Source organism: Roseibium sp. RP-7, from assembly GCF_053005225.1.
Map to the genome: position 1 here is coordinate 171853 of NZ_JBRKQA010000001.1, position 115343 is coordinate 287195.

Genomic DNA, 115343 nt, shown 5'->3' on the forward strand with positions numbered 1-115343 from the left:
CCGACGGCGACCCGCAGGATTTCGCAGACGTCATCGCCTCGTGGAAAAATCTCTTTGCCGGCAAAATGGCGCAGGAACGCGGCGACAGCCCCGAGTTCATCGAACGCTTCGCCAAGGGTTTTGATGATCATATTTTCGCAGCGCTCCACCCCAAAGGGTATGCGGGCTGGCCGATCTGGGTTGCCTCGGGGCGTAAGCCGCTATGAATGCACCGGTAAAGAGCCCTCAGAGTGAAAAGTCGATAGGTCGCTTTTCCCTGCGAAGCTTTCGCGCCAAGTTCATTCTTGTCGTGGGCGTGGCGGTGCTGTTCGATCTGGCGCTTGCCGGTGGCATCGGCATCTGGAACGTGCAGAAACTGTCCAGGGATGCAACGGAGCAGGTCGGTGAAGGCCTGACCACCGCGACCGAAGACTATCTGGAAACCTACATCGATACGACTGCGTTCCGCGCCGACCTTCTGATCGAGCGTGTTCATTCGGAACTTGCGACGCTTGCCTCGTCGATGCAGACACTGATCGACCACCCGGATATCCAGGAAGCGGTCGGCAACACGATTGAAGGCAGTTCGGAGTTTTCCTCCGGACTTGTCTACGACGAAAAAGGCGGCTGGTCGCAGAACACCGAGGGTGTTCCTTCCGCAGTCAGCGTCTGGGGTTACTTGCTCGATGAAGACAAGAACCCGCTTCCCAAGGCCGCAGATGAGCTGAAGAACAGCTCCTTCCTCAGCCTTGTCGGGCCTTCGATGATGTCGACAGGCGCTCCCAAGCTGCAGATCTATTATGTCGGCCCCAAGGACGCGTCGATCATGCGCGCGACCCCTTATTCGGAACAGGCGCAGACATTCGACCTGCTTTACCCCGGCCATAACGAAGGCGCGAACTTCTGGGATTTCTTCTTTCCCGGGGTCTACGAAGGTTGGCAAGGCTGGATCAAGGATCCGTCTTCCAAGCCGGTTGAATCCAACATCGTCACCACTGCTCCCTACATCGACGCGATCACGGGCAAGCTGATTGTCAGCTTCTTCCATCCCCTGTGGACGCAGGATCGCAAGGATGTTGCGGGCATGGTCGCGGTCGACATCACGCTCGAACAGCTGACTTCGCTAGTCGAAAGCCTTGAGATTTCGGAAAGCGGCTTCGGCTTCCTGACGATGTCCGACGGCAACGTGGTGGCAACGCCGAAAGCCGGAGAGGCCACACTGGGTCTGGTTTCGAGCGACGTCAGCGGCCAGGGTGTTACCGGCGTGAACCGGAACCTCAAGGAAAGCAGCCAGCCCGCCATCTCTTCCCTTGAACTCAGTGCCAAGGACGAGACCGTCATCAAGCACATCTTCCTTGAAAATGACGGTGAAGAGGTCCCCTATCTTCTGGTCCTCAAGCAGCTCAACCCGACCAACCTGTGGGACGGAACCGGCATCACCTCGGAAACGATGACGCTGGGCTTTGTCGTTTCCGAACGCGAGATCTACCAGTCGCTGATCGATGCCACCAACAACATCTCCGAGGCGACGGCCCGCATCCTGAACTACCAGCTGATTGCCTTCTGCGTCAGTATCTTCGTGGTGTTCGTTGCGGTCTATGCCATTTCCGGCCGTATCACCAAGGGCTTGTCGCAATTGGCCGCCGCGGCGCGCGCGCTGCAGAACAAGGATTATTCGGTTCGCGTTGCTATTCCGACCCGCGACGAGGTTGCGGCCGTGGGGCTTGCGTTTAACCGGATGGCGGAAGAGATCAGCTATCACACGGAGAACCTTGAAAATCTCGTCGAGGAGCGGACCAGGAAGCTGGAAACCGCGAACCATGAGATCGGCGAGCTCAACAAGCGGCTGAAATCGGAAAACCTGCGCCTCGGGGCCGAGCTGGATGTCGCCAAGCGCATTCAGGAAATGGTTCTGCCACGGTTGAGCGAACTGGAAGTCATCCCGCAGATCGAGATTGCCGCCTTCATGGAACCGGCAGACGAAGTCGGCGGCGATTACTACGACGTCCTGTTCGACGGCAGCCGCATCAAGGTCGGTATCGGCGACGTGACCGGCCACGGCCTTGAAAGCGGCGTGTTGATGCTCATGGTGCAGTCGGTTGCCCGTGCGCTTCAGGAGAAGGGGGACAAGGATCCGATTGCCTTCCTGGATGTGCTCAACCGCGCTGTCTACAAGAACATCACCCGTACCAATTCCGACAAGCACCTGACCCTTGCCTTCGTTGACTACGAGGACGGACAGGTCACCTTGTCTGGCCAGCACGAGGAAGTGCTGATCATTCGTGCCAATGGCGAAACCGAGCGGATCGACACGATGGATCTCGGTTTCCCGGTCGGGCTCGAGGCCGATATTTCACCCTTTGTGGCCACACTGGATCTTGCGTTCGGACCCGACGACATCCTGATCCTGCATACGGACGGGATCACGGAAGCGGAAAATGCGAAGGGCGAGATGTATGGCCTCGACCGGCTTGCCCAGAGCGCCCATGAAAATCGCGAAAAATCCGCTAAAGGTATTGCCGCGGCGGTCATTAATGATGTGAAGTCGCATATCGGCGACTACAAGGTATTTGATGACATCACTCTTGTTGTCTTGAAGCATAGGTAAGGCATGGTCGAGGATTTTGGAGAGACGGCTGCTTTGAACGGCGGAGACGCGAGACAATTTTGTCTCACGCTGATGGCAGAGCCGCTGGAGCTGAGCTGGCATCATTGCGGCCTGACATCGGATTTTATCGGGGAATATTTCAGCAGGGCTTGCGGCAAAGGCATCGATCCTGTCGATGCCCGCCACAGCATCAGTTACATGATCAACGAGATTCTGGAAAATGCGATCAAGTTCCGTCACGGCGGCGACATCGCGATTCACAGCTCGCTGGAAGAACAGACGTTTGAAATCCGGATCGTGAACCGGATCGACCAGGAAACGGCCGTCAAGTTTCAGGGTCACCTGAAAGCCCTGCTCGACCGCGAACCGGGAGAGCTGCTCCTGGAACGCATCGAGGAGAACGCCCTCAACCCGGACTCCTCCGGCTCAGGCCTGGGTTTGCTCACACTTATGAGCGACTACGAGGCCAAATTGGGCTGGTCTTTCGCGTCTGAGCGTGTAAGTGAAGGCGTTGAGTTGACGACATATGCTTCTTTGCGACTTTCCTGATCGCTGACATATTCCAAAGGAAGAAATCACAATGGAAATCAGCACGAACGATTACCGCGTTTGGACTGAAGGCTCCGCCATCCACTACGAAGGAACGATGCGGCTTTCAGGAACAGATGCCTACGCACCTATTCTGGACATCATGAATTCCGTTCTGGCGGCCAAGCCGGAACTCATCACCATGGACCTGACAAGCCTGGAATTCCTGAACAGCTCCGGCATCAACCTGCTCGCAAAGTTCACGATCGAAATCAGAAAGCAGCCGGAAGTCGGCGTTCGGGTTCTGGGCTCCAAGTCCATTCCCTGGCAGTCGAAATCACTCCGCAACCTGCAGCGTCTGCACCCGGCGCTTGAACTGACGATTTCCTGATCCCGCACACAGGCGCGTGAGGACGTGCTGATGCAAGCGCAACGGAAATGCCCGCAGACTTCCGGCCTCGGTTTCAAGAAGGCCGGATGAATTGCGCATGTCGCAGACCTAATATCCGTTCTCGTTGCAACAGGCTTTCAGTCGTCCCGCCAGTCTCCCGGACTTGATAGAGAAAATTTCGGCAAGGCTATCCTGATCACGGCGCAGGCCGCAGCTGGCGCTGTCAGCGCCGTGAAGGTTGCCTGTAAAGCGCCAGTCAAGTGATCGGGCAGGGTTTGCAATCCTGCTCAGAGACTCAGGCCATGAAGTTCCTGTCGCGGCGGTGCAGGGCTTTCCACCGCTCGTAATCCGCCAGGCCTGTTCCTGACTTTCCCGTTTCAAAAATCCCTTGGCCGGCAATGCGATCCGGCGGAATATGCCGGTTGATCCGCCGGCTCCCGTGCCGCGGGCAGCCCACTCCTGGCAGGACTGGCGGCATCGCTTTTTGGGGTGCCGTTTCTGTCCTGCTGCTTCTTGTCAGCGCCATCTTCCGGAGGCCTTAATGACCCTGTCCGCTGAAGCCGTCGAAATCCTGAAATCCGTCAGCACGGCGACACTCACCACGATCCTTCTGAAAAAGGGACTGCGCAACGTCTGGATCCGCGGGGCAATGCCGCTCGATCGCTCCAGACCTCGGATCGTCGGGCCGGCATTTACCCTTCGTTTCGTGCCTGCGCGTGAGGACCTGGCAACGCCCGCTTCCTGGGGCTCTCCCATTTCAACACGTGCGGCTATCGAGGAGATGCCGGAAGGATGCGTCGCGGTCATCGATGCGATGGGCATCCGCGACGCCGGTGTCTTCGGCGATATCCTGTGTGCCCGTATGCGCAAACGCAATGTCGCTGGCATGGTCACAGACGGCACAGTGCGCGATCTGGCCGGTGTGCTGGCGTCGGATCTGCCGGTCTGGTGCAGCGGTGTCTCGGCCCCGCCTTCGGTAGCCGGTCTAACCTTTGTCGGCTGGCAGGAAACCATCGGCTGCGGCGGTGTTGCGATCATTCCGGGCGATATCATTGTGGCAGACGGCGATGGTGCGGTTGTGATCCCAGCAGCCACGCTTGATGACGTGCTGAAAGAAGCCCCCGAACAGGAACGCATGGAGGCCTGGATCGTCGAGCAGGTCGACGCAGGTGCGAAGCTGCCGGGCCTTTACCCGATGAACGAGGAAACCAAAGCGCGCTACGAAGCCGAACGCTGAGGGGCGTCGGTTGCCGGAATCTGCATTCGATAAGGGAATCTGACGACGATGCAGCCCGGCTGCCATGCCTCTTCCGGCCAGACTGCTCTGATAACGGGTGCTCGCGCGCCTGTTGCCCTGCATCACGCCCGGCTGTTTCATGCCGCTGGTTGGCGTGTTGTTCTGGCCGATATGCCCGCACGCCCAGTCTCCCGGGCAAGTCGTGCCTGCGCACTCTATCAGCGTCTGCCATCGCCAAGGTTTCATCCGGAAGATTTCACTGATGCGCTCGAGGCGCTGATCGAACGCGAAAAGCCGTCCCTGATTGTCCCGACCTGCGAGGAGGTCTTCTACCTGGCGGCAATCCGGGAGAGGCGTGGCCTTGGGGCAGAGCTGTTCGCGCCAGGTCTCGACCTGCTTCAGACGTCCCACAACAAGCATGACTTCATCAAGCTGTGTGAAAGGCTCGGGATCGCCGTGCCCGAAACACGGCTGCTGACGTCTCGGGAAAATGTCACCGACCTTGTCAGGCAAGCCGAAAGCCTTGTGTTCAAGCCCGTCTGGTCGCGCTTCGCCGGTCAGGTCCTTGTTTCGCCAGCGTCCCGCAAGTTGACGCAAGTGGTGCCGAGCGCTGCAATGCCCTGGGTCGCCCAGAAACGGTTGGAAGGAGACGAGATCAGCGCCTACGTTCTGGCGCGCGACGGCAAGGTGCTGGCAGTGTCGATATACCGTTCGCTATACCGGGCCGGTGCTGGCGCGGGGATCTGTTTTGAACCGGTAACGGACCCGGCAACACGGGCTTTTATAGAAACATTCGTCGGGAACACCGGTTGGACCGGGCAGGTTTCGTTTGACCTGATGCGCCTTGAAGACGGCTCTGTGCGCCCGCTGGAATGCAATCCGCGCGCGACCAGCGGCCTGCATTTTTTCAAGGACGCGGCCCAGTTTGTCCGCACGCTTTTGCAAGGTGGTGACGAAATCTTGCCGGACGTAGCGGGCATTCAGGCCGTGCGGCTGGCCATGTGGGTCTACGGTCTGCCTTCAGCGCTCCGCTCACGAGGTTTTGCCCGTTTCCGGGAGGTTCTCGGTGCGGCCGGGGAGATCCTCGGAACCGCGGACGATCCGTCGCCGGGGCGTGCGCAAATACCCGCCTTGCTGGAAATCGCGACCATAGCCATGCGCAACCGGATTAGTCTTCAAAGCGCCACCACGAGGGACATCGAGTGGAACGGGCCGGATCAAAGTTCGATGTAGGCACTTCTGGGGGACGCTGCCGCACCTGGCAGCTCGCCCTCTTCAATTGCCTCGATATCCCTTCGTAAATAGTCGAGCGGTCCGATCAGAGGCCTTGCGTCCGGAAAGCGCGCCGCGTTTTCAAGCGAGGATTTCAATACGCGGCGGTCTTGTTCCAGAGCGATGCGGAACATCGGCTGGAACATCCAGGACTTGACCCGGTCGAGCAGTCCCTCATTCGGTCCGATCAGGCAACCGATACCTTCAACAAGTCCGTCGGCGGCCTGCCGCAAATGAAAGGTGGTTGCCAGTGCAAGGCCGTTTTCGCCCCAATATTCCAGCTCGGCGATACCGGGAAAGCGATACCGCCCGACAGTCCGCACCCGCCCGGCTTCCAGCAGCCTGCTGATCAGGCCGTGCTGCCGGTCCTCCCCGGTATAGACGGCCTCGACCCAGCCAGGCCCACCGGTGATATCGACCCGAACCCGATGCCGCTTGCTGCTGAGGCCGCGCAGCAGGCCCTTGTGGGTGAAGTGGGTATGGGTCGCATCGAGGATGTTTTCGGCAGCATCGATCAATGTCGAGTTGGTGCTGCTGCGCACGAGGCGCACCACTGTCTTTCTGCCTTCCATCGGGTGCAGGTAGGGTTCACCTGCGGGGTCTCCTTTGGAAAGAAAGACCACGCCGTCCTTCACGAAGGTCTTGAGGCCGGGAATCCGGTACCCCGGCACGTCGCCCATGTGTCCCGGAATGGCGGTGCAGCGTCCGCCGCCGTCAAAACGCCAGCCGTGATAGGGGCATTCGATCTCGCCTCCGACGACCTTTCCTTTCGACAGTTCCATCAGCCGGTGCGGACAACGGTCGGCCAGAGCCGAAATGCCGGATGCACTCTTGAACAACACCACAGGTTCGCCGCCGAATTCGACACGGGCCGGTCGGCGCTTCAAATCCTTCACGAGCGCCGCGGCCTGCCAGAAATCCTTTGATGAAGTCATAGGTCGAAGGCCTCCAGAAGGGGAATGCCGATGCGCGACAGAAGTTTTTCGAGGCTTCGCACTGCCAGTTGCCTGCGCCGGGACAGATGGCCCGCATAGACGGCGTTGAACTCGATTTCCGGTTCTGCCCCGCGCAGCCGTTTGAAGTGGCCGGCGCCCGCGCTCATGTTGAAAAAGAGAGTGTGCCGGTCTGCAATGTCCTGGCCTGCCGCCATGACCAGCCGGTAGAGACCGTCCTTCAGCGGCAGGCGGGTGTCGTACCCAACCAGCGGCTGCGTCAATGTGCGGCCGTTGGCAAAGAAACCGGCTACCGCCACCAACTGGCCGCTGTCATCGCGATAACCAAGCAGTTGGAACAGGCCTCTGCGGTGGCATTCCCGGATGTAGGTTGCGGTGTACTGCGGATTGAGCGGTGTGTACTTGTCGAGATAGAGCATCTTGTAGAGCTCCGCGGCACGGTCAAAATCCGAGCCCTCGAAGCTGTCGTTTTCCGCGAGCCGATAGGGCGTCTGTTGCATCAGCCTTGTGTCGTAGTGGCGGTTTTGCGTCGGCCGTCCTGGTGTTTGGTCACCGGAGTAGAGATAGATCCGTCGTGCCGCCAGAAGCCTGAACCCAGCTTGCCTGAGGGCGTTCATCGATGACAGATCCGCCCGGCCATTGAGCGAGCGGATGACAATGGCATGCTCCGGATGGCGCTGAGACAGGGTTCTGGCGATCTCGCGGGCTGCGGCTGCATCGATTTCCGGAACTGGATTGGTCGACAGCAGCCAGTTGTTCACCTGCACCTGTCGATCAAGCCCGCTGGCCGCGATCAGCGGCGCACAGGCCCGGATCAGCGGTCGCACCAGATGGTAGGTCAGTGGCGACTTCAGGAAATTGCGCGTTTCCTCGACTGCATAGTCGATATAGGCAGCGCTGGGTGAACAGATGTAGCACGTCGGCGGACGGCTCGGTTCGTTGATCGTCACCGGAAAACACCGCCCAGCAATCTCCAGCGAGCTGACACGCGTCGTGAGGTTGGCAACAAGATCAGGCATGGCAAAGTCGTTGCACAAACGCACGAAGGCATGAACAGTCTCGGGGGCGTTGCTCACACCTCCATTGGCCGACGTGTCCCGCATGACCGGATCCCGCGCTGTGGTCATGATTGAGCCTGCCGCCTAAACCGGCTTTCCACCCGCCGCAGCTTGCGGGTGCTTTCCAGGGGCAGCCTTTCCCGGCGGAGCGAAATTGCAGGTACGAGGCCCAGTGCGCTCAGGGTATTGCCAAGTGCCGCCAGGGCCGCTTCAGCGCTCGTCTCCACCACCTCCGGTGGCAGTAGCAGGGTCACCGATCCATCTGCTTCCTGCACAAGGCGAAAATCGGATATCTCGCGCGAGGCATCCAGAACCGAATTGCGCAGGATGTCGGGCGTAACCGGCACGTCCGTTCCCGCGTCACTGGTGAAGAGAAAGATATCGTCCATCCGTCCGATCACTTCATCAACCGTCTGAAGCGGTGAGCCACAGGAGCATGGTGTCGACGCCAAGCGCAGGAGATCGTTCATCCGGTATCGCGCCATGATCTGGAAATCGCGGCGAAAGCCTGTCACCAACGGAGTGACGAGATCGTTTGCGACCGGCTCGAACTCGAAAAAATTGGCATCCTCGGCAAGATGCAGGCGGCCATGGGCACATGTCACGGCGAAAAGGCCTTCGGTTGCCATGTAGATCTGCCCGAGGGGAATGCCGAACCTCTTTTCGACAACGACCCGGTCGATCGGGTCGAGCGTTTCCGCACCTGCATAAAGCTTGTGAGGGGCTAGACGGCCCGACGTTTCCGCCAGGTGCCGCAACACCCTCGGCGGCGCGACGATGGTCGTCGGATTGAAGGTTTCCAGTTCGTCCAGCCAGGAAGCGATGCCATGGCGCAGATCGAAGAACCGCAATTGCAGTTGCCGCAGTCTGGCCGGGCTTTCGTAAAGCGAGGAGGACTGCGGCAGGATGATCGCAACCCGTTCCGGATGCCAGAGAAAGCGGGGTAAGGTCTTGGCCAGAATAGTGCCGAGCCAACGGAACCGCTCTGGTGCGGTAATGGCATAGAGGCCGCGGTTGCCACTGGTGCCCGTACTGGCTCCGATGTTGATCCCGTCGATCTCGCCGCCCGCCTCCAAGGCCCGCCATCCGGCCTCGGCGGTGATCCGGGCCCTGTTGAAGGCCTCGAACCGGCTCATCACGATGGCTTTGTCGATCACCGGCAGTTGGTCGAGGCGTGGCGGCGCGTCGCGGTAGAAATCGACCTTGGGAAGCGACTGGCGCAGCCAGGCATCCAGCCGTCGTTTCTGCCAGTCTTCGAAAGCCTTTCGAGATCGGCCACTGCGGCCGGTCCAGAGCGTTTCGGCAAAGGCAATGCCAGATTGAAAACGCCCGTTCATTGCGGGACCTCCGGCAAATCGTATGGACTGTCGGACGGATCGTGGCACAGCAGAACGTCGCCGCCTTGCTCCCGGAAGGCGGCAACCCGGCGGCTGCTTGCGGCAAGTGCCCGGCGCTCCGAAGCGACAAGAGCCGCGGGCAGTCCGGGGGCCTTGCCGGGATCAAGCGCTGCCGCACACCACTGGGTATCGACCGCATAAAGCAATGGCACCGGCTGTGCGGCAAAGCAGATGCCGAAATGGCCTTCCGCATGACCGGGCAGATTGACGGCCAGCGTCTCACCATCACCAAAGAGATCAGCTCCTTCGCCAAGTCCATTGGGAGCGGGCTTGACCGAGAGTTGGTCGATATCGACGATCCGGCTGGAGAGATCCTGCGGCAGCAACTCGTCAAAGACGCCGTGGCGCAGATTGGAAAACCTTGAGCGCGCCTCGACACGAGCGTGCACTGCTGCCTTCGCATAGATCCTCGCCTTCGGGAATAGGTGAAGCGCGGCAACATGATCGGCGTGAAAATGGGTCAGCACGATGGCTGCAACATCTGCTGTGCTTGCGCCAAGGCGATCAAGCACGCGGGTGGGCTGGTGCTCTTCGATCAGCCTCGGCCGGAGCAGACTGGCATAGATCCGAAGCGGCAGACTGCGCCCAGAACCTTCCGTGACCCGGGGGCCGTAACCTGTATCGATCAGCACCAGTCCGGCGGTCGGGTGCTGGTGAACCCCATAGCGTACCTTGAAGCGAAGCGGGTGACGCCCACCACTACGGACCACCAACCGCTCAGGCGCGGAAACAAAAGCGCTGTTTGCAAACACCGGGGTCAACGGGCGTTCCCTTCGACAAGTGTTTTTGCAAGACCGCTTTCGAAGTCGATCTGCGGTCGCCAGCCCAGTAACCGCTCCGCCTTGGAAATGTCGAGGCTCTGCCGGAAGGCGAAGAGGCCGAGCGTATAGGGTGTCGCCAGAGGTTCGCCGGCGCCAGGCACAATCAGACTTGCCGTCTCCAGAAGCCTGGCCACCAGGACAGCCGGGGCCAGGGAGCGGTTCTGCCAGCGAACCGGAATGCCCTTGGCGGCACAGACACGCTCGACAATGAAACGTACCGGCAAAGGTTCGCCTCCGGAAATGTTGAACGTCTCGCCTTCGCATTCCGGAGAGGCTTCAAGGGCCGTCTCGACGGCTGAGAGCAGATCATCGACATGCGTCATGTCGATGGAGGCAGCTCCATTCCGGAAAACCGGCAAGGGCCGCTTCTGGGCTGCGGCGAGCAAACGCGGCAGGAGTGTCGTGTCCCCCGCACCATAAAGGCCGCGTGGACGCAGGTTGATCGGGCCAAGGTCGGCGCGGGTCAGCACCAGCCGTTCGGCCTCGGCCTTTGTCGCCGCATAAGCGTTGATGGGCGGCGGCAACAGCGCATCTTCCCGGACGTTCTCCTTGTCCTTCATCTCGAAATAGACGGTGGGCGAGGAAATGTTGACGAACCGCCGCACGCCAAGCTTTTCCGCAAGATCAAGCAGGTGGTTTGTCCCGGTGACATTCGCCGCCACGAAGGCGCTTCGTGGTCCCCAGGGCGCGGAGAGCGCCGCGCAATGCACTATGGCGTTGACCGGACCAAGAGGCGCGATCTGATCCTTGTCGCAGGGGTTGGAAAGATCCATGCGAACGACGTCGAAGCCCTCGGCCTCAAGGTGCTGACACTGCAACTCGCTGCGGCCGAGAGCGATCGGGTTGGAGCCTTTGGCGCGCAAATGACGGATCAGGGCTCCGCCCAGAAATCCCGTTGCTCCAGTGATCAGCAAGCGCCCCATGGTCAAACCTCAAGGGCCATGCCGCCGAAGGTCACACCGGCCGATGTCCCGAGCAACAGCACGCGCATGCCGGGCTCGATCCGGCCCTGGCGCCAGGCAATGTCGAGCGCGGTTGGCAGCGATGCTGCAATCTGGTTGCCGTGGGTGCAGCCGATGTCGACCACCCGGCTGCGCTCCATGCCGGTTTCCCGGATCATGTGCTCCAGCGCGAGCGGGCTTGCCTGGTGGGGTACGACGAGGTCGATATCCTGCCGGGCCCATCCGGCTTTCGACAGCAACTGGTCGACGAACTGCGGAAAGTGCTTGTGCGTGACACGGAAGAGGTCCTTGCCGTCCATGTGAAACACGGCACGCCGGGCGAAGGTCTCGCGATCCTTGTGAAAATCGAACCGAGTGCCTCCGGCCCCGATCTCGCATGCTGCATAGGCGGAAGGGTAGGTTCGCAGCAGCGCGGCTGCAATGCCCGGGCCATTATCGCCTCCTGTCGTCAGGACTGCTGCAGCCGCTCCGTCGCCGAACAGGGCGGCAACATCGGGCTGGTCTTCCCAGGGCAGTGCGCGCGAGGCGATGTCCGCGGCAAACACCAGCACCGACGTTGCTTGCCCCAGCGCAAGTTTGTTGGCGGCAAGCTCGAAAGCGGTCAGGAAGGAAAGACAAGTCGCATTGACGTCGTAGGCCGCCGCCGTGCCATCGGCAAAACCCAGTCTCTGCATCACCAGTGGCGCGGTTGCCGGCAGGGTCTGGTAGGGAATACCGCACGCACCGAGGATGAGATCGACGTCCCGAGGCGTTCGGCCTGCCTTTTCAAGCGCGGCTTGGCAAGCCGCAACCGCCAGATCTATCTGGCTTTCCTCTGCTGCGACAAACCGGCTTGAAACGCCGGACAGTTTTTGAAGATGTCCGGCAGGAAAGCCCAGCTGAAGATCGAGGGTTTCCGAGGTGACGGACTTTGCAGGCAAGGCATGTCCAGTGCCTGCAATTCTGACGGGAAGAATGGATGCGGCCTCCGTTTGCGTTCCGGTCCGGACCGGTTTCAGACAAGGATCTAAGTCACGGGCCGAAGACACGCAAGGAGGATGGGGCATTGGACCAGGCGGAGAAGCCGGAACCGGCTTGCCAGGAATTGGGGCAGCATTTCAAAACGCGGGCAGATCGCAGCCCCAGGAACCGGTCATGCCCTTTGAAACGCAGCCTGTGTTCCCGCGGAGCAAAGACGTTGATTATGCGGTGTCACGCCGAACCTGTTTTGATAGGTGCGGATGAAATGCGAAGCGGATTCGTAGCCGCAGGCCAGGGCGATCTCAGACACGGACCGTTCGGTCTGCAGCAGAAGATTGCGGGCACGCGTGAGCTTCTGGTCTATGGCAAATCGTTTCGGCGACACCTTCAGGTGTTTCTGGAACAACCGCTCGAGCTGCCGGGTGGAAATGCCGATCTTGCGGGCGATCTCGGATGTCGGCAGGTAATAGGGCGCGCTTTCGTTAAGCAGACGAATTGCCTCGGCAATATGCGGATTCCGGATCCCGTGCCGCGCCTGTAGAGAAATCTGCTGGGCCGCGTTGGCAGGCCGAACACCGGAATAGACCATCATGTCCGCAATCGCGACCGCCAGGTCCGTACCGTGGGCTTCGCCGATCAGGTGAAGCATCATGTCGGTCGCCGCGGTGCCGCCGGATGCGGTGACGAAGGCCTCGTCCGTGACGAAGACATTCTTGCACAACTGTACGTCTGGAAAGGTTTCCTCGAAACTGTCGTGGAACGACCAGTGAATGGCTGCACGGCGGTCGTTCAACAGGCCAGCCTTGGCAAGAATATAGGCGCCCGAACAGATAGCGCCGATCTGGGTGCCCCGGGCACGCTCGCGCCGCAGGAAGCTCAGCACCTCCGGCGCCGCCCGGTCGCCGACATTCTGACCGGAGATCAGGAACAGGCTGGAGCGCGCGGGCAACGGACCGAGGCCCTGATCCACGAGCGTCACGGTTCCGTTGGAGCAGACCGCCCTTTGACCATCGGGTGAGGCCAGTCGCCACCGGTAGATTTCCTCTCCCTGAAGCAGGTTGGCGATACGCAGCGGCTCCACCGCGCAGGCGAAGGCGATATGCGAAAAATCTTCAAGCAACAGGAAGGTGACGTCAGTGGTTCGGGACATGTCGCTTTTCTCCGGCCTCTGTCGCCTCTGGCCGATCAGGGCCTTTCGGGCGCATGTATTATTATTGTGTTGATATTGTACACATCATGTATACAAACGAGTCAACTGAATTCGGAATGGAGCGTCACATGCCCCCTGTACGCGGCACGGCAAAGTCGAATGCCTATGAGGATCTGAAACGCGCGATCCTGACGTTGGAGCGCAAGCCCGGCAGCCCGCTGGAAGAAACCGATCTGTGTGATCTCTACGGCCTCTCCCGGACCCCTTTGCGCGAGGTGCTGCAGCAGCTGGCCGGTGAAGGCTATGTCACGCTGCAGCTCAATCGGGGTGCGCGCGTTTCCGACATGACCCACTACACGCTGCGGGACTTCTTCCTTGCCGCACCGCTGATCTACAGTGCCGTGCTTCGGCTCGCCGCGCAGAACGCGACGCCGGTACAGATCGAGGAACTGCGTCAGGCGCAGAAAGAGTTCCGGGCCGCCATGGCAAGTGGCGACGTGATCGAACGGGCACTTACAAACGACCGTTTCCACCGCATCACCGGCCACATGGCGGGCAACAGCTACCTGCTGGCGAGCCTTGACCGGTTGCTGATCGACCATACCCGGATCGGCATGACCTTCTTCCGCCCCAAGTCCGGTGCGAAGGAAGATCGCCTCGAGCTGGCCGGCCGCCAGCATGACGAGATGATCGAGGCGATCGAGCAGGGCGACGACAACCGCGCCGCGGAACTGGCGCTGGAGCACTGGGCTCTCTCGCGTGACCAGATCGAACTGTTTGTCATGCCTGAAGGCCTGGAAGCTCCGCTCGGCATCCCACCCAAACTCAAATCCGCATGAGGCAGACACCGCGATGACCCCAATCATGAAGTTCGAAGGCATCTACACGCCCGTGGTCACGCCCTATGACGGCGAAGGCAACGTGGTCTGGGATGCTCTGGCCGCTGTTGTCGACCATCTTGTCGACAGTGGCGTGCACGGCCTGATTTCCGGTGGATCAACGGGCGAAAACTATGCCCAGACCGTTGAGGAACGTCTCGAACTGGCGCGCTTTACCGCGCAAAGGCTTGCAGGCCGCCTGCCTCTGATCGTGGGAACGGGAACCATGAGGACACCGGATTCCATCGCGCTGGCGGAAGGTGCCGCGGAGATCGGGGCCGATGCCATTCTGGTGGCAACACCGCCCTATTCGGTGCCGACGGAGCGGGAAAACGCGCTCAATGTCCTGACCATCGACCGGGCCGCCGATCTTCCGATCATGCTCTATAACTATCCGGGACGGATGGGGGTGAACATGGGCGAGGAATTCCTCGACCGGGTTGGCCGTTCGCGCAATGTCTGCGCCATCAAGGAAAGCTCTGGCGACATCAACCGCGTCCACCTTTTGGCACGCGACTACCCGCACATCCAGATGTCCTGTGGCATGGACGATCAGGCGCTGGAATTCTTCGCCTGGGGGGCACGCAGCTGGGTATGCGCCGGCTCGAATTTCCTGCCCGAAGAACATGTTGCCCTTTACCGGGCCTGCGCCGTTGAAGGGGATTTCAGCAAGGGGCGGCGGATCATGTCGGCAATGATGCCGCTGATGCGCGTGCTGGAACAGGGCGGCAAGTTCATTCAATGCGTCAAGCACGGGGTGGAAATGAGCGGGCTCTATGCCGGTCCGCCGCGCCCGCCGTTGAAGGCACTCAACAAGGACGACAAGCGCCAGCTCGATCAGGTCGTCCGGGTTCTGAAATCCACCATTCAAGACATCACGGCGGGAGAATGATCATGACCGACCTTCTGACGCGCGAGGAATACAAGGCGCTCGCTGCCGGCCTGACCTTGCCGACAAATGCTTTCATCGACGGATCTTACCGCCCGGCGGCATCGGGCAAGACCTTCGAGACGGTCAATCCCGCCACCGGCGAGACACTTGCCTCCGTGGCAGCCTGTGGTGCAGAGGATGTCGATTTCGCCGTGCTGAAGGCCCGGGAGGCCTTTGAGGACGGCCGGTGGTCGAAGCTGCATCCGTCGGACCGCAAGGACACGCTGATCCGCTTTGCCAAGCTCATCACCCGCCACCGGCGGGAGCTGGCCGTGATGGAGAGCCTCGACAGCGGCAAGACGATCTACGATTGCGAAACCGTGGATGTGCCCGAGACGATCCATTGCCTGAAATGGCACGCAGAGGCGATCGACAAGATCTACGACCAGGTCTCGCCCGCCTCCGATGATCACATCGCCATGATCGTGCGCGAACCGGTTGGCGTCGTCGGCCTGGTTCTGCCCTGGAACTTTCCGCTGCTGATGCTCGCGTGGAAAATCGGTCCGGCGCTGGCGGCAGGATGTTCGGTCATCGTCAAGCCGGCCGAAGAAACATCGCTCACCGCCCTGCGCATCGCGGAACTTGCCATGGAAGCCGGCATTCCGCGGGGTGTCCTCAATGTCGTTCCCGGCTCCGGTCCGGACGTCGGCGAACCGCTTGGCCGGCACATGGATGTCGACATGATCTCCTTCACCGGTTCGACGGAAACCGGCCGCCGGTTCCTGCGCTATGCCGCCGACAGCAACCTGAAGGAGGTCGTTCTGGAAATGGGCGGCAAGAACCCGAGCGTTGTCCTGAAGGACGCGGAAAATCTCGACCGGGTGGCTGCTCACGTCGTCAATGGCGCGTTCTGGAACATGGGCGAGAACTGTTCGGCAAGTTCCCGCCTGATCGTGGAAGAAGACATCAAGGAAGCTCTGCTGGAGCGCATTCTGGCCCATGCGCGGGAATGGACGATGGGAGATCCCCTTGATCCGGAGCATCGTGTCGGTGCGCTCGTCTCCAGCGATCATTTCGCCAAGGTCAGTTCCTATCTGGACAAGGGCGCAAAGGTGTTGATGGGCGGCGACAGCCGCGATGGCGCTTTCGTCGAACCGACCGTTCTGGAAACCGATCCGGGGTCCACCATTGCGCGGGAGGAGATTTTCGGTCCGGTCTTGAGCGTTCTGGCCGTAGGAAGCTTCGATGAGGCTATCGCGCTGGCCAATGATACACAGTACGGCCTTGCCGCCTCGATCTTCACCGGCAACGCCAGAAAGGCGCTGCGTGGTGCCCGGGCGATCCGGGCCGGCACCGTGACCGTCAATTGCTTTGGCGAAGGCGACATCACCACGCCGTTCGGAGGGTTCAAGCAGTCCGGTTTCGGCGGGCGGGACAACAGTTTGGCGGCACACGACCAGTACACCCAGCTGAAGACCATCTGGCTGGATCTGTCCGACGACGAGGACGAGGCCGTCGGATGACGAAACGGGCCGCCGACACTCTGCCGAACCTGCAAGGCCCGGCGGCCTGGAACACCATCCTGCCGAGACAACAGCCTGTGCAGCTGCTGAGCGAACAGATCAGCGCGGATGTCACGATCATCGGTGCCGGATTTGCCGGTCTGTCGGCGGCGCGGCGCCTGCTCCAGTCAGACCGAAATCTCAAGGTTGTCGTGCTCGACGCTTGCCGGGTTGCGGAAGGATCGGCCGGACGCAATTCCGGATTCATGATCGACCTGCCGCATGAGCTGACATCGGAGGATTATGCCGGTAACGGTGACGACAAGTCTCTGATCACCCTCAATCGAGAGGCAATCGGCTTTGCGCGTGGCGCGGTCGAGGACTACGGGATCGACAGGAACTATTTTGATCCGGCAGGCAAGATCAACGGTGCGGCTAGCATCAAGGCCGATCATCATAACCGCAGTTATGCCGACCATCTGACGAGCCTCGGTGAAAAATATGAGCTGCTCGACCGCCAACAGATGGCGGACCTGACCGGAAGCAGACACTACGTTGGCGGACTTTATACCCCCGGTACGGTCATGCTGCAGCCTGCCGGATATATCCGCGGACTTGCCGCCGGACTTCGGCGGGAAGGCGTGCAGGTTTTCGAGCAAAGCCCGGCCCTGTCTTTCGCCAGGGAAGGCGAAAGCTGGAAGGTGGAAACGCGATCCGGATCCGTTTCAACGGCAAAAGTCATCCTCACGGTCAATGGTCATCTGGAGAGTTTCGGTTTCGAACGAGACCGGCTGATGCAGCTGTTCCTGTTTGCCGTCATGACGCCCGAGCTGGACAGTGCGGCGTTGAAGAAACTTGGCGGCCAAAGCCGATGGGGCATCACGCCATCTGATCCGATGGGGACGACCTTGCGCCGGATCGACGCCGGGCAGGGTGGAAACAGGATCGTTACGAGAACCTGCGCTGTGTTGAAACCCGACATGCGGCTGACACCGGCAAGCGTGGAACGTGCGGCCCGTGTCATGCAACGCAAGTTCGACCGGCGGTTTCCGCAGTTGGCAGGGTTGAAGATGGAATACAAGTGGGCAGGACACCTTTGCCTGTCGCTGAATGGTGTCGCGGTCATGCGAGAGCTGGAGCAGGACGTGTTTTCCGGTTGCGTGCAAAATGGTCTCGGCACCGCACGCGGAACCCTGACCGGAATGGGCGCTGCTGATCTCGCGCTGGGACAGACCAGCAGCATCACCCGTCATTTCGGTGCTGAAGCTCGGCCGAAAAAACTGCCGCCACAGCCATTCCGGGAAATCGGTGCCAATGCCGTGCTGCGCTGGAAGGAATGGCGCGCGGCCGAGGAATGATCCCGGCCAGAGTCCGACCGGGCGTCAGTAGACCCATTCGAACACATAGCCCGAGATCAGTGACCCGGTAACGGCAAGCGCCAGGTAAAGCAGAAACGGTCGCAGTTTCAGCACGGGAAATATCGCAAGCGCTCCCCAGATGCTGACAACACCTCCGGAGACCAGAAACGCCATCGCCGCGCCGGGCGACATGCCGTTGTCGATGAGACCGCGGGTCAGCGGCAAGGCCGCATAACCGTCGATATAGGCCGGTGCGCCGACGAAGACGGCGGCGGGTATGACCCACCAGGTGTTCGAGCCAAGATAGGCTGCCAGCGATCCCGGGGTCAGAGCTGCATTCAGCGCATATTCGGCGAAGAAGGCGGGGATCAGGCAGATCAGGATCAGCCGTGTGGTTGCTGCTGCCTGCCGCGCGAAGGCTCTGCGCCGGCTGCTGTTGCGCCAGACACGCGGTTCAAACGATGTCGCGCCGTCACAGCACCGCGCCGTCAATTTCGCGGCGAGCCCATCAGACCGCAGCGCCGCTTCACCGCTTCGCTCACGCGTGAGCGCTGCTGTGACGGATCCGCCAAATACACCCAGACTGAAGGCCGCCACGGTCTTGCCGACTGCAAAGGTAATGCCGAGGGTCGCCGCCGTAGTCGCCAGCATAGCCGGATCGGTAATCGGCGAGGACAGCCAGAACGCCATGACCGGGGCAAGGGGAACCCCGGCTGCCAGCAACCCGGCCATCAGAGGCAGGATCGTCACCCCGCAGACCGGCGTAATCGCCCCCATGGCAGACGCCACGAGGACCGCGCGCATGAGCCGTCCTTCAAACGCGCGGCCGATGATCCTGTCGGCACCGCTGGCCATGATCCAGGCCGTGAGGGCTATGCCCGGCACGACGAGCGGAGCAACCTGAAGGAGACCCAGTCCGGTGAACAGGATCCCCTGTTTGAAAAACTGCGACCACAGCCAGACAAGCCCGGCGAGAAGGCCAGCTCCAACTCCGGCGGCAATTCTTCGGGATCCAGAAAACGTGGCTGTTGCCGTCTGTCCTTCCATGAAGGCCTCCAGTGATTGACGGCTTCAGACTAGGCGTGATCTAAGTATTGGTGAAACGAATATCTTAAATGTCAGATATTGAAAAATTGGATGAATAATCTCGACAGTGAACTCCTCCGAACTTTTCTGGCGGTCGCCGGGACGGGCAGCGTCACTGAAGGTGCCCGCCTGATCGGCCGATCACAATCGGCAACCAGTCTTCAGATCATGCGCCTTGAAGAGGTGATCGGGCGGGATCTGTTCGAGCGGACCGGCCGAGGCGTGACGCTGACGGAGACCGGGCAGCGCCTGATGCCGGTCGCAAGGGATGTGAAAGAACGGCTGGATGCTGTCCTGAGGGAAATCACCGCCGACGGTTTGCGCGGAAAGCTTCGCCTCGGCATTCCCGACGACCATGGCCAGGCAAAGCTTGCGAAGATCCTGTCTGCCTTCGCACAATCGCACCCGCAGGTGGAGCTTGAGGTAACCTGTACGATCAGCACCGATTTCCCGGAGCTGCTGTCCAGGGGAAAGATGGATCTTGCCGTCTACGAGGTTGAAACGATCGGCAGGAACGAAGAGGTGGTTTTCGAGGACCCGACCTGCTGGGTAATGTCGCGTTACCGGGATCTTCTGGCCGAAGAGCCGGTTCCGGTCGCCCTTTTCGACCGCGCCTGCTGGTGGCGTGAGGCGGCCCTCAAGTCGCTTGAGGCAAGAGGGAGGCCTTACCGGATTGCCTTTTCAAGCCAGAGCGTGGCGGGCGTAACGGCTGCCGTGGAAGCGGGTATTGCGATTGGGCTTCTGGGTCGGTCTACTCTCGCGGGCCACCTCAAGGTGCTTGGCAACGAGCATGGGTTTGCCTCGACACCCATGTCGAAACTTGTCATCGGCGTTGCAGCCAGCGCCAATCAGGATCTCGTCAGGACAATGAAGTCCGCTATTCGGCAGGCATTTTGAACCGCTCCAAGCCCTTCAGGGCAAGCTCAACCTGGTCATTCTGCCACCGTCGACCGTGTAGACCTGACCGGTGACAAAACCGCTTTCCTCCGCTGCCAGGAAAGCGACCAAGGCGGCAACTTCCTCCGGCTTGCCCGTCCGGCCAGCCGGGTGGATCTTGCCAATATCGCGCCGGAAGGCATCTGGATCCGGGGTCGCCTTGATGAATTCGAGATTGAGTTCCGTATCGATCCAGCCTGGTGCAACCGCGTTGCAGCGGACGCCGTCCTTGCCGTGATCGACCGCAACGGCGCGCGTCAGGCCGTGAAGCCCGGCCTTGGAGGCGGAATAGGCAGCGTGTAGCGGATTGCAGCCGATGCCTTCGATGGAGCCGACATTGACGATGCTTCCGCGTGTCTGGCGCAAATGCGGCAAGGCATGTTTGATCATCAGGAAAGGCGCGGTCAGATTGACCGCCAACAAGTGCTGCCAGTCGGCGAGCGACATGTCTTCGATCGCCGCTTCCTGCATCAGGCCGGCATTGTTGACGAGCACATCCAGCCTGCCGCCTTTCGTTACCACGTCTTCGATAATGCGGGCAGGGGCTTCCATGTCGGCAAAATCCGCCTGGACATGCTCAAACTCAGGATCCTCGCCGCGCTGGGCCGTGAAGACCCTGGCACCTTCATTTTGCAAGCGCCGGGCAATCGCACGACCAATGCCGCTTCGCCCGCCCGTGACGAGGGCAATCTTCCCTTCGAACCGCATCATGACACCGGTTTCCCGCCGTTGACCTCAACCAGCGAACCGCACATGTAGCGCGCAGCATCGGAGGCAAGAAACAGAACGACGTCCGCGATATCATCCGGCCGCGCCACCCGGCCAAGCGGAACGGTCCTGCCCAGTTCGGCAATCGCCGTTGCGGGGTCAAAGCCGCGCTTTTCGAACCCGGTCCGCAGCATCGGTGTGTCGACCTCATTCGGGCAGACAGCATTGATGTGGATGCCCTGGTGGGCATGGTCCCGGCCCATGCACTGGGTCAGCGAAGCGATCGCCGCCTTGGTCATGCAATAGACAGCGTGGTTCGGGCCCGGGTGAACACCCCAGCAAGAGGCGATGTTGACGATGGCCCCACCTCCGGCCTCCGCCAGCAACGGGATACCCGCCCGGCAGATGCGGAAAGGAGCTTCGACATTGACCCCGATCGACAGCGCCCAGTCCTGATCGGTGGTCTCGGTCACGGGACCACGGGTAATGACGCCGGCGTTGTTGATGATGATGTCGAGGCCGCCAAGTGCCTTGGCCGCGGTGCGGGGCAGTGCGTCTGCATAAACCGGGTCCAGCAGGTTTCCCGAAATCCGGACTTCCGCATCAACGGCATCGCAATTCCGGTCGGCTGCGGCCAGGCGTGCCCCTTCTGCCCGCAGCATGTCGGAAATGACTTTGCCGATCCCACCGGCGGCGCCCGTCACGAGGGCGCGTTTGCCTTTAAAGCGCATATCGGCCTCCAGTTCAGAAAGTAGCTATCGCCGTGCCGAACAGGGTCTCATCCGGTTCGACACCAAGGCCCGGGCCTTGTGGCAGGACAATGTGACCGTCCCGGATGCGCACGCCTTCGCCGATGGAATAACTGCCCTCGATCATGGGCTCCGCAAGCCAGACCCCTTCCAGCAGAGACGGCTTCACCGTGGCAGCTAAATGGGTGCAGGCGGCGGCGATGATGTCGCCGCCCCAGGCGTCGTCGCAGGTATGTGGCAGCGAGACGGCTTCGCAGATATCCCGGAACGCAGCCATCTGTTGCAGTCCGCCGATCCGGGTCACTTTCATGCCGAATCCATCGACCAGTCCGCGCCCGGCGGAACGGATGACCGTTGCCAGGTCGACACCGTTCTCGTCCATGTAAAGTCCATGGTGGATCTGCGGCCTGATCTTCTCCAGGTCCTCGATCCGGTTGCAGGGCTGTTCCAGAATGAACGGAATATCCGGGCATTCGCGACTGACGCGCAGCGCGTCTCGTGTGGTCCAGCCTCGGTTGCCGTCGACCGCAAGACGCATGCCGGATCCGGCGATCTTGTCCCAGACCCTGCGGATCGTCTCGATATCGCGCTCGACGTCCTTCCCGCTCATCTTGATCTGCAGGCGCGGGTAGCCTTCGTCCCGTTTCTCCGCGGCAATGCTGGCGATCTCTTCGGGAGCACCGACACCGGTTGCGTAATAAGAAGGAACACGTTCCGCAGCGACACCCCCGAGAAGGTCGGCAACCCTAAGGCCCAGATGTTTGCCGAGCAGGTCATGAACGGCAATGTCGATTGCCGCCTTTGCGTAGTTGTGCCCGTTGAGCTGGCCGTTCATGAGACGACCGATCGTCAGGGGCCGAACGTCCTGGCCAATCAGCGCAGGGGCAATCTGCTGCAGCGCCGCCTGCGCTCCACCGGAGTGCGCTTCGGCGTAAGTTGGGCCGACAGGGCAGGTTTCCCCCCAGCCGGTAAGCCCGTTGTCCGCGGTCAGCTTGACCAGGGTGGTCTGGAGAGACCAGACCTCGGCGTTTGCCATCTTGTAGGGGCCGCCCTTGACCGGCAGGTCATGGCGGAAGATCTCGACAGACTTGATTTTCATGAACCGCCTCGCAGGGCAGAAGAGAAAGCACGGGCAGCCCGGTTTTTGGCCGGTACTGCGGTTCAATAGTCCTGGTTCAGCGCATCTGCCGCCGGGATTTCACGCTCGCGCCGCGCGATGTAGTCGAGAAGGGCCTCGTTTTTGGCGGTCTCGAGAGCAGGCTCCTGATATTCGGACAGAAGCTTGCGGGCGATGCCAAGCGCCCGTTCGGTGATCTCCACTTCACCCTCGGCCTTCCATTGCTCGATGGAATTGTTGTCGAAGGTCTCCGGCATGAAGAACGCCCGCTGGAAATTCTCCTGGGTGTGCGGGTGCCCCAAGTAGTGGCCTCCGGGGCCGACGTCGCGAATGGCGGCAAGGCCTTCGTCGAAATCATCCCAGCGCGGGCCCTCCGCCATGCGGTAGGCCATTGCGCATTGCTCGGCGTCGACAATGAACTTGGCAACCGAGCAATGCATCCCGGCCTCGTTCCAGCCGGCCGCGTGCCAGATGTAGTTGGCACCCGAATGGATAACGGCGCTCAGCGTTGCTGCACTCTCATACCCGGCTTGCGCGTCAAAGGTCTTGGCACCGCCGAGCGATCCGGAGGTCCGCCAGGGCACATCGTAGAACCGCGCCATCTGCCCGATCATGAAGTTCATCAGGCTGATCTCGGGGGTGCCGGCCATCGGCGCACCGGATTTCATCGAGACCGTCGACAGATAATGCCCGTAAATCGCAGGTGCGCCCTTCCGGATCACCTGCGTGTAGGCGAGCGCGCTCAGGGCTTCCGCGTTGAGCTGGGCAACGGCGGGGACGACGCTTGCCGGGGTATTGGCACCGCCAAGCACGAAGGGGGAGCAGAGCACGGGCTGGTTCCGTTTCGAAAAGGCCCGCATTGCGCCCAGCATGGTCTCGTCCCAGACCAGCGGAGAATTGCCGTTGCAGTTTCCTGTCGTGACCGGATGGGTCTCCAGATAGTCCTCACCGAACAGGATCGCGCACATTTCCATGACATCTTCGGCGTTCTTCGGACTTGTCGTCATGCCCATGAAGGTCTTGTCCGAATGCTTGATCGAAGAGTAGGTGATGCGCAGGTGCCGGTGGCTGATGGGGTGGTCGTAGGGCTCCACGATGTGGTGGGCGCTGGAATGCAGGGCCGGCAGCATGTGGCTGAGCTTGTGGAACATGGCCAGGTCCGCAAGCGTTGGATTGCGCCGCTCATTATCGAGATCACGCAGAAATGGTGCCCCGGTCATCGGCACGAAGATCGAACGATCTCCTCCAAGCGGGACATTCTTTGCCGGATTGCGGGCATGATAGGTGAAGCTGGATGGGATCGAACTGATGAGCTCACGCACCAGCCCCCGGTCCAGGTAGACCCTCTCACCCTCGACCTTGGCGCCGGCCCGCTTCCAGTCTGCAAGGGCAATCGGATCGCGAAAGACGATTCCAACCTCTTCCAGGATTGCCATGGAGGCATCGTCCAGCTTTCGGATCTGCTCTTCGTCCATGGGTTCGCACAGGGGAAGGGTGCGCCGCAGACCGGGCAGCATGGTATGGTCGGGAGCGGTGCGAATAGCCCGGCGGCCGGCACGGCCGCCGCTGCGGCTGCGTTGGGCAACACTCATCTTGTTCTCCGGTAATCGGTTATTTTGACAAGAAGAATGCGCCTGATTTACCGCCCGACAGTGCCGAAATACGAACTGGCACTGCATTTTCCGACATTGTTGGAGAATAATCGTTTTTCATCTAAAAGAATTATCTGAGATCTGCATCAGTAGACCAGAATATACGCGCGTAGCATTTTCCGTGCCTGTCTGAAAATCAAAAATCATTCATAATAATGTTGCTGTGCACAATATCTGGGCAACCAGTCAACATTAAACATTTTAAATGAGGAATTTACCCATGGGGGTGGCCGAGCAGGGGCAGTTCGTGTTTTGCTATGTAAATGTCGCAAATGAGCATCATGGTTACAAAAAAACAACGGATGCTACGTTTGGGAAATTGGCAAGTGACTGTTTAAGAAGAACCGGAAGGGGAGACAGATGACGAAGTCCAAAGATGCCGAGATGCTCGAAAGGCTTGAAGCAGCGGCCCGCACGGGAGGGATCAGTAAACGTGATTTCCTTCGCTACTCTGTGCTGGCCGGACTGACAGCAAGCACCGCAACAGGCCTGTGGTCGACCGAGGCGAAAGCCCAGCCCAAGCAGGGTGGGACGTTCCGCTGGGGGATCCACGACGGCAACACCTCAGATTCTCACGATCCGGGCACCTATCTGACCCGCGTGATGATTTTCCTCGCCCACACGCACCGCAGCTACCTGACGATGATCATGGGCGACGGGTCGCTTGGGCCGGATCTGGCCGACAGCTGGGAAGCCAGCGAGGATGCGTCCGAATGGACCTTCAAGATCACTGAAAACGCCGAGTTCCACAGCGGCAGGAAACTGACGGCTGACGATGTCATCGCATCGCTGAACCACCACCGCGGCGACAAGACAACCTCCGCAGCCAAGGCGCTGCTGACGGATGTCACCGACATCACCAAGGATGGCGACTACACCGTTGTCGTGAAGCTGTCCGGCGGCAACGCCGACTTCCCATGGCTGATGACCGACTATCACATGGCGATCTGCCCGGCCAACGACGACGGCACGATCGACTGGCAGTCCGGTGACGGCACCGGTCCCTACAAGATCGACAACGGCGAGTTCGGCGTCCAGTTCAGCCTCAGCCGGCATGACGGCTGGCACCGTGAAGGCGCCTATTTCGACAAGGTCGAGCTGATCACCCTGAACGATCCGAACGCTCGTCAGACGGCACTTGTGACCGGCGATGTGGATGCGGTCTCGCTGATCGAGCTGAAGACCATGGGTCTGCTGCAGCGCAATCCGAACATCAAGATCCACAACATCCCGTCCGCGGGCGCGATCACGCTGCCGATGTTCTGTGACACGGCACCGTTCGACAATCCGGACGTGCGCAACGCGCTTAAGCTGGCCATGAACCGGGATGACATCATCGAGAAGATCACCTTCGGTGCAGCCACCAAGGGCAATGACTTTCACCATTCGCCAGCCCAGCCTTACTGGCCGGACGACATCCCGCAGCGTGATTACGATCCGGACCAGGCCAAGTCCCTGCTCAAGAAAGCGGGCGCGGAAGGTCTCACGGTCAGCCTCAGCACCGCGGACAGCGTCTATGCGGGTGCAGTCGACATGGCGGTGCTTTATGCCGAACACGCCAAGGCGGCGGGTATCAACATCAATGTCGTGCGTGAACCGAACGACGGTTACTATTCCGACGTCTGGCTGAAGAAGCCGTTCTGTCTCGTGTCCTGGGGCGCGCGTCCGACACCTGATGTCATGTACACGCTGGCCTACAAGAACGACGCGGCCTGGAACGAGTCTCACTGGAAAAACCCGCGCTTCAACGAGCTTCTGCTTCAGGCCAAGGCCGAGTTGGACGACACCCGGCGCGCGGAAATGTACCGCGAGATGGCGATGCTGGCTCGGGACGATGGCGGCACCATCATCCCGTTCTTCAACAACTTCGTTTACGCCAACAGCGCGAAGGTAGGCACGCCCGAGAAACTGGCTGCCAGCTGGGAAAATGACGGCGCGCGCGCCGCCAGCCGCTGGTGGTTCGAGTCCTGATTGAGGGGTTAGGCGGCGGCTAAGGCCGCCGCCTGCAATTTGGCCCTGCCCCGGACGCGGGACGGGCCGACCTGGACGGACAGGGCTCCTGCCAACGCAAAGCAAAAAGAGCTGACAGGAACCTGCCCGATATGTGTCCGGCGGCGCTATGTGCCGTGCCGGGCTTTCCTATTCTGGAGGGACAAATGGGGGACATCCTACAGCTGGTCCTTAAGAGACTTGGCTTAGGTGCGATCACGCTACTAGTGGTCTCTATCCTGATCTTTTTTGCAGTTGAACTGCTGCCCGGCGACATTGCCCAGGCCGTTCTTGGACAGGGAGCAACGCCTGAAACCGTCGCCGCCCTGCGAGAGAAGCTCGGCCTCGACCAGCCCGCGATCCTGCGATATTTCCAATGGCTCGGCGGTGCGCTCACCGGTGACTTCGGCGTCTCGCTCGTCTCTGGCGAGCGGGTCAGTGCCGCCATCAGCGACCGGTTCGTCAACACGCTTTTCCTGGCGACCTATGCGGCTGTCATCGCGGTGCCGGTTTCCATCGTTCTCGGCGTGATTGTCGCTCTCCTGCGCAATACCCTGTTCGACAGGGTCGCCAACGTGGTCACGCTGACATCGATTTCCTCTCCGGAGTTCTTTCTCGGCTACATCCTCATTCTCTACCTGGCGGTCAAGACCAACTACTTCCCCGCCATTGCCAGCCTCAGCGCGGACATGAGCTTCGGGGATCTGTTGCATCGAACCTTCCTGCCGGCGCTGACCCTGGTGCTGGTGGTGACGGCGCACATGATGCGCATGACACGCGCGGCGATCATCAACCTACTGGCCTCGCCCTACATCGAGATGGCGCGGCTGAAAGGCGTTCCGCCCTGGAAGGTGATCGTCAAACACGCTCTGCCCAACGCCTGGGCGCCGATCATCAACGTCGTCGCACTCAATCTCGCCTACCTCATTACCGGCGTGGTTCTGGTGGAAGTTGTCTTCGTCTATCCGGGCGTGGGCCAGCTTCTGGTGGACGCGGTTGCCAAACGCGATTTCCCGATCGTGCAGGCCTGCTGTCTGATCTTCGCGGCAACCTTCATCCTGCTGAACCTGGCAGCCGATGTGGGCGCGATCCTGACCAATCCGCGTTTGCGGCATCCGAAGTAAGGGCAGCGACATGAGCACATTCGTTATTGGCTACTATGCGCTGCTGATCGGGGCTTCCTGCCTGGCGGCCTATTTCAACAAGCGCAAGATCTTCATTCTTGTCTTTTCCCTGACGATGATCTCGTTCATCGCGGGGATCATCGGCGGCGCTCCGGCGCTCCGGTTCATCACTACGGCTGCCGGTCTTCTGGCACTGGCCGCCGGGACATCCTTCGCGTTCCGGGAATTCCTGATCATCATCACGCCCGCCGGTGTTTCCAAGGAGTTGCGGACCGCACCTCTCACGGCCGCCTTCGGCATGTTCGTGATCTTCACCTACGCCATCGCCGGGGTCTTTGCCCCCGTGATTGCACCTTTCGGTGAAGCGCAGGTCATTTCGTCGGCCTTTGCACCGCCGGATGAAACCATGCTTCTGGGGGCAGACCAGCTCGGCCGCGACATGTTCAGCCGCATCATCTACGGCGCGCGCAACTCTGTCGGCCTCGCGCTGCTGGCAACCATGCTGGCCTTCTTCATGGGAGCATTTGCAGGCCTGCTTGCCGCCACCAAGGGCGGTTGGTTCGATCAGCTCATCGGCCGTGTCGCAGACGTCATCATGTCGGTACCGTCACTGATCTTCGCCCTGCTGATGCTCAGTATCTTCGGCACCAACCTTGTGGTGATCGTGATCGTCGTTGCCGTCATCTATTCGCCACGCGTCTTCCGCCTTACCCGGGCGGTTGCCGGCAACGTGGTGGTGATGGACTACATCGAAGCGGCAAAGCTGCGCGGCGAGGGCACCTGGTACCTGATCCGCCGGGAAATCCTGCCAAACTCGACAGCACCACTGATCGCCGAATTCGGTCTCGAGTTCTGCTTCGTGTTCCTGCTCATCGCAGGCCTGTCGTTCCTTGGCCTCGGCATTCAGCCGCCGACCGCCGACTGGGGCTCCATGGTGCGTGAGAACGCGACACTGATTTCCTTTGGCGAAATGACGCCGCTGATCCCGGCGGCCGCCATTGCGCTTCTGACTGTCGCGGTGAATTTCGTCGTCGACTGGATGCTGTTCCGGTCTTCCGGCCTGAAGGAGGTTTGAGAATGGTGCCGAAAAAAGACGTACTGCTTCGGGTCACCGATCTCCGGATCGAGGGGTACTCGGACGAAAAATGGGTCGAGATCGTTCATGGCGTCAATCTTACCCTGCACAAGGGGGAAGTGTTGGGGCTGATCGGAGAATCGGGTGCCGGCAAATCGACCATCGGCCTCGCCTCCATGGGCTTTGCCCGCGACGGCTGCCGGATTTCCGGCGGTTCCATCGAGTTCGACGGCATGGAACTGACGACGACGCCGGAGAGCGATCTCCGGGCGTTGCGCGGATCGCGCATCGCCTATGTCGCCCAGTCGGCTGCTGCCTCGTTCAATCCGGCACACCGGATTATCGACCAGCACACGGAAGCGCCGATCCAGTACCGCATTCAAAAGCGGGTCGAGGCGCAGGAAGACGCCATGGAGCTTTACGAGCGGCTGCGCCTTCCCAACCCGAACGAAATCGGCTTCCGCTATCCCCACCAGGTCTCTGGCGGCCAGTTGCAGCGTGCGATGACCGCCATGGCCATGGCGTGCCGGCCGGATCTCATCATCTTCGATGAGCCGACCACCGCGCTGGACGTGACCACGCAGATCGAGGTTCTGGCGGCGATCCGGGACATTGTCGACCAGTTCAACACCGCGGCGATCTACATCACGCACGATCTGGCGGTGGTGGCGCAGATGGCCGACACCATCAAGGTGCTGCTCAAGGGCGAGGAAGTCGAAGAGGCGCCGACCGAGCAGATGCTCGGGTCTCCCAAGGAGGACTACACCAAGAGCCTTTGGGCCGTCCGCAGCTTCCAGCGGCCGCAGAAGCAGCGGCCGACCGAGGCGGGTGCCATTCCGATCGTTTCCGTGCAGGGAATTGATGCGGCCTACGGCAAGACCAAGGTGCTGGACGATGTCTCCTTCGACATCTATCCGGGCATGACGGTTGCGGTTGTCGGCGAATCCGGTTCCGGCAAGTCGACGACGGCACGCTGTATCACCGGTCTTTTGCCGCCCACCAAGGGGCAGATCCTGTTCAAGGGTGAGCCGTTGCCGCCGCGCTATCAGGACCGCAGCAAGGATCAGCTTCGCCAGGCGCAGATGATCTACCAGATGGCCGATACCGCACTGAATCCGAAGATCAGGATCAGCGAGATCATCGGCCGGCCTGCCCAGTTCTATGGCGGGCTGCACGGTGCGAAACTGAAAAACCGCGTCGACGAGCTTTTGGACCTGATCGAGCTGGACCCGTCAAAATTCTACAATCGTTATCCGCCGGAACTTTCCGGCGGCCAGAAACAGCGTGTGGGCATTGCCAGGGCCCTGGCGGCCGATCCGGCCTTCATCATCTGTGACGAGGTGACGAGCGCGCTCGACCAGCTCGTGGCGGAAGGTATCCTGAAGCTGCTCGATCGGCTGCAGCAGGAGTTCAACCTGGCCTACATGTTCATTACCCATGACCTGGCGACGGTGCGCTCCATCGCGGACGAGGTTGTGGTGATGCAACGCGGCAAGGTGGTGGAGCAGGGGCCGAAGGACGAGATGTTCACGCCGCCGCATCATCCCTACACGGATCTGCTGCTGTCTTCGGTTCCCGAAATGGATCCGAACTGGCTGACGACGCTTCTGGAAGAGCGCGGCACCGATGCCATTGGCGAAGCCGCCGACGTCTGATCGCAGGCGGTTTGCCTGCCTTGAAATGCAATCACCCCCGGAGGTCGCTCCGGGGGTGATTGAAACTCTGCCGACTTTTCGACAGGCGTGCGGGATCAGCCGACCATCAGGTAGCCGGAAAGAGCCATCGCACCCACGATAACGGCGTAAACGCCGACAAGCGCCGGCCAGGAGCCGCTCTGTGCCTTGTATTCGCGAATGAGATCGTCCCGGGTCATGCCGACCTCCAGAATTTGCCCAACTCTTGAGCGGGCTGGTGAATATTTGATCTGCCGGACAAATACGGGAGGAAAGTTAAGATTTCAATGAGTGAAAGCACGAATCTCCCTCCTATTTTTGCATAACTGTTCTGCGTTCCATTCACGTAAAGCATAGCAACTCGGTGAAACCGGGAGATTGCGGCCCAACCGGCTGACCGGCTGTAGCAAGAAAGACGCCTCGGGCCCTTGCAAGGTCCTGCATGGAGACGGTATCCGTCACGCCGACAGCGAAGCTGGAACGCCTTGTGGCGAACCGGCCGGTCCGGACAACCGGGCAACCGGAAATCGCTCCCAATCACCTGTCCGCGCGGCCCGAACCGGTCGCAGGCAACGATGGCGACGGAACCAGATGATCGAGACACCCTACTATCTGATCGACAAGGCGAAGCTGCTCCGCAACATGGAGAAGATCGCCTACGTTCGAGAGCGGTCTGGCGCAAAGGCCCTGCTGGCGCTCAAGTGCTTTGCGACCTGGTGTGTTTTCGACTTCATGCGCGAGTATATGGACGGCACCACTTCGTCGTCGCTGAACGAAGTCCGGCTGGGGCATGAGCGCTTCGGCAAGGAAACCCACGCCTATTCCGTGGCCTATGCCGACTACGAGATCGATGAAGTGATCTCCCATGCCGACAAGATCATCTTCAATTCCATCAGTCAGCTGGAACGGTTCGCGGACAAATCCGCAGGCATCGTGCGCGGGCTGCGCCTCAACCCGATGGTCAGCTCCTCCAGTTTCGACCTTGCCGACCCGGCCCGGCCTTTCTCCCGCCTAGGAGAATGGGACGTCGCCAAGATTGAAAAGGTCATGGACCGGATCAGCGGTTTCATGATCCATAACAACTGCGAAAATGCCGATTTCGCGCTGTTCGACCGCATGCTTGGCGATATCGAGGAAAAGTTCGGCGGGCTTTTGAGCCGGGCGCAATGGGTGAGCCTTGGGGGCGGTATCCATTTCACGGGGGACGACTACCCACTCGACCTCTTCGCCGACCGCCTCAAGGCCTTCGCCGAAAAATACGGCGTTCAGGTCTACCTGGAACCGGGCGAAGCCTCGATCACCCGGTCGACCACACTGGAGACGACGGTGCTGGACACGCTCTTCAACGGCAAGAACCTGGCCATTGTCGATGCGTCCATCGAAGCTCATATGCTCGATCTGTTGATTTACCGCGAGACCGCGAAGGTGACCCCCAACGAAGGGCCGCACAGCTACATGATCTGTGGCAAGTCCTGCCTTGCCGGCGACATATTCGGCGAGTTCAACTTCCCTGCCGAACTCAAGACCGGTGACCGGGTTTCCATTCAGGATGCGGCGGGTTACACGATGGTCAAGAAAAACTGGTTTAATGGCGTGAAAATGCCCGCGATTGCGGTCAAGGAAGTGGACGGAACAGTCCACGTTGCTCGTGAGTTTTCATACCAGGACTACGAGCAAAGTCTGTCTTGAGACTTGAACCCCGAACACCCCCAAGGTCCAAGGAAGGTATCTTTATCAAATGAAAAAGACTGTTCTCATCATCGGCGCCGGAGGTGTCGCTCAGGTGGTGGCGCATAAGTGCGCTCAGAACAATGATGTTCTCGGCGATATACATATCGCCTCGCGCACCAAATCCAAATGCGACGACATCATCGCAACCGTGCATGCCAAGAAGGCGCTGAAGCAGCCGGGTGTTCTGAAAGGACACGAACTCAATGCTCTGGACATTGCCGCCACCAGCGCGCTGATCCGCAAAACCGGTGCGCAGATCGTCATCAATGTCGGTACCGCCTTCCTGAACATGTCCGTCCTCAGCGCCTGTCTGGAGACGGGAGCGGCCTATATCGACACGGCCATTCACGAAGAGCCGGGCAAGATCTGCGAGACCCCGCCCTGGTATGGCAACTACGAATGGAAACGGGCCGAGGAATGCGCCGCCAAGGGCGTCACCGCCATTCTGGGCGCCGGTTTCGACCCGGGCGTCGTCAACGCCTATGCCCGCCTTGCCAAGGACGACTATCTCGACAAGGTGACCGAGGTCGATATCGTCGACATCAACGCCGGCAGCCACCAGCGCTATTTCGCCACAAACTTTGATCCGGAGATCAACTTCCGGGAGTTCACCGGCACGGTCTACTCCTGGCAGCAGGGCAAGTGGCAGGAAAACAAGATGTTCGAGATCGGCAAGGAATATGACCTGCCGGTGGTCGGCAAGCGCATGGCCTATCTGTGCGGCCACGACGAAGTGCATTCCCTGGCAAAGAACATGGACGGTGCGGACGTCCGGTTCTGGATGGGCTTCGGCGAGCACTACATCAACGTCTTCACTGTTCTGAAGAACATCGGCCTCCTGTCCGAGCAACCGGTCAAGACGGCGGAAGGTCTGGAAGTCGTACCGCTGAAGGTGGTCAAGGCGTGCCTGCCGGATCCGTCTTCGCTGGCACCTGAATACACCGGCAAGACCTGCATCGGTGATTTCGTGAAGGGCACCAAGGACGGCAAGGAGCACGAGGTGTTCATCTACAATGTTGCCGACCACAAGGAAGCCTATGAGGAAGTCGGCAGTCAGGGCATTTCCTACACCGCCGGCGTTCCGCCGGTCGCGGCCGCCATGCTGATCGCCACCGGGGAATGGGACGTGAAGAAGATGGCCAACGTGGAAGAACTGCCTCCGCATCCCTTCCTCGGCATCCTCAACCGCATCGGCCTGCCGACCCGCATCAAGGACGCCAACGGCGACCGCGCCCTGGAGTTCTAGGTCCAGGCCTTTTCCAGCCGGTCAACCTGCGCAGCCCCGGTTACCACCGGGGCTGTTTGCGTTACGGTCAACCGCAAACGGGCTGCATAGTGCCCTCAAGCCTCACCCACGAACAGAAAGCCCTCTTTCGCAAAAATATCCCGCAGCCTGCCTGCCCAGGCCGGTCTTCTGAGCGCCGCAATGACAGATTGCGATACTGAAAGTCAGGAGAATTGGCGCACCCGACAAATGGTGGCTCCCGTCACAGGCGTCATCTGAAACATGATATCTAACGATTCCAATCACTTAACATGGGCCGGGTTCGATACCAAGAGGCGATTTTGGTCTACCCCTTAAACGGCCTGTAGTTCCCCCACGATCCCTTTAGTGCACTTATGGTACCGCGTGCTTCGCCCCCTGAAGAGTGCGAGCAAAGGTTTTCGCCGAAACGTGCGAGTTCATGGGTCCTCCTTATTCGTTCAATAGGGACAGTGTTTGGGGAAGAGCCGAATGGATCTCTTCGATAGGCACGGTCATAAGGACGGAGAGGGGTAGTCGGACTGAAAACGTTATTGATTAGAATGAGTTGTCAGTCTGATGATTGCCCTTTCAGCGAAGGCTTAGAGAATGAGATTTTGCGGCTATGATTGAAAGCCGGGCGGTAATGGAAGCCGGTGTATCGCGTGCCAGCAGTTGAAGTGTCGGTTGACATCACCTTTGCCGAGTGCTGAAGATAAGCCATTGCTTTCAAATGGTTCTCACCCATGTCGTCGACGAATTTCGATCACCTGAAGCCTTTGAGCCCGGAGCTTCACAGACTGGGTGCGCTCGCAGAGCAATTCTTCTCCCAGGACGCAAACACTTCGCTGATCAAGAGCCGCCAGTTTGCCGAACTCATGGTGAAGGAAGTCGCAGCTATCACGGGACGCTACGACCCGGCGCTTGGTGAGACCACAAACGACCTTCTTCGTCGATTGACCTCGCAGCAGGTACTTCCAAGAGAAGTGTCTGACGTTTTTCACGCTGTCCGCAAACAGGGCAATCAGGCCACCCATGAGTTCACGGGCACTCCTGGCGAGGCCTTGTCGGCGCTGAAGTTCTGTAGATCGCTCGGTGTCTGGTACCGGCGTACCTATGGCCGGGATCCGAACTTCAAGCCGGGTCCGTTTGTGCCACCGAAAAGTTCGTCAGACATCGACGACGAGACCAAGGCGAAGATTACCGAATACCAGCAGAGGGTCGTCGCCGCTGAGGCGTCTCTGGAAAAGGCCAAAGCGTCTGCGGAAGACCTTGCCAAAGCGAAGGCTGCAGCTGAAGAACTCGCCAGACAGGCCCTGCAGGACAGCGAGGAGTGGGCGAAGACCGCGCTGGAACAGGAAGCGACGGCTGCTGAACTTGCCGAAAAGCTGGCCGAACTCCAGAAGAAGGCCGAAGCAGAACCTGAACAGCTCCAGATGGAGTTCAAACAGGCGGCCTGGCAAGCAGCGAGCAAGCTGGAGCTGGACGAGGACGACACGCGTCTCCTGATTGACGTTCAGCTGATCGATATGGGCTGGGAAGCCGACAGCAAGCAATTGCACTACGCCAAGGGCACCCGACCGGAAAAGGGTCGCAACCTTGCGATTGCCGAATGGCCCGCTGAAGGTGGCCGGGCAGACTACGCGCTATTTGTTGGCGAAACCTGTGTCGGCGTCATTGAGGCGAAACGGGAGGCAGCAGATGTTCCCGGCGTTCTGGCCCAGGCACAGCGCTATGCTACCAACTTGCGGCTGCAGCCGGAGAATATCGCCGAGGGCGGCCCCTGGCAGCACGGGCTTAATGCTCCCTATCGGGTACCGTTCATTTTCGCGACCAATGGCCGACCATTCATCCAGCAATGGAAAACCAAATCGGGCATCTGGCATTGTGACCTACGCCACGCCAACAATCACCCGTCCGCTATGCGTCAGTGGTTCACGCCACAAGACTTGCTGGCCAAGCTGGAGATTGACCTGGAAGCAGCCGTCGAAGGCATGGCAGAGAAGACCTTCGGCAAGGGAGCGCTTCGGCCCTACCAGGAAGACGCTATCGACGCTATCGAGAACGCCATCGGCGAAGGGCAGCGGGAAATCCTGATTTCCATGGCCACCGGTACGGGCAAGACACGTACCAGCATCGCGCTTATGTATCGGCTTTTGAAGCACAAGCGTTTCAATCGGATCCTCTTCCTGGTGGACCGCAAGGCGCTGGGCAAGCAGACGGAAGACGCGCTGCAGACGACAAGCCTGGAAGGGATGCTGAACTTCGCGCAGGTCTACGGTGTTGCCGGTCTGGATGACAAGTTACCGGAAAAGGACACCAGGGTTCACGTGGCGACCGTGCAGTCGCTGATTGCCCGGATCGAAAGCGGCGATGATGTCAGCAAACGTCCGACACCAGGCAGCTATGATTGTGTCATCGTCGATGAGGCCCACCGGGGCTACACGCTAGATGCAGAACTGAGCGAAAGCGACATCGTCTTCCGGTCTCTTGAGGACTACCAATCCGCCTATCGTCAGGTCCTTGATTATTTCGACGCGGTGAAGATTGCCCTGACGGCGACACCAGCGCTCCATACCCGCCAGATCTTCGGACACCCGGTCTACCATTACGGCTACCGCCAGGCGGTGATCGAGGGGTATCTGATCGACCATCTGCCACCAAGACGCATCACAACGGCGCTCGCCGAAGCGGGTATCCATTTCGAAGGCGGTGAGGAGGTCGAGATTATCGATCGCAAGACCGGTGAAATCGATCTCTTCGAATTGCCAGATGATGTCGAGCTTGATTATGACCTCGCCACCTTCAACAAGCGGGTCTATTCGGAAAACTTCAATCGGACCGTCTGCCAAGCCCTGGTGACGGAGATCCCTCCCGATAGCCCGGGCAAGACGTTGATCTTTGCCGCCCGGGACGAACATGCCGACGATGTCGTCAGGATCCTTACCGAAGAACTGATCGAGGAGTATGGCGAGAGCGCTGTGCCTAACGGCATGGTGAAGAAGATCACCGGCAAGACCGACCATACCCAGGACTGGATTCTGAAATTCAAGAACGATCCCTTGCCGAAATACGTTGTGACAGTCGACTTGCTCTCCACCGGTATCGACGTTCCGACAATCTGCAATCTGGTTTTCCTGCGCAGGATCAAAAGCCGCATTCTCTATGACCAGATGATTGGCCGGGCAACACGCCTCTGCCCGGAGATCGGCAAGCAGAATTTCCGGATCTTTGACGCGGTCGATCTCTATGCCGAGCTGCAGGAAATGTCCGACATGCGTCCTGTGGTCGTGAAGCCGGATGTGCCGCTGAAACAGCTGGTGTCCGATTTCTTCAACGCGCCAGACGATGACGACAAGACCCGAGTAGCCGGTCAGGTGATTGTCAAGATGCGCGGGCTCGCTGGCAGGATCGATGAGGAAACGCGCGAGAGCTTTCTTCACCACACCGGCCAGACGCCTGAAGCCGCCCTGGAAAACCTCTCCACCCGTCCGTCTGCCGAGCTCGCCACATGGCTCAAGGAATACCCCCGCGCTGTCGAAATTCTTGAGCGTAGGCCGGTACGGCAGGACAGGTCGAATGATGGTGTCGTCATCTCTAAGCACGAGGACGAGCTGCTGCGGATCGAGGAAATCTTCGGCAGGAACACCACGCCGGAGGATTACATTGAAGGCTTTGAACGCTACGTGCGGGAGAACATGAACAAGATCCCGGCTCTTATTGCCGTTACCCAGAAACCACGGGAATTGACCCGCAAGGAACTGTCCGAGTTGGCAGCCCTTCTGGATGATGAAAACTACTCTGAATCCATGCTCCGTGCCGCCTACGGCAAGGCGCGTAATGCGGACATTGCTGCCCACATTATCGGCTTTGTCCGCCAGGCAGCGCTGGGCGATCCGCTGGTTCCTTACGCGGACAGGGTGGATGCAGCAATCGAACGGATCGAGAAATCGCGCGAATGGAGCAAGCACCAGAAGAACTGGTTGCGCCGTATCGGACGGGCCCTGAAGGACAAACCGGTGGCGGACCCGACCCTGCTTGACCAGGGCGTTTTTGCCGACAAGGGCGGTTACACGCGCATCTCAAGGGAATTTGGTGAGGATGACCTCAGCGACGTCCTGCAGCAATTCAACGAGGCCATCTGGGGTAACTCCGCCGCTTGACCTCGCCAAATTTGTCCAACCCCGCTAAGGCTTGCAAGAACAACAACTGAATCCGTTTGGAACCCGTATGAACGCCAATGCCATCGTCCAGAAACTCTGGCGCCTCTGCACAGTCCTTCGCAAGGACGGGATCACCTATCAGCAGTATGTGACTGAACTGACCTATCTGCTGTTTTTGAAGATGATGGCTGAGCGTGGGCGCGAAGCGGGGGCAATCCCCCTGAGCTGCCGCTGGGGTGAATTGGCGAAGCTCAACGGTCTAGAGCAGCTGGACCTGTATCGGTCCTCGTTGGTGGCGCTGGGCAGCACAAGCTCCCGCATCGGGCAAAATGATAGACTGATCCTCAAGCCAACAGAGACGGCCGGGCGAGAAGACCTCGAACTCTACAGGGACGCGAGGCCGATCCCTGAAATGGTCCGGGCAATCTTCGACAATGCTTCTACTTTCATCCGGGAACCGAAAAACCTGACAACCCTGGTTACTGAGATCGATGGTCTTGATTGGTTCTCCGAGGAACGTGACCAATTCGGCGATCTCTACGAAGGCTTGCTGCAGAAGAACGCAGAAGAAACCAAGCGTGGCGCCGGGCAGTATTTCACTCCCCGTGTCCTGATCGAACTGTTGGTCCGGTTGATGCAGCCCCAACCCGGCGAAGTCATTCAGGACCCGGCTTCAGGAACAGGTGGGTTTCTTATTGCGGCAGACCGCTACATGAAAGCCAGAACGGACGGCTACTTCGATTTACCCGACAGTGGCGCCTGGCAAAAAGCTAACGCGTTTCACGGAATGGAGAATGTCGCCGGAACCTATCGCCTTCTGCTCATGAACCTTTATCTCCACGATCTGGCGCCAGAGCACGTTGCAATGGGCGATACCCTATCGGAAAAGGGCAAGAGCCTTGGCAAGGCCGACCTGATCCTGACCAATCCGCCCTTCGGTCCGGCTGGCGGGGCTCCGACCCGTGATGACCTGACGGTCACAGCCGCCGTCTCCTCCTATCAGCTGCCCTTTGTCGAGCACTGCATTCGCTCGCTCAGGCCCGGCGGCCGGGCGGCAATCGTCGTGCCGGACAACGTGCTCTTCGAGGACGGACGCGGCAAGGCATTGCGCCAGATGATGATGGACTGGTGCGACCTGCACACCATCCTGCGTCTGCCCACCGGCATCTTCTATGCCCAGGGGGTGAAGACCAACGTCATCTTCCTGACCCGTGGCACGACCGAGACCGGCAATACGGACGAAGTCTGGGTCTATGACCTCCGCGCCCAGATGCCGAAGTTCGGCAAGACCAACCAGCTGACCGACGACCACTTCAAGGACTTCGAGGAAGTCTTTGGCACGGACCCGAACGGCAGGGAGCGCGGAGACGATCAGGGCGAAGACGGCCGCTGGCGCTGCTTCACCCGCGAGGAAATCGCAGCCCGAGGCGACAATCTGGACATCGCCTGGCTGCGCGAGGCGGAGGAGGAGGCGGAAGAAGGTCTCACCGAGCCGGAAGACATCGCAGCTGCCATTCTAGGACATCTTCAGGCGGCTATGGTGGAGATCGAGGCGCTAAGCGCGGAGCTCGAAGAGGGTTCTGCGGAGGCGGCAGAATGAGCGAGCTGCCGAAGGGGTGGGTCGAGGCTGAAGTTGGCAGCCTTTGCGATCTCATCAATGGGAAAGCATTCAAGCCAACCGACTGGTCTCCAGATGGACTCCCCATCGTGCGCATCCAAAACCTCAACAAGCCAGATGCACCGTACAATTGCTTTTCCGGGGACGTCGACCCAAAGTTTATGATCGAGGACGGCCAGCTTTTGTTCGCATGGTCGGGGACGCCGGGAACCTCATTTGGTGCCCATGTTTGGCATGGTGGGATTGCTGTTCTCAACCAGCACATCTTCAAAGTGAATTTCGATGATGCGCATCTCCATCGACATTTTTTCAAGACCGCGATCAACTTCAAGCTTGAGGAACTTATTGGTAAAGCGCACGGAGGAGTTGGATTACGCCATGTGACCAAGGGCAAGTTTGAAGAAACAAAACTTCCCCTCCCTCCCCTGGCCGAGCAGAAGCGCATTGTCGCCAAGCTTGACGCCTTGAGCGTCTGCTCCTCCCGTGCCCGCAAGGACCTCGCCCGCATAGACACCCTCGTCAAACGCTACAAGCAAGCCGTGCTCTCCAAGGCCTTCTCGGGGGAGCTGACGAAGGATTGGCGTGACCAGAATACTGGTGCAAGCATTGAGCCGACCCTGTCTGCTGTACGGCAAGTTCGTTCAAAATCGAAAAAGCTAGCGCGGCGCAAACGTTCTATACAGACCCCTGATCTTCCTCTGCCAGCCGGGTGGTCCTGGATTTCACCAGACGAGGTGGCATCTAACGAGCCATACTCTATTGGAATTGGTCCATTTGGCAGCAATCTGGTGAAGGCTGACTATCAAGAAAGAGGTGTGCGCCTCATCTTTGTTCGCGACATTCGCGCTGAAAAATTTGACCTCGAGAATGCGGTGTTCGTAAGCTCAGAAAAGGCCGACGAGCTTCACCAGCATCAGGTATCCGGAAACGAACTGCTGATCACGAAAATGGGCGATCCGCCCGGCGACACGGCCATTTATCCTGAAGGTCAAGGCGTCGCGATCATTACAGCTGATTGTATCAAACTGAAGGCCCACCCACTATTGTCTTCAAGCGGGTACTTGGGATTGGCCATACGCACGACTTGGCTTCAAGAGCAGATAGCCTCGATAACGAAAGGTGTCGCGCATCAGAAGGTTAGCCTAGATCGCTTTCGCCAGTTAGCTCTACCCATTGCTCCTTTGGACGAACAAAAAGAAATCGTCCGCCGCATCGAAAGTGCCTTCCTGAAAATCGACAAGCTGGCGGCGGAGGCGAAGCGGGCGCTGGAGCTGACGGACAAGTTGGACGAGGCCATCCTCGCCAAGGCCTTCCGCGGAGACCTCGTGCCCCAGGACCCCACCGACGAACCCGCAAGCGTCCTCCTGGACCGCATCAAGGCCGAACGGGCAGTGGCGCCGAAGCCGAAACGGGGCCGGAGGAAGAAGAACTGATGGCTGCTATAAACCGAGAAATCTACAAGCGCTGGGTCGTGGAAATGTTGACGGCTCTAGGAACGGTCACACCGAAAGAGGCCTATGCGTGGATCAAGACCAATTGCCCGGTTCCTGCGGATCACCTGACAACGTTGGTAGCTAAAGGCGAGATCCGTTTTGAAAAAGAAATCCGTTATGCCCGATGGGATCTCCATCGTGAAGGCATCGTGGATGGATCGACTTACGGCATTTGGAAATTGAGCGGGCATCTATGTTAGCAAACATGTGATGGCTGGGAGGAAGGCACAGTGAGAAAACCGGGGTCCATGAGTGCGCTGGAAGAGTTGGGACGAGTGCGACTGTCCGAGAACTTCTACATGCGGGACTTTCTCTATTCCGAGATCTCGAACTTCTATGGCATTCCCAACATACCGCATCATCCGGATGTGGCAATCGAGGCGGGCACGAAGCTCTGCCGAGAGCTTTTGGAACCACTCCGCTCAGCCTTCGGCCATGTCACAATCCGCTCTGCCTATCGCGCTCCAGAGGTAAATGCGTTCGGCAATGAAAAGGGCCTGAACTGCGGCAGCAACGAACACAATCATGCCCATCACATCTGGGATTACCGCGATGCGAATGGGCGGCTGGGCGCGACCGCCTGTGTTGTGGTTCCCTGGGTCTGGGATCGGCACCAGAATGAAGGCGACTGGCGCAAGCTTGCTTGGTGGATCCATGATCATCTGCCTTACAACTCGCTCTATTTCTTTCCCAAGCTTTGGGCGGTGAACCTGAACTGGCGCCAACAGCCCGAACAGCGTATCGACAGTTATGCCGAGCCGAAGGGAACCCTCACCAAACCTGGAATGGCTAACCATTCCGGTGATCATGGGGAGAGTTACGAAGGATTTCCATTATTTCGTGATAGATAGTTGAGAACAATCGATGAAGCCTCCTGCTGACTATTCTTCAGAGGAACTGAACAACCTTATTTACAATTACCGGCGCCTGAAGAAAACCGACGATCCGTATTATGCTGAACTTCTCGACGAGAGCGGACGACGTACGGGCAAGGGACTGGATTTCAACACCACGATGCGTGCTGTCCTGAAGGCCGCAAGGGACGGAAGGTTCATCTCCTACGGCGAGCTGTCTGAAGCAAGTGGTGTCGATTGGTCGACAGTGCGCTACGCCATGAATCGACATCTCCAGGAGCTCATCGAGTACTGTCACCACCAGGATTGGCCGCTGCTCAGTTCTATCGTTGTGACCAAGGACAACCTGCAGACAGGTGCGATGGACGAAGGAACACTCAATGGCTTCGTAGCCGGATGCAAAACGGTAGGCTACGTTATCGCGGATCCCGAAGCGTTTCTCCGTGAACAACAGAATAAAGTGTTTAAGTGGGCGGCAGAATTCGAACAATTTGAAGAGCTTACAGAAGAGCCCCAGCAAGAAAAGAAAATGCATTCAAAAGCTGACGTATCCGAGGAGGCCGATAGTTCTGTAGCCGTCGAGAAAGGCGCGGAAGTGCCGAAAAAGGCGAAGATCTCGAATCCTATTGAAGAAGGCAATCGTGATCAGAAGGAAAACTTTGGCAAAGTCTTTTTCACCTACGTCTGGGGCGCTCCTGGAAATCCGGCGTGGCCATTGACCTTCGCCACCAAGGCAGCGCGAAGTCATGCCAGGGCGGTTTTGCAAGAAGGAGACATCGTGTTCACCGTAGGCACGCGCACTGACCCGACTGCCCCAGAACACAAGGGACGTGTCGTTGGAGCCTATCGTGTCTCGGACATGGAAGTGAATACGCGCGACTATGTCGACTTGTTGGATGAGGAGCGCAGAAGCGAAGATGCAATCGATAGATTCCCTTATGCGCTTCACCCACTGGAAGTTTGGGAAATCGCCGGTCAGGAAAACATGTTTTCAGAACTAGTCGGCCCATTGACCGGAAGACATCATCTTCAGGCCCGCGACAAGGTGATCGAGCTTGATGCATTGACCGCGGAACCGTTGCTGGCTCTTGAGCGGACCCCCGTGATGGTCGTTGAGCCGAAAACGATCCTTGGCCGCGGAAGAGTAGCGCTCAAAAACAGCAAGCTTGCTCCGAAACACGAAGGCGACTTTCAGGGCTCCTTCGGCCATCATGAAATCTGGTATGTCTATGTTCTCGCGTTGCGTGACCAACGCGGCAAGGATCTGGCTTTCAAGATTGGCTACGCTCACGATCCAAAGAAGCGTAGGGATGAACACAATCGGCCTTTGGCAACTGAAGTCACCGGATTGGAGTGGCACGTCGCTCTGAAGCAAGAAACATCAAGCGAAGATGATGCGCGTACCGTCGAACAGGCGCTTCTGAACAAATACCGGGAGCGCTGTCTACGGAGTAACGGTGAAATTGTCTCCGGTGTGACTGTGACGGACATCTCGCTTTCGCTCGCGTCCGTGTTGCGAGAGACCTGAAATCACACGCTGTCTACCGTGCAAAAGTCCAGTTGGTCGAGCGTTTTCGCCGCAGCCTTGGCTGCACTCTGTGGCAACAGCCGGGCATACTTCTGCGTTGTCATCACATTGGTATGCCCGAGCAAATCACGGATTTCGTGGAGCGTGTGCCGTCCGGACTGGGCAAGGAGAGAGGCATAGGTGTCGCGTAGTGTGTAGGTGGTCGCCTCGCCACCATAACGCTCGACTTTCCACGGCTCGTTGAGACCGGCCTTGTCCATTGCCCGTTTGATGGCCCTGCATTGTCTTCTGGGGCCGCCATTTATCCTGTCTGGAAAAACGTATTGATCACGTGCCTCAGCATAACGGCGAGACAGTATCTCATGAAGCACGTCGCTCATCACAAGGCCGGTCCAGAGTGGCGTGAGTGATTTGAGGCGCCTGACTTCGATGGTTCGTGTTTCCAAATCAATGTCGTCCCACGGCATCTGCAGCGCTTCACTGGGGCGGCAGCCGGTATGCAACAGGAAAACCGCAAGATCGAATGCGTCCTGAAGGTCCTGCCTGAGCGCTCCAGTGCGGTATTCAGCATCCGGCCAACGGCAAACTTGCCGGTTTGGGTCCAGCTGCTCGAAGAGGGCGATTATCTCTTCCTGTCTGAGGAAACGGGACTTCTTGTTCGGAATGAGCCGCTTGTCGGTCCTGGAGGTTGGCCAGTTCAGGTGTCCGGGTGTTGCGTACGCGCCTCTATGGAACCTTTCGGTCCTTCGTAGGATGCTGAGTTCGGCAATAATCGTCGCGGCGGCAATTCCCTCTGAAAGCCGCGCATTGACACAAGCCTTGAGATGACGATCGCTAAGATCGTGCAGCAACAGTTTTCCATCCCATTGCCACTGACGGCGTCGGTGGTAAGTCCGGTCTTTTCGGCTGACTTTTAGCTGCTCTCCAAACATGACACGGATGTTGCCCTCGATCCGGGAAGAATCCCGAAGCTTGGATCCGTAGTGCAGCCACCATTCCTGCACCGCCTTGCGCAACGTGATCGACTTCAGTTTTCCCATCTGGATTGAGTCAAGCTCACGACTCTTGGTGGCGACCTCGACCAGCAACGCTTCTTTCCGGTTGGTCCTCTTTGTCGAGCGCTTGATCCGCCTTCCATCGACGACGAAATCCATAACGTAGTATCTGCGCCCAGCAGGTCTGTAGACCGTCATCGTGCCTCTCCCGACTGTGACTGTCAGCAGCAGTTTTGCATCTCAAGTGACAGGTGTAAACGGGAAAAAATTAATGATTACAGTAGTTTAGTGTCGGGAAAGTGCTGAACTTGCCGCGACTTTCCGTTCTGAAAACAACTGCTGCCACTTGATTTTCATTGCGTCCAGGTTTGCGGGTCCTGAATTGAACCTGATGGCACGGATAGAAACCTGCACACATCCGGACTTCTTCGAAATTGCTGCATCCGATCAGCAGCAGCAGCGTTGCGCGTCATAATTGCACTTTCGCGCATTGTGACGGCTATGAACTTGTGGCTATAAATAATCTAATGAATTCAGGGGTCTTTGGGGGAGCTCGATTTCATCAACACCCTTTAAAGTCGAAATTCAGCTTTTTGCTGAGCGAAACACATTCGAATTTGGCGTTTACCTGCGATGACGATCCACGACACAGCATCAACCCAATCTTCAAAAAGCCTCTCGGATTACCTTGCCGATGCCCGCCGAAGGCTCGTCGAAACGGGCACCCGTAATCGTCTTGTTCACGTCAACCGGTCGGCAAAGAGGGCGAACGCTCTCAACATCATCAATGAGCGGTCAGACGACATCCACGAGCTTCTGCGCATCAAGGGTCGCAAGATGAAGTTCCTGGCCACCGGCAGTGACGATGCGGAGGCCGATGAGGGGCCGGATCTGTCTGTGGAAGGTGAGGCAGCGTTTGATGAAGGGCGATACCAGGATGCTTTTCTGGAGACATCGCTCGGGTCTGATGCCTTGCAGAAGAGGCTCCTGCGGCTTTTTGCTGACGCGAAGACTGCCGAGGAAGAGCAGGGCATCAACATTCTGTATCTGGCAATGGGTTTCTTGAAATGGTTCGAAGACAAGAGCTCGGCGGTTCCGCGTGAAGCCCCGCTCATTCTAATTCCTGTTGAATTGAAGCGAAACGAACGCGGCTCGTCATTCGACATCTGCGTCCGCGACGACGACATCGTCACGAACCTGCCACTGCAAGAACGTCTACAAAGCGATTTCGGGATTACGCTTCCAGAAATTGACGACAGCACAGAATGGGCTCCCGGCGCGTATTTCGACCGAGTTGAAGACGCTATAGAAGGCCGCGAAGGTTGGGGAATTGATCGCGACGGCATGCAGGTCGGGTTCTTTTCCTTTGCCAAACTTCTGATGCTCCGGGATCTGGACCCGGAGAATTGGCCTGAAGCGGCTTTGTTGGAGAGCACACTGCTTCGCGGGGTACTCAAAGAAGGCTTCGAAACCGAAGCTCCGCTTTTTCCCGATGGCGAGTCCCTTGATAGCCGTCTGAAACCTTCAGACATAATTCAGGTCGTGGACGCGGACGCCTCTCAAACGAAGGTCATTGAGGAGGTACGTGCGGGGCGTAACCTCGTGGTTCAAGGGCCTCCGGGAACGGGCAAATCCCAGACCATCACCAACATCATCGCATCGGCGATACATGACGGCAAAAGTGTTCTCTTCGTTGCGGAAAAGATGGCTGCCTTGGATGTGGTGCATAGCCGTCTCGTCAAGACCAATCTTTCAGATGCTTGTCTTGAACTGCATTCTAGATTTGCGAACAAGAAGGCTTTCCTCCATGAACTGGGGCGAACGCTGAATGCTGGTCTGGGTTCGTTTCCTTCGAGCGCTGATACCTCCAGTCTGGAAGAGATCCGCAATCGCCTCAATAGGATTGCTTCCACCCTTCATGACCGTGTCCCGGGACGCAGCTATACGCCGATCTCGGCTATGGCCCAGATTTCGCGCCTATTCGGAAAGAAGGTCCCTGCCCCTTCAATTGCGGTCGAAAACGCGGATACTCTGGATGACGATGCGGTCAATGAACTCGCTGAATTGATTTCCGCTTATGCAGCGGCGCTTGAGAAAATCGGTTCACCTGCTGAACACCCGTTCTACAGTGTTGAAAATCTGAACTTGCAGCCGACAGACCAGCAGCGTCTGGAAGTGAAAATTCGAGCCGCACACGACGGGCTGCAACGGCTGCAAGACACGGCTAACAATCTCTCGGAGGCGCTTTCGGTTTCAGCTCCGCAAACGCTGAAAGAGGCAAGAAATCTGGGGCAATTGCTTGGTTCGGCAGAGAACGCCCCAGTAGGTCACGACGATCTTGTCACCGCTGTTTTGCCACATGCGGATGACACGCGGCTGACTGAGGCCCTGGTCGCCGGGGCTGATTGGAAGAACGCGCAAGAGGCTCTTTCCCAAACCTTCTCCGAAGCCGCTTTCGCGGCTCCGGTCGAACACATGCGACATGGTTTAGCTGCAGGGCTGGGGTCATTTTTCTCACGCCTTTTTGGCCCCTATCGCAGGACATCCAATGAGTTCGCGACTCTGTTGAAAGGTCCTCTGCCCAAGACTGCGAGGGAGCGTGTTGCTCTCCTCGATAGTTTGGTCGCCGTCCAGAAGAAAAGAAAGGTCCTTGCGGAAGACGAGGGGTATCTGCAGGAAAAGCTTGGTGGGCTCTTTAGAGGCGAACGCACACGGTTTGCGGAACTGGTCGCCGTGGCCGCCTGGCTAAAAGCCCTAAAAAGTCTTGATGGTGAGATCCAGCTTGAAACCTGTCGAAAGCTTATGGACATGCGCGAAGACGCAGCCAAAGCCAAGATCAAACTTGAAGATGAAATTCGAGAAGTTGAAAGCAAACTCACTGAAATCATCAAGGAACTGCAGTGGCAGCGCTTTTTAACAATTGCTTTTGATGATGTCCGTTTCGAAGATTTCTCAGCATCGTTGAGCAAAGTTGCTCAGTCCATGCCGCTTTATTCTCAATGGGTGGATACTGCCCATAAAGTGGCGCGGTTAAATGAAAACGGAATGAGCGCCTTTGTGTCAGCTTTGGATGAGGGCAAGCTCTCTGCAGCAAGTGCTGTCGATGAGTTTCGATACGGCATCGCTGAAGCCCGATGGAACAATGCGCTCAAGACAGTTTCAGACTTGTCTGAACTCGCACGATTAAACCGCCATCAGCTTGTTGATGTTTTTCAGACGCTTGAAAAACGCCGATTTGTTGAGACTGCCGATCAGATCAAGTCGAAGCACTTGTCACAAATGCCCAAAGGGGCTGCTGGTCCTATGGGGTTCTTGCGAGCAGAAATCGCCAAGAAGACCAGACATCGGTCTATCCGCAAGATCATGGAAGCCGCTGGCGACATGGTACAGCGCATCAAACCTGTCTTTTTGATGAGCCCGATCTCCGTCGCCCAGTACTTGAAACCAGGCACGTTGAACTTTGATCTTCTGGTAATTGATGAGGCCAGCCAGGTGCGTCCGGAAGACGCGCTGGGAGCAATCGCACGATGCGGTCAAATCGTGGTCGTGGGAGACCGCAAGCAGCTTCCCCCCACCAGCTTCTTCGACAAACTGGCTGGCAATGCTCCAGAAGAAGAAGATGAAGACGCAATTCCGGAAACATCCGGTGCCGTCGAACTGGAGAGTATTCTGACCGCTTGTGAGGCGCGTGGTCTTCGGTCCGCAATGCTGGAGTGGCACTACCGCTCAAGAGACCCGTCACTCATTCAGGTTTCAAATGCCGAGTTCTATGAAAGCCGACTGGTGTTGCCGCCGTCTCCGGTGGAATTGGACGAAAATTTTGGACTGCGTTTCAATCGTGTTGAAGGCGTCTATTCAAGTAAGAGCAAAGGGAACGGACGAGCTGGTACAAACATCATAGAGGCGGAAAGGATTGCGGAAGCCATTACTAGGCACGCACAGCAGACGCCCAATCTGTCGCTTGGCGTCGTCGCTTTTTCAAAAAGCCAAGCGGACATGATCACGGAGGTTCTGGAGGTCCAGCGGCGAACGAACTCGACCCTCGATGATTTCTTGCGGGAAGGGCGTGCCGAGGACGTTTTTGTAAAGAACATTGAAAACGTGCAGGGAGACGAACGGGACGTAATCCTGATCAGTGTCGGCTATGGCCCGCACGAACCAAATGGCCGTCTGGCATCAATGAATTTCGGTCCGGTGAACGGAGAGGGTGGGGAGCGTCGGCTAAACGTGCTTTTCAGTCGTGCAAGGGTGCTCTGCGATGTGTTCTGCTCGTTCGACCCCGGCGACATTGATCCGCGCAAGGCAACTCGCGATGGTCCAAGAATTCTGAAAAGGTTCCTGGAGTTCGCTAAGTCTGGACAGATCGAAGAAGCCAGCAGCACGGGGTTCGGCCCAGACAGTCCGTTCGAAGAGGATGTTGCTGAAGTTATCCGGGGACTTGGCTATCCAGTTGACTACCAGGTCGGTAGCTCAGGCTTCCGGATTGACCTCGGTGTAAGGCACCCAGACAAACCTGGCCAATACATCCTCGCGGTAGAGTGCGATGGAGCGACTTACCATGGAGCCCTGTGGGCACGTGAACGCGATCGTTTGCGTCAGGCCGTTCTCGAAGGCCTCGGCTGGAAGTTTCATCGTATTTGGAGCACCGATTGGTTTCATCGGCGAACGGATGAGATTCAGCGTCTTCAAGAAATGTTGGCAAAAGCGATCGAGGCATCCGATGCAGTGCTGAAGATCGCTGGCGCGAATGAAGGCGGAATGCAGAAGGCAGAAGAGCCGGAACAACTTGTTTCTGATTTCACCGGTCTCGATGAGACTGAACTAACGGCTGCGAAGTACCGAAGAGCAAAAATCATCGTCGTTGATGCGGAGCCTCATTTAGTTCAGCCCTGGCGCATGGCTGGATACGTAACGTCCATTGTCGAACAAGAAGGCCCGATTCACTCAGATGAAGTAGCTCGACGAATTGCCTACGCTTTCGGAAAAAATCGTGCCGGTGGCCGAATTCACGATGCGGTGGTGTCAGCGTTGAAAATTGCGGCGAACAAAAAAAGCATCTGTCATGAGTCGTCATTCTGGTTCACTGAAAGTCAACGAGACGAACCGCCGATCCGGAGCCGCTCAGAAGAAAGTTCCCCCACGACCAAGGCTGAGTATCTCTCACATTTGGAGATCGAAGCAGCCGCGAAACTCATTCGAACGGAATGCGGAGAACTTGAGGAAGACGAGATGGTCAGAGCGGTTTGTCGGCTGCTGGGGTATTTGCGAGCAGGTCCTGATCTGCAATCGCGTATCCGGACGGTGCTATTTTGAAAATTACATCACTCGGATGGAGGCTTCTCTAGGCGAATTTCGCTCAATCCCCGGCGTTCAACACGTGCCAGTGACGTAGGATAAAATGACGATACCCGACTATCAGGATCTGATGCTTCCTGTTCTTCGTTACGCTGCAATGGGCGAGCAACGCGTTCCGCATGTGTCGGAAATGATTGCGGACGACCTGGGGCTGTCTGAAAACGAGCGAGAGGAACTTCTGCCAAGCGGTCGCCAGAGAATTCTGCACAATCGCGTTCATTGGGCAAAGTTTTACATGAGCAAAGCAGGGCTGATCGACAGTCCTGCGCGTGGAAGGTTTGTCGCTTCGGAAGCTGGCAAGCGATTGCTCGAAACCAATCCGGAAAAACTCAACACACAGGTATTGCTGCAGATCCCTGAGTTTGCCGAATTCTACCGCTCCAGCAATAAGCAAAACACGGGAAGTACAAGCGCCGGAACTACGCAAGACGAACCCGTGAGCTCCGAAACGGCAACGCCAGAGGAACAAATTGAGTCCGCCTATCGTTCGCTAAACGCGGCTTTGCGGGCCGATCTCCTTGACAGAATACGGGAGAATTCTCCTGCATTCTTCGAGAAGCTGATCGTCGATCTTCTCGTGGCGATGGGTTACGGCGGTTCGCACAAGAACGCTGCCGAACAACTCGGTCGAACCGGTGACGGTGGGATAGATGGTGTCATCAATGAAGATCGTCTCGGTCTCGATAGAATATACGTTCAAGCGAAACGCTACGCCGAGGAAAACACTATTGGACGTCCTGCGGTGCAAGGCTTTGTAGGATCTCTTGTGGGGTTCGGGGCCACGAAAGGTGTCTTCGTAACAGCTTCGAGCTTCTCCAGCGGTGCAATCAACTATGTGAAGAACTTGCCGCAGCGAGTGATCCTGATTGATGGGACGCGGCTCGCCGATCTAATGATCGAGCACGGAGTCGGGACAAGAGCCCATAGAACAATCCAAATTCAGCGCCTGGATGAAGACTTCTTTTCTGAGGATGGATAGGTGGGCTGCTGAGCCCAAGTGTTCCCTGTCGGGTATGCCAGCAGCCCGAGGGTGTGCGTTATAAAGACAGTTTCCGCGCAACGTCGGTTGCCTTGGGGTGTGTATAGCGGAACAGCATCCGGGGATCCTTGTGCCCGCTGATCATGGCGACTTCCGGAACGTTGAGACCCATTTCGAAGAACCGGCTGACCGCCTCATGTCTGAGATCATGAAATCTCAGGTCATCGAGTTCGGCTCGCGCTTTTGTCCGCTCCTAGGCCAGACGCAAGGCGTTGGCGGAGATCGGGAACACAAGACCGGTTGAAGTCGCACAATCCTCAAGCACCGCTAAGGCTGACTTGGAGAGCGGTATCGTTCTGGGATCTCCATTCTTTGTTTCCCGGATCTTTGCGGTCCGACTGTCCTTGTCTATGTCCGCCCATGTCAGCTTGAGGATTTCTCCTCGGCGCATTCCTGTCGCCAGGGCAAACTGAATGACTGGTTTGACAAACTTGTTGCGGCACTTGTCAGCGGCAGTCAGAAGAGCCTGGAGTTCCTTGGGAGAGAGCCTCCGCTCACGTGCCTTGCCGTCAGAGGGAACCTGGATGTTATGAACCGGGTTTTCCTTGAGAGGTGCGTCCCATTCCTTGCGGGCGACCTCCAGACAGTGGCGCAGGATAACGAGCTCCCGCCTGACGCTTGAAGGGCTCACAACGCGAAGCCGTTCGTCGCGGTAACGCGCAATGGCGGAAGAGGTGAGTTTGCTGATCGGAATCCGCGCAATGTCATGCTGCAGCAGTGTCTTGAGCCTGTACCTTTCGGCGACCTCGCCGCGCTTCCTGGGGGTGATTTCCTTCCGATAGCGAAAAAGCAGGTCGGACAGGGGTGGGGATTTTTGTGCACGTGGCATTATCCCGAAGTCTTCCCGGTCCAGGGCAACTTCTGTCTGTTTTGCCCAGAGCTCTGCGTCGGCTCTCTTGAGGAATGATTTTGTAATGGGCGCGTGGCCCTGACGGCGGACCTGGGCTTGCCAGCTCTGTCCGCGTTTTCGAATGGTAGCCATTCTCGTCTCCGTCACTGTGACACCAGTGTGACAGACCGATCTGAGTTGGCTTTCGAGGGTATCGAGTGATCTTCCAAGTAGTTGAAATTACTTGTCAAATCATGGCGCACCCGACAGGATTCGAACCTGTGACCTCTGCCTTCGGAGGGCAGCGCTCTATCCAGCTGAGCTACGGGTGCTCTTCGCGCGCGCAATGGCTGCACGGCGGATAGAGGGGTCTGATACAAGATCCGGCGATCCGGGGCAATCGCTTTCTGAAATTTTGGACAAGATATCGGCGGGGTTATCGGGGCTGGATGAACGCCGGGTTATCTGCGCAGCTGCCGGTGGTTTTTGGGTGCTCGAGCCTGGCTGGTTAGGGAGAAACTGGCCGGACAGAGTAGGGCGGGTCGCGTTTGACGCGGGAGCGCGAGGAAAAAATGGCCGCAGAGGTGATAGGGCGGCGGGGTTTGTGCGTAGGAAGGCCAGGACCGGAAAAAACAGAGCCCCATGACCGAGACCAACCACTGCCGTTCGCTTGTACTTGTGCTGGGAGACCAGCTGAGCCTTGACATGTCCAGCCTGAAGCGGGCCGATCCGGCCCACGACAGGGTGCTGATGGTCGAGGTGATGGCGGAGGCCACCTATGTGCGCCATCACAAGAAGAAGATTGCCTTCCTGTTTTCCGCCATGCGCCACTTCGCTGAAGAGTTGAAGGAAGCCGGCTGGACGGTGGATTACGTCAAGCTGGATGACCCTGCCAACAGCGGCAGCTTCAAGGGCGAGGTGAAGCGGGCCTGCGAACGCCTGCGGCCACAGCGGCTGGTGGTTACCGAACCCGGCGAGTGGCGGGTCTTGGAGGACACGCGCTCCTGGTCCGACGCTTTCTGCCTTCCGGTGGAGATCCTGACCGACACGCGGTTCTTCTCAACGGTGGCGGATTTTCGGGCGTGGGCGGACGGACGCAAGCAATTGCGCATGGAGTATTTCTACCGCGAGATGCGCCGTTCCACCGGCCTGCTGATGGACGGTGACAAGCCTGCGGGGGGCAAATGGAACTATGATGCGGACAATCGCAAGCCTGCGCAGCCGGACCTGTTCATGCCAGAGCCGAAACGCTTTAAGCCGGACGCTATCACGCAAGAGGTGCTGGACCTGGTCGCCAGTCGATTTTCCGGGCACATAGGCGACCTTGAACCATTCTGGTTCGCGGTGACCCGCAAGGACGCGGAAGAGGCCTGTGAGCACTTCCTGGCCGACATGCTGGCCGATTTCGGAACCTATCAGGATGCCATGCTGAGCGGCCGGAAGTTTCTGTTCCACTCGGTACTGTCGGCCTATCTGAATGCCGGCCTGCTGGATGCCAAGGTGTTGTGCCGGAAGGTGGAAGAGGCATGGAAAGCGGACAAGGTTCCGCTCAATGCCGCCGAAGGGTTCATCCGGCAGATCCTTGGCTGGCGGGAATATGTGCGCGGCATCTACTGGCTGAAGATGCCGGACTATGTCGACAGCAACGCACTTGGTGCCGACCGTCCGTTGCCCGATTTCTACTGGACCGGACAGACACGCATGCGCTGCCTGTCGGAAGCGATCGGCCAGACCTTGGAAGAAGCCTATGCCCACCACATTCAAAGACTGATGGTGACAGGCAATTTCGCCCTGCTGGCGGGCGTCAGGCCGAAGGAAGTGCATGAATGGTATCTGATGGTCTACGCCGACGCCTATGAATGGGTGGAAGCGCCCAACACCATTGGCATGAGCCAGTTCGCCGACGGCGGGCTTCTCGGCTCCAAACCCTATGTATCGAGCGGCAACTATATCGACCGGATGTCGGACTATTGCGGCGTATGCTCTTATGACGTGAAGCAGAAGACGGGGCCGAAGGCCTGTCCGTTCAATGCGCTTTACTGGGACTTTCTGGACCGCAACAAGGAGGTGCTCAAGGGCAATCCGCGGCTCGGTCAGCCTTACGCGTCCTGGCACAGGATGGGGCCGGAAAAACAGCAGTTACTCAAGGAAAGTGCTGCGGACTTCCTGAAACGTCTGTTTGAGGGGGAGGAGGTCTGAAACTGGCGCGTCCGCGTAAGCAAAAAACAGAGGCTATCAAGGGCTGTTTCGAGCCGGTTACGGCGGGATGAGGAATGTTACAAAAAAAACGCGCAGCCGTTAGACTGCGCGAATAAAGTTACTGTGCACGTGGCCCCATCGACCACGGCGGCAACTCTAGCGGCATCTTTCTCGATTGTCATTACCGTAAAATATTTTATTTTTTGATTCACTGTAATGCGACTGATCGTTATTCATACTGAGTCATATATGAAATAATGTGTCGTACAAATTAATTCATTAAATTCAGCGCTTTAAATTTGTCATACAATTTGGAAGCGCCGTTGCGGCAAGGAAATGTTGTCTTTCCTGCCGCAAATTTATTGGCAAATTTGCTTATATTCGGAAGAAATTTTCCCGGCTTTGCTGGAAAGTTTAACGCGCGTGATGCCTCTGCGGACAAAACCGAGCTCTTTTGCTGCCGCCCAGGTCACATCTATAACACGGCCCTTGGCAAAGGGGCCCCGGTCGTTGATACGGACCGTGACAGTCTTTCCGTTGGCAAGATTGGTCACATCCACCAGCGTACCGAAGGGGAGGCTCCTGTGGGCTGCGGTCAGTTGGTTGGGGTTTGCGCGTTCACCACTGGCGGTGGTGCCGCCGAGCTTGTACCAGGACGCTTTCCCGCATTGTTGATAGACGCCCGCCTGAGCACCGCTGACGACACCTGCTGCTGCAAGCAAGGCACCCGCCAAGGCAACGCGCGATAAGTGCCGCGCGAGAACAATTCTCTTCATGATAGTCCCCCTGGGGCAAGTGAGCCCGCCCCGATCGATCTTGAACACAGTTTCGTGACGACGCTGGTAACATTCCGTAGCGGCGCCTTTGCGTCGTCAGGGTGATCAAAATGTGGCAGTTTTCGGGGCAAATGAGGCGTTAGTATAAAATAAACATAAAATTTTAAATACATTTGCAATAGTCGCATTAATTTTTGATTTACTATAAAAATTCTAAGAGTTGTGGGTAGTTTTTCTGTTTCGGTTTTGCCAACTGAACTGTGTTAGTAATTTTTACATAGGAGCGGCGCATGTGTGTATTGATTAGCGCCATTTTAACGGCAATTTGAAAGGGCGGTCTGGTGCAAGTCAGCCATCGGTTCTTAAGCGACCGGCTGGAACAATCCGGTCGTGCGGAAAATAATACTCTTACAGGCTTCCACACGTCCCTGCTGGAGGTTCTTCCTCATGCTGCGGCCTATGTCGCGCAGGATGGCAGCGTCCTTGTCCACAACAAGCAGATGAAGGCGCTTTGCGCCGCAAAAGGTGTCTTTCCGGTGCCGGTCAGCCTGCCGTCGCTTTTGTCGGAAACCAGTTGGCGGCGGTGCGAGGCGGTTCTGTCGGCGGCTTTCAGCGGTGTTCCGGCGCAGGCGAGCGGGGCCATCCTGCTGCAGTCAGGCGAAACCTTCTGCCACCACATGATTTGCACATCCTTCGTCTCCCTCTCGGGCGAGCGCCAGGCCGTCCTGGTCCAGTTCGATCTGGAAGAACACGGCCAGGACGAGATCGCTACCCTGTCAGAGCCGGCGCGAAATGAAATCCGCTCCGCAAAGTCCGCAAGGGATCTCGATCTTCTGGAGCATTTTCCGGACGACGTTCTTGTGTTCGACGGTTCCGAAAGCCTCGATGAAATGGCGGGAAAGCTGCTGAAGCTGATCAACAGCGACTATGAAATGGACCTCTTGGCCGAAGCCCTGGAAAATCTGGAAGGCGAACTGCCGCAGACCCTTTATATTCCGGAAAATCGAAGCTTCCAGGCAGCAGGGTACGTGGCCGATCGCCAGATGTGCGAAGTGCGGCTCGTTCCCATTCCCGGTTCGGTGAAGAGTAAGCCGGGCATGGGTGCCTCAATGGCGGTTATCCGGCGCAATGTCGACTGCCCTCAGGAAACCGCCGAAAACAGGCGCCTGGCGTATCTCGACCCACTGACGGGCCTGGAGAACCGCCGTGCCTTTACCAAGGCCTTGAAACGTGAGCTGACCCGGCTTGCCGCAGAAGATGAAATCGGCCTCGCCGTTCTTTATATCGATCTCGACGAGTTCAAGAAGGTCAATGATCTTGGTGGCCACGACGCGGGTGACGACATGCTCCAGCGTGTCGCGGCTTGCCTGCGCCTGACCTTGGGTGAATTCGGTACAGCCGCCAGGATCGGCGGTGATGAATTTGCCGGCATGGTGCCGGTGGTCAACGAGGAAGCCGCTCTCGATATCGCCGAGGAAATTCTGGCCGGTTTTGACCGTATCCGCCTGGAGGTGGGAGACCGGGTGTTCACCATTGGCGGGTCCATCGGTGTGGCGTTCCTCGACAGCAATGTGAAGCTGCGTGAAGGTGATGCGGCAGCTCTTCTGGGGCTGGCCGACCGGGCATGTTTGCGCGGCAAGCGATTTGGCGGCCGTTCCGTGCAGGTTCATTCTGTGCAGCCGCAGGATTGCGAAGGGGCGGGTGGTGAGCTGGCGGACCTACCGGAGCCGGGAAGTTTCCGCGGCAACGAGCTGACGCTCTATGCGATGCCCATCGTCTGCCTGAAACGGAACAGGGCCTGCGGTTCTGAAATCCTTCTGCGCCTGCAGGGAGATCGTGCCCGGGGCCTCTCTTCACGTGCCTGGATCTCGGCTGCCGAACGCTCCGGTTTCATTGCACAGGTGGATGCCTGGACGCTGGACAAGGTGCTGGACGCGGCAGAACGCAATCCCGACCGTACCATCCTGACGATGAACGTCTCGGCTGAATCCGCCCGCGATCCGATCTTCCGTGACGGGCTCTATCATCGTTTGTCGGTCAATCCGCTGCTGGCATCCAAGCTGTGCCTTGAAATCGCGGAAAAGGATTTTCTGCGGGAGCCGGCGAGCGTTCAGGCGTTTTTCAAGTTCGTGAACGAACTGGGGTGCCAGACCGCCATTGACGATTTTGCCGGACACTGGCCGGTCCTGTCGCGGTTGACCAACCTGCGTGTCGAATGGCTGAAGCTTGAATCGAGCCTCACTCAGCAGGTGGTGGAAGAGCCCGCCAAGGCGGCCATCCTGAACGGGCTGGTACGCGCCGCCCACGAGCTCGGCATCAAGGTGATCGCCAAACATGTGGAAACGGCGGAAGAGGCCAGTCTGCTGAGGGAGCTCGATATCGAGGCGGCACAGGGCTTCTTTTTCGGTCGGCCAGAACCCTGGCCCGGCGGTTGAACGAAACCTGAAATCGTAAAAAAAAGCGGCGCAAAGCGCCGCTTTTTTGTTTGTTTGCCAGGGCCTTAGATGTCGAGGTTGGCCACGGCCAGGGCGTTTTCCTGGATGAATTCGCGCCGCGGATCGACCTCGTCTCCCATCAGTTTGGTGAAGATGTCGTCGGCGTCGTCCGCCTCGCGCACCTTCACCTGCAGCAGGGAGCGGACATTCGGGTCAAGCGTCGTTTCCCAGAGCTGTTCCGGGTTCATCTCGCCGAGACCCTTGTAGCGCTGCAGCGAGATGCCCTTCTGGCCGGCGGCGTAGATCTGGTTCAGCAAGGCGCGAGGCCCACGAATTTCCGTCGAGATATCCTTGCGCCGCAAGACGGCGGCCTTGCCGTAGATCTCGTTCAGATGGCCTGCGTGTGCTGCAAGGCGGCGTGCGTCCGTGGAGCCAAGCAGGGCAGCGTCAATCGTGGCGGCTTCCTGCACGCCGCGAACCATCCGTTTGAACACAAGGCTGCCGTCGTCCCGCGCTTCGCCGGTCCAGCCCCGTTCGAATTCGTCGGCCAGGATGTCCATCCGGCGGGCGATATAGGTGGCAGCTTCCTCAGCCTTGCCCTGATCGTCCAGGATTTCCGGTGTCAGCGCACCCGCAATCGCAGCCTGTTCGACAACATCGCGGTTGTAGCGTGAATGCAACCCGTCGAAGATGTCGGAAATGATCCGTGCGGTTTCGGCGACGGTACGAAGGTCCTGGCCGGTGCGAACCTCGCCGTTGGCAAGCGTCAGCGAAGCTTCGTCCAGACCCTGTCCGATCAGATAGTCTTCCAGCGCCTTCTGGTCTTTCAGGTACTGTTCGGACTGGCCGCGCTTGACCTTGTAGAGCGGAGGCTGCGCAATATAGATGTAGCCGTTTTCGATCAGCTCCGGCATCTGGCGGAAGAAGAACGTCAGCAGCAGGGTGCGAATGTGCGCGCCGTCCACGTCAGCATCGGTCATGATTATGATCTTGTGATAGCGCAGCTTCTCGACGTTGAATTCTTCCTTGCCGATCCCGGTTCCAAGCGCCGTGATCAGCGTGCCGATTTCGTTCGAGGACAGCATCTTGTCAAAGCGTGCCCGTTCCACGTTGAGGATCTTGCCGCGTAGAGGCAGCACGGCCTGGTTTTCGCGGTGACGGCCCTGTTTGGCCGAGCCGCCTGCGGAATCACCCTCCACCAGGAAGAGTTCGGCCTTGGAGGCGTCGCGCTCCTGGCAATCGGCAAGCTTGCCGGGCAGGGAGGCGATGTCGAGGGCGCCCTTGCGGCGCGTCAGCTCGCGTGCCTTGCGGGCGGCTTCACGTGCCGAGGCCGCTTCCACCACCTTGGAGACGATTGTCTTGGCCGGCGCGGGGTTTTCCTCGAGCCATTCGCTCAGGATCTGCGAGATCAGGTTTTCGACCACCGGACGCACTTCGGAGGAAACCAGCTTGTCCTTGGTCTGGGACGAGAATTTCGGATCCGGCACCTTGACGGAAAGAACGCAGGTCAGGCCTTCACGGCAGTCATCGCCGGAAAGGTTCACCTTTTCCTTCTTCATCAGGCCGGTTGCTTCCGCATAGCCGGTAACCTGCCTGGTCAGCGCAGCCCGGAAACCGGCAAGGTGAGTACCGCCATCGCGCTGCGGAATGTTGTTGGTGAAGCACAGCACATGTTCATGATAGCTGTCGTTCCACCACATGGCGGCTTCGACCGTGATGCCGTCACGCTCGGCCCGCATGTTGATCGGCTCCTCGATCAACGGATGTTTGGCACGGTCCAGATAGCGCACGAACGCTTCCAGGCCGCCTTCGTAGAACAGCTCCTCGACCTTGTCCTCAACGCCGCGCTTGTCCGTCAGGATGATGCGGACGCCGGAGTTCAGGAAGGCCAGCTCGCGCAGCCGGTGTTCAAGGGTGCTGAAATCGAACTCGGTCTTGGTGAAGGTTTCCGGTGACGGCAGGAAGGTCACCTCGGTTCCTTTTCTGCCGTTGGCCGGCCCAACCACCTTGAGCGGTGCCTGGGCATCGCCATGGGCGAAGGTCATGGAGTGTTCTTCGCCGTTGCGCCAGATGCGCAGTTCCAGCTTTGTCGACAGCGCATTGACCACGGAAACGCCCACGCCGTGCAAGCCGCCGGAGACCTTGTAGGAGTTCTGGTCGAACTTACCGCCCGCGTGCAACTGGGTCATGATGACCTCGGCAGCCGACACGCCTTCCTCCGGGTGCAGATCCGTCGGAATTCCGCGGCCATTGTCGGATACTGTAACCGATCCGTCCGGGTTGAGCGTCACGGTCACATGGTCGGCGTGGCCGGCCAGCGCTTCGTCGATGGCGTTGTCGACCACCTCGTAGACCATGTGGTGCAGACCGGAGCCGTCATCGGTGTCGCCGATATACATGCCGGGCCGCTTGCGCACGGCATCGAGGCCCTTGAGGACCTTGATGCTGTCGGCACCATATTCGGCACCGCCATTGGTTTCGGGGGTCGGGCTGCTCTCAGGCGTGGACGTGTCGCTCATGCGAATCAATCACCAATCGATTTATCTTTTCCACCCCCGTTATACGGGGTTCCGGCGGGGGTTCAACCACGTGCCGGCCATAGCCAAGCCAGCGAAGGGATTCTGGTGGAAAACCATAAGATTCCGGCGGATTTAAGGGGCCTCGCCTCGCTTCAGCAGGCGGCCCTGCTGCTCCCGGATCTCAAACACTTCGGCATCCGCCGGCAAAGCCTCGAAAAGGGCCTCGTCCGTACCGGTCATGAAGACCTGTCCGCCAAGGGAATCCAGCTTCGAAAACAGGGCCGAACGACGGTCAGGATCGAGATGCGCGGCGACTTCATCAAGCAGCAGGACAGGCGTCATTCCCGACACCTTTGCCGTCAGTTCGGCATGCGCAAGGATAAGGCCTATCAGCAGCGCTTTCTGTTCCCCGGTCGAGGATTGCGAAGCCGGCATCGCCTTGGCCGCGTGATGAACGGTGAGATCGCTCAGATGCGGTCCGTTGAGCGTGCGCCCGGCGGCCCGGTCGCGGTGTCGGCCGTCCTGCAGCATCTGGCGGTAGCGATCCTCCCGGTCGGAGGCACTCAAACCGGCGGTTTCCGCCTCGAAGGCACCGTCAAGGGAAACCGAAGCATGGGGAAACGGCAGGTCCTGGGCTGCCTGGCCGGCAATCATGCGGCTGAGCAGGTCGACGGTCTCTGCCCTGGCGATGGAGACGGCGGTGCCGAGCTCGGCGACCTGCTGTTCCAGCGCGCTGAGAAATGCATCGGAGCCGCCCTGATCGAGAAGGCGGTTGCGTTGACGAAGGGCGTTTTCGAAGTCGCTGACCCGGCGGCCGTGGGTCGGGTCGATCGCCAGCGTCAGCCGGTCAAGAAAACGGCGACGGTCGGAGCCGGGGCCGGTGAACAGCCCGTCCATCGACGGCACGAGCCAGAGCACTCGCATGTAGTCCAGAAGACTTTCCGAGCCGCGAACTTCCTCGCCGTCGATACGCACCTTGCGCCCGGAGGTGCCGGCCACCAAACCTGTGCCGATTTTGGTTTCGAACCCATCCAAGAGAACTGTTGCGGCAACACTCCAGCTGCCATCGCCGTCCTTGCGCGCAATGTCGGCAAGGGCCGCCCGGCGCAGGCCGCGGCCGGCAGTCAGAAAGGATATGGCTTCCAGAATGTTGGTCTTGCCGGCGCCATTGGGGCCGACAAAGGCGACCATCCTGGCCGCCATCGGCAGTGTCAGCGTGCTGTAGTTGCGGAAGCCGGTCAGCGACAGACGGGTCAGCCGCGCCGTCCGGTAATCTGTCATGACCCCACTTCCGCTACTGTTTGGGCGTGCCGGCTAGATCAGACCCGCATCGGCATGAGAACGAACAGGCAGTCGTCGACCGTGTTGTCCTGAATGAGGGTCGGCGAGCCGCTGTCCGCCAGACGGAACAGGGCCGTATCGCTCGAAAGCTGGTTGGCAATGTCGAGCAGGTAGCGGGAGTTGAAGCCGATTTCCAACGGATCGGCATCATATTCGACGGCAAGTTCTTCCGTCGCGCTGCCCGAATCCGGGTTGTTCACGGTCAGCACCAGGCGACCTTCGGTCAGTGACAGCTTGACGGCGCGGCCGCGTTCGGAGGAGATCGTCGACACGCGGTCGACGGCTTCCTTGAACTCGTCCCGGTCGACGCGCATTTCCTTGTCGTTGTTCTGCGGGATCACCCGGCCGTAGTCCGGGAAGGTGCCGTCAATCAGCTTGGACGTCAGGATGACGGAGCCGGTCGTGAGGCGGATCTTGGTATCGGAAAGCTCGACCTGGACATTGGCTTCCGGGTTCTCGAGCAGTTTCTGGATCTCGCCAACGGTCTTGCGCGGCACGATGATGCCAGGCATGCCGGCCGAACCGGAAGGCGCCGGCACTTCTGCCTGGGCCAGACGGTGGCCATCTGTTGCAACAGCGCGGAACTGGAGACCGGAGCCCGCGTCTACCGTGTGCAGGTAGATACCGTTCAGATAGTAACGGGTCTCTTCGGTCGAAATCGCGAACTGGGTCGCGTCGATCAGCTTGCGGATATCGGCGCCTGTTAGTGCGAAACCGTGGCTGAAGTCGCCCGCGGTCAGGTCTGGGAAGTCGGTTTCCGGCAGCATCTGCAGGGTGAACTTCGAGCGGCCGGCGCGGATTTCCAGCGTGGCGTTGTCGCTGGTGGTTTCCAGAACCACTTGCGAGCCTTCCGGCAGCTTGCGAACGATGTCGTAGAACATGTGTGCCGGAACGGTGGTCGCGCCCGGCAATTCAATCATGGCCGGAACGCTTTCAACGATTTCCAGATCAAGGTCCGTTGCCTTCAGGTTGATCGCGCCGCCATCGGCGCGCAGAAGAACGTTCGACAGGATCGGAATGGTATTCCGGCGTTCGACCACGCGGTGAACATGGGTCAAGGACTTGAGGAGGTCGGTCCGCTCGAGGGTCGCTTTCATACTCTCGTTCCGTACTCATGAAGCGCCTGGCTGAACTGCCGGGCTGATTGAATATTCTTGGCTCCGGTGTGGAGCGGGGTGGACGACACTGCCCTTAACCGGCTCCAAAAGCAAGGGGGCGTTCTGCCCGAACGCCCCCAATTTTGGTAGAATATCGTGTATTTTAACCTTGGTTTAGCGCGATCCGGGATCAGGCTGGCGGATGCCCGTTTGAATTCCGGCAGGCATCCGCAAAAGGCCCGTTTCCGAAGCTTGCCGCCTCAGGCGTCAAGCATGCGCTTGAGCAGTTCCAGCTCCTGCGCCAGGGCATAGTCGGCACGCGCCATTTCCTCGATCTTGCGGACAGCGTGCAGAACCGTTGTGTGGTCCCGGTTGCCGAACCGGCGACCGATTTCCGGCAGCGAGCGCGGGGTCATCACCTTGGCAAGATACATGGCGATCTGGCGCGGGCGAACGATGGTCCGGGTACGCCGGGCCGACAGCAGATCCGCCTTGGTGACATTGTAGTGTTTGGAAACCACCCGCTGGATGTCCTCGATCTTCACCCGGCGCGGCTCGCTGGAGCGAACCAGGTCGCGCAGGGTCATCTCGGCCATTTCCTGCGTGATCGGCTGGTTGGTCAGCTGGTTGTGCGCGATCAGCCGGTTGAGCGCGCCTTCAAGGTCGCGGCCGGAGGAGGCAACATGACGCGCGACATAATCCAGCACACCTTCCGGAACGTCGAATTGCGGGTAGGTCTTGCGGGCTGTATCGACGCGCGTGGCCAGGATGTTCCGGCGCAATGCGAAATCCGGTTCCTGAATACCGACCACCAGACCGCCGGACAGGCGTGAGCGGACACGGTCGTCGAGAGTATCAAGTTCGGACGGCGCGCGGTCTGCGGCCACGATCACCTGGCGAGCCCCGTCGATGAGGGCGTTGAGGGTGTGGCAGAACTCCTGCTGCACCTGTTTGCCGTGCAGGAACTGCATGTCGTCGATCAGCAGAAGATCGATCGTGCGCAGGTTCTCCTTGAAGGCCAGTGCGGACTGGGACTTCAGGGCGGCAACGAATTTGTACATGAAGTGCTCGGCCGTCAGGTAGAGCACCTTGCGACCGGACGCCCGTGCCTTTGCGGCCACGGCTTGCATCAGGTGGGTCTTGCCCAGACCGACGGAGGCATGCAGGTAAAGCGGATTGAATGTGACCGCGCCGCCGGCAGCAACCTGCCGGGCCGCAGCCAGGGCCAGATTGTTGGACTCGCCTTCGACAAAGGTCTCGAATGTGTATTTCGGATCGAGCGCCGCACCTTGCAGGACGTCACGAGCGTTGTCCGAGCTGGTCTCACCTCGGCCGAGAGCCGCGGTTGCCGCCTGGGCCCGGGTTACCTGTGCCGCGTCGGAAAGTGCGTCGGAACGGGTTTCTGCAGTCGCCGGCTTGCTGCCCTGGGGTGCTGCGAGGCTCGGCTTGGCAATCGGGGTCTGACGTGGGCGGATTGCGCCGCGTACTGTCAGTTCGATGCGGTGAACGTTGTCACATTCACGCTGCCAGAGACCCATCAGCTGATCGTTGTAGTTGTTCTGAATCCACTGCTTCAAAAACCGGGTCGGAACAGACAGACGAACGGTGCCGTCCTGATGTTCCTCGAGGTCTACACGTGCAAACCAGCTGGTAAAAACATCATCGCCCAATTCTGCGCGAAGCTGTTTCTTCACCCGTTTCCACTGTTCGGAGCCGCCTGCCTCCTGAACCTGCATGTTATCTGCCTCCTGTAAATGTGAAGAACAGTCCGCCACAGCCGTTCTTCGACGCCTTGCTGCTTTTGCAGCATTATAATGTCCCTTTTGGGACGGTTATTTATATGGCGAAGGAAAATCTCCCTTCACCTGACCCTGTCGATGGGCAGGGTAACTAACTTTGAATCCAGGGCAATCCGGCGGCCTTCCAGCCGGACTGGGTCCCACGGTGGCCATCCGGGCCGAGTGGGCCCTCGAAACCATCGGAGATATTGAAGCACTGCGTAAAGCCGGCCTGCGTCAGGGCGATCGCAGCTGCTTGGCTCCGTGCTCCGGAGCGGCACAAGAAATAGATTGGCGCGTTCCGGTCAAGTCCTTTTTTGACCAGAACATCAGAAACCGATTCCGCGAATGCCGGATTGGGTCCGGTCGACGGAAAGCTCTGCCATTCGGCCAGGATCGGCTCCTTGCCGAGCGGACGAAGGTCCGGCACCCCGACAAAGGACCATTCGGCCTGTGTGCGCACGTCGATAAGAGTTGCTTCCTGCTGCCCGGCAAGGCCGTCAAAGGCCTCCTGCGCAGTCACGTTTCCTGCATATCCACCCTGAAATTGCAAAGCCGCCCCCTTCAATAGCGTGACGCTATTGATCAAAAGTATTCTTCAAGATTTTCTTGAGAAAGAAGTAGGTTACTTCAGGCTAAATGCCTGAGTGTTCGAATACGCTAACGTATTCATTCCGTGAACTGGATTTGATGTGCTCAGCGATGGTCCGGTTTAACTTTTTCATTGTTTTCCAAGCACCGTTTTTAAGTTGGTCGCTGGTCTTACCCGCCAGCCGTATTGTTAATATACAGACCGCGACCGAAGGGGCAACAGCGGGTTTTTGCGAATGGCGGAAAGTGCCGGTTTCTCCCCCCGCGTCACTGTGTTTTTGGCCCCTGCTGGCGAGCGAGCAAATGTGTTTTACCGCAATGACTTTTCGCTCTGAAGCGCCCTGTCACATTTCAAAAACAACAATTTCAAAAAAAATTTCGGAACTGATAGCTTGACTCGTATCGAATCCGGATTGATCGCCTTCTCTCAATGGTACATGTGCGTAAATATCTGAAAAATAAACGTTTTTCCTGACACTATTATACTCGGTAGAAATTGCAATATTGCGCGTATGAGTTGTCAAATTTCGTCATCCACAAAATTGCGTGGCTAAAAAAAACCCGGCACTGTGGCCGGGTCTTTTTAACGGTCGTATGACGGGTCGGTTACGCGCTGAGTGCCTTGATACGGGCATTGAGGCGGGAAACCTTCCGGGAGGCCGTGTTGGCATGCATCGTGCCTTTGCCGGCAGCACGCATGATTTCCGGCTGCGCAACCTTGAAGGCTTCGTTTGCAGCGGCCTGATCGCCGGAAGCAATTGCTTCCTCAACCTTGCGCAGGAACGTGCGCACGCGGCTGCGACGGTCTTTGTTCGTGGCCGTCCGGCGGGCAATCTTGCGGGCCGCCTTCTTGGCCGATGGTGTGTTGGCCATGGGCTCTATCCTGATCGGTAATTGGGACTAGTGTCCGGTGGCGATCGGGACAAGGGAGCCAAAGCTGCAAGACCCGATCAAAAAACAACGGCGGCGGAAAACCGCCACCGATTGGGCGCTGCTTATAATCGCGCTTTCGGACGCCGTCAACGGCTTTATCGTTGAACGCCGTAGTTTATTTGTTCCGGAACTGCGGCGTACGTTTCTCGGTGAAGGCGCTCATGCCTTCGTTCTGGTCTTCCAGGGCAAAGAGGGCCTGGAACACGCGCCGTTCGAAGCGGACGCCTTCCGACAGGGTGGTTTCATAGGCGCGGTCGACACTTTCCTTGGCCATCATGACGACCGGCAGAGAGAAATCGGCGATCTTTTCAGCCGCTTTCAGCGCTTCTTCAAGCAAGTCATCCGCCGGAACGATACGGCTGACGAGACCGCTGCGCTCGGCTTCTTCCGCGTCCATCATGCGGCCGGTCAGGACCATTTCCATGGCTTTGGACTTGCCGACGAACCGCGTCAGACGCTGGGTGCCGCCGGCGCCCGGAATAACGCCGAGCGTGATTTCCGGCTGGCCGAACTTGGCCGTGTCCGCGGCGATGATGAAGTCGCAAAGCATGGCCAGCTCGCAGCCGCCGCCAAGCGCATAGCCCGCCACGGCGGCGATGATCGGCTTGCGGTTGCGCGAAACCCGGTCGAAGGGCGTGATCAGGTCCGTCTGATAGGCGGACGAAAAATTGTGCGGCTGCATTTCCTTGATGTCGGCACCGGCGGCAAAGGCCTTTTCCGAGCCGGTGATGACGATACAGCCGATCCGCTCGTCCGCATCGAACCCGTCAAGCGCCGTGCCGAGTTCGGCAACCAGGGCCGAATTGAGTGCATTCAAGGCTTTCGGCCGATCCAGAGTGATCAGACCGACTTTTCCGCGTTTTTCGACGCGGATGTTCTCATATCCCATGTTGCCCGCTCCCAGTGCTGGAAACCGCGGCGGGCCGGATGACCAGGTCTTTCTCGAGCCCGGCTCCTGGTGCCTGCGGTTTCCTGGACGTGTACTTCACCGGCAATGCCTACCCGAGGTCGGGCGGGTCTGGCAAGCTTGACCGATAGGACAAGTCAGCTCTGGCAGGCCGGACAGTGGAAGGTTGACCGGTTGGACTGGACCAGCCGGGCGACGGTGCCCTTGCAGCCCGGTGTTCGGCAGGCCTGGCCTTCGCGGTCGTAGACGGCAAACGAGTGCTGAAAGTAGCCAAGTGTACCGTCTGCCTGGGTGTGATCGCGCAGCGAGGACCCGCCCGCCCGGATGGCGTCTTCCAGGGTGGCGCGGATATTTGCGGCCAGTTCTTCCGCCTTTTTTGTCGGCCTGCCTGTTTTCGTCACCAACGTGCCGGCAGCCCGTTCCGGGCTGAGCCCGGTGCGCCAGAGCGCTTCGCACACATATATGTTGCCAAGGCCCGCAATCAGTTTCTGGTTGAGCAGGGCCGCCTTCAGCGGCGTCTTCCGGCCATTGAAAAGCCGCGCCAGTGTTTCGCCGCCAAGGTCGTTGCCGAGAGGCTCCAGGCCGAGCTCACGGAAAAAGGGATGGTCTGCAAGCACGGGACGGGCAATGAGATCCATGAAGCCGAACCGGCGCGGGTCATTGTAGACGATCCGGGCTCGCCCGCCGTCAATTGTCTCCAGATGGAAGACGACGTGGTCGTGTTTGGGGTCCTTGCTGCGCGCATGGGCAAAGGCGCCCGGCGTATCCGCGGAAAGATCGTTTTCGATCCGGAACGATCCAGACATACCAAGGTGCATGACCAGAACATCGCCGCTGTCGACATCGCCCAACAGGTATTTCGACCGGCGCGACAGCACGGTCAGCCTTCGTCCGGTCAAGCGGTCGGCGAAACCGTCCGGAAAAGGAAAGCGCAGGTCCGGCCGGTTCTGGTCGACCTTGGCAATCAGAGCCCCTTCGAAAGTGGGGGCAAGGCCGCGCTTGACGGTTTCGACTTCCGGGAGTTCGGGCATGAGAGGTCTGGTATCCGCTGTCATGGCAGGCTATAGGCCTGCGGCATATGGTTTTTGGTGGCCGGCACAGATAGCGCTCGCCAATGGCTTGTACTATGGTCCGGCGCACTTTGAAGATAGTTTCGAAACGGCAATCCGCCAGCTCTTTCAACAGGTGGCTTGTCCAACGGGTAAGAAGTGATCGAACCCGCCGCCGCCCGGCAGTCTTGTCGCGGCGCGGGGTGATCTTGGAGGCGCTTTCATGACGCAACAGGCACAGGGGCATTCGGCCAGGTCGAACCGCGCACCGGAAGAAATGCCGACCAGTTTCGGCTTCACCAAGGTTGCCGAAGGGCAAAAGCAGGCACTGGTGGACGATGTGTTTCACAAGGTTGCCGAGCGCTACGACCTCATGAACGACCTCATGTCCGGCGGCCTTCACCGGGTCTGGAAGGATGCCATGGTCTCGTTCCTGGCACCGCCCAAGACAGCTGCCTCCAACTGGCGGCTGCTGGATGTGGCCGGCGGAACCGGCGATATCGCCACCCGCGTGGTTCGCCGGTCCAACGACACGGCCCGTGCCGTGGTGTGCGACATCAACGAAAGCATGCTCGGCGTCGGCCGCGACCGGGCCGAAAAGGCTGGTCTGTCGGATCTCATCACCTTCAGCCAGGGTAATGCCGAGGAGCTGCCGTTTCCCGACAAGAGTTTCGATGCCTATACGATCGCCTTCGGCATCCGCAACGTCCCGGATATTCCCAAGGCGCTGCGGGAAGCGCGCAGGGTTCTGAAGCGGGGTGGCCGCTTCATGTGTCTGGAGTTTTCCGAAGTCGACGTGCCGATGCTCGACAAGGTCTATGACACCTTTTCCTTCAACGCGATCCCGGCCATGGGCCGCTGGGTGACAGGGGACGGTGACCCCTACAAGTATCTGGTGGAATCGATCCGCAATTTCCCGAACCAGGAACGTTTTGCGGACATGATCCGCGAAGCCGGGTTCGAGCGGGTCGGCTACCGCAACTATTCCGGCGGTATCGCCGCCCTGCATTACGGCTGGAAACTCTGATACATGGCCCTTCCCGTGATGCCTTTTCTCCGCCTGGCGCGGGCGGGTTTCGTGATGGCGCGCGAGGGCGTTTTTGGCCTCGTTTCGCTTCCGGACCTGCCGGCCGGGCCTCGGTTCGCCATTGCCATGGCGCGACTTCTGGAGCGCCGGTCGGTTCGCAACAAGCGGGCAGACCTTCGCCTGTCCGACGCGCTGAACAAGCTTGGACCGTCCTATGTGAAGCTTGGCCAGTTCCTGGCGACCCGGGCCGATGTGGTCGGCAAGGAAGCCGCACGCGAACTGTCAGCCCTTCAGGACCGGTTGCCGGCGTTCGATCATGATGCGGCCTGCGCCGCGGTAGCCGAGCAGCTTGGCAAGCCGCTCGATGAGGTCTTCGTTTCCTTCGGCGAAGCCGTTGCCGCTGCCTCGATTGCCCAGGTTCATCCGGCCGTGATCCTCGATCAGGACGGCACGGAGCGAAAGGTTGCGGTCAAGGTGCTGCGGCCGGGCGTTTCCCGCCGCTTCCAGCGCGATCTCGAAAGCTACTACCTCGTCGCCCGCCTGGCCGAACGGTTCCATCCGCCCTCGCGGCGCCTTCGGCCGGTTGCGGTCGTGGACACGCTGGCCCAGTCGGTCGCGATGGAAATGGACTTCCGTCTGGAGGCCGCGGCCCTGTCGGAAATGGCCGAGAACACCGCTGACGATCCGGGGTTCCGCGTTCCGGCTGTCGAGTGGCTGCGCACCGCCAAGGGCGTGTTGACCATGGAATGGATCGACGGCCGCAAGATGTCGGACGTCGAGGGCCTCAAGGAAGATGGCCATGACCTGGAAGCGCTGGGGGCTGCCGTCATCCAGAGCTTTCTGCGCCACACACTGCGCGACGGCTTCTTTCATGCAGACATGCACCAGGGCAATCTCTTCGTTGAGCCCGACGGCACCCTGGTTGCCGTCGACTTCGGCATCATCGGCCGTCTCAACAAGCGCGAACGCCGGTTCCTGGCAGAAATCCTGTTCGGCTTCATCACCCGCAACTACCGAAGGGTGGCGGAGGTGCATTTCGAGGCCGGCTATGTGCCCGCGCATCAGGATGTCGACATGTTCGCCCAGGCGATCCGTGCCATCGGCGAGCCGATCCACGGTCACGATGCCAGCGAAATCTCCATGGCCCGCCTGCTGACCCAGCTGTTCGAAGTGACGGAACTCTTCGAGATGAGCACTCAGACCCAGCTGATCATGTTGCAGAAGACCATGGTCGTGGTCGAAGGCGTGGCGCGTTCGCTCAATCCCAATCTCGACATGTGGCGGACGGCGGAACCTGTTGTCGGCACCTGGATCAAGGACAACCTTGGTCCGGTCGGCAAACTGCGTGATGCCGGTGATGCGCTGTCGGCACTGGCGCGCATCGCCAACGACATGCCGCTCTTTGCCGACAGGATCGGTCGGATGTCGGAAGAGCTGGAAAGGATGACACAGGGCGGCCTCAGGTTCGACGACGAGACCGCAGTAGCAATTGGCCGTGCAGAGGCACGTCACACCCGCTCGGGGCGGGTTGCCTTGTGGGTCATTGCCGCCTGTGCGGTCGTGGCGACCTACATGCTTTTCTGAGGCTCGGCCGGCACTCTGAAGGTTCAGCCGGGCATTGCGTCCAGCAATGTCTGTCGCGCGTCCGCGATATGGCGGGCCAGAATGTCTGCCGCCTGGTTTTCCGCGCGTGATTTCATCGCTGCCACCAGGTCTTCATGGTCCTTCAGCCACCTGTCGGTGAGTGTCGGCAGAACGCCGTAGCCGGCAATATGAATGCGGCAGGTCCGTCGAAGATCCTCGATCATTGCCAGCTCTCTTGGGCGTCTTGCAGGCATGTAAAGGCTCTTGTGAAAGGCCCAGTCGCCGTCGGCCCACCGGTCGGTTGCCGCGTCGATGCTGGAGTGGGCAAGGGCTGCTCCAATCTTCACAAGATCGTCTGCTTCCAGCCGCCGGATTGATTGCCGCAGGCAATCGGTCTCCAGAAGCACGCGCAGATGGTAGACCTCATCAATCTCCGCGTGGGTAAGACTGATCACTCGAGCCCGTCGATTGCGCTCAAGGTCGATCAGGCCCCGGGCGGCCATCAGCTGCAGGGCGTCGCGCACGGGAATGCGACTGACCGAAAAGCGAGCAGCAAGCTCTCCCTGTTTCAGTTCCTCACCCGGCCGGAAGATCCCGGAGACGATATCGGTTTCGAGCGTGGCTGCGATTTTTTCTGCGGACATGGCGCCTCCCGAAATTTCCAATAGAGCCTTGACAGCAGCCTGTAAATCAAAAATGTATAAATGTATACATTTTGGAGGAAGCATGAGCAAAGAGCACGGCTACACATCCCTCATCCACTGGACGGGAAACCGGGGCGAGGGGACGAAGAGTTACAGGTCCTATGACCGAACCTGGGAGATACGAACACCTGGAAAGCCTCCGGTCTCCTGTTCGAACGACCCGCTACTGGGGGGAAATCCCGCGCTCCATAATCCGGAGGACTTGCTCCTGTCCTCCCTGGCGAGCTGCCATATGCTCTGGTACCTGCATCTGGCAAGCGATGCTGGCATTGCCGTCATGGGTTACGAGGACGCGCCGGAAGCGACGGGGGAAACCGAGCCCTCGGGTGCTGGCCGTTTTCTGCGCGCTGTGCTGAAGCCGGTCATCACCGTGCCCAAGGGCACGGACCTGGCAACGGCCGATGCGATCCACCACGAGATCCACAAGGTCTGCTTCATCGCCCGCTCGGTGAATTTTCCGGTGAGCTTCGAGGCAACCTACGTGGAAACGTAGGAATTCAGGGCGGAGTGACGCGCCGAAGGGTCAGGTTGATCCGGCCGCCGTTTTTCAGAAGCGTCGAAGTTCCCTTCAACACGCGATCGATACCGTGAAAGGCCAGTCGAGCCTCACCGCCAAGTACGACGACGTCACCGGATTGAAGGCGGAAGGATTTGGTCGGATCCTTCCTGTTCACGCCGCCAACACGGAAGGTCGCAGTGTCTCCCAGGGAAACCGAGACGACCGGGGCTTCGAACATCTGTTCATCCCTGTCCTGGTGCAGACCCATGCGGGCGCTGGGATCATAGAAATTGATCAGGCAGGCTTCGGGTGGTGGCGCCGTTCCGGCAACGTCCATCCACAGGTGCGTCAAGGCATCCGGCATGGCCGGCCATGGCCGGCCGGTTTCGGGGTGCGCCGGCTGGTAGCGATAGCCTCGGATATCCGACACCCAGCCGAGCGGACCGCAGTTGCTCATGCGCACCGAAAAGGGCTTTCCGGTTTTCGGCATTACCGGCTGGAACAAGGGCGCTTCGGCGACGATCGCGCGAATATGTGCCAGAAGCTGTTCCTGGCCCTCGCGGTCGAAATAACCCGGCAGATAATAAAGCCCGCTCAGGCCGTTTATGGGAATTTCCTGCATGGTCAATTGTCGCCGGTTGTCAGTCGCCCCCGCCGCAACCGCTGCAGCCGGAGCTGCCACCGCCGCCTCCGTCACCGCTGCTGCTGGTGCCGCAGCCTGAGCTGCACCCGGAAGAATTTCCACCGGTCGATTTCTTGAAGAGGATGATCAGCACCACGGCGATGATAAACAGGGAAATCAGGAATTCGGCCGTGTGCATGGTGGCCCAGTGCCAGACCATGTTGCGCAGTCTCTCGATGAGGGTATCGCCTTGCGCCTCGCCATGGGCAAAGGCCAGCCTGGTGCCCAGAAGCAGTGACATGACGGCCAGCAGGGCGCAGTGGACGGCGGTGGGCGCATTCGCAACCTTCCCGGCAAGTCTTGCGAGCTGGTTCGGCCAGTCCGGCTTGCGGATGATCCACACATCCTGCGCATTCACGCGGACAAAGCCCGGTGCCTTGCCGAACCGGATGTCCTCCGGTGGCCAGATGTCCACAGGCGGGTCGCCGAATTCCGACCGGTAAAGCCGGAGCGTTCTTGCATAGGCCTGCCGGAACCGGACTTCCTGTTCCGGGCCGCCCTTTGTCGGCATGTGATGCAGTGGACCTTCGAGCGCTTCCTTGAATGGGCCCCAGTAATGTCTAGTGTAGGTCAGGTGCAGATGCCAGGCCTGGTCCACTTCGTCGCTCGGCGTCACGATGCCTTCACCAAGCCGGCTGAGATAGGCAAACCGCAGATATTCGACAACGACCCGTCCCGCAAAGCTTTTGCTCCAGCCATTGTCTCGGGCAAGGCGCGCGGAGAACGGGAAATCCGCTTCCACATCGTCCGGGTGGCAGGCTTGAAGCCGATTCCAGAGGCTGGGATCTTGCAATTCGGATCTCCTTTCCGCGTTGCCATTGCGGTGACGGGGCGATGTTAACCGTATTGTCCGCAAGGTTTGAGCAAAACCTCGCCTCCATGTGCCGATTGCATGTGGAATTCGCAAAGCTGACAATGCTGGTAACGATCTGGGAAGAAATATCGGCGAAGAACGGAAGGTCTGTGAAATGTCAGTGGACAGATGTCTTGCAGGCAAAGTTTCATCCACCTATATAGCGGTCAAGCTTCGCGCCAAATCATGAGCCTAGCGTTCTGGCGCGATGTCCGGGGGAACCCGGAACCCAACTGAGAGGAGCCGGAATGACGCCTTTTTGGGTCTATCCGGTTTGCTAGAAAGAGAGGCAGATATGGCAAAGGTCATTGGTATCGACCTCGGCACGACGAACTCGTGCGTCGCCGTCATGGACGGCAAGGATTCCAAGGTAATTGAAAACGCAGAAGGCGCCCGCACCACCCCGTCGATGGTGGCCTTCTCCGACGATGGCGAGCGTCTCGTCGGCCAGCCGGCAAAACGCCAGGCGGTCACGAACCCGACCAACACCCTTTTTGCAGTCAAGCGCCTGATCGGTCGCCGGTACAGCGATCCGACCGTCGACAAGGACAAGAAGCTTGTCCCGTTCGAAATCGTCAAGGCCGACAATGGCGACGCATGGGTGGAAGCCAACGGCGACAAATACTCCCCGTCCCAGGTGTCCGCTTTCATCCTTCAGAAGATGAAGGAAACCGCAGAGAGCTATCTCGGCGAAAAAGTGACCCAGGCGGTGATCACCGTTCCGGCATACTTCAACGACGCGCAGCGCCAGGCAACCAAGGATGCCGGCAAGATCGCGGGTCTTGAAGTCCTGCGCATCATCAACGAGCCGACGGCAGCAGCTCTTGCCTACGGTCTCGACAAGAACGACGGTAAAACCATCGCGGTCTACGACCTTGGTGGCGGTACGTTCGACGTCTCCGTCCTGGAAATCGGCGACGGTGTCTTCGAAGTGAAGTCCACCAACGGCGACACCTTCCTCGGCGGTGAAGACTTCGACATGGTTCTCGTCGACTACCTCGCGTCCGAGTTCAAGAAGGACCAGGGCATCGACCTGAAGAACGACAAGCTGGCCCTGCAGCGCCTGAAGGAAGCTGCGGAAAAGGCGAAGATCGAACTGTCGTCCTCTTCCCAGACCGAAATCAACCTGCCGTTCATCACGGCGGACGCTTCCGGTCCGAAGCACCTGACGCTGAAACTCACCCGCGCCAAGTTCGAGTCGCTGGTTGAAGATCTGGTCAAGCGCACCATCGAGCCGATGAAAGCCGCTCTGAAGGACGCAGGTCTTGCTCCCGGTGAAATCGACGAAGTGGTTCTGGTCGGCGGCATGACCCGCATGCCGAAGATCCAGGAAACCGTGAAGACCTTCTTCGGCAAGGACCCGCACAAGGGTGTGAACCCGGACGAAGTCGTGGCCATGGGCGCTGCGATCCAGGCCGGCGTTCTGCAGGGCGACGTCAAGGACGTTCTGCTGCTCGACGTGACCCCGCTGTCGCTCGGCATCGAAACGCTTGGCGGTGTCTTCACCCGTCTGATCGATCGCAACACGACGATCCCGACCAAGAAGAGCCAGGTGTTCTCGACCGCTGAAGACAATCAGACGGCCGTGACCATCCGCGTCTTCCAGGGTGAGCGCGAAATGGCTGCGGATAACAAGATCCTCGGTCAGTTCGACCTGGTCGGCCTGCCGCCGGCACCGCGCGGCGTTCCGCAGATCGAAGTCACCTTCGACATCGACGCCAACGGTATCGTCAACGTGTCCGCGAAGGACAAGGGCACCGGCAAGGAACAGCAGATCCGCATCCAGGCCTCCGGCGGCCTCAGCGACAGCGACATCGACCAGATGATCAAGGACGCTGAATCCCACGCCGATGAGGACAAGAAGCGGAAGGAACTGGTGGAAGCCAAGAACCAGGGCGAATCCCTGGTCCATTCCACCGACAAGTCCCTGAAGGACTACGGCGACAAGGTTTCCGAGGACGACAAGTCCGCGATCGAGACCGCGCTTGCCTCCCTGAAGTCTGCTCTTGAAGGTGAAGACCTGGAAGACATCAAGGCCAAGACCCAGGCTCTGGCAGAAGCTTCCATGAAACTTGGCGAAGCCATGTATCAGGCAGCTCAGGCTGACGCCCAGGCAGAAGACGGCGAGGAAGCCGATCCGAAAGCCAAGGCCGAAGACGATGTCGTTGATGCGGATTTTGAAGAAGTCAAAGAAGACGACGACAAAAAATCCGCATAACCGAAAAATACCAGCCAGCCGGGTTCCGGCTGGCTGGTCCAATCCTGGCGCCGGTCGCTCGACTGCCTGATGAAAGGGCACTTGTGCGCGGCGCCTTCGCCGTAATTGGCGCCGGCATTTGCCAGGCCGCCAGCGGTGCAACAACAAGACCGGAAGATCTTGATGTCGAAACGTGATTTCTATGAGGTGCTGGGTGTTTCGCGTGAGGCGGACGAAAAAGCGCTGAAAAGCGCCTACCGCAAGATGGCCATGCAATTTCACCCGGACCGCAATCCGGGCGACGAGGCCGCCGAAGCCAAGTTCAAGGAAGTCAACGAGGCCTATGACACGCTGAAGGACAGCCAGAAGCGTGCGGCCTATGACCGTTTCGGCCATGCGGCCTTCGAAAACGGTGGTTTTGGCGGCGGCGGTGCCGGCGCCCACGACTTTTCCTCCACCATGTCCGATATCTTCGAGGAATTCTTCGGCATGGGTGGCGGCGGTGGCCGCCGGTCGGGCGGACGCGAACGTGGCGCGGACCTGCGCTACAATCTGGATATCACGCTGGAGGATGCCTTCACCGGAAAGACGGTGGAGATAGAGGTTCCTACCAGCGTTACCTGCGACGATTGCTCCGGTTCGGGCGCAAAGCCCGGAACCAGCCCGACGACCTGCCGCACATGTGGCGGGGCAGGCCGCGTGCGTGCCGCGCAGGGCTTCTTCACGCTGGAACGCACCTGTCCGAGCTGTCAGGGACGCGGCCAGGTGATTACCGATCCGTGCGAAAGCTGTAGCGGCTCCGGACGCAAGACCCAGGAGCGCACGCTGTCGGTCAACATTCCGGCCGGTATCGAGGACGGAACCCGTATTCGGCTGGCAGGTGAAGGTGAAGCAGGCGTGCGCGGTGGCCCCGCGGGCGATCTCTATATCTTCCTCTCCATAAGGCCGCACGAGCTTTTCCAGCGCGATGGCGCCGATCTTTACTGCCGCGTGCCGATTTCCATGTCGACCGCGACCCTGGGTGGTCAGTTCGACGTGCCGACGGTCGAAGGGTCGACCAGCCGCGTGAAGGTGCCCGAAGGCACCCAGACCGGAAAGCAGTTCCGGTTGCGCGGCAAGGGCATGCCGATCATGCGTTCCAGCCAGCACGGCGACATGTATATTCAGGTCACGGTCGAAACACCGACCAATCTGACCCGGCGCCAACGTGAGCTTCTGGCGGAATTCGAGAAGGAATCCTCCGGTGAAAACCACCCGGAATCGGCTGGGTTTTTCTCCAAGGTGAAGGATTTCATCGATAATCTCGGTGCATAAGCAGTCTGCAAAGGGTGACGTATGCGTGCAATATGTGCGCTTGCCCATGGCATCTAATTGCAATCACTCCTATATTCCCCGCGTGGGGGATGTGAGTGAGGAAAGATGCTGAAACGCAATAGCTCGCGCCGGGAAGCTTTTCGGGAAAAGCTTGAGAAGGCAAGTGCCGTTCGGGCGAAGGTGCTCGATGAAGTCAAATTCATCCGTTCCTGGGCTCAGAACCCGCTTCGAACCGGTGCCGTTGCCCCTTCCGGGCCAGAGCTCGCCGCCAAGATGGCGTCCTTTCTGACACCGCGTCCCCATTCAAGGGTTGTGGAACTCGGGCCGGGTACCGGCGTCGTCACGAAGGCGATTCTGGACCGTGGATTTTCCTCCCAGCAGCTCAGGCTCATCGAGTATTGTCCGGAATTTTGCGAACTGCTGACCCGCAGATACCCCGGCCTGAAAATTGTCCAGGGTGATGCCTACGCCCTTGGCGCCACCCTTTCGCGCGCCGGCGATACGCTGTCGGCTGCGGAAGACCAGCGCCATTCGCTTGATGGCATCGTCTCGTCCCTGCCGCTGCTGACGCGACCGGAAACGGTCCGCAAGGCGCTGCTGGCGGAAGCTCTGGAAATTCTGAAACCGGGCGCGCCCTTCATCCAGTTTTCCTACGGGCTGGTCGCTCCGGTGAAGCCGGACAACCGCTCTGTCTCCGTCTTCAGTTCGGACTGGGTCTGGAAAAACCTGCCTCCGGCACGGGTCTGGGTTTACCGCAAGGCCCATTGAGGGCTCAGACGGCAGGGGACAGCGGGCAGGAAGCACTCCCATTTCCCGAAAAGCGCCCTAAACTTGCCCTCAGGCGGTTCACCGCGGTGCTACGCGCGAGCCGGACATTTGTAGGGTAGGTTCTGATGCGCAATCCGAAGATCCTCGTTTGCTCGGGCTCGGTCCGAAGCGGTTCCTTCAACGGCAGACTGACGGCGCTGGCCGCCAAGAAACTTGCAATCCTGGATGCTCAGGTGACGCATCTGTCGCTGAAGGACTATCCGTTGCCGATCTACGACGGCGATCTGGAAGATACGAATGGCGTTCCGGAAAATGCCAGGAAACTCAAACGCTTGTTCCTGGCGCAGGATGGCATTTTTCTGTCCTGTCCGGAATATAACGCCGGTATCTCGCCGCTGCTGAAAAACACCCTGGACTGGATCAGCCGCGTGAAGGAACCGGGCGATCCCTACAAGACCAAGGTCTTTGCACTCGGTGCAGCTTCGACCGGCGCGTTCGGCGGCATGCGCGGTCTGATCGGCATGCGCACCATTCTGGAAGTCGGCCTTGGAGCAATGGTCCTGCCGCAGATGGTGGCCGTACCCAAAGCGGCGGGCGCGTTCGACGACAAGGGCGAACTTTCCGATGAACGGGCAGGCGGCCAGCTCGACAAGCTGGTGGACGCACTTTTGCGGGCAACCCGGATCGAGATGTCGCACTGAGGCTTCGAATTGCCGGCCGAAATCGCCCTGAAAATGTGTGTCTTGAGCCGATTTCGGCCGGCTTCATAACCCGGTTTGACAAGGCCGCATCCCATTGACTGCTTGGAAATACCGGATTTGCCGCCTACATAGGGCGGCAGACAAGATGACCATGAAGATTGCCAAGAGGATTGAATGAGCGAAACGCGCGAACCGGCCCAGTGGCACGGTACGACGATCATGATGGTGCGCAAGGGTGGCAAGGTGGTGATCGCCGGTGACGGCCAGGTCTCCCTCGGCCAGACCGTGATCAAGCACACCGCCCGCAAGGTACGGCTGCTGGCCAAGGGCGAGGTTATTGCCGGTTTTGCCGGCGCAACCGCCGATGCCTTCACCCTGTTCGAGCGCCTTGAAGCGAAGCTGGAACAGTACCCCGGCCAGCTGATGCGCGCCTGCGTGGAACTTGCCAAGGACTGGCGGACCGACCGCTATCTGCGCCGACTGGAAGCGATGATGCTGGTGGCCGACAAGAACGTGTCGCTGGTGCTGACCGGTACCGGCGACGTTCTGGAGCCCGAAGGGGGTGTCATGGGTATCGGTTCTGGCGGCAACTATGCACTTGCGGCCGGACGTGCCCTGGCAGATACCGACTTTGACGCAGAAACCATAGCCCGCAAGGCAATGGCGGTTGCGGCGGAAATCTGCGTTTACACAAACGCCAGCGTGACGGTCGAATCGCTGGATACGGCCGAGTAAAGGCCGATGATTTCGTTTCGCCCCGTCACCGCCGAGGATTTGCCCATGCTGGCGAATTGGTTGGCGCGGCCGCACTGGCGGCAATGGTGGGGCGATCCGGACGAAGAGTTGAGCAACATCCGGGACATGGTCGAAGGCAGGGATACGACCCGGCCTTTCATCTTTCAGGAAGACGGCACCGACAAGGGCTATATCCAGGTCTGGTTTGTCGGCGATCAGCAGGGAAGCGCATTTGCGGCGGATTATCCCTGGCTGGAGCGGCTGCCGGCAGAGGCTGTCGGTGTCGACCTCTCGATTGCATTCGAGGAAGATCTGTCCCGGGGACTTGGAACAAGAACTTTGCAGGCGTTTGTCCGCCAGTTGCGCGAGGAAGGTCACGAACGGATCATCATCGATCCGGATCCGGCCAATCTCAGGGCCCTGAAGGCCTATCGCAAGGCGGGCTTTCAGGAGATCGAAGCGCTTCTGGGACGCACCGGCGACTGCCTGCTGATGGAACTCGTAAGTAAAGAAGGCGTGTCTTAAACAATGTCCGATTTTTCTCCGCGTGAGATCGTTTCCGAACTCGACCGCTACATCGTCGGCCAGAAAGATGCCAAGCGCGCGGTCGCAATTGCATTGCGCAACCGCTGGCGCCGCCAGCAGCTGCAAGGCCAGATGCGCGAGGAAGTTCTGCCGAAGAACATCCTGATGATTGGCCCGACCGGCGTCGGCAAGACCGAGATTTCCCGCCGTCTGGCAAAGCTGGCAAATGCCCCCTTCACCAAGGTGGAAGCCACCAAGTTCACCGAGGTCGGCTATGTCGGCCGCGACGTGGAGCAGATCGTCCGTGATCTGGTGGAAGCCGGCATCACGCTGGTGCGCGACCAGAAGCGCGAAGCGGTGAAGGCAAAGGCACACATGCTGGCCGAGGAACGTGTGCTGGATGCGCTGGTCGGCAAGAACGCAAGCCCGGCGACCCGGGACAGCTTCCGCACCAAGCTGCGTAATGGCGAGATGGACGAGAAGGAAATCGAGGTCGAGGTCCGGGCCCAGGCACAGATGCCGAGCTTTGATCTGCCGGGCATGCCGGGTGCCAGCGTCGGGGTGATGAATGTTTCCGATCTGCTGGGCAAGGCCTTCGGCGGCCAGACCAAGACCAAACGCACCACCGTTCGCGACAGCTACCAGCTCCTGATCAACGAGGAATCCGACAAGCTGCTCGACGACGACAAGGTGGTGGAAGAAGCAATTTCACTTGTCGAGAATTCCGGCATCGTCTTCCTGGACGAGATCGACAAGATCTGTGCCCGTGAAGGCCGTGCGGGAGCCGATGTCTCTCGTGAAGGCGTGCAGCGCGACCTGCTGCCGCTGATCGAAGGAACAGTGGTCTCCACCAAGCACGGACCGGTCAAGACCGACCATATCCTGTTCATCGCTTCCGGTGCATTCCACGTCGCAAAGCCTTCGGACCTTTTGCCGGAGCTGCAGGGCCGCCTGCCGATACGGGTCGAGCTGCGTGCGCTCGACAAGGACGATTTCCGCGCGATCCTGACCGAACCGGAAGCCAGCCTCATCAAGCAGTATGTGGCGCTGATGGAAACGGAAAAGGTCACGCTGAACTTCACAGAGGACGCCATCGACGAGATCGCCTCGATTGCGGTTGATCTCAATGCCTCTGTCGAGAACATCGGTGCCCGCCGTCTGCAGACGGTGATGGAGCGCATTCTCGACGAGATTTCCTTCACGGCGCCGGACCGTCCGGGTGAAGAGGTGGAGATCACGGGCAAATTCGTTCGCGACAACATCGGCGACCTTGCCAAGAACGTCGACCTGTCGAAGTTCATCCTCTAGGAGGCATGCGGAAAGACACCGGTTGAGCGCTTCGTGCGCGGCGATTTCGCCGCTTGCGGAGTGCGCGGACCGGTGGCAGCATGCGGCCCATGGTAGCTATCAGAAAAAGCAACGAGGAAGGCCACCGCCGGAAGTTTCTGGTCGTGGTCGACGAGACGCCCGAATGTGACCGGGCGATCGTATATGCCGCGAAACGGGCGGCCCGGACCGGCGGCGTCGTGACGCTGGTCTTCATCATTGCGCCTGGCGACTTCCAGCATTGGCTGGGGGTTGAAGACATCATGCGGGCGGAAGCCCAGGAAGAAGCCGAGGCAGCGCTTGCGAAAGCCGCCGAGCGCGTGCGGTCCGTTGCCCGTACCGAACCGGAATCGGTGGTGAGGGAAGGGACAAAGGCCGAGGAGATCATGGAGCTGATCGAGGCGGATGCCGACATCGCGATCCTGATCCTGGCGGCCAGCACGGGCTCTGAAGGGCCGGGACCTCTGGTGTCGTCGATTGCCGGAAAATCCGCGGGAACCTTCCCCATTCCGGTGACGATCGTGCCGGGTAACCTGGACGATGATTCCATCGCCGCGCTGGCTTGACGAGCGATCGCAGGGCTGCCGGATTCAAGAAGACGGCTTGACCAGGCAGGATCTGCACCTATCTAGTTTTTAACGGTTCCAAACTGCCGAGAGATACGTTAGAAACATTCATCGGCGTTTTGCGATGGAGGTGAGGCGCAAAACGAAGCCGGCAACATGGGCGCGACCTGAAGCGCAAGGACGAGACAAGATGTTCATTCAAACCGAAGCCACTCCCAATCCGGCGACACTGAAATTCCTGCCGGGACGGGTTGTCCTGCCGGAGGGAACCTACGATTTCCGCTCCAGGACGGACGCCGGGGTGTCGCCTCTTGCACAGAAACTGTTCGACGTGCCGGGCGTGGTCGCGGTCTTCTTCGGCCACGACTTCGTGACCGTGACCAAGGACGAAACCGACTGGCAGCACATGAAACCCGCCATCCTGGGCGTGATCATGGAGCAGTTCATGTCCGGACAGCCGGTCATGGCCACCAGCGAAGCGGAAAATATCGAGGAAGGCGAATTCTTCGAGGCAGGTGACGCGGACACCGTCAGCACCATCAAGGAACTCCTGGAAACCCGGGTGCGTCCGGCTGTGGCGCAGGATGGTGGCGACATCACCTTCAAGGGCTTCAAGGAAGGCGTGGTCTATCTGTCCATGCGCGGTGCCTGCGCCGGCTGCCCGTCATCCACGGCAACACTGCAGCACGGCATCCAGAACCTGCTGCGTCACTTCGTTCCGGAAGTCGAGGAAGTCCGCCCGATCTGATCGGAGCATTCCTGAAGAATTTCAAAGGCCCGGCCTCTTGTCCGGGCCTTTAATATTTTCGACTCCCATTCTTTGTGGAAGGCAAGCCCCCCTTTGGACTTAGGTCCAAAGCCCCGCTCGACTCGCGGGCCGGGGCGGGGTAGTGGCATGTGGGACACGAAAACCATGAGCCAAACCGGAATGCGCGTCCTCGCCATCGATACAGCCCTTGCCAATTGCGCCGCCGCCGTTCTCGACGACGGTGTCGAAACCGCGTGTTTCGAGGCGTGCGGCGAGGAGATCGGCCGCGGCCATGCCGAGAAGCTGATGGACATGATCGGTGAGGTCATGGCCGAGTCGTCCACCACCTTTTCCGAGCTTGACCGCGTTGCCGTGACCATCGGACCCGGCAGCTTTACCGGCCTTCGCGTCGGACTGGCGGTTGCCCGCGGCTTTGGTCTCGTGCTCGGGAAGCCGGTTGTCGGCGTAACGACCCTGGCAGCCATTGCCCGTTCCGCCGTGCCGGGAGATGATGGCGGTCCCGTGCTGGTGGCGCTGACGGGAAAGGCAGACGAGGTCTACTGCCAGCTTTATCATGCGTCCGGCACCGCTGCCGATGAAGCCGGTGTCCGCACCATCGCAGATCTTGCGGCGAACCTGCCCAAGGACATAAGATTGGCAGGATCGGCATCGGAAAAAATCGCGATGGAGCTTGGGCTTCCGGAAAGCGCGATATTGTCCCGCAGCACTTTCCCGGGTATTCGGGATGTCGCGGAACTGGGGATCTCCGCCGATCCTTCGAGGTCATCCCCTTCGCCACTCTATTTGCGGCCGCCCGATGCGACGCCGCAAACGAAGGGAAGGATAGAACGGCAATGAGCTTTTGGTGGTTCTGGACCCAGCCGCCGGTGATAGAAGAGGCGCTGGACGAGGATCTACCGAAGATTGCCGACATCCACGCGCTTTGTTTCAAGCACAAATGGAATACGGACGAGCTTGCGCGGATGAAAGCGCATGCGGGGACGATGTTTCTGGTGGCACGGCGGGCGAGCCCCTATGGCACGCGCGCACCGCTTGGTTTCCTGATCGTGCGCACCGTTGCCGACGAAGCCGAGGTCATCACCATTGCGGTTCACCCGCGCCAGCGCGGCCGCGGCATCGGCAAGAAGCTGATGGAAGCCGGCCTGTTTCGGCTCTACGGTGAACGTTGCAAACACCTTTTTCTGGAAGTGGACGCAGCCAACGAACCGGCTCTGCTGCTGTACCGGGCGCTCGGCTTCAAGGAAGTCGGCAGCCGCAAAGGCTATTACAGCGACAGTGGAGGAGACGGCACCGCGCTTGTCATGCGCGTCGATCTTGGTTAAGCGCTGTAGCGGAAACGGATACGGTATCGGAAACAGACAGCGGACGGCATCGCAATGGCGGAAGAGCGGCAATCAACGCTAGCGGACTTGTGCATCGAAAAAGGTATGCGCATGACCGAACAGCGTCGCGTCATTGCCTCCGTCATCGAAGCCGCGTCCGACGAGCACCCGGACGTCGAGGAACTCTACCGCCGCTCCGTGGCGATCGATCCCGGCATTTCCATTTCGACGGTCTATCGCACGGTGAAGCTGTTCGAGGACGCCGGCATGATCGAACGGCACGATTTTCGTGACGGCCGGTCGCGTTATGAAACCGTTCCGGACGAGCATCACGACCACCTGATCGATCTGCGCTCCGGCCAGGTCATCGAGTTCCGCAACGAGGAAATCGAGGCCTTGCAGGAATTCATCGCCAAGAAGCTGGGTTACCGTCTGGTCGATCACCGGCTGGAACTTTATGGCGTCCCACTCGATGTCCCGAAGGATAATCAGGGCGATGGCTGAGCTGAAGGCCGGGGTTATCATCTTCCTTCTGACGCTGGTCTCGCTGGTGCTGATCCCGCTTCAGTGGCTGGCGGTGAAGCTCGGGCTGAAGATGCAGCGAAAACTGCCCCAGCTCTGGCACCGGATCGCCACCCGGCTTGTGGGCATCAAGATCGAGCAGATCGGGGCCCCTGCCGTGGACCGGCCGTTGCTGATCGCCTCCAACCACGCATCCTGGGTCGATATCACCGTGGTCGGCTCGCTGATGCCTCTCTCCTTCATCGCCAAGTCCGAGGTTTCAGGCTGGCCCATTTTCGGCCTGTTCGCCAAACTTCAGCGCACGGTGTTCGTCAATCGCACCCGGCGCACGGAAACCGCCCAGGTTGCCGATGCCATCGCCGATCGCATGGCTGCCGGCGACGCGATGGTCCTGTTTGCCGAAGGGACCTCCAACGACGGCAATTGCGTCCTGCCGTTTCGCTCGGCCCTACTGGGCGCTGCCACCCGTGCGGTCGGCGAGGACGAAACCTCGAAAGTCTGGGTGCAGCCGCTTTCGGTCGCCTATCAAGGCTTCTACGGCCTGCCGATGGGCCGGGCCCATCGGCCGCATGTCGCCTGGTATGGCGATATGGAACTCGCCGGCCATCTGTGGGGCATCTTTTCGCGCGGTGCACTCGACGTGGTGGTGCGCTGGGGCGAGCCGGTTCTGGTTGACCGGACAACGGACCGGAAAGCCCTGACCCGCCGTCTGGAAACGGAGGTTCGGGCCATGACGATAGCCTCGCTGCTGCAAAAGCCGGTCGACACCGAAGATTTCAGCGAAATCGAGACACTCGAGTTCTTCTCAAACGCGGAAAAAACCGCTAAAGCTGGCGCCTGAATTTGCAAGGTGCCGTCCGCCGCCGGTCTCAGGCGCGGGTCCCGGGCATGAAGGACGGATCGATCCTGTGCCTGTGCCGGGTGAACTGCCCGATGAAGGTACCGACATTCACGACATCCGGCCGCCTGAAAAAGGCCAGCGTATCAAGGCCATGAGGAGCCCCACGAGGAGCGAATGACAAGCCGCCCTGAACAAGACATGGAAACGAACGTCACCGCCGTTTCCGCCGCCGATATGACAGACGCCCGCAAGGGCGGAAACACCCGCAAGGTGTTCGTGCGTACCTATGGCTGCCAGATGAACGTCTACGACAGCGAGCGCATGACCGATGTGCTGGCGCCGGAAGGATTCGAGGCGACGGACGATCTGGAAGACGCGGATCTTGTCATTCTGAACACCTGCCATATTCGTGAAAAGGCAGCCGAGAAAGTCTATTCGGAGCTTGGCCGCATCCGCAAGGTCAAGGAAGAGCGGGCAAAATCCGGCAAGGACATGATGGTGGGTGTCGCCGGCTGCGTTGCGCAGGCGGAGGGCGAGGAAATTTCTCGCCGGGCGCCGATTGTCGATCTTGTGGTGGGCCCGCAGAGCTATCATCAGCTGCCGTCCCTTCTGGAAAAGGCCCGCGCAGGCTCCAAGGTTGTCGAGACCGAGTTCGACATCGACGCCAAGTTCAATCACTTGTCGGAACGTGCCGAAAAGCAGGTTCTCAAACGCCCGCCATCCGCCTTCCTGACCGTGCAGGAAGGCTGCGACAAGTTCTGCACCTTCTGCGTCGTTCCCTACACGCGCGGCGCCGAAGTCTCCCGCTCTGTCGAACAGATCGTCAGCGAAGCCGAACGCATGGCCGCGGCCGGGGTACGCGAGGTCACGCTGCTGGGCCAGAACGTCAACGCGTATCACGGCACTTCGCCGGACGGTGCTGTCTGGGGTCTTGGCCGGTTGCTGCGTCGTCTGGCGGAAATCGACGGTCTGGACCGGCTGCGCTACACCACCAGCCATCCGCGCGACATGGATGATGACCTGATCGAGGCGCATCGGGACCTGAAAAGCCTGATGCCGTATCTGCACCTGCCGGTGCAGTCCGGGTCCGACAAGATCCTGAAGGCGATGAACCGCCGGCACACGCGCGATGAGTATTTCCGCCTGATCGACCGCATTCGCGAGGTATCTCCCGACATTGCGCTCTCAGGCGATTTCATCGTCGGTTTCCCGGGCGAGAGCGACCAGGATTTCGAAGATACGATGGATCTGATTCGACAGGTCGGCTACGGCTCGGCCTTCTCGTTCAAATACAGTTCCAGGCCCGGTACGCCCGGCGCAACCATGGACGAACAGGTGCCGGAGGACGTGAAGTCCGCACGGCTGGCCGCGCTTCAGGCGCTGGTTGCCGACCAGCAGAAGGCGTTCAACGCCTCGCGTCTGGGCATGACCTGCGATGTGCTTCTGGAGAAGACCGGCCGCAATCCCGGGCAGCTGGTCGGCAAGTCGCCGTGGTTGCAGCCGGTGCAGCTGGATGCACCTGAAGACCTCATCGGGTCGATACAAGCGGTGGAAATCGTCGACATCGGGTCCAATTCCCTGTTCGGGCGGCTGATTGCGGGGCAAGATGATCTTGGAAGGTCCGGACGCATCCCGGCTCCGGCGGCCTAAAGGAGACGTCATTTGACGCGCGACAGCCACTCTTCATCCCGCAAGTCTTCGGTACAATCCTCTGCGGCCGGTTCGGCCTCCGACATGACCCATATTGTTCTTGCCTTTGAAGATAACCGGCTGATCGGAGATCTGTTTGGGCAATTCGACCAGAACCTCGCGCTGATCGAGCAGCGTCTCGGCATCGACGCGATTGCCCGGGGCAACCAGGTGACACTGAAAGGCAGCCAGGTTGGCTGCGCCCAGGCGCGCACGGCTCTGGAAGCCATGTATCAGCGTCTGCTGCAGGGGCAGGAAATCCACCCGGGTGATGTCGACGGCGCGCTGCGTATGGCAGCGGCTGCGGAAGCGCAGCTGCCGTTGCCGACGCTGGAGCCGAAGTCCCGGCTGGCCTTCGCCCAGATCGCGACCCGCCGGAAAACGATCGTCGCCCGCACACCGACCCAGGATGCCTACATCCGGTCGATGGATCGGGCCGACCTGATTTTCGGAACCGGCCCGGCCGGTACCGGCAAGACCTTTCTGGCGGTTGCCTATGCAGCAGCTCTTCTGGAGCGCGGCGATGTGGCCCGTCTGATCCTGTCCCGTCCTGCCGTGGAAGCCGGTGAGCGCCTCGGTTTCCTGCCGGGTGAAATGAAGGACAAGGTCGATCCGTACCTGCGGCCGATCTACGATGCGCTTTACGAGATGATGCCTGCCGAGAAGGTCGATCGTGGCTTGCAGTCCGGCATGATCGAAGTGGCACCGCTCGCCTTCATGCGCGGCCGCACGCTCTCCAACGCGGTGGTGCTGCTCGACGAGGCACAGAACACGACCTCCATGCAGATGAAGATGTTCCTGACGCGTCTTGGGGAAGGCTCGAAGATGATCGTCACCGGCGATCCGAGCCAGATCGACCTGCCGTCAGGACAGATGTCCGGTCTGCGCGAAGCGCTGGGGCTTTTGACGGACATTCCGGAAGTTGCCCATATCCGCTTCAACGAGAAGGACGTTGTCCGTCACGAGCTGGTCGGACGCATCGTGACCGCTTACGACAACGCCTCTCGGGAAGAATCGGAAGCGCGCGAGCGCCGCTTTGCCGAGCGACAACGTGGTGCGGACCGCGACGGTGCCTCTGCGCGCCCTCGTGAAGCCGCAAATTCCTGAAAAGCCCTTGCCGACGATGCCAGACCGATTGCCTGATAGTTTTCAGATAGACCTGTCGATAGAAGCAGGCGATTGGCCGGCGGAAAGCCAGTTGGAGGCAATAGCTGCAAAGGCAATCACCGCTGCCTTTGCGGGGGCGGATCTGGAAGTGCTGGAGGGAACGGAAGTCTCGCTGCTGTTTACCGACGACGCGTCGATCCGGCAGCTGAACGCGAAATGGCGCGACAAGGACAAGGCAACGAACGTCCTGTCCTTTCCCGGCAGCGATCCGCAAGGCGACGTTTATGGCCCCCTTCTGGGGGACATCGTTTTCGCCTATGAAACCGTCGCGGCGGAAGCTGCAGACCTTGGAATTGAATTTTCCGATCACCTTACCCATCTGACTGTTCACGGTTTGCTTCACCTTTTCGATTATGATCATCAGGAAAGTGAAGAGGCGGAACTGATGGAAAGCCTTGAGAAGTCCATTCTGGCGTCTCTTGGCATCGATGACCCTTACGCGGACAGGCCACTTGTGGCCGACGGCGGTTAAGTGGCATCATGGGATGTGATGTTCTTGATTGATGGATGATGAACTCAATTGAACCGCAAAGTCCGGCAACCGGGCAGAAGCCTGCCAGCACCGGACAGGACCAGGACGGGGAAGACCCGCAACAGCTGAAGCCGCAGAAACCTGCGGCCTTTCTCGATCTTCTCAAACGCTTCCTGCGCTTGGGCCGCCAGTCTTCGAGCTTGCGCGAGAACCTGGAGGACGAGCTTGCTCGCGAGGGCGGTGATGCTGCCTTCTCGCCGGAGGAGCGAATGCTCCTCGGCAACATTCTCAGACTGCGCGAATTGCGCGTCGACGACGTCATGATCCCGCGTGCGGATATCGACGCGGTCGATCTGGAAACCAGCCTGAGCCGCGTCATGGAACTGTTCCAGACGAGCGGGCATTCGCGCATGCCGGTTTACGAAGAGACGCTCGACGATCCGCGCGGCATGGTCCACATCAAGGATTTGATGGCCTATATCGCGGAACGTGGCGCTTCGAACCGTCCTGCAACTTCTGTGGACAATGAAAACGATACAACCGGCTTTCAACCGTCCAATTCGAATGCGCCTGCGCGGAACGGTCACAACATGCCCGACCTGGACCTGTCCTGTGTCGACCTGTCGGTCTCGCTGAAGGACACGGATCTGCTGCGCAATCTCTTGTTCGTGCCGCCGTCGATGCCGGCGACGGACCTGATGGCGAAAATGCAGGCCGATCGTATCCAGATGGCGCTGGTGATCGACGAATATGGCGGAACCGACGGACTTGTGTCGCTGGAAGATCTTGTCGAGGAAGTTGTCGGTGATATCGAAGACGAACACGACGAGGACGAGGAAGCCATGCTGGCTGCCGCCGGCGAGGGCGTGTGGATCGCAGATCCGCGTCTGCCGCTTGAGGAACTCGACGAAGCGCTCGGCACGCAGCTGAACGACGGCGAGATTTCCGAGGACGTCGATACGCTCGGTGGTCTGCTCTATGTCTCCGTTGGCCGCGTACCGGTCCGCGGCGAGCTGCTGCTGGTGCCGGATGAAGTGCCCGGGTTCGAATTCGAGATAATGGATGCGGATCCGCGCCGCATCAAGCGCCTGAAGATCCGCCGCCGCCGCGCCGACGCGCGCCCGCCGGACCTTCGCCGCCGTCCAAAGCGGACCGATTCCGTTTCCGGCGAGAGTAGCCAGGACAGCGAAAGCACCAAGACCAAGGTTGCTGCGTCCAGCGGAAACGGATGAGCGGCCGGACGCTGAAACCAGCCAAAAGGATGCTTGCCAACGGTGCCGATGGCCCGTCGTCTCGAAGCCACTTCTTCGCGCGCCGTTGGTATTAACCCTTGACCCCACTGCGGCGAGCCGACAAATCTCCTGACCGCAAGTATGGGGAAGCTCTTTGATGCAATGGTTGTCACACCGCCTGTCGGCCCTGCCAAATACCTTTCTTCTGGCATGGGGCTGGCAGCGCCGTCTCTTGTGCGCCGCCTGCGGTGCGCTGACGGCCTTTGCGCTTCCCCCTTATGACTTCACTTTCGTGCTTCTGGTCACGTTTCCCTGTCTGGTCTGGATGCTGGACGGAGCGGTCGATCCCGCACCCGGCAAGCGGGTTCAGCGGTTTCGCACGGGCTTCGCGCTCGGCTGGTTGTTCGGCTTCGGCTATTTTCTCTCGGGTCTTTGGTGGATCGGTGCGGCGTTTCTGGTGGAAGCGGAGCGCTTTGCCTGGCTGATGCCCTTTGCCGTGCTGGCAATGCCTGTCGGACTGGCGCTGTTTACGGGCCTTGGGGTGGGACTGGCCGCGATATTCTGGAGTGACCAGTTTCGCCGCATCCTGGTGCTTGCTGCCGGCCTGACCTTGACGGACTGGCTGCGCGGCCATGTCCTGACCGGGTTTCCCTGGAATGCCTTCGGTTATGGCGTGTCCGGATCGCTGAGCGTGTCGCAGGCGGCGAGTCTTGTCGGGCTCTATGGTCTCAGCTTCTTCGTGGTTGCGGTCTTTTCGACGCCGGCCGTTCTGGCCGACGCTCGCCCGTTTCGCCAGCGCGTGACGGCCGTTGTCGCTGCCGCGGTTGCCCTGGCCGCGGTTGCGGGTTATGGCGCCGTCAGGCTCTGGCAGACGGCATTGCCCGTTGCCGATCTCGACATCCGAATCGTACAGCCATCGATCGATCAGAAAGACAAATGGCGGCCGGAGCTGCGCGACGAGATCTTTCAGACCTTCCTCGACATGACCGAAGCGCCGCTTGGCGGTGCCGCGCGCGTCGGACAGCCGCGCATGGTGGTCTGGCCGGAATCGGCCGTTCCCTTCCTGCTGACACAGGAGCCGGGAGCCTTGTTCCGGATCGGTCAGTCGCTCGGTGACAAGACCGAACTGGTGACCGGTGCGATCCGGGCCGAGCCCGGCATGAGAGGGGCTGATTACTTCAACAGCGTCTTCGTCATTGGCACCGAGGGCACCGTCCAGGGCATCTACGACAAGGTTCGGCTCGTGCCTTTCGGCGAATACGTTCCGTTTAAACCTCTGCTTGAATCACTGGGAATTTCTAACCTTGCGGGCCCCATGGATGGGTTCGAGGCCGGGTATCAACCGCGTGTACTGACTACCTCCGAAAGTTTTAGTTTTCTACCCATGATTTGCTATGAGGCAATTTTTCCGGGATCTCTGGACGGTGTTTCCAGAAGGCCGGACTTTCTGCTGAATGTGACCAACGACGCCTGGTTTGGCCGGACGCCCGGCCCTTATCAGCACCTCGCACAGGCTCGTTTACGTGCCATCGAAACCGGCCTGCCGCTGATTAGAGCTGCAAATACAGGCATTTCAGCGGTGATTGATGCCAAAGGTCAGGTGGTCGCGAAACTCGCGATATTCGAGAAAGGTCTGATCGATTCCAAGCTTCCGCAGAGACTAGACAATACTCTCTACGGCATTTTTGGCGATCTGCCCGTGCTCGTTATCTCGTTTCTTATCATAGTATTTGCCGGGCTTTACCAATACAACCGCGATTCGCGTGTAAATTGATATTTTTTGTTTGAGTTGAGTGAAGAAACTGTGATACAACCGTGAAATAGCCGATTGAAGGCTGCTTCATGTACAAGTGAAAGGTTGCGGGCAAACTTCGGTCTCTTGAGCCTGTGGGGGGATGTCAGGAGAGCTTGTGCAAACGAAAACGAGCGGGCTTTTTCCGCGAGAAAAAGAAAGAGCGACACAGATGCCCAGTAAAAAGTCTCCGAATCCGATCGATATTCATGTTGGCAGCCGCGTTCGGCTTCGCCGCATGATGCTAGGCATGAGTCAGGAAAAGCTTGGCGAAAGTCTGGGCATCACCTTCCAGCAGATCCAGAAATACGAAAAAGGCACCAACCGTATCGGTGCCAGCCGGTTGCAACACATCGCAACCGTTCTGAAAGTCCCGGTTTCCTTTTTCTTCGAAGATGCGCCCGGTACGCCTGAAGAGGCGGAAGGCTTCGGCGAAACGCAGCCGACCTCTTATGTCGTCGACTTCCTGTCTTCTTCCGAAGGCCTGTCCCTGAACAAGGCATTCGTGCGGATTGAAGACCCGAAAGTACGCCGCCGGATCGTCGATCTGGTCCGGTCTCTGGCTGGCGACGACTGACAAAATTCACGCGCGCGCTTGACGCGGCGAAGAACTTCTAAGATTGATGCAGACGGAGCGGCGATGACAATCGCCGCTCCTGTCATATTCATTCCCAGAAGGACGATCGCCAATGGCACGTCAGAATTACCTGTTTACCTCCGAGTCCGTCTCCGAAGGGCATCCGGATAAAGTATGCGACCGTATTTCCGATGCGGTTGTAGATGCCTACCTCAAGGAAATGCCGGAAGCGCGCGTTGCCTGTGAAACACTGGCAACGACCAACCGCATCGTGATCGCCGGCGAAACCCGCGGTCCGTCAACCATCACCAACGATTACATCGCTCATCTTGCCCGCATGGCCGTGAAAGATATCGGCTACGAGCAAGACGGTTTCCATTGGGAAAACTGCGATATCGCCGTTCACCTTCACGCGCAGTCCGCGCACATCGCCCAGGGCGTTGATGCTGCCGACAACAAGGACGAAGGTGCAGGCGATCAGGGCATCATGTTCGGTTATGCCTGCCGTGAAACCGAAGAATTGATGCCGGCTCCGATCCTGTTTTCGCACAAGATCCTGCGTCTTCTGGCCGACGTCCGCAAATCCGGTCAGGAGCCTGCGCTCGGCCCGGACGCGAAGAGCCAGGTCACCGTCCGCTACGTCGACGGCAAGCCGGTCGAGGCAACCTCGATCGTTCTGTCGACCCAGCATCTGGATCCGGCCCTGACCTCCTCCGACGTGCGCGCCATTGTCGAGCCTTACATCCGCACTGCACTGCCGGAAGGCTTCATCACCGGCGACACCGTCTGGCACGTCAACCCGACCGGCGCTTTCGTCATCGGCGGCCCTGACGGCGATGCCGGCCTGACCGGCCGCAAGATCATTGTCGACACCTACGGTGGTGCGGCTCCGCATGGCGGCGGCGCATTCTCCGGCAAGGACCCGACCAAGGTGGACCGTTCGGCAGCCTACGCGGCGCGCTACCTTGCCAAGAACGTCGTCGCGGCCGATCTGTCCGACCGCTGCACCATTCAGCTTTCCTACGCCATCGGCGTTCCGGAGCCGCTGTCGGTCTACGTCGACCTGCATGGCACCGGCCGTTGCGATGAAGCCAAGCTGGAAAAAGCGTTGCGCGATGTCATGGGCCTCAGCCCGCGCGGCATCCGCCAGCACCTGAAGCTGAACAACCCGATCTATGAGCGCACCGCCGCTTACGGCCACTTCGGCCGCGAACCTGAGGCCGATGGCGGCTTCAGCTGGGAAAAGACGGATCTGGTTGACGCGCTGCGCCCGCTTGCGGGATAAGCTGCGCCTACGCTGAACATGGAAGAAGTGAAGCAGATCGCCGGTTCAGTGCCGGCGATCTGTCGTTTTGAAGTTGAATTATGACTGACCGCTACGAAGGTTCCTTTTACGGCCGCCGCAAGGGCAAGCCGTTGAGCCCGCGCCGTGAGGCGCTGATGGAAAACGAACTGCCGCGCCTGGCGCTGGACCTGGCAACACCCGCTCCGGAGGATCTAAAGACCCTCTTTGATGCGGATGTCGACGAGGTGTGTCTGGAGGTCGGCTTTGGTGGCGGTGAGCATCTGCTTCACCGGGCCAGAACCAATCCGCGTGTCGGCTTCATCGGCGTCGAACCTTTCGTCGGCAGCATGGCCAAGGCCGTGAATGCCGTCGTGGGGGAGGGGTTCCGCAATATCCGCCTTTACGATGATGATGCCGTCAATGTTCTGGACTGGTTGCCCGAGGCAAGTCTCGACCTGGCCTATCAGCTCTATCCGGATCCCTGGCCGAAAAAGCGCCACTGGAAGCGCCGGTTCATCAACGAACAGAATCTCGATCGCTATGCCCGTGCCATCAAGCCCGGCCACGAGTTCCGTTTTGCCAGCGACATCGATACCTACGTCGACTGGACACTGCGCCATTGCCGCGACCATGCGGCGTTCGAATGGGCGGCGGAAACAGCGTCCGACTGGAAAACACCCTGGGAAGGCTGGCCGAGTACACGCTACGAGGCGAAGGCCATCCGCGAGGGGCGTATCGGACGCTACCTGACTTTCCGCAGGGTGTAGCGGCGCATCGCGGAGAACGGCGCGTTTGCTGCCGTTTATCGGGGGATTCCGGACTGGCGCCAACTTCTTTGAGGAATTTGGCCCGGCCTCTTGCCTTTTTGCCCCCTTTGGCGTTATACAGCCCGTGTTTCACCTCAAACGGCTTATCTGAGCACTTTGAGAGTGGGCCCGCCGGGGACCCGCTCTTTTTTGCTTACATAACCGGAAACCAACGAGTTCGAGCAGGACTGCCCTATGTAAATCGACAATCAGGTGCATCTGATGCTCAAGAGCCGGTAACGGCCGCCAACAGGAGCCAAGTGTGAGCGCACACGAACCGAGAATTGTGACGGAGCAGGGTCTTGATGCCCGTGTTGCCGCAATTGTGGAGCCGGTCATCGAGGACCTCGGCTACCGACTGGTGCGTACGAAGATCAGTGCTCAGAACGGCTGCACCCTGCAGATCATGGCGGAGCGCCCGGACGGCACCATGACGGTCGAGGACTGCGAAACCATCAGCCGGGCCGTGTCGCCTGCGCTCGACGTCGAAGACCCGATTAACCGGGCATATCATCTAGAAGTTTCATCTCCAGGTATCGACCGTCCGCTCGTGCGGGCCGGCGATTTCAATCGCTGGGCCGGCCATGAGCTGAAGGTCGAGATGGCCGTCATGCTGGATGGCCGCAAGCGATTCCGGGGCAAGCTCCTCGGCGCGGAAGACGGCAAGGCCAACCTTCGGCTGCCCGATGTGCGGGAAGGCGAAGAGGACACCGTGGCGCTGCCGCTGGAGAACATCGGCGAAGCCAAGCTGGTTCTGACCGATGACTTGATTACCGCAGCTCTTCAGGCGGAAAAGGCGGCGCTTGCCGCCCGTGGCCAGGATGACGAGCTGTCGCAGGACAACATGCCCAACTGAGCCAGAGGCTCTAAGGGAAAGAAGAAGAACGCGCCCGAACCGATCCTTGGCGCAAGAGGAGTGGAATATGGCAATCAGCGCGAACCGGCTGGAACTGCTGCAAATCGCTGACGCGGTCGCACGGGAAAAATCCATCGACCGGATGATCGTCATCAATGCAATGGAAGACGCGATCCAGAAGGCAGCCCGCTCCCGCTATGGTACGGAAACGGAAGTCCGCGCCGAAATCAATCCGAAGACCGGCGAGATCCGTTTGCAGCGCCTGCTTCAGGTCGTTGACACTGTCGAGAACGTTTCCACCGACATCTCTCTTGATGATGCACAGGCCCGCAATCCGGAAGCCAGCATCGGCGACTTCATTGCCGAGCCGCTGCCGCCGCTCGATTTCGGCCGTATCGCCGCCCAGTCCGCCAAGCAGGTTATCGTGCAGAAAGTGCGCGAAGCCGAGCGTGACCGTCAGTACGAAGAATTCAAGGACCGTGTCGGCGAAGTCGTCAACGGTGTCGTTAAGCGCGCCGAATACGGCAACGTCATCGTCGATCTTGGCCGCGGCGAAGGCATCGTCCGCCGCGACGAGCTGATCCCGCGCGAAATCTTCCGCACGGGCGACCGTATCCGCGCCATCATTTACGACGTTCGCCGCGAACAGCGCGGCCCGCAGATCTTCCTGTCGCGCACGCATCCGCAGTTCATGGCGAAGCTGTTTGCCCAGGAAGTTCCGGAAATCTACGACGGCGTCATCGAGATCAAGTCCGTTGCCCGTGACCCGGGTTCGCGCGCGAAGATCGCCGTGATCTCCAAGGACAGCTCCATCGACCCGGTTGGCGCCTGCGTGGGTATGCGCGGCAGCCGCGTCCAGGCCGTTGTTGGCGAACTCCAGGGCGAAAAGATCGACATCATCCCGTGGAACGAAGAAGCGGCAACCTTCATCGTCAACGCCCTGCAGCCGGCCGAAGTTGCCAAGGTTGTTCTGGACGAAGACGCCGAACGTATTGAAGTTGTCGTTCCCGATGACCAACTATCACTGGCGATCGGCCGCCGCGGCCAGAACGTGCGTCTGGCTTCACAGCTGACCGGCTGGGCCATCGACATCATGACCGAGCAGGAAGAAAGCGACCGCCGCCAGAAGGAATTCCTGGAGCGTTCGCAGCTGTTCATGGAAGCCCTTAACGTGGACGAGATGGTCGGACAGTTGCTGGCGACCGAAGGCTTTACCTCGGTTGAGGAAGTTGCCTATGTGGAGCTCGACGAGATCTCCATGATCGAAGGCTTCGACGACGACACCGCCGTCGAAATCCAGGCACGTGCGCGGGATTACCTGGCCGAACTGGAAGCAAAACTCGACGAAGAGCGTATTTCGCTCGGTGTTGCGGACGACTTGAGGTCGATTGATGGCCTGACAACGGCTATGCTGGTTGCCTTGGGCAAGGACGACATCAAGACGATGGAAGACCTCGCCGGTTGCGCTGCTGACGATCTCGTCGGCTGGACCGAACGCAAGGACGGCGAAACCAAGCGCTTCGAAGGTGCTCTTTCGGAATTCGACATGTCCCGCGCTGAAGCGGAAAACGTCGTGATGGCCGCCCGTCTGGCAGCCGGCTGGATCACCGAGGAAGAACTCGCAGCTCAGGCTGAGGCAGAAGAAGCCGAAGAAGAAGACGAGGCCGAAATGGCCGAGACCGTTGGAGAAGAGCCGCAGGGCGGCGCGATCCTGAACGGGTAACGAGAGAGGCAAAAGCCTCCTGTATGAAGCTTCCGGTATGGCCCCGGCCGATCGGCAGCTTCGAATTCGCAAGTTCGATCAACTTTTCTGCGCCGAAGGTGTTCGCACCGGAAAGCAGGTTGATCTAAAGGAGTGGCAGCGTGCCCAGGAAGAGTGAGCCGACCGAACGGCAATGTGCCGTGACCCGGGAGGTTCAGCCCGTCAGTGCGCTGATCCGGTTCGTCCTCGATCCGCAAGGCGAGGTGGTTCCGGATCTGAAGCGGGTTCTTCCAGGGCGTGGTGTTTGGATAACTGCCACGAAAGAAGTCGTGGCTGTTGCCGAAAAGGACCGGAAAAAGGTCTTCGGCAGGGGTTTTAAAGGGGAAGCCTCTGTCGAGCCGGGACTGGCGGATCGGGTTGATGCGCTCATGGAACGATCGGCGCTGCAAGCGCTCTCCATGACGCGCAAGGCCGGCGAGCTGGTAACGGGATATGCGAAAGTTGAAGCAGCTCTGCGGCAGGAAGATGTCGCCGGGCTGGTCCATGCCTCGGACGCTGCAGAAGACGGGGTAAGGAAGCTGGCGGCACTGGCTGCCGGCACTCAGGAACACGCAAACGGATGCCAAATCGTCCGTTTGTTCGATTCGGACCAATTGGATTTGGCATTGGGCCGGTCAAATGTGATACATGCTGCACTGCTTGCGGGGCAGGCGAGCGAAAACTTCCTGTCGCGGGTGCGTGACCTGGAGCGTTTTCGCAACTCCTCCGGGGCAAGCAGCGATAATGGCAACGCTTGAAAAGGCGGTTGCGCAGGACTGAAGGCAATATGAGCGATACGAAAAATCCAGGCGACAAGACAATCAGCGTTGAGCGTGGCAAAACGCTTGGCCTAAAGCGCGGCGGTGGCGATCAGGGAACTGTTCGGCAGTCCTTCTCGCATGGCCGGACCAAAGCCGTCGTCGTGGAAAAGAAGAAGCGTCGTGTTGTACTCCCGGGGCAGGAAGCGAAAGCAGAAGCTCCTGCGCCGACAACACAGCGCCTCGAGCGGCCGGCTGAAGCGCCGCGTACGCCGCCACAGCCAGATCCACAGGCGACCAAGCAGGCCCGCCGGTCTGCCTCCGGCCAGCGCCAGAAGGGCAACGGCAACGTTCTGCGCACCCTGACCAAGGAAGAAGCGGCAGCCCGTGCGGCAGCCCTTCAGATGGCGAAGGTGCGCGACGAGGAAGACCGCAAGCGCCGCGAAGAAGAAGACAAGCGCCGGGCTGTTGAAGCCGCGCAGCGTCAGGCCGAAGAAGAGGCCCGCGCCAAGGTGGAAGCGGAAGAGCGCGCAAAGCGTGAAGCCGAAGAAGCTCTCCAGGCTGCGGAACAGGCCAAGGCCGAACCGAAGAGCGAACCTGTCGCCGAAGCGGCAACGGAAGCTGCTGCGCCTGTGCGCAAGGAAGCAACCGGTCGCACCGTGGTTCGCAAGCCGGCTCACGCCGATGGCGGCAAGCCGCCCAGCCTTGACGACATGGGCAAGCGCAAGGCGCCGGAAGCTCCGGCCGCACGTGCGAAACCCGAGCGCGGAGAATCCGAAGAAGACGATCGCAACAACAAGAGTGTTCGTGCGGTCAAGCGCCCGAAGCAGGCTCCGGCTCCCGCCGCGCGTCCGCGCACTGGCGACGACCGCCGCCGCTCCAAGCTGACCATCTCCGCCGCCACCGGTGGCGACGACGGTCAGCGTGCGCGGTCTCTGGCCTCCATGCGCCGTCGCCAGGAAAAGGCGAAGCGCGGGCAGCAGCAGGTCGTGCGTGAGAAGATCATGCGTGAAGTCGTTCTGCCGGAAGCCATCACGATCCAGGAACTCGCCAACCGTATGGCAGAGCGCGCCGTGGATGTGATCAAGCTTCTCATGAAGCAGGGCCAGATGCTCAAGATCAACGATGTTATCGACGCCGATACCGCCGAACTGATCGCCGAGGAAATGGGCCACACGGTCAAGCGCGTGTCTGAAGCAGACGTCGAAGAAGGTCTGTTCACCACGGAAGACGAACCGTCCACCCTGCTGCCGCGTCCTCCGGTCGTGACCATCATGGGTCACGTCGATCACGGCAAGACCTCGCTGCTCGATGCGATCCGCAAGTCGAAGGTTGTCACCGGCGAAGCCGGCGGCATTACCCAGCACATCGGCGCCTATCAGGTCGATCAGGACGGCAACAAGATCACCTTCATCGATACCCCGGGCCACGCTGCGTTCTCGCAGATGCGTGCTCGCGGTGCAAAGTCGACCGATATCGTGATCCTTGTTGTTGCTGCCGACGATGGCGTCATGCCGCAGACCAAGGAAGCCGTTGCGCACGCCAAGGCTGCCGACGTGCCGATCATCGTGGCCATCAACAAGATGGACAAGCCGGAAGCCGATCCGAACCGCGTCCGCACCGAACTTCTCAGCGAGAGCCTCGTTGTGGAATCCATGGGCGGTGACGTGATCGATGTGGAAGTCTCGGCCAAGAGTGGCCAGGGCCTCGACAAGCTTCTGGAAATGATCTTGCTGCAGTCCGAAGTTCTGGAACTCCAGGCCAATCCGGACCGCAAGGCGGAAGGTATCGTCATCGAAGCGCAGCTCGACAAGGGCCGCGGTCCGGTTGCCACCGTTCTGGTGCAGAAGGGGACCCTCAAGCCGGGCGACATTCTTGTTGCCGGTGCCGAGTGGGGCCGCGTCCGCGCCATGCTCGACGAGAATGGCAACCAGGTGAAGGAAGCCGGTCCGGCCAAACCGGTCGAGGTTCTGGGCTTCCAGGGCACGCCGGAAGCCGGTGACATGGTTGCGGTCGTCGACAACGAAGCCCGCGCCCGTGAAATTACCGACTACCGTCAGCGCCAGATCCGCGAGAAGGCCTCCGTGGTCGCCTCCGGTACGCGTGGTTCGCTCGAGCAGATGATGAACCGTCTGCAGGAAACCGGCAAAAAAGAGTTCCCGCTGGTGCTCAAGGCCGACGTGCAGGGCTCCGCGGAAGCGATTGCCCATGCGCTCAACGAACTCGGCAACGAGGAAGTCGGCGCACGCATCCTGCTCTCCGGTGTCGGTGGCATCACCGAAAGCGACGTCACGCTGGCGCTCGCTTCCAAGGCTCCGATCATCGGCTTCAACGTGCGTGCCAACAAGCAGGCTCGTGAAGCGGCAAGCCGCGAAGGCATCGAGATCCGTTACTACAACGTGATCTACGACCTGGTCGACGACATCAAGGCGGCCCTGTCGGGCATGCTGTCGCCGGAGCGCCGCGAGACCTTCCTCGGCAATGCGGAGATCAAGGAAATCTTCCACATCTCCAAGGTCGGCAAGGTTGCAGGCTGTCTGGTCACCGAAGGTGTCGTGGAACGTGGCGCCAACGTTCGCCTCATTCGCGACGACGTGGTCATCCACGAAGGCGAACTGGGCACGCTCAAGCGCTTCAAGGACGAGGTCAAGTCTGTCGAATCCGGTCAGGAATGCGGCATGAACTTCGTCAAGTACCAGGACATGCGTCCGGGCGACGTCATCGAGTGCTTCCGCGTCGAGCAGATCGCACGGACACTCTGATCGAAGTCAGAAATCTAATTGAAACTGATGTCAGCGGCTTATTCAATTAAGCCGCTGACGTCGTATCTGGTTGCAGGTAACGCCGTCATGCCAAGGCTTCGCCGTGGCAGCCACGCCATCCGGGCAGTCTGGCCAATGTCTGTGCTTGGGGCACGGCAAAGGCGTGGATAGCCTGAGAAGGTCCGGGAACGGCACCCGAAACGTCGGGACGCATTGCGCTGCCAGAGATGCAGGAACAACAAAATGGCAAGACAACACGGACAGGACAGCCGCGGCCCCTCCCAGCGCCAGTTGCGCGTTGGCGAGACGGTCCGCAAGGAGCTGTCCGATATTCTGACCCGGGGTCGGTTCTCCGACCCCGATCTCGACGGGGTGATCGTCACGATCCCCGAAGTGCGCATGACGCCGGACCTGCGCCTGGCCACCTGCCTGGTGATGCCGCTTGGTGGCGTCAACGCCGAAAATGTCGAAAAGGCCCTGAACCGCAGCGCCAAATATCTGCGCGGCCAGGTTTCCCGCCGGCTGACCATGAAATACATGCCGGACCTGCGCTTCGTTCTCGACACACGGTTCGACGACGACGACCGCATCGGCACGCTGCTGCATTCCCCGGAAGTCTCCCGCGATCTCGAAGCGGACGAAGAGGACGGCGACCCAGCCAAGGACTGATTGCCACGCTGAAACCACGATTCACGGTTCAATTTGAAATTGCGTGAATTCGAGTTCTTAGCCCTCGGTAATTGTAGCCTCGCCGGGAAATGGAAAACTGAGTTTGTCTGGTCGGTCGACTTGAATGTGTGCCGTGTCTGCAAGTCACTTGATGTGAAAGAAGATGGCGCTCTTCAGAACTATCGCAGCAATCGCACTTGGTGCAGCGACCTCTGCATGTGTCGTGTTTCCCGTTCCACGCGTCCTCGCGCCTGAGGTTTCGGGCGTGCTGTTAAACGATGGTATGCCGGTTGCAAATGCAGAGATTGAGTTGGTGGCAGCATTGGCTCCATCAGACGCATCAAAAGATAACCCGCCAGGGTCAAGGCATGCAGTCACCAGAACGGATGCAGATGGCAAATTCAAAGTGGGGCATGCGACTTGGCGAAGGCGCATAAAGTTGGAAACCAGGTGACTTACTGTGACCACAACAGACTTGAAAAACTCGAGAATGATCGCTGACGAAAGCTGATGTCTTCAGGGTCTCGCTGTTGCGCATGGATGGTGGGGCCGACAGTCAGTGTTTCTTTTGTCGCCGTAAAACAATTGCAATCGTATTGAAACGCACTCATGGCACGCCAAAAACAATTCAAAAGAAAAAAGAACGCAATCAACGGATGGCTCGTGCTGGACAAGCCATATGGCATCTCCTCCAACGAGGCGCTTGGCAAGATCAAGCGGATCTTCTCGCCGGAAAAGGTCGGCCATGCCGGAACGCTTGATCCGCGCGCGTCCGGCCTCCTGCCGGTTGCCTTCGGCGAAGCCACGAAAACCGTGCCCTTCGTCATGGATGGCCGCAAGGTCTACCGTTTCGAGGTGACCTGGGGCGTGGAAACCAATACCGACGACACCGAAGGCGAGGCGGTTGCAACGTCCGACGTGCGGCCGAGTGCGGATGAAATCTCGGCCGTCCTTGGCGAGTTTGTCGGCACGATCCTGCAGGTCCCGCCGAAATTCTCCGCCATCAAGGTCGCCGGTGAACGGGCGTATGATCTGGCGCGTGACGGTGAGGAAGTCGAACTGGAAGCCCGCCCGATCGACGTGCACCGGCTGGATCTGGTTGAACGTCCGGATGAGAACCGCGCCGTCTTTGAGGCTGAATGCGGCAAGGGCACCTATGTGCGGGCCATCGCACGCGATCTCGGCCGCCGGCTCGGCAGCCGCGGTCACGTGACCGAGTTGCGCCGTTTGCTGGTCGGTCCGTTCGGCGAAGAGGACCTGATCGGGCTGGACGAAATCCAGGAAGCAGCCGAGGCGCTTGAGGAAGGCGCCGGCATTGAGGCGCTGGTCGAGGAGTTCGTCCTGCCGGTTCGCGAGGCGATGGACAATCTGATCGAGGTACCCGTTTCGCTCGATGACGCGGCCAAGATCCGCAAAGGCATGGCCGTGCTGCTGCGCGGCCGGGATGCTCCGCTCAACACGGAAGTCGCCTTTGCCAGCCACGCCAGCGTGCCGGTTGCCATCGGCTCAATTGACAAGGGCCGGTTCCAGCCGACCAGGGTGTTTCACCTGTAAATTCTGGTGTGGCGAAAAAACCTGAGAAACCTCTGGATTTTCGAAGGGTTTTCCGCCATATTCCGCCGCCATTGGGCACTGATGCTCAATTCGTCCGGACGGATCCTTTGCTGAACGACATCTCGGCTCTGGAAACATCCGGATCAGGCCGGTCTCCGGCATTTCAACGTGTCCGGTCAACGGACCCCACTCTTTGAAAGGAAAGAGCGATGTCGATTACTGCAGAGCGCAAAGCTGAGCTCATCAAGGAATACGCCATCAAAGAAGGCGACACCGGTTCCCCGGAAGTACAGGTCGCGATCCTCACCGAGCGGATCAACAACCTGACCGAACACTTCAAGGGTCATGGCAAGGATAACCACTCCCGCCGCGGTCTTCTGAAAATGGTTGCGCAGCGCCGGTCCCTTCTGGACTACACGCGCGGCAAGAGCGAAGAACGCTACAAGTCGCTGATCTCGCGTCTTGGCATTCGCCGCTAAGAACTCAGAACCTGAAAGCGCGGTGGGTGAGAACCCGCCGCGTTTTTGTATTGCGTGACGGCATTTGCCGGACGCAGCTCTTGCGGGCAAAACACTGATCCACTTCGGGTCTTTGTTCCGCGAAAGAGCTTTGAGTGTTTCAAATTCGAGTGGAACGCTCTATAGAGACCTCGTGACACGTCATGGGGCAGGATTGCCGGCTTCTTTCCGTCTTGAGCCGAAAGCAGCTCGTCGTCTTGCCCGTGACCTGTCCGCCGGTAACCGGCCCATACGGGGCCGACCGGGAATGTGTCTGCCATGACCGTGCTGTACCGAAAGCAGCCAAAGGCAGGCAAAGCTGTAAGGACAGATGATGTTTGATATTCATCGTGTAGAAGTCGAGTGGGGCGGACGCCCGCTCGTCCTCGAAACGGGCAAGGTTGCCCGTCAGGCCGACGGCGCCGTCATGGCGACCTATGGCGAAACGAAGGTTCTGGCGACGGTTGTTTCCGCCAAGTCTCCGAAGCCGGGCCAGGATTTTTTCCCGCTCACCGTGAACTACCAGGAAAAGGCATTTGCCGCTGGTAAGATCCCGGGTGGCTACTTCAAGCGTGAAGGCCGTCCGTCGGAGCACGAGACGCTGACGTCCCGCCTGATCGACCGTCCGATCCGCCCGCTGTTCGCAGACGGCTACAAGAACGACACCCAGGTGGTCATCACCGTTCTGTCGCACGATCTGGAAAACGCTCCGGACATTCTGGCGATGGTGGCTTCTTCCGCTGCACTGACCCTGTCGGGCGTTCCCTTCATGGGTCCGATCGGCGGCGCGCGCGTTGGCTACATCAACGGCGAATACGTGCTGAACCCGCTGGTCGACGACATGCCGGAATCCTCGCTGGATCTGGTTGTTGCCGGTACCAACGACGCCGTTCTGATGGTTGAATCCGAAGCCAAGGAACTGAACGAAGACATCATGCTCGGTGCTGTGATGTTCGGCCACAAGGGCTTCCAGCCGGTGATCGACGCGATCATCAAACTGGCTGAAACCGCTGCCAAGGAACCGCGCGAGCTGGTTCTGCCGGATCATTCCGAGCTGTTCGGCAAGGTCAAGGCTCTGGCCGAAGCCGAGCTTGTTGCCGCTTACAAGATCACGTCCAAGACCGACCGCAAGAACGCAGTCGACGCTGCCAAGGCGAAGGTCGTTGAAGCGCTGATCACCAACGCTGCCGAAGGCGAAGCCGTCGAAAGCACCGTTCTGGGCGAGCAGTTCAAGAAACTGGAAGCTGAAATCGTTCGTGGCGCGATCCTCGACACCGGCACCCGTATCGACGGACGTGACCTGTCGACCGTCCGTGCGATCTCGTCCGAAGTCGGCATTCTGCCGCGTGCGCACGGTTCCGCACTCTTCACCCGTGGTGAAACCCAGGGCCTGGTCGTTGCCACCCTCGGCACCGGCGAAGACGAGCAGTTCATCGATCTTCTGGAAGGCACCGTGAAGTCTCACTTCATGCTGCACTACAACTTCCCGCCTTACTCCGTCGGTGAAACCGGCCGCATGGGCTCCCCGGGACGCCGCGAAATCGGTCACGGCAAGCTGGCATGGCGTGCGATCAACCCGATGATGCCTCCGCATCACGAGTTCCCGTACACCGTCCGCGTCGTTTCCGAAGTCACCGAATCCAACGGTTCGTCTTCCATGGCAACCGTCTGCGGCACCTCGCTGTCGCTGATGGATGCCGGCGTTCCGCTGAAGGCACCGGTTGCCGGTATCGCCATGGGCCTGATCAAGGACGGTGACCGTTTTGCGGTTCTGTCCGACATCCTGGGCGATGAAGATCACCTTGGCGACATGGACTTCAAGGTCGCCGGTACCCAGGACGGTATCACCTCGCTGCAGATGGACATCAAGATCGACGGTATCACCGAAGAGATCATGAAGGTCGCTCTGGGTCAGGCCAAGGACGGCCGTATCCACATCCTCGGCGAAATGTCCAAGGCCATCACCGAGGCTCGTGCCGAGCTCGGCGAACATGCTCCGCGCATCGAAGTGATGAAGATCCCGGTCGACAAGATCCGTGAAGTCATCGGTTCGGGCGGCAAGGTCATCCGTGAAATCGTGGAAAAGACCGGCGCGAAGGTCAACATCGAAGACGACGGCACCGTCAAGATCGCATCTGCCGACGGCAAGGCGATCAAGGCCGCCGTCAACTGGATCAACTCCATCGCCGCTGAGCCGGAAGTGGGCATGATCTACGAAGGCACCGTCGTCAAATGCGTTGATTTCGGCGCATTCGTGAACTTCTTCGGTGCGAAGGACGGTCTGGTCCACATCTCCCAGCTGGCTCCGAAGAAAGTTGCCAAGGTCACCGACGTGATCAAGGAAGGCGACAAGGTCTGGGTCAAGCTCATGGGCTTCGACGAGCGCGGCAAGGTCCGCCTGTCCATGAAGGTTGTCGACCAGGAAACCGGCAAGGAAATCGAAAAGAAGGAAGAAGCTGAATAAGCTTCCGTCCGACTGACGCAAGATATGAAACGGGGACCGAAAGGTCCCCGTTTTTGTTTGTCTTGAAGCGAGAAAGGCTAGTCAGCCAGCCCGGGCGGCAACTGAATCGACGCCGTTCATCTTGGCGAGATAGCGGTGGAAGTCGACGCCAGAAAGCGGGCGCGAGAAGCTGTACCCCTGGATGAGCGAGCAGCCAAAGGAATGGATCAGCTCACATTGTTCGTGCGTTTCGGCTCCCTCGCACACGACTTCGATATGCAGCGAGCCGGCCATTGAAATGATCGCCTGAACCAGTGCCTGGCCGCCCACATCCCGCTCCAGGCCCATGATGAAGGTCCGGTCGATCTTGAGCGTGTCGATCGGCAGGCGCTTCAGGTAGCTGAGCGACGAGTAGCCGGTGCCGAAATCATCCAGGGAGATCTTGATGCCGAGGTTGCTGATGGCTTCCAGAATTTCGACCGGGTTGACGCGCTGGTCGTCGAACATCACGCTTTCGGTGACTTCCAGCTGCAGGCGAGCCGGGTCCATGCCGGTCTCGTCGAGGATTTCTCTCAGACGAGGCAGGAAATCCGCATCCCTGCACTGGCGCGGCGATATGTTGACGCTGATCCCGTCGAGCTGCAGGCCGTTACGGTTGCAGGACTGGAAGAATTCGCATGCCTCGCGCAGCACCTGTTCGCCAAGCGGCACGATGAGCCCACAGTCTTCGGCCACCTTGATGAATTCGGTCGGAGGGACGACGCCCAACTTGGGATCGGTCCAGCGTGCCAGGGTTTCGCAGCTCACCACGCGGTTCTTTTCATAGTCCACGATCGGCTGGAAATTCAGGTGCAGCTCACCCTTCTCGATGGCTTGCCGGAGGCAGATCTCGATCTGGCTTGCGCGGGCGGCCTGTTCATTCATGCGCGTGGCAAAGAACCGGTAACTGGCACCGCTATCGGCCTTGGCCTGCAGCATGCTGGTGTCGGCCTGCATCAGCAGCGCTTCCTCGTGTGTGCCGTCGTGCGGGCAGACGGTAATGCCGAGACTGCCGGCAAGCACGGCTTCATTGCCGTCTTCCAGTTTGATCGGGTCACCGATCGCCTTCAGAATGTCACGGGCGGTCTGTTCGATCTGCCAGCGGTCTTCCGGGTTCGACAGGATAATGGCGAATTCGTCGCCGCCCATGCGGGCCACGGTCTGGTCCGGACCGAGGGTCCTGGTTAGACGCGCGGCTACGGTTTCGATGACCTTGTCCCCGGCCTTGGGACCATAGGTTTCGTTGACGGTCTTGAACCGGTCGAGGTCGAGGATCATCAGCGCCGTCAGGTCGCCCATATGCTTGCCGCGCTGGATCGCCTGGCGCAAACGGTCCATGAACAGGCGCCGGTTCGGCAGACCGGTCAGAATGTCGAAGTTGGCATTCTTGGTTGCCAGTTCTTCCTGGCGCTTGCGCTCGCTGATGTCCGTGATGGTAGCGTAATAGGCGCGTTCCCCGCGCCATTCCGTCAACCGGACATGCTGCTCCAGCCAGATGGTCTCGCCATCCTTGCGGATGCCTTTGACCTCATAGGCGCGGGGCGCGCCTTCGCCGTTTTCACGCATGTTGTAATAGCTGCGCAGCCGGCTGTGCTCTTCCGGCGCATAGATCACCAGTGTGGGGGACTCGACAAGCTGTTCGGGTTCACCGGGGGCGTAACCGCACATTTTCAGCAGGGCGTCGTTCACATAAAGGATGCGATGGTTGGCATGAACCAGCACGCCGTGCATCGAGCCGTCGATCATGTCCTTGAACTGGGCATCGCGGTCACGAACGGATTCAAACGCCGCCTGGAACATGGTCGCCAACTTGTTGAATTCGAAGATCAGCCCGGGCGGCGGCGGCGACACCACCTTGTCCTGCCGCAGGCTCATCGCGTAGTTCAGCAGCCTGCCCAGGCCGGCCGTGGTGATGCGATTGACCAGAAGCGCGGCACCGATTGCCAGTATCGCCGTATAAAGCAGGAACGGTGTGAACAGCTGGCTGTAGGTTTCCTCGACCTTTTGCAGGGTGTCCACGGGCTGCTTGATCACGGTCGCAAGCATGTGGCCGTCCAGGCCCTGCATCAGCGGAGCAAAAACGAAAAGGTTCTCTCCGTTCAGCGCGTAATTGACGTCGTCAGGTGTAGCGTAGAGCCGTTCGGGAAGCACTTCCGTGGTCAGGTCACCCATGCCCGCCACAACATCCTCATGGTGATAGAAGGCGATATCTTCCACCCGTAACGCCTTGGCGAGGACGCCCGGCAGGGAGAAGGAATCGGTGATAGTCGTCCCGCCATAAATCCTGCCGAGGACTCGGCCGGTATCGGGATCGAGAACCAGAACAGAGAGCGCTGCAGTGATCTGTATGGGATCGGAATCATGGTCCGCGTAAGTTACCCAGATGTCGGGCGGCATGGCCGCACGTATCTTCACCGGCAACTGGTGGCTCAGGTCGATCAGGCCGAGACTGCCGTTTACCCAGCCGTCTTCACCCGGACGATCGATCAGGAGAATGTCCAGAACCGCGCTGGTCATCCCTTCGGAAGCGCGTTCAATGATGACCTTGGCGGTCTCCTTGTCGTTGTCCACCAAGGCCTGCCGGATATCCGGGTTGGCCGCGACCGCGCGGATCTGCGTTTCGAGTTTGTCCAGATGCTGGGTGAAGACGAGCCTTGCGAGTGTTGCCTTGGATTTCGCGCTGCGGGCAATTTCATGTTCGGCAATCGACAGGCTGCCAAGGTACGTAATCCAGAAGAGTGCGATCGCCGTTCCCATGAGGCCGAACGCAAACAGAGCCATGACAAGGCGGCTGAAGGGAATGGAAAAACTGACCTTCAACGAAGCGCTCCTGAACCGGCGGGCATCATCTGACAGGATAATGGGACGTGACGGGAAGCAAGGCGGGGCGGGGTCCTTCTCGGTTGGAACAACAGGTTGTTGCTGGTCTTGCAAGTACAAGGCACCCGGCGGCGGGTGTGGACAGCTTCGGGAAAAGACAGCTTGTGACGAACCGATGCGTCCATAAGCACAGTATCATGAAACCTGCCTCCTGTTTTGCAATTGTAAGAAAATACACTTGCAGACTTAAACGTAACTGCTCGAGGTTTACCTTTGGTGAATTGGAATGGTGAAGATGTTGCGACTTTATTGTCAATTTAACTTGCTGTTCATTAATAATGTCGCGGTTGAATATAGTAATATTTGACAGGAGCCATTTCTATTGAGCGCTGCTGTCCTCTCGCATGATCGGGCGTTTGCCTCCCCCGGCGAAACTGGTATACCCCCATCGTGAAGTGAATTGGGGTCGATTGGCCTATTGCGGAAGACGGAGCCACTTGATGGGGCAGATGCGCTTGGTAGTCGTTGGAGCCGGTGGTCGAATGGGCCGGGCATTGACGCGGGCGGTCACGGAAACAACAGGTGCTACCGTCGTCGCGGCGATCGAACGCGAGGGCTCCGAGTTTCTTGGCAAGGATGTGGGCGACCTGGCAGGAACAGGTTCCCTGGGCGTTCCCGTCACCGACGATCCCTTGACCGCCTTTGCCGCCTCTGACGGTGTCCTGGATTTCACGGCTCCGGCGGCAAGCCTCTGGTTTGCCGAGCTGGCCGCGCAGGCTCGCATCGTCCATGTCATCGGCACCACCGGTTGGGCTGAAGGGCAGGACGAACCTCTGAAGGCGGCTGCCCGCCATGCCCGGATCGTCAAGTCCGGAAACATGAGCCTGGGTGTCAATCTGCTGGCGAGCCTGGTGCGCAAGGCTGCCGCCGCGCTTGACGCGGATTTCGACATCGAGGTTCTGGAAATGCATCACAAGCACAAGGTGGATGCCCCCTCGGGCACGGCGCTGTTGCTTGGCGAAGCGGCTGCACAGGGCCGGGGCCTGGATCTGGCCGCCCATTCGGTCCGTTCGCGCGACGGTATCATGGACCCTCGCAAGACCGGCGACATAGGCTTTGCAACCCTGCGGGGCGGGTCGGTCATCGGGGAGCATTCAGTGATTTTTGCAGGTGAGGGCGAGCGCATCGAACTCACTCACCGGGCGGAAGACCGGCAACTGTTCGCCCGCGGGGCCGTCAAGGCGGCACTGTGGGGATTTGACCAGAAGCCCGGGTTTTATTCGATGGCCGATGTCCTCGGCCTGGATTCTTGAAGATACGCATTTAGCTTGAGGAGAATGGCATGGACCGCCTTCTTGTGCTTGTCCGTCACGGACAGAGCGACTGGAATTTGAAGAACCTGTTCACCGGCTGGAAAAACCCGGACCTGACCGAGCAGGGTGTGGCGGAGGCTCACAAGGCCGGCGAGCAGCTCAGGGATCTGAAGCTTTCCTTCGACGTTGCTTTCACCTCCGATCTGTCGCGTGCACAGAAGACGCTGGACATCATCCTGGAAGAACTGGGCCAGACCGGCCTTGAAACCTTCAAGGATCAGGCTCTCAACGAGCGTGACTACGGTGACATCACCGGCATGAACAAGGACGAAGCGCGCGAGAAATTCGGCGAAGAGCAAGTCCATATCTGGCGCCGCTCCTACGACATTCCGCCTCCGGGCGGTGAAAGCCTGAAGATGACCGCAGAGCGCGTTCTGCCTTACTACAAGTCGGAAATTCTGCCGCGCGTCCTGGCTGGCAGCCGCACGATCGTCGCCGCGCATGGCAACTCGCTGCGGTCGCTGATCATGGATCTGGAAGATCTTTCACCGGAAGAAATCCTGAAGCGCGAACTGGGCACCGGAACGCCGATCATCTATCGCCTCGATGAAAACGGTGGCGTGGTCAGCGTCCAGGATCTCGCCGACTGAGACCAGTCTGCATTGCCGAAATTCATGTCCCGCTGCTTCCATGAGGCAGCGGGACTTGTTTTTGAAAGGCAGCTTGCAGTCCGCCAGGTGCCTGCGTTGCCCGGGGCATTATCGAATGGGCCTTTGAAGCGGGCATGTACCGCCTGCAATCCACCGGCAATTTCTTTGCAAAAACAGTCCTGAATAGTGATTTGCATTCGATGTCTCTCCCATTTGAGGGAGGGCCGATCTGCCACGCCTCTATAGGCTTCCAGCCGTCGACCACGGTTGGAGCATTTATAGATGGCCGAATGCACGAAAGTTTCTTCCCGCTTGCAGAAGCTGGTGCGCAGATCAGGAAAATCGGGACGTTCGCTATTTCAGGCAACTGCAGTTTTTCTGCTCGGCGCGGTTTCGGCGCAGGCCCAGACAAACCTGACAGCTGAAGAACAGGCCAGGCTGGCCGCAGCCGACAGCGGCCAGGCACCGACTGCCACCGCGATCGAACTTCCCTTCGAGGAGCCGTTTGACGGCAAGGATCTGGCCGGGCACTGGCAGCTCCTGAATGCTGACAAGGACTCCTTCGTTGTAGAGAACGGCATCCTGCTTGCGCTTACGAGTGGCGGCAAGAACAGTCTACGAAATGCGGATACGAGCAACATCTTCGAGCTGCAAGGCGTGCCGCCTGAGGGAGACTTCGATCTTGCTATCAAGGGCAAGCTCGATCCGAAAACCGGTTACGACGAAGTCTGGCTGGGACTTCGGGAAAGTCCGGACAATTTTATTGCAGCCCATCTTTATGTGCTCACCAAGGGGTGCGGTCCTGCACTGTTCCTGCGGACTGTCGCCAATCAGCCGGTAATGCCGGAAGGAGAGCCGGTTTTGACCGCCGCCAACCACAGCCTGTTTGACGGTCCCATCATCAAGTCCGTTTGCGACAAGGCCGGCCGGCCTCTCGGGGATCAGATCCTGTCGAACCTGTTTGCAGAAGGTTTTGAGCTGACCCTTTCCAGAAGAGGGTTGCGCTACCGGACCTCCCTGACATTGACCGTTCCGGACAGAGGGGCGCAAAAGCCCGCCGGTCTCGAGACCGTTCACACCAACTGGATTGCCCGCATGGCGCCTTTCGGCAAACCGGTTTTCCTGCTTGGCCAGGGCAGCCGCGCCGGCAGCGGTGAAACGCTGGCCGAGTTCGACCACTTCAGCATCCGCCGTCCGCAACAATGAGCCCGGAGTTTCCCATGTCTGCTCTTCCCACTCGGGCGCGCGTACTGCGGCTCGTGGTTCCTTTCTCGCTCGCCCTTTGTGCAGCTTTACCTTCTCATGCTCAGCAAGGTGATGTCGCCGCCGCTGAGAACCTTGTGAGGCTGTTTTACGCCGAACATTCCAAGCGGTTCAACGACGGCGATACGCCGCTCCTGAACGACGCTCCGGCCGCAAAGGAGTTCCTCGTCGACGGTCTCGTGCAAAGGGAACTTCAGGGGATATTGCAATTCGATCCGGTCTATGATGCACAGGACGCGAGTATTTCCGATCTCAGTATCCGGCCTGATCCAGACGCTCCCCTCTTGCAGGGAGCTGCCCGAATCCAGGTGACTTTTACCAACTTCGGAATGCCGATCCGGCACATCTACACGCTGATAACCGTGTCGGACGGTTCCTGGCAGATCAACGACATCTATTCCGAAACAAACGACTGGTCGTTGTCTGATCTCCTGCAGTCCGCCGGTGTGGACAACAGATCGGATCCAGGTTCCGAGATCACGCTCAAGGGCAGTTCAGCGGCCGGGTCCACTGTTGGATCGGGGCAGACACAAGCTGCAAATGGCGGAGACGCTGTGGTACCCGGCATGGAGGAAGGAGACCTTCCCGGAAACGGCCTGTCCTCTGAAGGGAGCGACCTTCTGTTCGTTCTGGACGGTTCAGGCTCCATGTGGGGGCAGGTCGACGGTGTTGCCAAGATCACCACCGCGAAACAGGCGCTGACAGGTCTTATCGGTGACCTGCCGGCTCAGACCAACGTCGGCCTCATGGCCTACGGACACCGCCGGGAAGGGGATTGCAGAGACACCGAGATCCTGTATCCGGTTTCCAACTTCGATACCGAACGTCTGAAGCCGGTTATCGACGCGATTACGCCTCGTGGAAAAACCCCCATCGCAGCCGCCCTGCAACAGGCGGCTTCCGCCATGCCCGCCTCCAACCGGCCGGCAAACGTGCTTCTGATTTCAGACGGGCTGGAAACCTGTGGCGGTGACCCATGCGCCGCTGCCAAGGCATTGGCCGAGCGCGGTATCAACACCCGCGTCCATGTGGTCGGGTTTGACCTGACGCAGGAGGAGAACCAGGCCCTTCAGTGCATCGCCGAAAATGGCGGCGGCAACTATTACGCCGCCAACAATGCCGAAAGCTTCACCGAGGCCGTCAAGCAGGCTGTCGCGGACGCAGGCAAGGCAGCGGAACCTCCCGCACCGGCGCCGGAAGCTGAAGAGGTCGTTCCGGCCAGCACCCTTGTGTTTGAAGAAACGTTTGACGGCCCGGAGCTGGCAGCCAGCTGGCAGACACTGAATGGAACCGACAGGCTGACCAGGTTTACCGGAAGCGGCACCCTGTTTGTCTCCGCACTGGGGGGCGACACGATCTACGACAACAAGAACGCGCTGAACCGGCTCGTTCTTGACGAGCCGCTGCCTGACGGTGATTTCGACCTGAGTCTCAAGTTCAAGCTGCATGAACAAAGCGGTCATGAAAGCGTATCGGTGTCGCTGCTGGAGGATACGAACAACCAGATCGGCGCAATGGCCTGGATCTGGACAAAAGGCTGCGGTTCTTATCTGAACCTGTCCTTGACCCGCCTCTCCGGAGATCCCGAAGGCAAGCCTGAAGTATCGCGTTTCGATGTCAATCTGTTCAGCAAGCAGATCGTCAAGACCGTGTGCGACAAGGCGGGCAGGGCCTATGGCAACAAGGTTCTGGAATCGCTTTCGACCGATGGTGCTCTGCTGCGTCTGAAACGGCGAGGACGTGCGCTCTCCGCTGCCATCGAACTGGAATTGCCCGCTGCTGACGGTCAGGAGGGCGGCCCCTACGTCCTCGAGACCGATCCGGTTACCGTGCTGCGCCTTGCCGGCAAGCCGAGCGTGCTCGCCGGCCAGTGGAACAAGGCAAAGTCTCAAGAGAGCCATTTCGAATTCGACAGGTTTGCAATCGAGCTGGTTTCGCAATGAGGTCTCGTCCTCGCCGTGCTTGTCTGACCTTTGTAATCCCCTGGTTCCTGTCGGAAGCGGTCTTCGCGCAAGGTCCCGGGGTCCAGGCCCCAGGTGTCGAAGACCTCGCTTGTGCGGCGGGGTATGGCTGCCAAGGCGTTGCGTCTTCGCAATGCGACGTCCTGGCGATGCTGGGCTTGATGACCACGGGAGAGGCCCGGGACCTGTTCGCCCAGGCTAATCCCGCACGGTTTACGGAGGTGGCAAGAAACGCAGACTTGCCACCGTCTGAATGCCTGCAGGCTGCCGGTTCCGGTGTAGGCACCGGCGCGGGCAGCCTTTCAAATTCGGGTGCCGAGGACATCGACACATCGCCGAATGGCAGCGGTGCACAAGCCTTGCCCGACTTCGCAAGTCTCGACGGATTTTCCGAGACACCATGTCCGGGCAATGTGTCCGTCGATCCGATCTTCGTGCAGGGGCAACCGGACATCCGGGTACTCGCCTGTTTCAAGGGAGCGGACAATCGCTACAGCGAATGCGGCAAGGCACCCGCCCGTGCCTATTGTCTGAAATTCGGTCAGTCGGACGTTGCCTGTTTCGGCGACATCAAGCTCGTCGGCAAGGCCGCCACTGTCGACGCCTATTGCGAAGCTGGCGGGTGTCCCGCTTTTGGTTTCATTGTCTGCAAATAAGCGCCGTCCGGTGCCGGAACCGCATCGATGCTCACCCAAATGGGAGAGGCTTCAGCCGGACCGAAACGTCAGTCTTGCGTCATCGACATGTCTCGCCAACAAGACCGGAGACTGAAATGCGGAAGATTTGGATGATACTTTTTCTGGCACTGGGGACGAGTTTCCTGCTGCCAACCTTTTCGGCGCAGGCCAAGACGATCTGCACGATCCAGGCGGAGAGCGCTTTCAGCAAGGGTCACAAGACCCGGGCCGGTGCCGAGGCAAGAGCCTGGGTAAACTGGCAAGGCAAGATGAGGAACAGCCATGGCCGCCGGTTTGCCGTTTCCATGGCCCGGGTGACAAAAGGCTATCCCAAGTTCGATGGCACCCGGTTTAACCACAGGGTGGTGGTTCGCGCCCAGGGTTGCTACGTCAAAGGCGTTTCCTGCCTCACCGGCACCGGGATCACCCCTTCCTGCGAGTGCCAGAGCGACCGTCGTGCCGCCTTGAAGCAGGGATGTTCCGTCTACGCTGCTGGCAGGTGACAGGCGCTAGGAATTCTTCCCGAATGGAATGCGTGCGGAGGGTCTATTTCAACCAGCCGACAGGCCCGGCCATCAGCCGGGCCACAAGCTCCGACTGACTGTGCACGCCGATCTTCTGGAAACTCTTTTTAAGATGCCCTCGTGCCGTGCTGACCAGAATTCCCTGGTTGTCTGCAATCTGGTCCAGCGATCGTCCTTCGGCGATCTCGAGGGCAATCTCCGCTTCCTTGCCGGTCAGGCCATAGGCCAGTTCGATCAGGGTCTTTCGGGTTTCGGAGGTGTCTTCGCCGGTCTGCACCCTCAACAACAACAAGCTGGCAGGCCCGTGCCTTTGAAGGCTGGTCTGTTTGAGGGCGGCAGGAAAAAACTGAAAGCCGACAGGCTTGCCCTCATGGACAATCAGTCTTTCCCCGTTCTGGCGAGAAATGACTGCCGCTTCGTTTTCTGCCAGAAGCGACTTTACCCGCGCCTTCGCGGTTTCTTGAATTTGACAAGCGTCGTCTTGCGGCAACAGGCCCGAGAGCGAAGTTTCGAAGGCGCCGTTGCAATGCAGGAGGTCGTTTTGCCTGTCCAGCAGGGCAACACCGATCTGCAGCCGCTCGATCACGCTTTCCAGAAGAACGCCGAGCGTCGCGCTCATCATGACCTGCTTGTTCAGGTTGAACGCCCGTTCCCAGTGCGGCATCAGCCGGCTGATGCGCTCGTGCAGTTCCTCCTCGTTGACGTTCCCGGAGAGTTCTGCCTCATGGATCATCCGGTAGATGATTTCCGTCCATCGGCTGTCGTCGTCGATGGCGTTGTAACAGAGCTCGACAAGTTCATCCGGCTCCAGCTGCCGTGCGCCGGTTTCGCTGATCCGGTTGAGGATGTCCGAGGCAAGCTCTTCCACGCCGACTTCCCTGATATCGGCCTCAGGGCGTCTGTTTTTCTGGACCCAGTCCAGGACCCGTCCGCTGATCGAGAATTTGTCCTCTTCCAGAAACAGCGCCGACCGGGCTCCGTCGACACGTTCGGAGGCAACGTCCTCAATGCCAATCCGCGACAGGAAGCGCTCGATGGGCGGCAGGAAACCGCCGTCGCGGAGCATTGCATCTTCGCCGCCGAAGACGACAAGGCACCGCGTGCCTGGTTTCATCTGAGCGTCACGCGGCCACGACCACGCACTGAGCATGCCTTCGAAAATCTGCTTCCAATATGCGGGTGTCGGTGTCGGCCAGCCGTGCGGGTCTTCCAGGACCTGCTGAATGACACGGTGATCCGTACTCATGACATCGGCAAGGTGCCTACGATCCTTCAGGTGCGCGCCAAGGAAGGAATAGAGATGGTGCAGGGTCTGTTCGTCGGGCGTATCCGCGCCTTTCAGGCGGATTCGAACCTCGGAAAAAGTCTTGCCGAACAAGGCTAGCGTCTTCTGGTTGGGCGGCGGCGAGATGAACACGATGTGCCGGGCCAGGTCCGGCCAGGTCTTCATGACTTCCAGGGTCAGCAGGGCGGTGATATTGGGAACGACGATCAACCGGTCCTGCCAGGGCGTGTCCTCAAAGCTCCTCTCCAGCAGGTGCCGCATGTCTTCTACAGCCGATTTCCAGCCGTCTCGCGGATCCAGATGCCCGGCAACCGAGGTCTTGTCGAAACTCTTGCCGTGTCCCCGGATATCACCGGAGTGGACGTCCCAGCCGGAGGCACGGAATCCCGCTGCGAGTGGCTGCAGCATTCCTGAATGCGTTGGTTGGCTGTGGCCCAGGAAAACGGTTCTCTTTCCCGAATAGAGACGGCGCGTCACGTTGACGGGCCAATGACGGTAATAAAGCGAAGGCCCGTCAGGTCTCGGTAGGTATCTTGCTTCCATGCGCAGATCTCGTCTCAGAACCACATCTGCCCAATGTGTCAAAAGTCCCCTTGCAGACGCCCGCCGCGAGACTGCAGCAGAAAGCCGCCGTTGCAAATCTATGAAAATCCATAGGGTCTGGCTGCAAAAGCGGCGTTTCATGCCGAGTGCCCCTATTCGACGGTATTCTTGAGAGAGAACTTTGCGGCCTCGAACTCGGTCAGCAGGTCGGCGAGATGTGCATCGACCCGGTCCGGGTGCGCGTTGGCACCGACAAGCTTGTCCTGTGCCAGAAAGAACAGGACATCGTCGTCAATCACGAAGCCGACAGTATGATACCGCTCAAGCAGATCGAGCAGGGTGGTCTGAGTAGCAGGCGTCAGGATGCTGAGAACGGCAAGGTCCGCATCCGCTCCGGCATCGTTTGAACAGGAAACATGGAATGCCTCGTTGAAGGCGATGGACTCCGTCTTGATGTCCCGATCCAGAGGGCCCTTGTGGAAGAGGTTCTCCGGTCGCACTGCGGCCCGGACGCCTGTCTTGCGGC

General features: G+C 59.4%; 95 protein-coding genes, 1 tRNA gene and 1 pseudogene (2 of these 97 only partly in view). 66 read left to right on the forward strand and 31 right to left on the reverse strand.

Annotated elements, in window-relative coordinates:
• The 6 genes from ACVDG9_RS00765 to ACVDG9_RS00790 all read left to right on the forward strand — a co-directional run.
• Positions 1–206: the 3' end of a class I SAM-dependent methyltransferase gene (locus ACVDG9_RS00765; RefSeq protein ID WP_022999187.1), read on the forward strand. The gene continues 973 nt to the left of window position 1, outside the view; only the last 206 of its 1179 coding nucleotides appear in the window; the start codon falls outside the window, past its left edge; its stop codon occupies positions 204–206.
• Entirely contained in the window at positions 203–2587 is a 2385-nt protein-coding gene (locus ACVDG9_RS00770) for a SpoIIE family protein phosphatase (protein WP_447237068.1), read from the forward strand. The genes ACVDG9_RS00765 and ACVDG9_RS00770 overlap by 4 nt, the downstream gene beginning before the upstream one ends.
• A gap of 3 nt (positions 2588–2590) precedes the next feature.
• The gene (locus tag ACVDG9_RS00775) at positions 2591–3136 is read left to right on the forward strand and encodes a slr1658 superfamily regulator (protein WP_051990044.1); all 546 of its coding nucleotides are present in this window, start codon (positions 2591–2593) and stop codon (positions 3134–3136) included.
• A gap of 31 nt (positions 3137–3167) precedes the next feature.
• Positions 3168–3506, forward strand: coding sequence for a slr1659 superfamily regulator (locus ACVDG9_RS00780; RefSeq protein WP_022999184.1), 339 nt, complete (start codon positions 3168–3170; stop codon positions 3504–3506).
• Between the two features lie 541 nt (positions 3507–4047).
• On the forward strand, positions 4048–4743 hold the full coding sequence (locus tag ACVDG9_RS00785; protein ID WP_022999182.1) for a ribonuclease activity regulator RraA: 696 nt from the start codon (positions 4048–4050) through the stop codon (positions 4741–4743).
• Positions 4744–4791: 48 nt separating this feature from the next.
• Positions 4792–5976 (forward strand): ATP-grasp domain-containing protein, encoded by a 1185-nt coding sequence (locus ACVDG9_RS00790; protein WP_447237069.1) that lies wholly within the window; start codon positions 4792–4794, stop codon positions 5974–5976.
• Here ACVDG9_RS00790 and ACVDG9_RS00795 read toward each other — a convergent pair.
• The 7 genes from ACVDG9_RS00795 to ACVDG9_RS00825 form a co-directional block, all read right to left on the reverse strand.
• Positions 5961–6950, reverse strand: coding sequence for a Rieske 2Fe-2S domain-containing protein (locus tag ACVDG9_RS00795; RefSeq protein WP_447237070.1), 990 nt, complete (start codon positions 6948–6950; stop codon positions 5961–5963). The two genes, ACVDG9_RS00790 and ACVDG9_RS00795, sit on opposite strands and share 16 nt — an antisense overlap.
• Positions 6947–8095 (reverse strand): GNAT family N-acetyltransferase, encoded by a 1149-nt coding sequence (locus tag ACVDG9_RS00800; RefSeq protein WP_447237071.1) that lies wholly within the window; start codon positions 8093–8095, stop codon positions 6947–6949. Before ACVDG9_RS00800 ends, ACVDG9_RS00795 begins: the two co-directional genes overlap by 4 nt.
• Entirely contained in the window at positions 8092–9363 is a 1272-nt protein-coding gene (locus tag ACVDG9_RS00805; RefSeq protein WP_447237072.1) for a CoF synthetase, read from the reverse strand. The genes ACVDG9_RS00800 and ACVDG9_RS00805 overlap by 4 nt, the downstream gene beginning before the upstream one ends.
• Positions 9360–10175, reverse strand: a complete 816-nt coding sequence (locus ACVDG9_RS00810; RefSeq protein ID WP_447238271.1) for an MBL fold metallo-hydrolase — start codon at positions 10173–10175, stop codon at positions 9360–9362. The genes ACVDG9_RS00805 and ACVDG9_RS00810 overlap by 4 nt, the downstream gene beginning before the upstream one ends.
• Before the next feature lie 5 nt (positions 10176–10180).
• Complete coding sequence (locus ACVDG9_RS00815; RefSeq protein ID WP_447237073.1) at positions 10181–11167, reverse strand: NAD-dependent epimerase/dehydratase family protein; 987 nt, start codon at positions 11165–11167, stop codon at positions 10181–10183.
• 2 nt (positions 11168–11169) lie between these two features.
• Positions 11170–12126 carry a 3-oxoacyl-ACP synthase III family protein gene (locus ACVDG9_RS00820; RefSeq protein WP_447237074.1) on the reverse strand — a complete coding sequence of 319 codons (957 nt, stop codon included), beginning with the start codon at positions 12124–12126 and terminating at the stop codon, positions 11170–11172.
• Between the two features lie 212 nt (positions 12127–12338).
• The gene (locus tag ACVDG9_RS00825) at positions 12339–13316 is read right to left on the reverse strand and encodes a GlxA family transcriptional regulator (RefSeq protein ID WP_022999174.1); all 978 of its coding nucleotides are present in this window, start codon (positions 13314–13316) and stop codon (positions 12339–12341) included.
• Positions 13317–13444: 128 nt separating this feature from the next.
• Between ACVDG9_RS00825 and ACVDG9_RS00830 the strand changes: the two genes are divergently transcribed.
• From ACVDG9_RS00830 to ACVDG9_RS00845, 4 genes are read left to right on the forward strand one after another with little or no spacing between them, the layout of a single operon-like run.
• A complete protein-coding gene (locus ACVDG9_RS00830; protein WP_075283744.1) occupies positions 13445–14155 on the forward strand; it encodes a GntR family transcriptional regulator in 711 nt (236 codons plus the stop codon).
• Positions 14156–14180: 25 nt separating this feature from the next.
• Positions 14181–15086 (forward strand): dihydrodipicolinate synthase family protein, encoded by a 906-nt coding sequence (locus ACVDG9_RS00835; protein ID WP_075283745.1) that lies wholly within the window; start codon positions 14181–14183, stop codon positions 15084–15086.
• Positions 15087–15088: 2 nt separating this feature from the next.
• Positions 15089–16588 (forward strand): aldehyde dehydrogenase, encoded by a 1500-nt coding sequence (locus ACVDG9_RS00840; protein WP_447237075.1) that lies wholly within the window; start codon positions 15089–15091, stop codon positions 16586–16588.
• Positions 16585–17925, forward strand: a complete 1341-nt coding sequence (locus ACVDG9_RS00845; protein ID WP_447237076.1) for an NAD(P)/FAD-dependent oxidoreductase — start codon at positions 16585–16587, stop codon at positions 17923–17925. The genes ACVDG9_RS00840 and ACVDG9_RS00845 overlap by 4 nt, the downstream gene beginning before the upstream one ends.
• 24 nt (positions 17926–17949) lie before the next feature.
• Here ACVDG9_RS00845 and ACVDG9_RS00850 read toward each other — a convergent pair whose 3' ends face one another.
• Positions 17950–18972, reverse strand: a complete 1023-nt coding sequence (locus ACVDG9_RS00850) for a permease (protein ID WP_447237077.1) — start codon at positions 18970–18972, stop codon at positions 17950–17952.
• A 90-nt stretch (positions 18973–19062) separates the two neighbouring features.
• Here ACVDG9_RS00850 and ACVDG9_RS00855 point away from each other — a divergent pair, with 90 nt between their 5' ends.
• Positions 19063–19908, forward strand: coding sequence for a LysR substrate-binding domain-containing protein (locus ACVDG9_RS00855; protein ID WP_447237078.1), 846 nt, complete (start codon positions 19063–19065; stop codon positions 19906–19908).
• Between the two features lie 15 nt (positions 19909–19923).
• Here the strand turns inward: ACVDG9_RS00855 and ACVDG9_RS00860 are convergent, their stop codons facing one another.
• The 4 genes from ACVDG9_RS00860 to ACVDG9_RS00875 form a co-directional block, all read right to left on the reverse strand.
• Positions 19924–20658, reverse strand: a complete 735-nt coding sequence (locus tag ACVDG9_RS00860; protein ID WP_447237079.1) for an SDR family NAD(P)-dependent oxidoreductase — start codon at positions 20656–20658, stop codon at positions 19924–19926.
• Positions 20655–21386 (reverse strand): SDR family NAD(P)-dependent oxidoreductase, encoded by a 732-nt coding sequence (locus ACVDG9_RS00865; RefSeq protein ID WP_447237080.1) that lies wholly within the window; start codon positions 21384–21386, stop codon positions 20655–20657. Before ACVDG9_RS00865 ends, ACVDG9_RS00860 begins: the two co-directional genes overlap by 4 nt.
• A 13-nt stretch (positions 21387–21399) precedes the next feature.
• On the reverse strand, positions 21400–22503 hold the full coding sequence (locus ACVDG9_RS00870; protein WP_447237081.1) for a mandelate racemase/muconate lactonizing enzyme family protein: 1104 nt from the start codon (positions 22501–22503) through the stop codon (positions 21400–21402).
• Between the two features lie 62 nt (positions 22504–22565).
• Positions 22566–24113, reverse strand: a complete 1548-nt coding sequence (locus ACVDG9_RS00875; protein ID WP_447237082.1) for a trimethylamine methyltransferase family protein — start codon at positions 24111–24113, stop codon at positions 22566–22568.
• 420 nt (positions 24114–24533) lie between these two features.
• Between ACVDG9_RS00875 and ACVDG9_RS00880 the strand changes: the two genes are divergently transcribed.
• From ACVDG9_RS00880 to ACVDG9_RS00895, 4 genes are all read left to right on the forward strand, one after another.
• Positions 24534–26144 carry an ABC transporter substrate-binding protein gene (locus tag ACVDG9_RS00880; RefSeq protein WP_022999163.1) on the forward strand — a complete coding sequence of 537 codons (1611 nt, stop codon included), beginning with the start codon at positions 24534–24536 and terminating at the stop codon, positions 26142–26144.
• Between the two features lie 185 nt (positions 26145–26329).
• Positions 26330–27286, forward strand: a complete 957-nt coding sequence (locus ACVDG9_RS00885) for an ABC transporter permease (protein WP_031268720.1) — start codon at positions 26330–26332, stop codon at positions 27284–27286.
• 10 nt (positions 27287–27296) lie between these two features.
• Positions 27297–28361 carry an ABC transporter permease gene (locus ACVDG9_RS00890; protein WP_022999161.1) on the forward strand — a complete coding sequence of 355 codons (1065 nt, stop codon included), beginning with the start codon at positions 27297–27299 and terminating at the stop codon, positions 28359–28361.
• Positions 28362–28363: 2 nt separating this feature from the next.
• Entirely contained in the window at positions 28364–30016 is a 1653-nt protein-coding gene (locus ACVDG9_RS00895; protein WP_022999160.1) for an ABC transporter ATP-binding protein, read from the forward strand.
• 95 nt (positions 30017–30111) lie between these two features.
• Here the strand turns inward: ACVDG9_RS00895 and ACVDG9_RS00900 are convergent, their stop codons facing one another.
• Positions 30112–30234, reverse strand: coding sequence for a hypothetical protein (locus tag ACVDG9_RS00900; protein ID WP_022999159.1), 123 nt, complete (start codon positions 30232–30234; stop codon positions 30112–30114).
• 242 nt (positions 30235–30476) lie between these two features.
• Here ACVDG9_RS00900 and ACVDG9_RS00905 point away from each other — a divergent pair, with 242 nt between their 5' ends.
• The 9 genes from ACVDG9_RS00905 (at position 30477) to ACVDG9_RS00945 (ending at position 42664) form a co-directional block, all read left to right on the forward strand.
• Positions 30477–30629, forward strand: a complete 153-nt coding sequence (locus tag ACVDG9_RS00905) for a hypothetical protein (protein ID WP_158514224.1) — start codon at positions 30477–30479, stop codon at positions 30627–30629.
• Positions 30626–31723: a carboxynorspermidine decarboxylase gene (gene nspC / locus ACVDG9_RS00910; protein WP_075283752.1), complete on the forward strand. Its 1098-nt coding sequence runs from the start codon at positions 30626–30628 to the stop codon at positions 31721–31723. Before ACVDG9_RS00905 ends, nspC begins: the two co-directional genes overlap by 4 nt.
• 49 nt (positions 31724–31772) lie before the next feature.
• Positions 31773–33011 carry a saccharopine dehydrogenase family protein gene (locus tag ACVDG9_RS00915; RefSeq protein WP_447237083.1) on the forward strand — a complete coding sequence of 413 codons (1239 nt, stop codon included), beginning with the start codon at positions 31773–31775 and terminating at the stop codon, positions 33009–33011.
• Positions 33012–33754: 743 nt separating this feature from the next.
• Entirely contained in the window at positions 33755–37171 is a 3417-nt protein-coding gene (gene hsdR, locus ACVDG9_RS00920; protein ID WP_447237084.1) for a type I restriction-modification system endonuclease, read from the forward strand.
• A gap of 67 nt (positions 37172–37238) precedes the next feature.
• Positions 37239–38771 carry a class I SAM-dependent DNA methyltransferase gene (locus ACVDG9_RS00925; RefSeq protein ID WP_447237085.1) on the forward strand — a complete coding sequence of 511 codons (1533 nt, stop codon included), beginning with the start codon at positions 37239–37241 and terminating at the stop codon, positions 38769–38771.
• A complete protein-coding gene (locus ACVDG9_RS00930; RefSeq protein WP_447237086.1) occupies positions 38768–40222 on the forward strand; it encodes a restriction endonuclease subunit S in 1455 nt (484 codons plus the stop codon). The genes ACVDG9_RS00925 and ACVDG9_RS00930 overlap by 4 nt, the downstream gene beginning before the upstream one ends.
• Positions 40222–40482: a hypothetical protein gene (locus tag ACVDG9_RS00935; RefSeq protein WP_447237087.1), complete on the forward strand. Its 261-nt coding sequence runs from the start codon at positions 40222–40224 to the stop codon at positions 40480–40482. The genes ACVDG9_RS00930 and ACVDG9_RS00935 overlap by 1 nt, the downstream gene beginning before the upstream one ends.
• Before the next feature lie 30 nt (positions 40483–40512).
• Positions 40513–41133, forward strand: a complete 621-nt coding sequence (locus ACVDG9_RS00940; RefSeq protein ID WP_447237088.1) for a hypothetical protein — start codon at positions 40513–40515, stop codon at positions 41131–41133.
• A gap of 13 nt (positions 41134–41146) precedes the next feature.
• Entirely contained in the window at positions 41147–42664 is a 1518-nt protein-coding gene (locus ACVDG9_RS00945) for a GIY-YIG nuclease family protein (protein ID WP_447237089.1), read from the forward strand.
• Between the two features lie 2 nt (positions 42665–42666).
• On the opposite strand, the gene ACVDG9_RS00950 is transcribed toward ACVDG9_RS00945, so the two are convergent.
• A complete protein-coding gene (locus ACVDG9_RS00950) occupies positions 42667–43857 on the reverse strand; it encodes a tyrosine-type recombinase/integrase (RefSeq protein ID WP_447237090.1) in 1191 nt (396 codons plus the stop codon).
• A 435-nt stretch (positions 43858–44292) separates the two neighbouring features.
• On the opposite strand from ACVDG9_RS00950, the gene ACVDG9_RS00955 reads away from it, so the two are divergent.
• A complete protein-coding gene (locus tag ACVDG9_RS00955) occupies positions 44293–48972 on the forward strand; it encodes a DUF3320 domain-containing protein (protein ID WP_447237091.1) in 4680 nt (1559 codons plus the stop codon).
• Between the two features lie 85 nt (positions 48973–49057).
• On the forward strand, positions 49058–49993 hold the full coding sequence (locus tag ACVDG9_RS00960) for a restriction endonuclease (RefSeq protein WP_447237092.1): 936 nt from the start codon (positions 49058–49060) through the stop codon (positions 49991–49993).
• A 58-nt stretch (positions 49994–50051) separates the two neighbouring features.
• Here the strand turns inward: ACVDG9_RS00960 and ACVDG9_RS00965 are convergent.
• Positions 50052–51035: pseudogene (locus ACVDG9_RS00965) on the reverse strand (site-specific integrase).
• A gap of 102 nt (positions 51036–51137) precedes the next feature.
• Positions 51138–51214, reverse strand: a tRNA-Arg gene (locus ACVDG9_RS00970).
• A 310-nt stretch (positions 51215–51524) separates the two neighbouring features.
• On the opposite strand from ACVDG9_RS00970, the gene ACVDG9_RS00975 reads away from it, so the two are divergent.
• Positions 51525–53081 carry a cryptochrome/photolyase family protein gene (locus ACVDG9_RS00975; RefSeq protein ID WP_447237093.1) on the forward strand — a complete coding sequence of 519 codons (1557 nt, stop codon included), beginning with the start codon at positions 51525–51527 and terminating at the stop codon, positions 53079–53081.
• A gap of 359 nt (positions 53082–53440) precedes the next feature.
• Here the strand turns inward: ACVDG9_RS00975 and ACVDG9_RS00980 are convergent, their stop codons facing one another.
• Positions 53441–53857: a septal ring lytic transglycosylase RlpA family protein gene (locus tag ACVDG9_RS00980; protein ID WP_075281742.1), complete on the reverse strand. Its 417-nt coding sequence runs from the start codon at positions 53855–53857 to the stop codon at positions 53441–53443.
• A gap of 341 nt (positions 53858–54198) precedes the next feature.
• Here ACVDG9_RS00980 and ACVDG9_RS00985 point away from each other — a divergent pair, with 341 nt between their 5' ends.
• Complete coding sequence (locus ACVDG9_RS00985) at positions 54199–56292, forward strand: EAL domain-containing protein (RefSeq protein ID WP_447237094.1); 2094 nt, start codon at positions 54199–54201, stop codon at positions 56290–56292.
• Positions 56293–56357: 65 nt separating this feature from the next.
• Here ACVDG9_RS00985 and gyrB read toward each other — a convergent pair whose 3' ends face one another.
• From gyrB to mutM, 8 genes are all read right to left on the reverse strand, one after another.
• Complete coding sequence (gene gyrB / locus ACVDG9_RS00990) at positions 56358–58811, reverse strand: DNA topoisomerase (ATP-hydrolyzing) subunit B (RefSeq protein ID WP_447237095.1); 2454 nt, start codon at positions 58809–58811, stop codon at positions 56358–56360.
• Positions 58812–58943: 132 nt separating this feature from the next.
• Entirely contained in the window at positions 58944–60092 is a 1149-nt protein-coding gene (recF, locus tag ACVDG9_RS00995; protein WP_447237096.1) for a DNA replication/repair protein RecF, read from the reverse strand.
• Between the two features lie 38 nt (positions 60093–60130).
• Entirely contained in the window at positions 60131–61249 is a 1119-nt protein-coding gene (gene dnaN, locus ACVDG9_RS01000; protein ID WP_022999149.1) for a DNA polymerase III subunit beta, read from the reverse strand.
• A gap of 260 nt (positions 61250–61509) precedes the next feature.
• A complete protein-coding gene (gene dnaA / locus ACVDG9_RS01005; protein ID WP_077291058.1) occupies positions 61510–62985 on the reverse strand; it encodes a chromosomal replication initiator protein DnaA in 1476 nt (491 codons plus the stop codon).
• Between the two features lie 154 nt (positions 62986–63139).
• The gene (locus ACVDG9_RS01010) at positions 63140–63550 is read right to left on the reverse strand and encodes a rhodanese-like domain-containing protein (RefSeq protein WP_077293214.1); all 411 of its coding nucleotides are present in this window, start codon (positions 63548–63550) and stop codon (positions 63140–63142) included.
• 674 nt (positions 63551–64224) lie between these two features.
• A complete protein-coding gene (gene rpsT / locus ACVDG9_RS01015) occupies positions 64225–64491 on the reverse strand; it encodes a 30S ribosomal protein S20 (protein ID WP_022999146.1) in 267 nt (88 codons plus the stop codon).
• Between the two features lie 175 nt (positions 64492–64666).
• Entirely contained in the window at positions 64667–65440 is a 774-nt protein-coding gene (locus ACVDG9_RS01020; RefSeq protein ID WP_022999145.1) for an enoyl-CoA hydratase, read from the reverse strand.
• A 155-nt stretch (positions 65441–65595) separates the two neighbouring features.
• Positions 65596–66489, reverse strand: a complete 894-nt coding sequence (gene mutM / locus ACVDG9_RS01025; RefSeq protein WP_447237097.1) for a bifunctional DNA-formamidopyrimidine glycosylase/DNA-(apurinic or apyrimidinic site) lyase — start codon at positions 66487–66489, stop codon at positions 65596–65598.
• 241 nt (positions 66490–66730) lie between these two features.
• Between mutM and ubiE the strand changes: the two genes are divergently transcribed.
• On the forward strand, positions 66731–67534 hold the full coding sequence (gene ubiE, locus ACVDG9_RS01030) for a bifunctional demethylmenaquinone methyltransferase/2-methoxy-6-polyprenyl-1,4-benzoquinol methylase UbiE (protein WP_022999142.1): 804 nt from the start codon (positions 66731–66733) through the stop codon (positions 67532–67534).
• A 3-nt stretch (positions 67535–67537) separates the two neighbouring features.
• A complete protein-coding gene (gene ubiB / locus ACVDG9_RS01035; protein ID WP_447237098.1) occupies positions 67538–69118 on the forward strand; it encodes a 2-polyprenylphenol 6-hydroxylase in 1581 nt (526 codons plus the stop codon).
• 23 nt (positions 69119–69141) lie between these two features.
• Here ubiB and ACVDG9_RS01040 read toward each other — a convergent pair whose 3' ends face one another.
• Positions 69142–69762 (reverse strand): GntR family transcriptional regulator, encoded by a 621-nt coding sequence (locus tag ACVDG9_RS01040; RefSeq protein WP_447237099.1) that lies wholly within the window; start codon positions 69760–69762, stop codon positions 69142–69144.
• An 82-nt stretch (positions 69763–69844) separates the two neighbouring features.
• On the opposite strand from ACVDG9_RS01040, the gene ACVDG9_RS01045 reads away from it, so the two are divergent.
• A complete protein-coding gene (locus tag ACVDG9_RS01045) occupies positions 69845–70315 on the forward strand; it encodes an OsmC family protein (RefSeq protein WP_168686547.1) in 471 nt (156 codons plus the stop codon).
• A gap of 4 nt (positions 70316–70319) precedes the next feature.
• Here ACVDG9_RS01045 and ACVDG9_RS01050 read toward each other — a convergent pair whose 3' ends face one another.
• Entirely contained in the window at positions 70320–70943 is a 624-nt protein-coding gene (locus ACVDG9_RS01050; protein WP_447238272.1) for an alpha-ketoglutarate-dependent dioxygenase AlkB family protein, read from the reverse strand.
• Positions 70944–70962: 19 nt separating this feature from the next.
• Positions 70963–71796: a glycine-rich domain-containing protein gene (locus ACVDG9_RS01055; RefSeq protein ID WP_447237100.1), complete on the reverse strand. Its 834-nt coding sequence runs from the start codon at positions 71794–71796 to the stop codon at positions 70963–70965.
• Between the two features lie 355 nt (positions 71797–72151).
• Here ACVDG9_RS01055 and dnaK point away from each other — a divergent pair, with 355 nt between their 5' ends.
• From dnaK to pnp, 29 genes are all read left to right on the forward strand, one after another.
• Positions 72152–74074: a molecular chaperone DnaK gene (dnaK, locus tag ACVDG9_RS01060; protein WP_022999135.1), complete on the forward strand. Its 1923-nt coding sequence runs from the start codon at positions 72152–72154 to the stop codon at positions 74072–74074.
• A 162-nt stretch (positions 74075–74236) separates the two neighbouring features.
• Positions 74237–75367: a molecular chaperone DnaJ gene (gene dnaJ, locus ACVDG9_RS01065; protein ID WP_022999133.1), complete on the forward strand. Its 1131-nt coding sequence runs from the start codon at positions 74237–74239 to the stop codon at positions 75365–75367.
• A 105-nt stretch (positions 75368–75472) separates the two neighbouring features.
• Positions 75473–76135: a class I SAM-dependent methyltransferase gene (locus ACVDG9_RS01070; protein ID WP_083660359.1), complete on the forward strand. Its 663-nt coding sequence runs from the start codon at positions 75473–75475 to the stop codon at positions 76133–76135.
• Positions 76136–76260: 125 nt separating this feature from the next.
• On the forward strand, positions 76261–76836 hold the full coding sequence (locus ACVDG9_RS01075) for an NADPH-dependent FMN reductase (protein ID WP_055657064.1): 576 nt from the start codon (positions 76261–76263) through the stop codon (positions 76834–76836).
• A gap of 174 nt (positions 76837–77010) precedes the next feature.
• Positions 77011–77571, forward strand: a complete 561-nt coding sequence (hslV, locus tag ACVDG9_RS01080; RefSeq protein WP_022999130.1) for an ATP-dependent protease subunit HslV — start codon at positions 77011–77013, stop codon at positions 77569–77571.
• Positions 77572–77577: 6 nt separating this feature from the next.
• Positions 77578–78096 carry a GNAT family N-acetyltransferase gene (locus tag ACVDG9_RS01085; protein WP_055657066.1) on the forward strand — a complete coding sequence of 173 codons (519 nt, stop codon included), beginning with the start codon at positions 77578–77580 and terminating at the stop codon, positions 78094–78096.
• A 3-nt stretch (positions 78097–78099) separates the two neighbouring features.
• Positions 78100–79404 (forward strand): ATP-dependent protease ATPase subunit HslU, encoded by a 1305-nt coding sequence (gene hslU / locus ACVDG9_RS01090; RefSeq protein WP_022999128.1) that lies wholly within the window; start codon positions 78100–78102, stop codon positions 79402–79404.
• A gap of 89 nt (positions 79405–79493) precedes the next feature.
• Entirely contained in the window at positions 79494–79988 is a 495-nt protein-coding gene (locus tag ACVDG9_RS01095; RefSeq protein WP_031268712.1) for a universal stress protein, read from the forward strand.
• Positions 79989–80178: 190 nt separating this feature from the next.
• Positions 80179–80736, forward strand: a complete 558-nt coding sequence (locus ACVDG9_RS01100; protein ID WP_031268711.1) for a NifU family protein — start codon at positions 80179–80181, stop codon at positions 80734–80736.
• A 180-nt stretch (positions 80737–80916) separates the two neighbouring features.
• Complete coding sequence (gene tsaB, locus ACVDG9_RS01105; RefSeq protein ID WP_055659262.1) at positions 80917–81594, forward strand: tRNA (adenosine(37)-N6)-threonylcarbamoyltransferase complex dimerization subunit type 1 TsaB; 678 nt, start codon at positions 80917–80919, stop codon at positions 81592–81594.
• Entirely contained in the window at positions 81591–82079 is a 489-nt protein-coding gene (gene rimI, locus ACVDG9_RS01110; protein ID WP_022999124.1) for a ribosomal protein S18-alanine N-acetyltransferase, read from the forward strand. The genes tsaB and rimI overlap by 4 nt, the downstream gene beginning before the upstream one ends.
• A gap of 54 nt (positions 82080–82133) precedes the next feature.
• Entirely contained in the window at positions 82134–82583 is a 450-nt protein-coding gene (locus ACVDG9_RS01115) for a Fur family transcriptional regulator (protein ID WP_031268709.1), read from the forward strand.
• Positions 82576–83442, forward strand: a complete 867-nt coding sequence (olsA, locus tag ACVDG9_RS01120; RefSeq protein ID WP_022999122.1) for a lyso-ornithine lipid O-acyltransferase — start codon at positions 82576–82578, stop codon at positions 83440–83442. The genes ACVDG9_RS01115 and olsA overlap by 8 nt, the downstream gene beginning before the upstream one ends.
• Positions 83443–83640: 198 nt before the next feature.
• Positions 83641–85092, forward strand: coding sequence for a tRNA (N6-isopentenyl adenosine(37)-C2)-methylthiotransferase MiaB (gene miaB / locus ACVDG9_RS01125; RefSeq protein ID WP_447238273.1), 1452 nt, complete (start codon positions 83641–83643; stop codon positions 85090–85092).
• 84 nt (positions 85093–85176) lie between these two features.
• Positions 85177–86238, forward strand: coding sequence for a PhoH family protein (locus ACVDG9_RS01130; RefSeq protein ID WP_022999120.1), 1062 nt, complete (start codon positions 85177–85179; stop codon positions 86236–86238).
• A gap of 16 nt (positions 86239–86254) precedes the next feature.
• Positions 86255–86770, forward strand: a complete 516-nt coding sequence (gene ybeY / locus ACVDG9_RS01135; RefSeq protein ID WP_168691686.1) for an rRNA maturation RNase YbeY — start codon at positions 86255–86257, stop codon at positions 86768–86770.
• A 35-nt stretch (positions 86771–86805) separates the two neighbouring features.
• Positions 86806–88002 carry a hemolysin family protein gene (locus tag ACVDG9_RS01140; protein WP_022999118.1) on the forward strand — a complete coding sequence of 399 codons (1197 nt, stop codon included), beginning with the start codon at positions 86806–86808 and terminating at the stop codon, positions 88000–88002.
• A 157-nt stretch (positions 88003–88159) separates the two neighbouring features.
• Positions 88160–89776 carry an apolipoprotein N-acyltransferase gene (gene lnt / locus ACVDG9_RS01145; protein WP_447237101.1) on the forward strand — a complete coding sequence of 539 codons (1617 nt, stop codon included), beginning with the start codon at positions 88160–88162 and terminating at the stop codon, positions 89774–89776.
• Between the two features lie 190 nt (positions 89777–89966).
• Positions 89967–90371 carry a helix-turn-helix domain-containing protein gene (locus ACVDG9_RS01150; protein WP_023014432.1) on the forward strand — a complete coding sequence of 135 codons (405 nt, stop codon included), beginning with the start codon at positions 89967–89969 and terminating at the stop codon, positions 90369–90371.
• A 112-nt stretch (positions 90372–90483) separates the two neighbouring features.
• Positions 90484–91656: a methionine adenosyltransferase gene (gene metK / locus ACVDG9_RS01155; protein WP_022999115.1), complete on the forward strand. Its 1173-nt coding sequence runs from the start codon at positions 90484–90486 to the stop codon at positions 91654–91656.
• Between the two features lie 80 nt (positions 91657–91736).
• On the forward strand, positions 91737–92423 hold the full coding sequence (gene trmB, locus ACVDG9_RS01160) for a tRNA (guanine(46)-N(7))-methyltransferase TrmB (RefSeq protein WP_022999114.1): 687 nt from the start codon (positions 91737–91739) through the stop codon (positions 92421–92423).
• Positions 92424–92724: 301 nt separating this feature from the next.
• Positions 92725–93318: a ribosome maturation factor RimP gene (rimP, locus tag ACVDG9_RS01165; RefSeq protein ID WP_031268707.1), complete on the forward strand. Its 594-nt coding sequence runs from the start codon at positions 92725–92727 to the stop codon at positions 93316–93318.
• 67 nt (positions 93319–93385) lie between these two features.
• Positions 93386–95041, forward strand: coding sequence for a transcription termination factor NusA (nusA, locus tag ACVDG9_RS01170; RefSeq protein WP_022999112.1), 1656 nt, complete (start codon positions 93386–93388; stop codon positions 95039–95041).
• A gap of 140 nt (positions 95042–95181) precedes the next feature.
• Positions 95182–95817, forward strand: a complete 636-nt coding sequence (locus ACVDG9_RS01175; RefSeq protein ID WP_031268706.1) for an RNA-binding protein — start codon at positions 95182–95184, stop codon at positions 95815–95817.
• Between the two features lie 29 nt (positions 95818–95846).
• On the forward strand, positions 95847–98579 hold the full coding sequence (gene infB / locus ACVDG9_RS01180) for a translation initiation factor IF-2 (RefSeq protein ID WP_022999109.1): 2733 nt from the start codon (positions 95847–95849) through the stop codon (positions 98577–98579).
• Between the two features lie 243 nt (positions 98580–98822).
• Positions 98823–99248, forward strand: a complete 426-nt coding sequence (gene rbfA / locus ACVDG9_RS01185) for a 30S ribosome-binding factor RbfA (protein ID WP_447237102.1) — start codon at positions 98823–98825, stop codon at positions 99246–99248.
• A 609-nt stretch (positions 99249–99857) separates the two neighbouring features.
• Entirely contained in the window at positions 99858–100802 is a 945-nt protein-coding gene (truB, locus tag ACVDG9_RS01190; RefSeq protein ID WP_447237103.1) for a tRNA pseudouridine(55) synthase TruB, read from the forward strand.
• A gap of 209 nt (positions 100803–101011) precedes the next feature.
• A complete protein-coding gene (gene rpsO / locus ACVDG9_RS01195; RefSeq protein WP_006935430.1) occupies positions 101012–101281 on the forward strand; it encodes a 30S ribosomal protein S15 in 270 nt (89 codons plus the stop codon).
• A 352-nt stretch (positions 101282–101633) separates the two neighbouring features.
• Positions 101634–103763 carry a polyribonucleotide nucleotidyltransferase gene (gene pnp, locus ACVDG9_RS01200; protein ID WP_031268705.1) on the forward strand — a complete coding sequence of 710 codons (2130 nt, stop codon included), beginning with the start codon at positions 101634–101636 and terminating at the stop codon, positions 103761–103763.
• Positions 103764–103844: 81 nt separating this feature from the next.
• On the opposite strand, the gene ACVDG9_RS01205 is transcribed toward pnp, so the two are convergent.
• Positions 103845–106601, reverse strand: a complete 2757-nt coding sequence (locus tag ACVDG9_RS01205; protein WP_447237104.1) for an EAL domain-containing protein — start codon at positions 106599–106601, stop codon at positions 103845–103847.
• A gap of 500 nt (positions 106602–107101) precedes the next feature.
• Here ACVDG9_RS01205 and dapB point away from each other — a divergent pair, with 500 nt between their 5' ends.
• The 6 genes from dapB (at position 107102) to ACVDG9_RS01235 (ending at position 112968) form a co-directional block, all read left to right on the forward strand.
• Positions 107102–107914, forward strand: coding sequence for a 4-hydroxy-tetrahydrodipicolinate reductase (gene dapB / locus ACVDG9_RS01210; protein WP_200863749.1), 813 nt, complete (start codon positions 107102–107104; stop codon positions 107912–107914).
• 29 nt (positions 107915–107943) lie between these two features.
• The gene (locus ACVDG9_RS01215) at positions 107944–108564 is read left to right on the forward strand and encodes a 2,3-bisphosphoglycerate-dependent phosphoglycerate mutase (RefSeq protein WP_022999102.1); all 621 of its coding nucleotides are present in this window, start codon (positions 107944–107946) and stop codon (positions 108562–108564) included.
• Between the two features lie 282 nt (positions 108565–108846).
• Positions 108847–109770 (forward strand): hypothetical protein, encoded by a 924-nt coding sequence (locus ACVDG9_RS01220; protein ID WP_367020927.1) that lies wholly within the window; start codon positions 108847–108849, stop codon positions 109768–109770.
• Between the two features lie 14 nt (positions 109771–109784).
• Entirely contained in the window at positions 109785–111770 is a 1986-nt protein-coding gene (locus tag ACVDG9_RS01225) for a VWA domain-containing protein (protein ID WP_447237105.1), read from the forward strand.
• Complete coding sequence (locus ACVDG9_RS01230; protein ID WP_447237106.1) at positions 111767–112444, forward strand: hypothetical protein; 678 nt, start codon at positions 111767–111769, stop codon at positions 112442–112444. Before ACVDG9_RS01225 ends, ACVDG9_RS01230 begins: the two co-directional genes overlap by 4 nt.
• A 131-nt stretch (positions 112445–112575) precedes the next feature.
• Positions 112576–112968, forward strand: coding sequence for a hypothetical protein (locus ACVDG9_RS01235; RefSeq protein ID WP_022999097.1), 393 nt, complete (start codon positions 112576–112578; stop codon positions 112966–112968).
• Positions 112969–113011: 43 nt separating this feature from the next.
• On the opposite strand, the gene ACVDG9_RS01240 is transcribed toward ACVDG9_RS01235, so the two are convergent.
• Complete coding sequence (locus ACVDG9_RS01240) at positions 113012–114958, reverse strand: serine aminopeptidase domain-containing protein (protein WP_447237107.1); 1947 nt, start codon at positions 114956–114958, stop codon at positions 113012–113014.
• A gap of 11 nt (positions 114959–114969) precedes the next feature.
• Positions 114970–115343, reverse strand: the 3' end of a protein-coding gene (locus tag ACVDG9_RS01245) for a hypothetical protein (RefSeq protein WP_447237108.1). Its footprint extends 646 nt past the window's final position; the window shows 374 of its 1020 coding nt (coding positions 647–1020); its start codon lies off the right edge, out of view — the gene reads right to left on this strand; the stop codon is at positions 114970–114972.

What these genes read in the sequence shown, in the direction of transcription:
- infB (WP_022999109.1), top strand. Translation starts at nt 95,847, where the DNA reads ATGAGCGATACGAAAAATCCAGGCGACAAGACAATCAGCGTTGAGCGT.
- ACVDG9_RS00785 (WP_022999182.1), top strand. Translation starts at nt 4,048, where the DNA reads ATGACCCTGTCCGCTGAAGCCGTCGAAATCCTGAAATCCGTCAGCACG.
- ACVDG9_RS00980 (WP_075281742.1), bottom strand. Translation starts at nt 53,857, where the DNA reads ATGAAGAGAATTGTTCTCGCGCGGCACTTATCGCGCGTTGCCTTGGCG.
- ACVDG9_RS01115 (WP_031268709.1), top strand. Translation starts at nt 82,134, where the DNA reads ATGGCGGAAGAGCGGCAATCAACGCTAGCGGACTTGTGCATCGAAAAA.
- ACVDG9_RS00935 (WP_447237087.1), top strand. Translation starts at nt 40,222, where the DNA reads ATGGCTGCTATAAACCGAGAAATCTACAAGCGCTGGGTCGTGGAAATG.
- ACVDG9_RS00860 (WP_447237079.1), bottom strand. Translation starts at nt 20,658, where the DNA reads ATGATGCGGTTCGAAGGGAAGATTGCCCTCGTCACGGGCGGGCGAAGC.
- ACVDG9_RS01225 (WP_447237105.1), top strand. Translation starts at nt 109,785, where the DNA reads ATGTCTGCTCTTCCCACTCGGGCGCGCGTACTGCGGCTCGTGGTTCCT.
- ACVDG9_RS01020 (WP_022999145.1), bottom strand. Translation starts at nt 65,440, where the DNA reads ATGGGATATGAGAACATCCGCGTCGAAAAACGCGGAAAAGTCGGTCTG.
- nusA (WP_022999112.1), top strand. Translation starts at nt 93,386, where the DNA reads ATGGCAATCAGCGCGAACCGGCTGGAACTGCTGCAAATCGCTGACGCG.
- ACVDG9_RS00840 (WP_447237075.1), top strand. Translation starts at nt 15,089, where the DNA reads ATGACCGACCTTCTGACGCGCGAGGAATACAAGGCGCTCGCTGCCGGC.
- rpsT (WP_022999146.1), bottom strand. Translation starts at nt 64,491, where the DNA reads ATGGCCAACACACCATCGGCCAAGAAGGCGGCCCGCAAGATTGCCCGC.
- ACVDG9_RS01050 (WP_447238272.1), bottom strand. Translation starts at nt 70,943, where the DNA reads ATGCAGGAAATTCCCATAAACGGCCTGAGCGGGCTTTATTATCTGCCG.
- ACVDG9_RS00775 (WP_051990044.1), top strand. Translation starts at nt 2,591, where the DNA reads ATGGTCGAGGATTTTGGAGAGACGGCTGCTTTGAACGGCGGAGACGCG.
- ACVDG9_RS00885 (WP_031268720.1), top strand. Translation starts at nt 26,330, where the DNA reads ATGGGGGACATCCTACAGCTGGTCCTTAAGAGACTTGGCTTAGGTGCG.
- ACVDG9_RS00955 (WP_447237091.1), top strand. Translation starts at nt 44,293, where the DNA reads ATGACGATCCACGACACAGCATCAACCCAATCTTCAAAAAGCCTCTCG.
- ACVDG9_RS00915 (WP_447237083.1), top strand. Translation starts at nt 31,773, where the DNA reads ATGAAAAAGACTGTTCTCATCATCGGCGCCGGAGGTGTCGCTCAGGTG.
- ACVDG9_RS01095 (WP_031268712.1), top strand. Translation starts at nt 79,494, where the DNA reads ATGGTAGCTATCAGAAAAAGCAACGAGGAAGGCCACCGCCGGAAGTTT.
- ACVDG9_RS01085 (WP_055657066.1), top strand. Translation starts at nt 77,578, where the DNA reads ATGATTTCGTTTCGCCCCGTCACCGCCGAGGATTTGCCCATGCTGGCG.
- miaB (WP_447238273.1), top strand. Translation starts at nt 83,641, where the DNA reads ATGGAAACGAACGTCACCGCCGTTTCCGCCGCCGATATGACAGACGCC.
- ACVDG9_RS00790 (WP_447237069.1), top strand. Translation starts at nt 4,792, where the DNA reads ATGCAGCCCGGCTGCCATGCCTCTTCCGGCCAGACTGCTCTGATAACG.
- nspC (WP_075283752.1), top strand. Translation starts at nt 30,626, where the DNA reads ATGATCGAGACACCCTACTATCTGATCGACAAGGCGAAGCTGCTCCGC.
- ACVDG9_RS00875 (WP_447237082.1), bottom strand. Translation starts at nt 24,113, where the DNA reads ATGAGTGTTGCCCAACGCAGCCGCAGCGGCGGCCGTGCCGGCCGCCGG.
- ACVDG9_RS00795 (WP_447237070.1), bottom strand. Translation starts at nt 6,950, where the DNA reads ATGACTTCATCAAAGGATTTCTGGCAGGCCGCGGCGCTCGTGAAGGAT.
- ACVDG9_RS00900 (WP_022999159.1), bottom strand. Translation starts at nt 30,234, where the DNA reads ATGACCCGGGACGATCTCATTCGCGAATACAAGGCACAGAGCGGCTCC.
- ACVDG9_RS00805 (WP_447237072.1), bottom strand. Translation starts at nt 9,363, where the DNA reads ATGAACGGGCGTTTTCAATCTGGCATTGCCTTTGCCGAAACGCTCTGG.
- ACVDG9_RS00835 (WP_075283745.1), top strand. Translation starts at nt 14,181, where the DNA reads ATGAAGTTCGAAGGCATCTACACGCCCGTGGTCACGCCCTATGACGGC.
- ACVDG9_RS00800 (WP_447237071.1), bottom strand. Translation starts at nt 8,095, where the DNA reads ATGACCACAGCGCGGGATCCGGTCATGCGGGACACGTCGGCCAATGGA.
- ACVDG9_RS01140 (WP_022999118.1), top strand. Translation starts at nt 86,806, where the DNA reads ATGATGAACTCAATTGAACCGCAAAGTCCGGCAACCGGGCAGAAGCCT.
- ACVDG9_RS00865 (WP_447237080.1), bottom strand. Translation starts at nt 21,386, where the DNA reads ATGCGCTTTAAAGGCAAACGCGCCCTCGTGACGGGCGCCGCCGGTGGG.
- ACVDG9_RS00925 (WP_447237085.1), top strand. Translation starts at nt 37,239, where the DNA reads ATGAACGCCAATGCCATCGTCCAGAAACTCTGGCGCCTCTGCACAGTC.
- mutM (WP_447237097.1), bottom strand. Translation starts at nt 66,489, where the DNA reads ATGCCCGAACTCCCGGAAGTCGAAACCGTCAAGCGCGGCCTTGCCCCC.
- ACVDG9_RS00830 (WP_075283744.1), top strand. Translation starts at nt 13,445, where the DNA reads ATGCCCCCTGTACGCGGCACGGCAAAGTCGAATGCCTATGAGGATCTG.
- ACVDG9_RS00950 (WP_447237090.1), bottom strand. Translation starts at nt 43,857, where the DNA reads ATGACGGTCTACAGACCTGCTGGGCGCAGATACTACGTTATGGATTTC.
- dnaJ (WP_022999133.1), top strand. Translation starts at nt 74,237, where the DNA reads ATGTCGAAACGTGATTTCTATGAGGTGCTGGGTGTTTCGCGTGAGGCG.
- ACVDG9_RS01045 (WP_168686547.1), top strand. Translation starts at nt 69,845, where the DNA reads ATGAGCAAAGAGCACGGCTACACATCCCTCATCCACTGGACGGGAAAC.
- ACVDG9_RS00780 (WP_022999184.1), top strand. Translation starts at nt 3,168, where the DNA reads ATGGAAATCAGCACGAACGATTACCGCGTTTGGACTGAAGGCTCCGCC.
- metK (WP_022999115.1), top strand. Translation starts at nt 90,484, where the DNA reads ATGGCACGTCAGAATTACCTGTTTACCTCCGAGTCCGTCTCCGAAGGG.
- ACVDG9_RS01130 (WP_022999120.1), top strand. Translation starts at nt 85,177, where the DNA reads ATGACCCATATTGTTCTTGCCTTTGAAGATAACCGGCTGATCGGAGAT.
- ACVDG9_RS01240 (WP_447237107.1), bottom strand. Translation starts at nt 114,958, where the DNA reads ATGAAACGCCGCTTTTGCAGCCAGACCCTATGGATTTTCATAGATTTG.
- ACVDG9_RS00855 (WP_447237078.1), top strand. Translation starts at nt 19,063, where the DNA reads ATGAATAATCTCGACAGTGAACTCCTCCGAACTTTTCTGGCGGTCGCC.
- ACVDG9_RS00960 (WP_447237092.1), top strand. Translation starts at nt 49,058, where the DNA reads ATGACGATACCCGACTATCAGGATCTGATGCTTCCTGTTCTTCGTTAC.
- dnaN (WP_022999149.1), bottom strand. Translation starts at nt 61,249, where the DNA reads ATGAAAGCGACCCTCGAGCGGACCGACCTCCTCAAGTCCTTGACCCAT.
- ACVDG9_RS00905 (WP_158514224.1), top strand. Translation starts at nt 30,477, where the DNA reads ATGGAGACGGTATCCGTCACGCCGACAGCGAAGCTGGAACGCCTTGTG.
- hsdR (WP_447237084.1), top strand. Translation starts at nt 33,755, where the DNA reads ATGTCGTCGACGAATTTCGATCACCTGAAGCCTTTGAGCCCGGAGCTT.
- ACVDG9_RS00895 (WP_022999160.1), top strand. Translation starts at nt 28,364, where the DNA reads ATGGTGCCGAAAAAAGACGTACTGCTTCGGGTCACCGATCTCCGGATC.
- ACVDG9_RS00880 (WP_022999163.1), top strand. Translation starts at nt 24,534, where the DNA reads ATGACGAAGTCCAAAGATGCCGAGATGCTCGAAAGGCTTGAAGCAGCG.
- ACVDG9_RS01150 (WP_023014432.1), top strand. Translation starts at nt 89,967, where the DNA reads ATGCCCAGTAAAAAGTCTCCGAATCCGATCGATATTCATGTTGGCAGC.
- ACVDG9_RS01215 (WP_022999102.1), top strand. Translation starts at nt 107,944, where the DNA reads ATGGACCGCCTTCTTGTGCTTGTCCGTCACGGACAGAGCGACTGGAAT.
- ACVDG9_RS01040 (WP_447237099.1), bottom strand. Translation starts at nt 69,762, where the DNA reads ATGTCCGCAGAAAAAATCGCAGCCACGCTCGAAACCGATATCGTCTCC.
- ACVDG9_RS01230 (WP_447237106.1), top strand. Translation starts at nt 111,767, where the DNA reads ATGAGGTCTCGTCCTCGCCGTGCTTGTCTGACCTTTGTAATCCCCTGG.
- ACVDG9_RS00890 (WP_022999161.1), top strand. Translation starts at nt 27,297, where the DNA reads ATGAGCACATTCGTTATTGGCTACTATGCGCTGCTGATCGGGGCTTCC.
- trmB (WP_022999114.1), top strand. Translation starts at nt 91,737, where the DNA reads ATGACTGACCGCTACGAAGGTTCCTTTTACGGCCGCCGCAAGGGCAAG.
- dapB (WP_200863749.1), top strand. Translation starts at nt 107,102, where the DNA reads ATGGGGCAGATGCGCTTGGTAGTCGTTGGAGCCGGTGGTCGAATGGGC.
- dnaA (WP_077291058.1), bottom strand. Translation starts at nt 62,985, where the DNA reads ATGCAGGTTCAGGAGGCAGGCGGCTCCGAACAGTGGAAACGGGTGAAG.
- rbfA (WP_447237102.1), top strand. Translation starts at nt 98,823, where the DNA reads ATGGCAAGACAACACGGACAGGACAGCCGCGGCCCCTCCCAGCGCCAG.
- ACVDG9_RS00845 (WP_447237076.1), top strand. Translation starts at nt 16,585, where the DNA reads ATGACGAAACGGGCCGCCGACACTCTGCCGAACCTGCAAGGCCCGGCG.
- dnaK (WP_022999135.1), top strand. Translation starts at nt 72,152, where the DNA reads ATGGCAAAGGTCATTGGTATCGACCTCGGCACGACGAACTCGTGCGTC.
- ACVDG9_RS01235 (WP_022999097.1), top strand. Translation starts at nt 112,576, where the DNA reads ATGATACTTTTTCTGGCACTGGGGACGAGTTTCCTGCTGCCAACCTTT.
- ACVDG9_RS00770 (WP_447237068.1), top strand. Translation starts at nt 203, where the DNA reads ATGAATGCACCGGTAAAGAGCCCTCAGAGTGAAAAGTCGATAGGTCGC.
- ACVDG9_RS00850 (WP_447237077.1), bottom strand. Translation starts at nt 18,972, where the DNA reads ATGGAAGGACAGACGGCAACAGCCACGTTTTCTGGATCCCGAAGAATT.
- rpsO (WP_006935430.1), top strand. Translation starts at nt 101,012, where the DNA reads ATGTCGATTACTGCAGAGCGCAAAGCTGAGCTCATCAAGGAATACGCC.
- gyrB (WP_447237095.1), bottom strand. Translation starts at nt 58,811, where the DNA reads ATGAGCGACACGTCCACGCCTGAGAGCAGCCCGACCCCCGAAACCAAT.
- hslV (WP_022999130.1), top strand. Translation starts at nt 77,011, where the DNA reads ATGAGCGAAACGCGCGAACCGGCCCAGTGGCACGGTACGACGATCATG.
- rimI (WP_022999124.1), top strand. Translation starts at nt 81,591, where the DNA reads ATGAGCTTTTGGTGGTTCTGGACCCAGCCGCCGGTGATAGAAGAGGCG.
- ubiE (WP_022999142.1), top strand. Translation starts at nt 66,731, where the DNA reads ATGACGCAACAGGCACAGGGGCATTCGGCCAGGTCGAACCGCGCACCG.
- pnp (WP_031268705.1), top strand. Translation starts at nt 101,634, where the DNA reads ATGTTTGATATTCATCGTGTAGAAGTCGAGTGGGGCGGACGCCCGCTC.
- lnt (WP_447237101.1), top strand. Translation starts at nt 88,160, where the DNA reads ATGCAATGGTTGTCACACCGCCTGTCGGCCCTGCCAAATACCTTTCTT.
- olsA (WP_022999122.1), top strand. Translation starts at nt 82,576, where the DNA reads ATGGCTGAGCTGAAGGCCGGGGTTATCATCTTCCTTCTGACGCTGGTC.
- ACVDG9_RS01100 (WP_031268711.1), top strand. Translation starts at nt 80,179, where the DNA reads ATGTTCATTCAAACCGAAGCCACTCCCAATCCGGCGACACTGAAATTC.
- truB (WP_447237103.1), top strand. Translation starts at nt 99,858, where the DNA reads ATGGCACGCCAAAAACAATTCAAAAGAAAAAAGAACGCAATCAACGGA.
- ACVDG9_RS00870 (WP_447237081.1), bottom strand. Translation starts at nt 22,503, where the DNA reads ATGAAAATCAAGTCTGTCGAGATCTTCCGCCATGACCTGCCGGTCAAG.
- tsaB (WP_055659262.1), top strand. Translation starts at nt 80,917, where the DNA reads ATGCGCGTCCTCGCCATCGATACAGCCCTTGCCAATTGCGCCGCCGCC.
- ubiB (WP_447237098.1), top strand. Translation starts at nt 67,538, where the DNA reads ATGGCCCTTCCCGTGATGCCTTTTCTCCGCCTGGCGCGGGCGGGTTTC.
- ACVDG9_RS00815 (WP_447237073.1), bottom strand. Translation starts at nt 11,167, where the DNA reads ATGGGGCGCTTGCTGATCACTGGAGCAACGGGATTTCTGGGCGGAGCC.
- ACVDG9_RS00825 (WP_022999174.1), bottom strand. Translation starts at nt 13,316, where the DNA reads ATGTCCCGAACCACTGACGTCACCTTCCTGTTGCTTGAAGATTTTTCG.
- ybeY (WP_168691686.1), top strand. Translation starts at nt 86,255, where the DNA reads ATGCCAGACCGATTGCCTGATAGTTTTCAGATAGACCTGTCGATAGAA.
- hslU (WP_022999128.1), top strand. Translation starts at nt 78,100, where the DNA reads ATGTCCGATTTTTCTCCGCGTGAGATCGTTTCCGAACTCGACCGCTAC.
- ACVDG9_RS01220 (WP_367020927.1), top strand. Translation starts at nt 108,847, where the DNA reads ATGGCCGAATGCACGAAAGTTTCTTCCCGCTTGCAGAAGCTGGTGCGC.
- ACVDG9_RS01075 (WP_055657064.1), top strand. Translation starts at nt 76,261, where the DNA reads ATGCGCAATCCGAAGATCCTCGTTTGCTCGGGCTCGGTCCGAAGCGGT.
- ACVDG9_RS00945 (WP_447237089.1), top strand. Translation starts at nt 41,147, where the DNA reads ATGAAGCCTCCTGCTGACTATTCTTCAGAGGAACTGAACAACCTTATT.
- ACVDG9_RS00975 (WP_447237093.1), top strand. Translation starts at nt 51,525, where the DNA reads ATGACCGAGACCAACCACTGCCGTTCGCTTGTACTTGTGCTGGGAGAC.
- ACVDG9_RS01070 (WP_083660359.1), top strand. Translation starts at nt 75,473, where the DNA reads ATGCTGAAACGCAATAGCTCGCGCCGGGAAGCTTTTCGGGAAAAGCTT.
- ACVDG9_RS00930 (WP_447237086.1), top strand. Translation starts at nt 38,768, where the DNA reads ATGAGCGAGCTGCCGAAGGGGTGGGTCGAGGCTGAAGTTGGCAGCCTT.
- recF (WP_447237096.1), bottom strand. Translation starts at nt 60,092, where the DNA reads ATGACAGATTACCGGACGGCGCGGCTGACCCGTCTGTCGCTGACCGGC.